Origin of the sequence: Collibacillus ludicampi (assembly GCF_023705585.1) — a bacterium.
Classification (GTDB): Bacteria; Bacillota; Bacilli; order Tumebacillales; family BOQE01; genus Collibacillus; species Collibacillus ludicampi.
Map to the genome: position 1 here is coordinate 1,614,715 of NZ_BOQE01000001.1, position 115,343 is coordinate 1,730,057.

A 115,343-nucleotide genomic window follows, 5' to 3' on the forward strand; every position below is an offset into this window, starting at 1 on the left:
TTGCCAACAGGCACTGGAGCAGCATCCCGAGTTAATGTTGCTTGAGAATCCACTGCAGTAAAGTCTACTCACGAATATATGCCTTGGTCGTTGTGGCTAAGGCTTTTTTGCTCTTGCGGAGGGGATGTTCATTGTCATTGCAATCGTTATTACAGGTCATCGAGTCAGACCCTCATTTTCTTTCGCTGAAGAAAGGGTTTGAGCAAGGATTCCACGAACAAATGGTAACCGGTTTGACCGGGTCCGCGAAACACCTGTATATGGCGGGATTGCGGGCCTCTTTGGCACGCCCTTTTTTGATCATCACATCCTCGATGCAACAGTCCCAGCAGGTATATGACGACCTCGTAGAACTGTTGCCGCGGGATTCCATATATCTATTTGGAGAACGGGAAACGGCTATCCTCGATGTGATGGCATATTCCCCCGAACAGGCTTCCGCTCGTCTCGGTGTTTTACAAGCGCTTATAGAGGGCAAAGCTGACGTGGTCATCGCGCCGCTCGCCGCATTGCACCAGCCGTTACTGCCGAGACAGGTGTTTGCCCAAGCGGCCTTGACGCTCGAAGTAGGTCAGGAAATCCAACTGGAATCGTTGATTTCCCATCTCGTCTATCTCGGGTATGAGAGAGTCGATATGGTCGAATCCAAAGGAGAATTTTCCGTTCGCGGGGGGATTATTGATTTATTCCCTATCACGAAAGATGAAGCGGTGAGAATCGAACTTTTTGATGTTGAGATCGATTCCATACGCACGTTTGATCCTAACACCCAGCGTTCCAATGAAAAACTGCAAACGATTACCTTATGGCCGATCCGAGAAGTGATTGCTAGCCCGGAACGCATTGAAGCGTGTGGTGCCGCACTCGCTGCACGATTGAAAGATCATCAAGCGAAAATCACAGACGAAACACTAAAAGAACGTCTCGATCAGTATGTCGGATCAGACGTGGAGAAAATGGGAGCGGGGGTCAATTTTCCCGGCTTGCTGCGTTACGTGCATCTCCTCTATCCTTCCAATCCTACCCTGATCGATTATCTTCCCGCCGATACGCTCTATGTATTTGACGAGCCCGGACGTCTGCGCGAAGAGGTAAAGCGTATCGAGAGAGAAGAGGCGGAAATGGAGACGGCCGCTTTGGAACATGGGGAAATCTTACCGGGTATCCTGCCTCGAGTGGATCGCAATGCCCTCTTTGTCGACAAGACGAAAGACCGCTTATTCATGTCATTGTTTATGAGACAGATTCCTGGTATATCTACCCAGAATATTGTGAATGTTTCCTCCAAAGCGATGCAAAACTTTCATGGGCAAATGAATGTCCTCAAATCGGAGATTGAGCGGTGGGAGAAAACCGGATACCGGGTACTATTCCTCGCGGCTAACCGAGAGCGCGCGGATCGGTTGGAACGTGTGCTTAGCGACTATGAGATGCAGGTGGATATCATTGAAGATATCCGATCGCTCGGCATACGTCCGGCCATTTTTCTCGGGAATTTGACATCCGGCTTTGAATTGCCAGATCTGAAATTGGCGATCGTGACGGAAGCGGAAGTGTTTACGAACAAGCAGCGTAAAGCAAGGCGTATCAAGACGATCTCTGACGCGCAGAAAATTAAAAGTTATCAAGATTTACGCGTAGGCGACTATGTGGTACACGTCAATCACGGAATCGGAAAATACATGGGCATCGAAACGCTCGTGATCGACGGGATTCACAAAGATTATCTCAACATCAAATATGCGGGCAACGACAAGCTGTATGTGCCGGTCGAACAGATCGACCAGGTGCAAAAATATATCGGCGGGGAAGAGAAGGAGCCAAAACTCTATTCGCTCGGGGGAAACGAGTGGGCGCGCGTCAAAAGCCGCGTGGCGAACTCCGTCAAAGATATCGCGGAAGAGTTGATCAAGCTGTATGCGAAGCGCCAAGCGGCACCCGGATATAGTTTTTCTCCCGATACGCAATGGCAGCGCGATTTTGAAGCGATGTTTCCCTATGAAGAGACGCCCGACCAACTTCGCGCCATTGCGGAAATCAAGAAGGATATGGAAATGGGCCGTCCGATGGATCGCCTTCTTTGTGGCGACGTGGGGTACGGAAAAACGGAAGTGGCCATACGCGCGGCTTTCAAAGCGGTGATGGACGGAAAGCAAGTGGCTGTACTCGTTCCCACGACGATTCTCGCCCAGCAACATTATGAGACGTTTAAAGAACGCTGCGCCGGTTTTCCTGTCAGAGTCGAGGTCGTGTCCCGTTTTCGCACGAAGGCCCAGGTGAAGGAAGTACTACAGGGATTAAAGGATGGCACTGTCGATATCGTGATTGGTACACATCGCCTGCTGCACAAAGGCGTACAGTTCAAAGACTTAGGGTTATTGATCGTCGATGAGGAGCAACGTTTCGGAGTTTCCCACAAAGAAAAAATCAAACAATTGAAAACGAACGTGGATTGCCTGACATTGACGGCGACGCCGATCCCCCGAACCCTGCATATGTCGATGCTGGGAATCCGCGATCTGTCGGTGATCGAGACACCACCGGAAAATCGGTTTCCCGTGCAAACGTTCGTTGTCGAATACAGTCCGAGTCTCGTGCGCGAAGCGATCGAACGCGAACTGGGGCGTGGCGGACAAGTATATTTCCTGTTTAACAGGGTACGCGAGATCGATCAAATGGCAGAACGCATCCGCATGCTCGTACCTGAAGCGAGGGTTGTCGTCGGTCACGGCAAGATGAGCGAGGAAGAATTGGAACGGGTCATGCTGGAATTCCTCGAAGGAGAAGCGGACGTTTTGGTATCGACGACGATCATCGAGACGGGGATCGATATTCCGAATGTCAATACGCTCATTGTTTACGATGCCGACCGTCTGGGCTTGTCCCAATTGTATCAGTTGCGCGGTCGTGTCGGGCGCTCCAACCGCATCGCCTATGCATATTTCACGTATCAGAGGGACAAGGTGCTGACGGAGGTCGCGGAAAAACGGCTTCAAGCCATCAAAGAATTCACGGAGCTTGGTAGCGGCTTTAAAATCGCTATGCGTGACCTGGCGATCCGCGGAGCCGGGAACCTGCTCGGCGCGGAACAGCACGGATTTATCGCATCGGTCGGGTTTGATCTATATTCCGATATGCTCGCCCAAGCGATCCGCGAGTTGAAAGGCGAAGTGGAAGAAGAAAAAGTCGATCCGACAGTGGAATTGTCTGTGGATGCCTATATTCCGAGCGATTTCATCACAGATTCCATGCAGAAGATCGAAATTTACAAGAAGTTTGTAGCTGCCAAGACGCTGCAAGATGTTACCGATCTGGAAGAGGAGATCGAAGACCGTTTCGGGGATCTGCCGCAGGAAGTGCGCAATCTGTTGGCGGTGACAAGAATCAAGGCGTACGCGATCCAATACGATTTCACTTCCATTACGCAGCAAGGCCATGATGTGATCCTTAAGTTGTCAGAGCGGCAAAACCAGCGTATCCACGGGGAGAAGTTGTTCTCTCTCAGTCAAAAATTTCCGAACCGCATGAATCTGATGGCAGGGCAACACATCACGATTACATTGCGTGTGAAAGGACTTAAAGGTACAGAAATTCTCAGCCTCATTGAGAAATTCATGGAAGAATACAAGATCGTACCGAAGGGTGAGGAGGTCGTTTCTAATGTTTAAGAAACGAAAAATGATCCCTCTGGCCTCCTTGTTTCTCGCTTTGATACTCGTACTCAGCCTCTTTGTTTGGATGGGGAGATCAGGAACGAGCCAGTCGGTTGTAGCGACCTACAAAGGCGGAGAAATCACGCGGGACGAGTTCGAGAAACAATTCAATTTTCAGCGGAAATTGCTCGTTCCGACGTACCCGGATACGGATGAGGCGAAGCGTGAATTTCTACAGGAATATATCTTGCTAAGAAAAATCATCCTGCCGCAAGCCAAAGCGGCAGGAGTCAAGATCGATACGAGCAAAATCAACGGCCTTGTGCAACAGTATAAAGATCAGGTCACGCAACTGGTTTATCAAGGCGATAAAAACGCTTTTGAGGCGAAGCTGAAAGAATACCATATCACCGATAACGATATTCGAACATTGGCGGAAGACGACCTGTATCTGCAAGGCTACCAGGATCTCAAAGCCAATGAATTAAAGCCGACAGATGCTGATTTGAAAAAATTCTACGAGGATCATCCGGTGAATTTTTCGACCGCCGACGTTTACCATATCCTCGTTAAAAGTGAAGAAGAAGCGAAAAAGGTGAAAGCGAGGCTGCTTGCAGGCGAGGACTTTGCCAAAGTGGCGAAAGAAGTATCGATCGACCCGAGCGCCAAGGATAACGGCGGGCATCTGGGGAATGCTGCTCTATCGAACTACGTGCCCGAATTTGCCGATGCGGCCTTGAAACTCCCGATCGGTCAGCTCTCCGATCCGGTAAAAACGCAATACGGATACCATATCATCAAGGTAATGAAAAGGGATATACAGCCCTTCGAGAAGATGAAACAACAGGTGCGCATTTTATATATCGACAACCAGAAGAAAGCGGTTTGGGACAAGATCATGGCACAAGCCAAGGAACAAGCGAATATCAAGATTCAATTATAAGCGCAGGTCGCCAGATATGGCGGCTTTTTCTTTGCAATGAATAATTACTCTTTGTGGGCACACACTACTAACACTCTTCGAGGAGCTTCCAAATGTGTAACACACAGGAATGGCGCCAATAACTACCATTGTTAAAAAAGACGCAAATGGACAAGATAATGGCAACCAAAGAAGAGATGTCTCCCCTCCTTAGCCCATGGAAATTCATTACACCAAAGAAAGAGAGGTCGAAGTCTCTACATGAAAGCTACAGGTATCGTACGAAGAATTGATGATCTTGGCCGTGTCGTGATTCCGAAAGAGATTCGTCGCACGCTTCGAATTCGTGAAGGAGACCCGTTGGAGATTTTCGTCGACCGTGATGGGGAAGTCATTCTCAAGAAATATTCCCCCATTGGTGAACTCGGTGATTTTGCAAAAGAGTATGCGGATTCATTGGCGGAAAGTTTAGGGCATATTGCGATCATCACAGATCGCGACGTCGTGATCGCCGTATCGGGCGCATCCAAAAAGGAATTCTTGGACAAGCCGATCGGTGCCGATGTCGAAAAATCGATGGAAGAACGTAAGACGATCGTGAATACGACACCTGGAGATTATCAAATAATACGTGATCGTACAGAGCGTTTCACCTCTCGAGTGATTGCACCGATTATTGCTGCGGGTGACCCGATTGGCGCCGTTCTTCTACTTTCTCGCGAAGATCAAGTGAAAATGGGCGATCTGGAAACCAAGGTGGCCGAAACAGCGGCTGGATTCCTCGCGAAACAGATGGAACAGTAGTCGGTTTTCAAAAAAAGGAATTATTGATCTAGTTTTATATACGGGTACATAGAGGCAGGCGATGAGCTTGCCTCTTTTTTGGGCTTTTTTCATGGACATGCGCATACCATAAGTGTGAATATAAAGGCCAAGACCTATGGTATAATGTGGACACCGAAGAGGAGGGGCGGGGGGATGAGCGAACGGAACCTGTTCATACGTGGAGCCTTTATACTCGCTTTGGCAGGAATGATTTCCAAAGTGCTGGGATCGGTGTACACGATCTTTTTACAGAATATTATAGGCGATCACGGTCTAGGACTCTATCAAATGGCTTATCCGATCTATTCGACACTCTTACTCCTATCCACAGCCGGTTTTCCAATAGCGGTTTCGAAATTTGTTGCGGAACATATCGCCATTGGGGATTACCGAGGGGCGAAAAATGTATTTCGCGTATCTGCAATTTTACTGATGGTAACCGGGATCGTGTTTTTTGTCTTACTGTTTTTCGGTGCGCCATTGTTCGCCTCTTTTTTTGGCGATGAAGCATCTGCCTATGCAATCCGAGCCATTGCGCCAGCGCTCCTTGTCGTTCCTGTCATGAGCGCGATTCGAGGATATTTTCAAGGTTGGCAGGAGATGAATCCCACCGCGGTATCGCAGGTAGTGGAACAGATCGTGCGTGTAGCCACGATTCTTGTTGCTGCCACTCTGCTGCTGCCGTACGGGTCGGAATATGCTGCGGCAGGGGCGGCTTTTGGCGCGGTGACCGGAGCCATCGCTTCGTTTCTCGTCTTGTTATGGTTTATTTGGAAACGGAGAGAGTTTTTCCGCCATGATGCGAGAATGCAAAACCGCGTGAAACCGAAATCGACTTGGGAGATCGTCAAACAATTGTGCTGGTACGCGCTGCCCGTCTCTCTCGGTGCGATGGTCGTTCCTTTAATGAATAATGTGGATGTGCTCACCGTAGTAAACTTGTTGAAAGACAACGGATATACACAAAATGAGGCAACGGAGATGTTCGGCCTGTTATCGGGGCGCGCGTTCAAGCTGATGATGCTTCCCTCGACGTTTGCCACAGCGATCGGCGCAGCGGTTATGCCCGCGATCTCTGCGGGCCTCGCGCTCGGGAACAAACGGATCGTCTACAACCGTATCGAGTTGGCCATGCGGATGACGATGTTGATCGCTCTTCCCGCGTCGGTGGGATTGGCTTTACTGGCCAAGCCGATCGATATCATGCTGTTCAAAGATGCGGAAGGTGCGCGTGCGATCACTGTCATTTCGGTTGCGACGCTTGTGTCATCACTGCAGGTGACCACGTCGGCGATCCTTCAGGGAATGGGAATCGTTTATCTGCCTGTGCGAAATCTGTTGATCGGCGGATCTTTCAAATTGTTTCTCAACTTGGCGCTTGTACCGCTTTGGGGAATTGAAGGCGCGGCCATGTCTACAGTCATTTCATACTTTGTTGCCACCTTGCTCAACTTGTGGGAAGTATATCGCAGAACCGGGGTTGTTCTCGATATGAAGCTGCTCTTATGGCGCCCGATGCTGTCAACATTCTTTATGGCTGTAGCCGCTTTTTCCGTAGTGCGTCAATGTCTCCCTTATTTCATGAACGTGATGCCTGTGGAGCGGATGGCGTATGTTGGGACTGTCCTTCTGGCGATCACTGCGGCTGGGGTCGTTTATGGATTCTCGTTGCTTGTGACGGGCAGTTTAACAAAAGAGGATATCCGCTCCATTCCGAGGATCGGGCCTACCATCGTGCGTGTGTTTCAATGGTTGAAGTTAATTTGATGGTTACATCCAAGTTCTTCGGAATTCGGTGCCTATGCGAGACGGCATTCCGGTCGCTTCCGAGAGGCCAAGGGGTAAGTCCGCACTCGGAGCGGCCGTTCATCTTTTGATTCAGGGGAAAATGTGTAGGGACACAATCTGAGACAAATGGACAAGGGAGGGATCTTTGAATGACTTTGAACCATCGACCAATCATCCACGTGGTAGGTCTTGGCTCCGGATCGTGGTCGGACTTGCCGATCGGTACCTATGAGGTGCTCAAGCGGGTCCAGGATATTTTTTTGCGAACCACTTGGTACCCTTTAGCAAAAGATTTAGCTGAAAAAGGTATAAGTTTCCTATCATTTGATGATATTTATGAACAAGGGGAAGACTTTGCAACTGTCTATGAAACGATTGTGGACAAGCTGTTCCAGGAGGCAAAGGATAAAAGAGAGATCGTCTACGCGGTTCCCGGTCATCCGGGGGTGGCCGAAGAAACTGTGAGATTACTCTTGCAAAAGAGCTCAGAACACCAGGTCGATGTGAAAGTGGGTCCGGGACACTCTTTCCTGGATGAACTCTTTCTTCGTTTAGAGGTCGACCCTACAGAAGGGGTTTCGATTCTCAACGGGACTACGCTCTTAAGCAAACATTTGAATCCGTCCTTGCATACGTTCGTCGTGGAAGTATACTCTCGTGACCTCGCCAGTGATGTCAAATTGACATTGATGGTACACTATCCGGATGATTATCCGGTTACATTGACGCGCGCGATCGGTATCCAAGGGGAAGAAAGAGTAGAGACCATACCCTTGTACGAGATTGACCGGGTGGAGTGGATCGATCATCTGACAACGCTGTATATCCCTCCTGCAACGAACGACGCGGTGATCAACAGACAATTTTGGCGGCTGGTCGAGATCACGGAGCTTTTGCGCGGCCCGGGAGGATGTCCATGGGATCGCGAGCAGACGCATCAGTCGATTCGCAAATATGTGCTGGAAGAAGCGTATGAAGTGGCTGATGCGATTGATCGGGACGATCCGGATGATCTGTGTGAAGAACTGGGAGATCTTCTTTTGCAAGTGGCATTGCATGCACAGATAGCTGCCGAAGAGGGAATGTTTGATGCGTACGATGTCGTCAAGGGAATTAACGACAAACTCATTCGGCGACATCCGCATGTGTTTGCCAGGTCCGATGCTAAGAATGCTAAGGATGTGGAAGCGAAATGGGAGGAAATCAAGAAAAAGGAGAAACGTGAGAAACACCTGGAACAGGAGCAATCCCTTCTCGATTCGGTTCCAAGGAGCTTTCCGGCTCTGATGTCTGCTGTGAAACTGCAGAAAAAGGCTGCTTCCGTCGGTTTCGACTGGCCGGATATCAAACCCGTATACGCAAAGGTTGAAGAAGAGTGGAAGGAGCTTCGTGAGGCGCAAGATCAGGAAAACATCAAAGAGGAATTTGGCGATTTGCTGTTCGCAATCGTAAATCTTGCCCGCTTTCTCAAGATTGACCCGGAAGAGGCCCTGGCCAAAACCAATGAGAAATTCCGCAAACGGTTCGCCTTCATTGAACAGAGGGTTAGGGAACAAGGGCGCTCTTTGGAAGATGCCGATCTGGAAGAGATGGACCGGTACTGGACGGAGGCGAAACAGATCTAGTGCCGGGAACCAAAATTTATTGCGAATTTCTAAAGAAAATCGTGAGACAAGCAGGATTTCAAGGATAGTAGAACGAATAACCAACAAGGCTACATATTGACAGTGTCAATGAAAGGGGTACATTGTTTCTTATGAACAAGATGGATTTAATCAATAAGGTTGCTGAAAAAAGCGGTTTGACCAAGAAGGATGCAGAAGCAGCGATCAACTCTTTTCTTGAGTCTATCGGGGAAGCATTGGCAGAAGGGGAAAAAGTACAGTTGATTGGCTTTGGCACGTTTGAAACGCGCAAACGTTCCGCGCGCAGCGGCCGTAACCCGCAGACGGGTGAAACGATCGAAATTCCCGAATCGATTGTGCCTGCATTTAAGCCTGGAAACAAATTGAAAGAAGCTATCGCATCGAAATAAATGCGTCTTGACAAGTTTCTTAAGGTTTCCCGTCTGATCAAGAGACGGACGCTTGCGAAGGAAATTTGTGATCAAGGGCGCATCCAGATCAATGGCCGCCCAGCCAAGGCCAGCACAGAAGTGCGTGTTGATGATGTACTCACCATTACTTTCGGAACGAAAATAGTCGAAGTGAAAGTTCATGCGATCGCCGAGCATGTAAAAAAGGAACAGGCGGCAGAGATGTATACGGTTCTTTCCGAAACGAGAAAGAGCGGGAATCCCGAATGGGATGACAGCGAGGATGACGAATGAGGTCATCCTCTTTTTGTTTTCCACACAGTATGCAACTTTTTTTCTCCTTGACGCATAAATTGCAAAGAGGAACAAGTACTATCTTGTCCCTCGATCACATAAATTGTAGTGTACCTTGTACACTATGGATGCGTGGAGGAATGAAAATGGCAGAGGAACGTCAACGTGTGCCTCATAAACAGCAATATGAGCGCCATGAAGTCATGATGTTAAACCGCCAAAGCCTGCAAGTCACCGGTGTGATGAACGTGGAAAGTTTCGACTCACATGAATTTATCTTGCAAACAGCTTACGGACTACTGGCCATACGCGGAGAAAATTTGCATATCAAGACATTAAGTTTGGAAAACGGGGTCGTCGCAATCGAGGGGATGATTTACGACATGGGGTATTTTGACGAAGGGCTGTCGCCGGCAGAAAAAGCAAAGGGGTTTTTCGGAAAGCTTTTCCGCTGATCCCCCGCATTCACATGTAGAGAGGGGGGCATGCGGTGAGTTTGATGACACAATACCTCACCCTGATTGCGATGAGCATTTCGGGCGCCATTCTCGGTGCCGTTTATGATGTCTATCGAGTCGTTTTGAAACAATGGCGTTTTCTTCGTTTCCTTAACCCGGTTTTCGATCTCATGTTCTGGATATTTGCGCTTGTTCTCGTCTTCTGGGCGTTGATGTGGGCGAATAACGGGGATGTTCGTCTGTACGTATTCGTGATTCTCCTGCTGGGCCTTTTGGTGTATCGCTTGTTATTCCGTAAAATCGTCGTGAGTGGAACGGTCGGTGTGATTCTCGGAATGAAAGCACTTGGTCTTTTGATCTACCGTATGTTTCTCTTGCTTGTCGTTCAGCCGCTTCTTTTGCTCGGGCGATTGCTGCTGGCTCTCCTTCGGGCATTGGATCGTGTGGCACAAGTGATTGAAACGGTCATCTTATGGCCTTTCAGACCTATTCTTCGACTCCTGCATAAGGGTTTAAAGAGGGTATTTGTACCTATAGAAGAGCCTTTGGTACGATATTGGAAACACATGAAAAAGGTAAAAGGATTTCTTGTCTCCTTGTCGAATTGGTTCTTTAATCGCAAAGACGATGAGGAACCAAAAGATCCAAAAGGATAGGAGCGGGTGTTTCCATGCTCTCTACAGCGAAGAAACGGCGATCGAAGATCGTTCCAATCGATAGAAACAATACGTTTCCCATCCATGTTCCGCAGGCGGGTAGAAAACGGAAGCTGAAATTGAGATCTTGTTTCCTCTTTGTCTTCATGCTTTGGGCGGTCTACACCTATTTTTTTGACCAAGCTCCAAAGTTCAGGCAACTGGAACAAGAGAGAGCACAACTCAATCAACAACTGGTAGAGCAGGAACAAAAATTGCAAGAACTCAATGCAGAAGTCAAAAATCTAAACAACGATGATTACATTGCATTACTTGCAAGAAAATATAATATGGTAAAAAAAGGGGAAATAATTTACCAACCGGGACAGTAGCTTTCTTGACATAGTTTCGTTTATTTATTAAAATATGAACTGTTATATTCCTTTTTTTCTATTCGAGGAGGAGCGTTTCTTTTCATGTCTATTGAAGTAGGCAGCAAACTAGAAGGGAAAGTTACAGGTATTACTCATTTTGGGGCATTTGTGCTGCTACCGGGTGGTTCAACGGGTCTCGTTCATATATCAGAGATCGCTGATACCTATGTAAAGGATATTAACGATCACCTGAAGGTTAACGACATGGTAACGGTCAAAGTTCTTTCTGTCGACAAGGATGGCAAGATTGGTCTTTCCATACGTCAAGCGAAAGAACAACCGGAAGCTCCTCAGGGAGGATCCCCCAATCGCGGAGGGGATCGTGAACGTCGTTCGCCACGTAGTGCACGTAATGAACGAGGGCCTCGCCTGTCGTTTGAAGATAAGATGAACCGTTTTCTGAAAGACAGTGAAGAACGTTTGGCTGCTTTGAAACGAAGCGAATCAAAACGCGGTGGGCGTGGAGGCCGTCGTGGCTAAATGGTAATGATTTTAAAGGCATCTCAGTGATGGGGTGCTTTATTTATTATCTCTGAAAATAGCACGATATCAGATTTGTGAAATGACGAATTAGGGAATTCAAGGAAGAGCCGTTTAAGGAATCGATGTCATGAGCGGATTTGGTAAACGGCACTTTTTGGTGCATTGATTCATAGATACAAATACATGTCAGATGGATTCAGCACAAGGAAGAGGAGGGTCTACATATGGAACAAAGAATTCAGAATTGGTTATCATATGAGAAACTCGATGAAGAACTGGCTGCAGAATTGAGGAAAATCAAAGACGATGATCGTGAGTTGAAAGAGAGGTTTCATCAGCACCTGGCGTTCGGTACGGGAGGCTTGCGCGGGGTACGCGGAGCGGGAACGAACCGGATGAACATTTATACGGTTCGGCGTGCCGCGGAAGGTGTGGCCAGGTTTCTGGAGTCAGAGGGAGCGATTGCCAAGGAGAAAGGTGTGGCGATCGCTTATGATTCGCGCCATCATTCCCGCCTGTATGCCGAAAATGCGGCATTGACATTGGCGGCACACGGAATTCGTACATATTTGTTTGACGAGTTGCGTCCCACACCCGAATTATCTTTTGCCGTCAGGAATCTGGGGGCGGCTGCCGGCATCGTGATCACAGCGAGTCACAATCCGCCTGAGTATAACGGGTTTAAAGTATACGCAGCGGATGGAGGTCAGATCACACCCGCGACGGCCGAGGCCATTCAAGCCCACATGGAGGACATCGAGAATGAACTGTTGATTCCTGTGATGGAGTGGGAGGAAGCGAAAGCGAAAGGACTTCTGCAAGAATTGGGCGAGGATATGGATGAAAAGTACCTGTCATATTTGTCAGGATTGACATTGTTCCCTTCCGATTTCGAGGAAGCAAAACGCCAACTGCGAATCGTTTACACTCCGTTACATGGAACGGGTCTGAAACCGGTGACCGCTATTTTGAATAAAATGGGGTTTGAAAACGTAACGGTGGTTCCCGAGCAAGCCGAACCGGATCCTCAATTTTCTACCGTCCAATCTCCCAATCCCGAAGAGAAAAAGGCGTTTACGCATGCACTTCGTCTCGCGGAGAAGATCAACGCAGACATGGTGATGGGAACGGATCCGGATGCTGACCGTGTGGGTGTTGTCGTTCGCGATCAAACTGGGGAATTTCAGGTGCTAACGGGTAATCAGTTGGGGGCGCTTCTGTTATATTACATTTTGCAAAGACGGCAAGAAATGGGGAAATTGCCGGCCAACGGGGCGATGGTCAAGACCATCGTCACTTCGGAGTTGGGGAGGGCAATCGCTGATTCGTTCGGTGTGAAAACGTTCGATACGTTGACGGGCTTTAAGTTCATCGGAGAGAAAATCACTGAGTTTGAACAAACCGGATCCCACACATTCCTGTTTGGATATGAAGAAAGCTACGGTTATTTAATCGGCGGTGAGGTTCGTGACAAAGACGCCGTGCAAGCGTGTATGATGGCTGCCGAGATGACGGCTTATTATAAGACGCAAAATAAAACGCTTTATGACCAACTTGTCACATTGTGGGAACGATACGGTTATTTCATGGAAGATCTCCTGTCATTGACCATGAAGGGAATCGAAGGAATGGAAAAGATTCGTGCAATGATGAAACAGGTGCGCGAGAACCTGCCTAAACAATTGGGCGGTCGTATGGTGACGAGTGTTGAGGATTATTTAAGCAGCCGTAAAACCTTGTGGGTTAACGATGGGAACCATGTTCGTGAGGATGTGTTGACCCTCCCGCGGGCGGATGTGGTTCGAGTGCACCTGGAAGGGGGATCCTGGTTTGCCGTACGTCCTTCAGGCACCGAGCCGAAGATCAAGTTTTATTTTGGCGTACGGGAAGGTTCTTTGGAAGAGGCGAAGAATCGTCTCGATTCGTTAAAACAAGCTGTCACCGAATGGATGGGAATATAAAAGAGCTGAGACCTCTCGGGCGAGAGGTCTCTTTTTATATATTGACAAGAGTGCACGGCCAACCGTTACGTCCATCCTAGTAACCCGTACCTTAACCAATAGTAAGGGATACCGATCAGGTTCGTTAAAACTTTTTTTGTACCCAGGTGGGATTGCCACCAGGTATCGGGAGGAAACCTGGATTCACTGAGCAGGGGAGCGGAGATGACACGGATTCCGGCTTTGCGGTACAAGTGTGAAAAAATCCATTGGGCCCTCCGCGAATGGTCCCAGTCGGTCACAATTATGCAAGAGTTCCATCTGTGGGCTTTGATGACATTCAATGTAAAGAGAGCATTTTCGTATGTAGTGGTCGAACGGTCTTCCAGGTACATGGCCTGATTCGGTACCCCTAATGTCAATGCTTGTTCGCGCATGATGTCAGCTTCTGTACTCTTCCAGGTTTGTAAGACTCCACCGGAAAAAATCAGGTGGTCAGCCCATCCTTCCTTATACAGTTTGACGGCATAAGCCAGTCGCTTTCCTGAGTAATCACCGCCGAGAACGACGATCGCATCCGTTTTTTGCAAAGGATCCTGGACGGTGAGAAGCGGAGGGACCCAGGAACGGTAGGTCAAGGTTAAGGCGACAAGTAGAAGCAAGATGATGAGAAGCATAGGTCGTTGTTTCATCATACCTTTCAGGATATCAAATAGCGGCATGCAGCGCTACGGGTCTAGCCGAATCGGAACCGGCATATGGTAGAAGTGACACGGGTGCGGATTTTGCAATTTATGAGACGAGGTGAACCCTATGACATTACATCCGATCCCAATCGCGATGGTTCTGCTTTTGTTTGGACTTATGGCTATCCCGCCGATGCTTGCTTTTATGAAAGAGAAACGAATGGGTTTGGCGGCGTTCATGCTGCTTACTGTCGTCGGTTTCGTTTTCGCCGCATATGTGGCGGTACATGTCCCGGCGGGAAATTCTTAAACCGCACGGAATGGAACATTGCCAATAAACAAGGCGGATTCCTGGATCGGAACTCCTTGTTTATTGGCGCGCCTTATTTTGTACATACTCATTCAGGCGATCATTCAGCAAATAGGAACCCGGTTGGTTATGATTGTTGTGACATGAGAGTTTGGTTGTTTCTATACTTATAAAAAATACGATTCAACATGACGATAGATCTCCTGTCTTTTTCCTGAAAGGCCCGCAGCAGTTGGTTGCGAAGCCAGCTCGGCATGCGCATTCCCTCCATCCGGCTGGTGTACGTATAGGCAGTATACGCGCTGGGACAGGGAGAAGTGCCTAGAAGGAGAAATTTTTTAAAAAATTTTTCAACATCTAGGAAAAGATTCATCGGGGTATACCCATCATCCACAAATCCTCCGTGATACGGATGTCGGTTCCGGATCAAAGTTTCAGTCGTGCAATTCCGAGTCGCGAGAACAGATCCATTACATTTTCATCCAATTCTTTACTGTGGACGATCCGCCGGATCCCCGCTTTGATCGCCAATTTGGCACTCGTATAACTGGGGGCAGCCGTGGTAAACAGAGTGGCAGAAGAATTGTTGACACTGCCCCTCGGCAAGGAGAGCAACGCATTTTCCTCCGCGTCGAGGGCGATACACATTTCATCGGGATTCAACACATGAGGGCACCCTCCATTGGTGCAATGGATATCTCCTGGAACGGAGCCTTTGTATCCTGTCGCGATCACCTGCTTATCCATAACGACCAGACTGCCGACACGATTTAAGGAACAAGTGGAACGCAAGCTGGCCATATACGCAAGCGATAGGAAATAGGTATCCCATGTTGGCCTTTCTCCTAAAGGGATCTTTTGCAAGAGGTGCATGACTTGCGAAAGGTGAGGATAACGATCGGTTTCCATCTGCTTGACGCATAATCCGGTGCGCGCGAAAAGTGCTTCCGTTTCCGGTGAAGGATAACCTTCTACATAATAAACCGTGTGAATACCCGCTCGTACGATCATTTTGGCACATAGAAAACAAGGATACGTTGTGGTATACAATTCTCCGCCTTTTGCTTGCATGCCGATCTGTATCAATGCATTCTGTTCCGCATGTACGGCGATGCAGTCGGCAAGTCTCTCCCCGGATCCGAGTTCCCCGCGCTTCTTCGCTTCGAAGCGTGGGCATCCGCCCTCGATACAGTGAACGTCTCCCGGTACAGAGCCGTTATAACCGGTAGACAAAATCTGTTTGTCATGTACGATGGTACAGCCCACCCTGCGGCTTCCGCATGTTGAACGCAAACTGGCCATAAACGCGGCAATCATAAAATATTCGGTCCAACTAGGCCGCTGACCCAAGGGGACATGGTCGACCCAATCACGAATGGATGTGAGAATCATAAAAAAACCTCCTATATGTAACAATACCAGAAAGTTTGTCGACTCAGAAAAAAATTTCGACAGATTCGACGGGAAAAACCAATCACTCCAGTCTTCACATACTTGGTGAGAGAAGGAAATAAAAGCAATTGCCGAGAAACGGATTCGCAGACTTCCACAAAAAAACAAATAAATTGTCGGAATTTTTATTCCGATTCAAGCGCATTTTGACAAATTTTACGCAAAGGTGCTGCTATAATGTGGTCAATACTTCAGGACGGGTGGTGTCTGAATGATGGAGAGGAGTTTTTGGAAATCCGGTGTGGCAAACGTAGGAGGCATAATGAATCGGGTGGGGTTTTCGCCTATTCGCAGGCTCAGCAAGGCGATCGGTGGTTGGTGGCAGAATCTTTGGACCAAAGGAGTGTTGATTCTCGTTTTAATGTCATTCTTTCTGGGGAGAGCCGAGATCCTCGGGGAAATTTCTCCGTTCGCGGTTGCTTACTATGCGGTCATTCTTCGTTTCAGACAAACGGCAGCTCGGAAGGTCATGCTCGCGCTGGTCGTCGGGTATATCGCTGCAAACGGTGTTTTCTCTAGATGGCCGGTGATTCTTGGGATGCTTGTCCTCTATCGCTTGATCTATAGACTCCTGGCAAAGAATAAGGTTCTGGATCTCGGCACCATTCCTCTCGCGGTTTTCTTGGTGGATACGGCTGTACGGTTTGCATATGCGGCCATCCACGGGGATATGAGTCGTTACTCCATGTTAATGGGATTGGTTGAAGGTTTTTTGGCGACTGTCTTGACCATGATCTTCATCCAATCGATCCCCGTTTTTACATTTCAACGAGGTGTAAAGGAACTGCGCAATGAAGAAATTATCTGTCTGGTCATTTTGATGGCTTCCGTTCTTACGGGATTCACCGGATTGACATTTGGATCTGTCTCGCTAGTAAATATATTCAGCCGTTACTTGATTATGCTTTTTTCCTTGATTGGAGGAGCGGGTGTCGGTGCAGGCGTCGGTGTGGTGACGGGAATCATTCTTTCCATGTCTTCGCTAACGGCGGTCACCCAAATTGGTCTTTTGGCTTTTTCGGGGTGCTTGGAGGACTTCTGCGTGACGCGAAGAAACTGGGAGTCGGACTCGGTTTCATGTAGGGAACGGCGATTCTTACCGTATATGTAGCCGATTTGTCGCAAGTCGCGGTGGGTCTTGAAGAATCTTTGGCCGCATTTGTACTGCTCTTCCTGACACCGAAAAGCTTGATTGAACAGATCGCGCGTTATGTTCCAGGAACCCATCAGCATGCATTGTCACAGCAGGATTACGCGCGACGGATCCGTGAATTGATGGACAATCGAATACGCGAGGTGTCGAATGTATTCCAAGAATTGTCAAACACATTTTCACAGATCTCGGCAAGCCAGGTTCGTCCACCTGATGAACTGTTGAACAAAACACTTGAACATGTTTCGCAACAAGTATGTGCTGGATGTTTCAAACGAGGGCAATGTTGGAGTAAACATTTTATGGAAACCTATCAGGGGATGGTCGACTCCTTGGCGATGATCGACATCGACGGATACGTGGATGCGAGAAACCTCGCACCCGCATTGAAGAGGAGGTGTATTAAAACCGAACAGATCACAAATGCGCTTAACCGCGCGGCCGAATTTGTAAAACGTGACGCAAAATGGCAGGCGCTTCTCGCGGAGAACCGTGATTTGGTCGCTTCACAGCTCACCGGTGTCGCTAAGATCATGAGTGAGTTGGCAGGGGAAATTCGCAAGGAAAACCATGTGTCCGCCGATCAGGAAGAACATATCATGGCGGCGCTCGAACAGTTGGGCTTGACGATTCGCACGGTCGATATCATTTGCCTTGATGAGGGGAAGGTGGAGATTGAAGTTACCTATGCCGGATGCGGAGATTACAACGAATGTGCGAAAGTGATTGCTCCGTTACTTTCTGAAATCCTTGGTGAGAATATTACCGTCGCACAAAAACGGGCGGAATCGGAAGGGTTTTGTACGGTCACTCTTACATCCGCCAAAGTCTACAACGTGGAGGTGGGGGTTGCATCAGCGGCTAAAGACGGGAAAATGCTGAGCGGAGACTCCTTCACATCTCTGGATGTGGGGAATGGTAAATACGCGGTCGCTGTTTCGGATGGTATGGGAAATGGTGAACGGGCGATGCAGGAGTCGAGTGCGGCGATCCGCCTCTTGCAACAATTGCTGAAAGCGGGATTTGATGAACAATTGGCGATCAAAACGGTGAATTCAGTCTTGCTGCTTCGTTCACAAGAAGAGATTTTTGCGACGATGGATTTAGCGCTCATTGACTTGTATTCGGCGAAAACCGAATTTTTAAAAATCGGATCGGCTCCGTCTTTTATCAAGAGGGGTTCGGAAGCGTTTCCGATCTGCGGAGCCAATATTCCCATAGGAATCTTGCAAGATATTGAAATCCAGTCTGTGGAAGCCGACTTGCAAGAAGGAGATTTTCTCATTCTCGTATCGGACGGTGTCTTTGATGCGGCGAAACAGATGGAAAATTCGGAGGTGTGGCTGAAGACTCAAATCGAGAGCATCGAAACGAACGACCCTCAAGCGATCGCTGATGTTCTGTTAGAGTTGGCGGTTCGTATGAATCACGGGGAGATCAATGACGATATGACCGTATTGGTGGCCAAGATCGAGAGATTCCAACCCGAGTGGTCGACCATCAAGATACCGGGCCTCAAGAAAATCAAACGCAAAAAAGGAGGGAAGCAAAACATCGTTCCTCTGAGTCAAGGATCGCCAACTGCATGAAAGGTGAAGTCTATGTCTCAATCCTTGCGGACATACTGATAGGAAAATGTTTCGCAAGGAGTTGAAAATATGCGGGGAGCACATGAGATTCGACAAATTCTTTTGATAACAGACGGATGTTCCAATCAAGGGGGGGATCCTGTACAAATCGCACGAATGGGCAAGAATTATGGGGTCACTGTGAATGTCATCGGCATCCTAAACAGTGGATCATCCAGATGGCAAGGGGAGCGTGAAGTGTACGGAATCGCGGAAGCAAGTGGAGGCATGTGCCGGATTGTCGAGATACAAGAATTGGCCGGTACCATGCAGATGATGACTCAACAATCGATGCAAATGGCCATTCAGCGAGTCGTGGACAGGGAACTGCTTGCAATCTTAGGCGGAGAGACAAACACCTTACCTCCGCAAAAGCGAATTGAGGTCGCTCGTCTGATCCAAAAAGTGAGCGATGAAGTGTTTCTTCGTCTCGTACTTCTGCTTGATGTTTCCGCATCGATGGACAGCAAATTACCAAAAGTCAGGGAAGCGATACATGATCTCGCCTTAAGTCTAGATGCGCGCGCGGGAGAGCACGAAGTAGCGATTCTCACGTATCCGGGAACGCGAGGTCAATTGGTTACCCGGGTGTGTGACTTCTGTTCGTTCCCTGATCTGAATGGCTTGATGAATCGCTTGTCAGCGTATGGAGTCACACCGACCGGTCCGGCCTTGCAGGAAGCCTTCCATCTGTTTGCCGAAACTGCCGGTGGAATCGTGCGTAGTAGTGAAGAGTCCCTGATGCGGGAGGATGGAAAACATGGGTTTTTCTCATCCTATATCGTTTAAAAGCGATTTCTTGCAACCGGGTCAGAAGATTGTCGGCAGATGGAATCACCGCACGTATCATGTGTTAGGCAAAATCGGTAAAGGAGCGAACGGGGAAGTCTACCTTGTCGAGTTGAACGGGCATCGTTTGGCTCTCAAGATTTCTGCAGACGCTACCAATATCGCCTTAGAGTATCAGGTGCTTCGCGAAATGAGTGAAAAGGTTCAAGGTATCTCCCTTGGGCCTTTTGTCTTGGAAATGGATGATTTCGAATCTCCCAAAGGGGAGGGCGGACATACTCTTTTATTTTTTTACGTTATGGAATATGTGGAGGGGGTCGGAATCGAATCATTTTGCAGAAGAACGGTTCGCTCTCGGTTGGGGCTTTGATTTTGCAGCTTCTCTCCTTTCTTGCCCACATCCACGAGCATCAGGTGGTGTTTGGCGATTTGAAGGCGGAAAACTTGCTTGTTCATCCGCAAAAGGGAATCTTGCGCGTCATTGATTTCGGGGGAGTCACTCCGTTCGGAAAAGGAATCAGACAATATACCGCATGGTATGACCGGGCGCATTGGGGGATGGGTGCACGGCGAGCGGACGAGGCGTACGATTTGTTTGCGGTTGCGATGTTAATGCTACGTTTATGTAAGCCGGGCCTTGATATGGGATTGTTCGTTTCTGCTGATGTATCCCTCCGATGGAAAGAACTGATGACGAGAGCCCAACGATCGCCGGAGATCTCCATCTGGGGGCCGATTCTTGAACGAGCATGGGCAGGTAAGTATAAAAATGCATGGATGATGCATCGTGATGTGGAGCGGATCCAGAAAAGGATCATGATGGAACAATCGCCTGCCCGAAGGAACCGGACGAACGCTTTCTCATTCATGCCATCAGAGCGCTCCTTCTTTCAACGATGGGATATGACCGATTGGGCGTTGCTTGTCGCTATTCTTTTCACATTGTCTGTGTTTGTTCACGTTTTTGTAACCTTCTAGCCTGCGGAAGCACAAGGATGTGTCCGGGATGGGGAGAAAACAAGTTATAAGGGGAAATCAAGAAGGAATCCTGTGTGTGATCCTCGAACCAGTTTTTAGTTACCAACGATATCATCACATGTTGAAAGGCAGAGTGAATAGTGTCTGGACACATGAGAGAATCCTTACATGATTTAGAAACTACGATTCGAATCTGTCTGCAAGCGGGCAATCTGATGTTGAAAAATGGAGCGGAGACATCGCGCATCGAAGAAACGATCACCCGTCTGGGACTGGCATGTGGTGCAAATCACGTACATAGTTTTGTGACTCCAACGGGAATCTTTATCACTGTACATTCAAATGCGGGTGTGGTCTCAAGGGTGTATCGAATTATGGGATCCCCGGGGATCAATCTGTACAAAGTCGCCGAGGTGAATGCCCTATCCCGCCGTTTTGAACAAGGGGAGTGTACGGCTGACGAGGTGATCGAACGACTGCAAAGGATCGAAAGAGAAGGGACTGTTTTTCCGTGTTGGGTAACATATCTTGCAGCTGCCATATCCAGCGGAGGGTTTACCATAATGTTTGGCGGTTCGTGGCAGGATTTTCTACCGGGCGCTTGTGCAGGTTGGGTAGCTAACACGCTCATGGAAAACTTGGATCCGCGGATGCCCCGGTTTCTCGCCGTATTTTTTTGCGCATTTGTAAGCAGCCTACTGTCGATGATCTTTGTATTGATCGGTTTTGGCAAGAATATCGATAAAGTGATACTTGGCGGGGTGGTACCCTTGGTACCTGGACTCGCGATAACGAATGCGGTGAGGGACTTAATGGCGGGTGATCTTCTATCGGGTCTGGCGCGTTCGGCGGAAACCGTGCTCACCGCTTTTGCCATTGCAGTGGCGGTGGCCATTGTCATCGTCATGCGAATGTGGGGGTTTACGATATGATTCGTTTGGCAATGGCCTTTTTGGCAACTACTTCGTATGCGGTGATTTACAATGTTCCACGGCGAGCTTTGATTCCCGCAGGGTTTGTCGGTGCCATCGCCTGGTTGGTTCTCGTTGGTTCTCAACGATTGTTCGGTTTTAATGTAGTCGCAGCTTCTTTTTGCGCCGCTTTGGTTGTGGCTGTGAGCAGCGAACTGTTGGCACGTATTCAGCGGATTCCGGCAACGGTGTACTCTTTTGCCGGCATCGTAACCCTGGTTCCGGGAACCAGCGCGTTCGCTACCATGCGGGCGTTTATCGAAGGGGATTATTTTACCGGCCTTTCTCGCGGTACGGAAACGATGCTGATCGCCGGAGCGGTCGCATCGGGGCTCGTGTTGGCAGGTGCTTTTATGCGTTGGGGAAGGAGGGGGCGCTATGCTCTCGAAAGTCAAATGCACGATTGAAGAGCACCAGCTGCTTGCCTCCGGTGATCATGTCCTCGTGGCTGTCTCAGGCGGACCTGATTCCATGGTACTTCTATCCCTGTTGAAACAGTTGGCAGCAGAACTTTCCCTTACGTTGGCGGTTGGGCATGTGGAACACGGACTGCGAGGGGAAGAATCACGGGCAGATGCGGCTTTTGTCAAGGAGTATGCGGAAAAGCTGAATCTTCCCGTACATATTGGCAGCTTTGACGTTCCTTCAGTGGCGAGGGAAAAAGGATTGTCTTTCGAAGTAGCGGCCCGTGAGGTGCGTTACAAATATTTATGGGAAACTGCTCAATCGATCGGCGCGAATACCATTGCATTCGCCCATCATGCGAATGATCAAGTGGAGACGATCCTCATGCGTTTTTTGCGGGGAACGTCGCTGACCGGGCTAACGGGGATTCCGATCAGTCGTGAAATGGAAGGAATAAGGATCATCCGCCCGCTCTTATACATATGGAGAGACGAAATCGAATCCTATTGCCGGAAAGAGGGGATATCGTACCGCACAGACTCATCGAATATGTCTGTAATATATTTCCGCAATAAGATTCGCCTGAATCTGCTACCTCATTTGGAACATGAATATAATAAGAATATACACAAAACCATCTATCAGCTTGGAGAAATCTTGCGTGATGAAGATGCGTATATGGAACAAGAGGCCGCCAAGGCGTTGGAACGAGTTGCACTGGAAAGAAAACCTGGACGGTACACCCTTGACAATGACGCGATCCGGATGCTTCCGATTGCTTTACAACGACGTGTAATTAAACTAATATTATATTATCTGTCCGGACATACCAGGGAGTGGGAATCAGTTCATATTGAAGGAATTCGGAAACTGATTCAAAGTGATGCGCCAAATGCGGAGATGGATTTGGCACATCACATGCGGGTATATAGGGAATACCGCCTGATACATATCGCCTGCCAAGAAGATCAACGTTTGAAGCTTTCACAGGAGGTTTCACTTGCAATTCCCGGTGACACCGATATTCCAGAGTTGGGGATTCGTGTGAAAGCTCGAGTGATCGACGGGGCACACGCGAAACCGGACAGTCGATGGGAAGCGCGGTTTGATTTTGACGAGTTGGGAGGCCATCCTCTCTTCGTGCGTACACGTAGGGAAGGGGATATCATCCGGCCTTATGGGATGTCGGGCACGAAAAAGATCAAAGATTTGTTCATTGAAGCGAAAGTCCCGCGAAGGGAGCGTGACCGATGGCCACTTCTCATATGGAAAGATCAAATCGAATGGGTAATTGGAATCCGAAGGGGCAGGGGGGCTGTCGTGACCCCGAATACCCGACGAACCTTATGCATTCGTGTGACACTATCTAGGGGGTAGCGGGATTCTATGCAGAACGATATGCAGGAAATTTTGTTCTCTGAGGAGATGATCCAAGAGAAGGTTAAAGAGCTTGGAGAAGTGATCTCCCGTGAATATGAAGGAAAAAATCCGCTTGTTATATGCATTCTCAAAGGCGCTGTCATGTTTATGAGCGACTTGGTGAAAAGAATCACCATTCCGTTGGAAATGGACTTCATGGCGGTATCCAGCTACGGATCATCGACCAAATCCTCTGGGGTGGTGCGCATCCTTAAAGATTTGGATACAAGTGTGGAAGGCCGCCATGTCTTGATTGTAGAAGATGTAATCGACAGTGGATTGACGCTTTCTTATCTCCGCGATTCCCTTTTGCAGCGCAAAGCCGAGTCTGTAAGAATCGTGACGTTATTTGATAAACCTCACCGTCGCACCATAGACATCCGTCCGGATTTTTATGGGTTCACCGTTCCGGATAAATTCATTGTCGGGTATGGGCTAGATTTTGCGGAGAAATACCGCAACCTGCCTTATGTCGGTGTCTTGAAACCTGAGGTCTATCAAAACAAGTAAGAGAGGCGTGAGTTGATTACATGGTCAAGAAGGGTGAGCGAACGCCGTGACCGGGAGGAGGCAGGGAATGAACAGATTTTTCCGGAATGCCGGTTTTTATTTATTGATCTTTCTGGTAGTGGTCGGAATCGTTAATTTTATTACCGGCCAGGATCAGGAGCAAAAGGTGTTGCCTTTTAACGAATTCATGCAGGACGTACACAATGGCAACATCCAAAGCTTAGATGTAACTTCCGAGGGTCTAACCCTGAAGCTGCACGGAAAGCTCAAGAGCGGTGAAGAATTTACTTCACGTGCCCTATTCAGTGAAGCTTTCACGAAAGAATTGCAAAGTATGACGAATACCGTGAAGATCAACGAACCGCAGCGTGAGTCGGTTTGGTGGACCTTCCTTACATCCATTGTTCCGTTCGTCGTCATGTTTATCCTCTTCTTCTTCCTGTTCAACCAGGCTCAGGGCGGCGGCTCCAAAGTGATGAATTTCGGTAAGAGCCGTGCGAAGCTGTACACCGAAGAGAAGAAGAAAGTGACCTTCGACGATGTTGCAGGTGCCGATGAAGAGAAAAACGAGCTGGTGGAAGTCGTAGAATTTTTGAAAGATCCGCGAAAGTTTTCGGCACTGGGTGCGCGTATTCCCAAAGGCGTTTTGCTTGTAGGTCCTCCGGGTACCGGTAAAACGCTCTTGGCTCGAGCTGTGGCAGGTGAAGCGGGTGTACCTTTCTTCTCGATCTCCGGTTCCGACTTCGTGGAGATGTTTGTGGGTGTAGGTGCGTCGCGTGTGCGTGACCTCTTCGAAACAGCCAAGAAGAACGCGCCTTGCATCATCTTTATCGATGAAATTGATGCGGTCGGTCGTCATCGTGGCGCCGGTTTGGGCGGTGGACATGATGAAAGGGAACAGACGCTCAACCAATTGCTTGTTGAAATGGACGGATTTGCGGGGAATGAAGGAATTATCATCATCGCTGCAACCAACCGTCCGGATATACTCGACCCGGCGCTCTTGCGTCCCGGACGTTTTGACCGCCAGATAACAGTCGACCGGCCGGATGTGAAAGGTCGGGAAGCGATTCTTAAAGTACATGCCCGGAATAAACCGATCGGTCCTGATGTTACGTTAGAAGGGATCGCAAAAATGACCCCCGGCTTTACAGGGGCTGACCTGGAGAACTTGTTAAACGAAGCCGCGTTGCTTGCGGCTCGAAAGAATAAAAAAGTCATCGAGATGTCTGAGATCGACGAAGCGATCGACCGTGTGATCGCCGGTCCGGAAAAGAGATCGCGCGTTTACTCCGAGAAGGAAAAGAGATTGGTGGCATACCATGAAGCCGGTCATGCGGTGGTCGGTTATTTTCTGGAGTATGCGGATGAAGTTCATAAAGTCACAATTATCCCCCGCGGAATGGCGGGTGGCTATACAGTCATGTTGCCGAAAGAAGACCGCTGGTTTATGACGAAGTCTGAAATGCTTGACAAGGTGGCGGGATTGCTTGGCGGTCGTGTGGCGGAAGAACTGGTTTTGAATGAGATTTCCACGGGAGCGCACAATGATCTTGAGCGCGCGACGAACATTATCCGTAGAATGGTTACCGAGTACGGTATGAGCGATAAACTCGGTCCGCTGCAATTTGGCCGTCATCAAGGGCAGCCGTTCTTGGGGCGCGATTTCGCGAGCGAGCAAAACTATTCGGATGCGATCGCTTATGAGATCGATAAAGAAATGAGAGAGATTATGGATCAATGTTACCAAAGAACGCGCGAAGTGCTTACGAAACATCGTGAGCAGCTCGAGCTTCTGGCGCAGGCTCTTCTGGAAAAAGAGACGCTTAACAAACATGAGATTGAAGAGCTCATGATGAAAGGCTCACTTGAACCGAAAGTGACGATTCATAAGCAAGCGAATGAAGACACAACGAAAAAAGATGAAGCGAATGAGTAGTCGTGAAGCAGGAATCTGTCGTCGCAGGTTCCTGTTTTTTTACCTTTTGATTCATACGTTTTGGACGTTCAAACGAAGCTTCCTTATGGTTTGTTATTGGTATCCTATATATAATTCAATCGAATATATCTGTATATGAGTCAGTGTGCGTTTGTATTGGGGTGAATCAGTGAGTTCGACAGTTTATCTCATAGAAAAACATATTTTTTGCGTGATTTTGTTTCAGAATTTGTATTGTCGTGCAGTTCATGATGTGATAAGATAACATCTGTCACCGCGATGCGCGGTGATGACAAATGAAACATAAATTACCACTTGCAAAATAGACTGCAGGATGGTATATTGGGAAAGTCGCTGTTGCGACAGTCGCTCTTTGAAAACTGAATCGTGCAGAAGAGAGCCACGATTGAACATTGCATGGGCTCTGCAAGAAGCCTCGCTCGCGAGGCGCAGAGCGAATTTTTCTTCGAGAGTTTGATCCTGGCTCAGGACGAACGCTGGCGGCGTGCCTAATACATGCAAGTCGCGCGGATGGAGAGGAGCTTGCTCCTCAAAGTCAGCGGCGGACGGGTGAGTAACACGTGGGCAACCTGCCTGGCAGACGGGGATAACGCTTGGAAACGAGTGCTAATACCCGATACGCTCTTCACGGGCATCCGTGAGGAGGGAAAGGCGCTTCACGGCGTCACTGCCAGATGGGCCCGCGGCGCATTAGCTAGTTGGTGAGGTAACGGCTCACCAAGGCGACGATGCGTAGCCGACCTGAGAGGGTGACCGGCCACACTGGGACTGAGACACGGCCCAGACTCCTACGGGAGGCAGCAGTAGGGAATCTTCCGCAATGGGCGCAAGCCTGACGGAGCAACGCCGCGTGAGTGATGAAGGTCTTCGGATTGTAAAACTCTGTCTTCCGGGACGAACCGATAGGTGAGGCAATGCTCCTATCCTGACGGTACCGGAGGAGGAAGCCCCGGCTAACTACGTGCCAGCAGCCGCGGTAATACGTAGGGGGCAAGCGTTGTCCGGATTCACTGGGCGTAAAGCGCGCGCAGACGGCTTTCTGCGTCCGGGGTGAAAACCCGGGGCTCAACCCCGGGACGGCCTTGGATACGGGAGAGCTTGAGGGTCGGAGAGGCAAGGGGAATTCCACGTGTAGCGGTGAAATGCGTAGAGATGTGGAGGAACACCTGTGGCGAAGGCGCCTTGCTGGCCGATTCCTGACGTTGAGGCGCGAAAGCGTGGGGAGCAAACAGGATTAGATACCCTGGTAGTCCACGCCGTAAACGATGAGTGCTAGGTGTTCGTGGGCTCATACCCATGAGTGCCGAAGCTAACGCATGAAGCACTCCGCCTGGGGAGTACGGTCGCAAGACTGAAACTCAAAGGAATTGACGGGGGCCCGCACAAGCAGTGGAGCATGTGGTTTAATTCGAAGCAACGCGAAGAACCTTACCAGGGCTTGACATCCCGCTGACCGGTCTGGAGACAGACCTTCCCTTCGGGGCAGCGGTGACAGGTGGTGCATGGTTGTCGTCAGCTCGTGTCGTGAGATGTTGGGTTAAGTCCCGCAACGAGCGCAACCCTTGTGTTGTGTTGCCAGCATTCAGTTGGGCACTCACAACAGACTGCCGACGACAAGTCGGAGGAAGGCGGGGATGACGTCAAATCATCATGCCCCTTATGTCCTGGGCTACACACGTGCTACAATGGGTGGTACAACGGGATGCGAAACCGTGAGGTGGAGCCAAACCCTGAAAACCGTTCGTAGTTCGGATTGCAGGCTGCAACTCGCCTGCATGAAGCCGGAATTGCTAGTAATCGCGGATCAGCATGCCGCGGTGAATACGTTCCCGGGCCTTGTACACACCGCCCGTCACACCATGGGAGTTGGCAACACCCGAAGTCGGTGGGGTAACCTCTATGAGGAGCCAGCCGCCTAAGGTGGGGCCGATGACTGGGGTGAAGTCGTAACAAGGTAGCCGTATCGGAAGGTGCGGCTGGATCACCTCCTTTCTAAGGATGTAACAGATGCTCTTCTTCTGCACGGCTCAGTTTTGAGGGAGCGAATTCCTCAAGGTTCCTTGATAACTGGATAGCGAATGCGACATCAACTTTGGCTTATGCCAAGGTACTGCATCAAACAGAGCAAGTTCAAAAAGGAGGATCCACTGACTTTTTGAACAACCTTTGTAGGTTAAGCTACGAAGGGCGCACGGAGGATGCCTTGGCGCCAGGTGCCGATGAAGGACGGGGCTAACGCCGATACGCCTCGGGGAGCCGTAAGCAGGCTTTGATCCGGGGATTTCCGAATGGGGCAACCCACCTCGCGTAATGGCGGGGTATCCACTGCTGAATCCATAGGCAGTGAGAAGGTACACCAGGGGAACTGAAACATCTTAGTACCCTGAGGAAAAGAAAACAACAGTGATTCCCTCAGTAGTGGCGAGCGAACGGGGAAGAGCCTAAACCGCCTGTGCAAGCACAGGCGGGGTCGTGGGGCGTCTCACATGGAGTTACCAATCCTTTTCGTAAGAGAACGGCTTGGAACAGCCGACCAGAGAGGGTGACAGTCCCGTATCTGAAACGAAGAGGACTCCGAGACGGACCCCGAGTACCGCGGGACACGAGGAATCCCGTGGGAATCCGGGAGGACCACCTCCTAAGGCTAAATACAACCTGGCGACCGATAGTGAACCAGTACCGTGAGGGAAAGGTGAAAAGCACCGCGGGAGCGGAGTGAAAGAGAACCTGAAACCGTGTGCCTACAATCAGTCGGAGGGCGTTTATGCCTGACGGCGTGCCTTTTGTAGAATGAACCGGCGAGTTACGATTGCGTGCGAGGTTAAGGCGGGAAGCCGGAGCCGCAGCGAAAGCGAGTCTGAAGAGGGCTAGAGTACGCAGTCGTAGACCCGAAACCGTGTGATCTATCCCTGTGCAGGATGAAGTGCGGGTAAAGCCGCATGGAGGTCCGAACCCACGCATGTTGAAAAATGCGGGGATGACGTGGGGATAGCGGTGAAATTCCAATCGAACTCGGAGATAGCTGGTTCTCCCCGAAATAGCTTTAGGGCTAGCGTCGGAGCAGAGACATGGAGGTAGAGCACTGATTGGGCTAGGGGCCTTCGCGGGTTACCGAACTCAGTCAAACTCCGAATGCCATGATCTCGGTCTCCGGCAGTCAGACTACGAGTGCTAAGATCCGTGGTCAAAAGGGAAACAGCCCAGACCATCAGCTAAGGTCCCCAAATTCCGGTTAAGTGGGAAACGATGTGGCGGTGCACAGACAACCAGGATGTTGGCTTAGAAGCAGCCACCATTTAAAGAGTGCGTAATAGCTCACTGGTCGAGTGACGCTGCGCGGAAAATGTAACGGGGCTCAAACCGGATACCGAAGCTATGGATGGATCGTTCATCACCGTGGACGTCATGGTGAATGAGACATTTTCTGCGAATGCTTTCCGCAAGGATCCATTCAAAAGCATTCGCCAAAATCGCCCGCTCAAACCGCGGGTGGCCATGAGTCTAGGGTGATGAACGATCCGTGGTAGGGGAGCGTTCTTGTTGCGGTGAAGTCAGACCGTGAGGACTGGTGGAGCGGCAAGAAGTGAGAATGCCGGTATAAGTAGCGAAAAGACAGGTGAGAATCCTGTCCACCGAAAGCCTAAGGGTTCCTGGGGAAGGCTCGTCCGCCCAGGGTTAGTCGGGACCTAAGCCGAGGCCGAAAGGCGTAGGCGATGGACAACAGGTGGAAATTCCTGTACCACCATGCAGCCGTTTGAGCGATGGAGTGACGCAGAAGGATAGGGTGAGCGGACGATTGGATGTCCGTGCAAGCAGCGAGGCTGAGAGGCAGGCAAATCCGTCTCTCGGTAAGGCTGAGCTGTGACGCCGAGCGAATTCAAGTAGCGAAGTCCCTGATTTCACGCTGCCAAGAAAAGCTTCTAGCGAGGCTGCTGGTGCCCGTACCGCAAACCGACACAGGTAGGCGAGGAGAGAATCCTAAGGTGCTCGGAAGAACTCTCGTTAAGGAACTCGGCAAAATGGCCCCGTAACTTCGGGAGAAGGGGCGCTCCGGTAGGGTGATGAGCCCGAGGGAGCCGCAGTGAAAAGGCCCAAGCGACTGTTTAGCAAAAACACAGGTCTCTGCTAAGCCGTAAGGCGACGTATAGGGGCTGACGCCTGCCCGGTGCTGGAAGGTTAAGGGGAAGGGTTAGCGAAAGCGAAGCTCTGAACCGAAGCCCCAGTAAACGGCGGCCGTAACTATAACGGTCCTAAGGTAGCGAAATTCCTTGTCGGGTAAGTTCCGACCCGCACGAATGGCGTAACGACTTGGGCGCTGTCTCGACGAGAGATCCGGTGAAATTGTAATACCTGTGAAGATGCAGGTTACCCGTGGCTAGACGGAAAGACCCCATGGAGCTTGACTGTAGCTTGATATGGAAGATGGGTATCTCATGTACAGGATAGGTGGGAGGCTTGGAAATCAGGGCGCCAGCCTTGGTGGAGCCGCCGTTGGGATACCACCCTTGAGGTACTGATCTTCTAACCTGTGCCCGTCATCCGGGCAAGGGACAATGTCAGGCGGGCAGTTTGACTGGGGCGGTCGCCTCCTAAAAGGTAACGGAGGCGCCCAAGGGTTCCCTCAGCGCGGTTGGAAATCGCGCTTCGAGTGCAAAGGCATAAGGGAGCTTGACTGCGAGACATACAGGTCGAGCAGGGACGAAAGTCGGGCTTAGTGATCCGGCGGTTCCAAGTGGAAGGGCCGTCGCTCAACGGATAAAAGCTACCCTGGGGATAACAGGCTTATCTCCCCCAAGAGTCCACATCGACGGGGAGGTTTGGCACCTCGATGTCGGCTCATCGCATCCTGGGGCTGTAGTTGGTCCCAAGGGTTGGGCTGTTCGCCCATTAAAGCGGTACGCGAGCTGGGTTCAGAACGTCGTGAGACAGTTCGGTCCCTATCTGCCACGGGCGCAGGAAGTTTGAGAGGAGTTGTCCTTAGTACGAGAGGACCGGGATGAACCGACCGCTGGTGTCTCAGTTGTGGTGCCAACCGCATCGCTGAGTAGCTATGTCGGGCCGGGATAAGCGCTGAAAGCATCTAAGCGCGAAGCCCCCCTCAAGATAAGACTTCCCACTCGGTCAACGAGGTAAGACCCCCTGAAGATGACAGGGTGGATAGGCGGGAGGTGTAAGCACCGCGAGGTGTTGAGCTGACCCGTACTAATCGGTCGAGGGCTTAACCTAAATCCCATACGCGGTCGCATTCGCTTTCAGTTATGAGGGAATCTCCTCACATGCGCGTGGCGCGTTGGAGAAGTGGCTTAACTCACCGCCCTTTCAAGGCGGCATTCACGGGTTCGAATCCCGTACGCGTCACCATTCCTTCCTCGGTAACTTAGCAATATCCTACTCGAGGAGTCATAACCGAAAATTTCTGTCTAGTGGCAATGGCGGAGAGGACACACCCGTTCCCATCCCGAACACGGAAGTTAAGCTCTCCAGCGCCAATGGTACTTGGGGCGGGAGCCCCCGGGAGAGTAGGTCGCTGCTAGACGTACGAAAAAGGTTCTTCCTTTGGCAGGAAGAACCTTTTCTTCTATAAAAAGGCCATGAAACGAGCCACTCTTTTCTTTGCGTGTTATACTTTTTTTAGTTGAAATGAAAATGAAGGATGACGTACAATCGAAGCAGATCGAAATTTTTCCCATAGAATCCTCCCTAATGCTCCCATTCGCATCCTGTAAAACAAGAATTCCCCTCAATGATCCCCAAATTCTAGGACTTTAGGCTATGTTCCACTTTTGCTGCGATTTGATATGATTTTCACCGAGAAAATAAAAGAAGGTGACTCTATGCGTCTTGCCGCATTGTCAACCCTTGAACCTGGTACAGTGTTGGCTCGTCCTGTCCTCGATGAAAAGGGCAAGATTTTACTCGGGCGGGGCGTAACATTGACAGAGAGTTTCATCAAACGGCTATACTGCTTGGGTATTACCGCTGTCTACATTGAAGACCCAATGACCGATGATATATTGGTGGAAGATCTGATCAGTGAACAAACGCGCCGGGAGGCGATCGAACTCGTTCATTCAATTCTCTCGCAAATGACTGCATCCGAACAGTTTCCGCGTCGTTTTCAGGCTCGGAATATGGGGGTAAGGATGCAAACGCTGTTTAAAGATATTTTAAAAGAAATGCGTTCGCACAAAAATCTTACCGTGAATCTGGCCAATATCTATGCGGCTGATGCGCATCTGTACCATCACTCTGTAAACGTTTCACTCATCGCATTAGCCATCGCATTGAAGATGGGGTTTGAAGACGGTCAATTGATCCATCTGGGAATTGGTACGTTGTTGCACGACATCGGTAAGCTGAAGATTCCGGAAGCGATCGTTAATAAGCCGGGGAAATTGACCCCTGAAGAATTTGAAATCATGAAATCCCATACGATCTACGGATACGAGATTTTGAGACAGCAAGAAGACATTTCTTTTTTATCCGCACATGTGGCATTACAACATCACGAGCGGGTGGATGGTTCAGGATATCCACGGGGCTTGACGGGGAAAGAGATGCATCTGTTCGGGAAAATATCGGCTGTTGCCGACGTGTATGAAGCATTGACAGCGAACCGTATCTATCGCAAAGGTCATCTTCCACACGAAGGCTACGAATTTGTGCTAGGAGGAGTAGGTACATATTTTGACACTGAGGTGGTTCGTTCGTTCGTCTCTGCAGTGGCCATCTATCCACTTGGCATGACTCTGAAATTATCGACGGGTGAAGAAGCTGTCGTTTGTGAGATCCCTCCTTTACATCCTCAACGTCCGACAGTACGCGTGATTCGTGACAGCAAGGGTCGCCGGATCGATCAGCCTTATGAAATCAGTTTAATGGATCAACTGACAATCTCAATCGTCGGTTGCAAGATGTAAAAAGCGGTGGTGCCTTCATGAACGCTTATGTAAAAGAATGGACTTATGGGGAATATAAAAAAGGCTTGACTCGAAGTATTTGACTACCATTTACATTTTCTTGAATGTTGAAGCGAAGACAGGCGAAAATTGACATACGGTTCACGGGAACGTTACAATGACTTGAGGTATGATAAAGAATGTAAGTATTGTATTCACACATGAGAGTCAAGAACAAGAAACCTAGGGGTTATGGAAGTGGGGTATCCAATAATGAAGTTGGATCTGAAAATTGTTGAGCCAATCGTTCGTTCCGCGTTGGCTGAAGACATCGGGTTCGGAGATATCACAACAGAATCAGTTGTGGAAGAGAACCAGATCGGGAAAGCGTCTCTCGTGGTCAAAGAACCCGGTGTGATAGCAGGATTGGATGTAGCAGCATGCGCTTTTCATTTGGTAGACCCTAAACTTACGATTACATATCTCGCGAAGGATGGCGAAACAATTGCCAAAGGACAAGCCGTTATGGAGGTCGAAGGATCGGCCCGTTCCATTCTCACCGCTGAACGTGTGGCGCTAAACTTTCTCCAACGCATGTCGGGGATCGCGACAAAAACGGCTCGATTTGTTGAACAAGTGCGTTACTATAATGCGAAGATTACCGACACGCGCAAGACGACCCCCGGACTTCGCGTATTGGAAAAATACGCGGTGCGCGTTGGTGGCGGGAGAAATCATCGTTTTGGATTGTTCGATGCGGTTCTTATAAAGGACAATCATATTGAGATGGCCGGGGGCGTGAAAGAGGCAATCATGGCGGCACGCCATCACATTCCTCATACAACGAAAGTTGAAATTGAGGTGGAAACGCTGGAACAAATTGAAGAAGCGCTTGAAGTGAAAGCGGATATTATTATGCTTGACAATATGTCGTTGGAAATTATGCGGGAAGCGGTGGAAAGGATCGCGGGCCGTGCGATTGTCGAGGCATCCGGTGGTGTGACGGAGGAAAATATCGTCGATATCGCGAAAACGGGTGTCGATTTTATATCCATCGGCGCTTTGACACATTCGGTGAAGTCACTTGATATTTCTTTGGATATTGTAGCCCTCGGCCGTGAGGAGTGAAACTCTTGATCCTGGCTTTAGATATCGGAAACACGAACATCGTTCTTGGCGTATATGAGGGGAAGAGTCTGCTGTATCATTGGCGAATTGCGACGATTCGAGAACGTACGGAAGATGAGTTGGGAATACTCGTCAAATCGTTGTTCGCCGAAAGGGGACTCACTTTCTCGGATATTCATGGAGTCGTCGTCTCCTCCGTGGTTCCTCCGCTCATGTTCGCGATTGAAAGAATGTGTGAAAAATATTTTCACCTGAAACCGCTTGTAGTCGGTCCGGGTGTGAAAACCGGACTTCCCATCCTCATGGAAAATCCCAGGGAAGTAGGGGCCGATCGAATTGTGAACGCCGTGGCTGCACTTGAATTATATGGTCCTCCGTTGATTATTGTCGATTTCGGGACGGCGACAACATTTTGTGTGATTAACGAAAAAGGACAGTATCTGGGGGGGCCGATCGCACCTGGGATTGGCATTTCGACCGAGGCCCTCTTCATGAAGGCGGCGAAACTGCCGCGGATTGAAGTCGTTCGCCCTTCGAGTGTAATCGGGCGAAATACTGTCACCTGTATACAGGCAGGTGTATATTATGGGTTCATCGGCCAGGTGGACGGGATCGTTCAGCGGATTAAACGCGAAATGAATCTCCCCTTTCGTGTGATCGCGACAGGAGGATTTGCCAAACTCATTGCTCCCGATAGTTATACGATCGATGAAGTAGATCCGTTCTTAACATTGCAGGGGCTTCAGATCATTTGGGAGCGAAACAAGGTATCATAATCAGCAGTGTTCTTTCGCGAGCCCGAACTGCGGCTCTTTTTTTGTAATGATATCCATGCATGAGGAACAACCGTCATGTCAAAGCTCAACCATAGAACGGCTTGAATGGGGGATACGAAAATGAGTGATTATGCAGTTCGCGCCACCGCATCGGACGGGAACCTTCGCGCTTTTGCTGTGCTTACAACAGAATTAGTGGAAGAGATGCGTAAACGGCATGATACATTTCCTGTAGCGACAGCAGCTTTGGGACGTACCGCTTCGGTAGGTGCGATTATGGGGCTCATGCTCAAAGGAGAAGACCGGTTGACGATTCAGATCAAAGGCGGGGGCCCGATCGGACAGATTGTGGTCGATGCGAACGCCAAAGGGGAAGTCAGAGGTTTTGTAACGAATCCTCACGTTGACTTGCCTTTAAACGAAAGAGGCAAACTGGATGTGCGTGGGGCTGTAGGAACCAACGGATTCCTGTACGTGATTAAAGACTTGGGGCTGAAAGAGCCGTATCGCGGTTCCGTACCATTGATTTCAGGTGAATTGGGAGAGGATTTTGCCTATTACTTTACGCAGAGCGAGCAAACCCCTTCCGCTGTTGGCGTAGGGGTATTGGTGAATCCCGATTATTCGGTCAAAGTGGCCGGCGGGTTTCTCATTCAAGTTCTCCCAGGAGTTTCGGAAGAAGAGATCAATACTCTCGAGACCGAAATCGCAAAAGTGACAAATCTGACTGAATGGCTTTCACAAGGGGTTACGCCTGAGGAACTGCTCAACCGATTGCTGCCGGGGGAAGTAAAGATTCATGAGAAGATACCGCTCTCTTTCGCATGTACGTGCAACCGGGAGCGACTGAAAGAGGTAATCCTTTCATTAGGCGTGGAAGAGATCAGGTCCATGCTGGAAGAGGACAAGCAGGCGGAAATCGTATGTTCGTTTTGCGTTGAAAAATATGTATTCACTGAAACGGAACTGGAACAATTGCTGCGGACGATTGAAGAAGCCCCATCCCGGAAGGAACATTCTGAATAATGATTGACGATGGGTACAAGAAATGGTATTATAAATAACAGTAAAAACCTAGTATTTTACTTGGTAATAACGTGTTCAAAAAGAGGGACACATGGAGCCGATCCGTTCGGGAAAAAGTAAACATTGGGACTTCAGTGAAGCCGCGTGAGCAGAGATGACGGCTGTTGTTCCTGTCTTTTTGAACAACCTCTAACAGGGAGGCTGTTTGGGATGCGTGTAGCCAATAATATCACGGAGCTCATAGGGAAGACTCCAATTGTAAAATTACAACACGTAGATGAAGGATTTGCAGAAGTTTTCGTGAAATTGGAATACTTCAACCCCGGGGGATCCGTAAAAGACCGGATCGCCTTGTCGATGATTGAGGAAGCAGAGAAAGAAGGACGAATTCAACCGGGCAAGAGCACGATCATTGAACCGACTTCCGGTAATACGGGTATCGGCTTGGCCATGGTAGCAGCCGCTAAGGGATATCGCGCCATTTTGGTCATGCCTGATACCATGTCGATTGAGCGCCGCAATCTCTTGCGTGCTTACGGTGCGGAACTCGTACTGACGCCGGGAGCGGAAGGTATGAAAGGCGCGATCGCAAAAGCGGAGGAATTGTTAGCCAAAGAACCGAACGGGTTTATGCCGCAACAGTTTAAAAATCCGGCAAACGTAAAAATTCATCGTGAAACAACTGCTGTTGAGATCCTTGAAGCGTTTGGCGATGATTTAGATGCTTTCGTTGCCGGAGTAGGTACCGGGGGTACCGTTACGGGTGTCGGTGAAGTCTTGAAGGAGAAATTAGGCGATAAGGTACGTATCGTAGCGGTGGAACCGAGTGCATCTCCCGTGCTCTCCGGCGGACAACCTGGACCGCATAAGTTGCAAGGAATTGGTGCTGGTTTTATACCGGATATTTTGAATTTGAAAGTCATTGATGAAATCATTAAAGTCGATCATGAGGATGCTTTTGAAACCTCTCGTCAAGTAGGTCGTAAGGAAGGCATCTTGTTGGGAATCTCCTCAGGGGCTGCGATTTGGGCTGGTTTCCAAGTTGCAAAGAAGCTGGGTAAAGGGAAGAAAGTCCTAGTTGTAGCACCCGACACGGGAGAGCGTTATCTTTCTACTGCACTGTGGCAGACGGAACAGTAATGGTTATTTTGAGCAGGCCTGCGCCTTGGCGCAGGCTTGTTTTCTGTGTAGAATGAATGTATTCGTGAATTGCCTGGATGGAGGAGGCGGCATCTTCGTGTCTGAACAAAAGGTCTTGACCGTCGGCTCCCATCGTTTCGAATGGGGGAGTCGCACGTATGTGATGGGCATTCTAAACGTGACACCCGATTCGTTCTCCGACGGGGGACGCTACAATGATATCGAACGTGCGCTGCTTCATGCGAAGCGGTTAGTGGAAGAAGGTGCGGATATTCTTGACATTGGCGGAGAGTCTACGCGCCCCTGTCATACACCTGTGTCCGCAGAGGAAGAGATGGAACGCGTTGTTCCCGTGATCGAACGGATCGCCAAGGAGATTCCTATACCGATATCGATCGATACATACAAAGCGTCTGTGGCACGCGAAGCTGTGAAAGCGGGCGCGCATATTGTCAATGATGTCTGGGGATTGAAGGCTGATCCCGAAATGGCGAGTGTATGTGCGTCGTTAGGCGTACCTGTCATTGTCATGCATAACCGGGATGTACCACTTGAGACAAACGTTTTTGAAGGATGGTTGCGGGAAACGATGGAATGTGTCCGTTTGGCTAAAGCCGCCGGAATTCCGGATGAGCGTATCATCATCGACCCGGGTGTGGGATTCGGCAAAACCTATGAGCAAAATCTATGGGTCTTGCGCGATCTCCGTCATTTTCGCGAGTTAGGCTATCCTCTTCTACTGGGGACTTCACGCAAGTCGGTTATCGGTTTAACGCTCAATCTTCCCGTAACGGAGCGAGTGGAAGGGACGGCAGCAACCGTGGCTTTGGGGATTGCAGGGGGCGCCGATATCGTTCGGGTTCATGATGTGCGCGAGATGGTTCGCGTTGCCCGCATGAGTGACGCCATTGTACGGTTCAGAGCGTAAAAGCAGATGGTAATGCGAGGAGGTCAACTCATGGATGCGATCACGTTGCACGGAATGGAATTTTATTCCTATCATGGTGTTCTGGAAGAGGAAGCCAGGCTTGGGCAGAAATTTATTGTCGATCTCGTCATTTTTACAAACCTAAAAAAAGCCGGCAGGACGGACGATCTGAATGCCACTCTGAATTATGCGGAAGCATATGAAGTGGTTAACGACATCATGACCAATGAGCGGTACCGTTTGCTTGAAGCGGTTGCGGAGACCATCGCGACAAGGATTCTGGAAGGTTTCCGGCAAGCCGAGCGTGTGCATGTAAAAGTATGTAAAGTGATGCCGCCGATTCAGGGGATTCTTGCCGGGGTTTCGGTGGAAATTGAGCGTGATCGCGTTGGTTGAAGCTTTTCTCGCATTAGGGTCGAATCTTGGTGATCGCATTCGCTACATGCAGCGGGCGATCAACGCCTTGCGTCAACACGATCACATCCGGGTCATGGCTTTATCTCCCCTCTATGAAACGGAAGCGGTCGGATACACCGAACAACCCGATTTTTTAAATATGGTGGCACATGTCCAGACCTCGCTTTCACCGCAGGATCTCTTGTTCGTCTGTATGCAAATCGAAAAGGAGAATGGACGCACGCGTGAGATCAAATGGGGACCAAGAACATTAGATCTCGATATCCTTCTATACGGTACGCAAGTGATCCAGGAGAAAAATCTTGTGATTCCTCATCCGCGCATGTGTGAACGAGCCTTTGTTATGATCCCTCTTTGTGATCTAGCTCCTTCTCTTATTCATCCGGTTTACAAGAAAACCATTCAGGAGCTAACAGAGAGCGTTCGCGGAAAGGAGGGTGTAGTTCCGTGTACGATGATACAGTGGCACGACGAATCCGCGCCTATCGAAAACTAAAAGGTCTAACTCAGCGCGAGTTGGCGGAACGTCTTGGAGTTTCGATCTCGATTGTCGGCTCCATTGAGAGGGGAACCCGTTTACCTGATCAGGAAATTTTATCACGCCTCTATCATATTCTTGATATCAGTGAGAGTGACTTGCTGGAAAGCCAACCGGTTGAGGGAGAGAACACATCTTCTTGATTCTAGTAAATGATGGATCTGAAGACGAAGGTTTGAATCGATAGGATTCTCCGTGATATAATGCCGTATAGATGATAGGGATGACACAGGCTGATCTTTGCCTGTGTCTTTTGTTTGGGGGTGAAAAGAATGGCACTTCGAATTGGTTCCGTTACGCTGGAGAACAATGTGATTTTAGCGCCGATGGCTGGTGTTTGCAACCCTCCGTTCCGCAAACTTGCCAAAGAAATGGGGGCGGGTATGGTATGTGCGGAAATGGTCAGCGACAAGGCGATCGTACACGGAAATAAAAAGACGCAAAAGATGTTGAGTATACTCCCTGAGGAGCATCCTGTATCCTTGCAGTTGGTCGGGTGTGATTTGGATTCGATGGTACGTGCCGCCGAGACCGTTATGGCTCAAGGTGAATCCCCTGATATCATTGACATTAACATGGGATGCCCTGCCACGAAAATTCATAAAAGCGGTTCGGGTGCTGCGCTCGCACGCGATCCAGATTACGCGGGCAAAATTATCGAGGCCGTCGTGAATACGGTCGACAAGCCCGTGACCGTGAAGTTTCGAAAAGGTTGGGATGATGATCACGTAAACGCGGTGGAAGTAGCCAAGGCGGCTGAACAGGCAGGAGCTTCCGCGGTGGCGGTTCATGGTCGTACGGCGAAACAGATGTATACAGGTAAAGCCGATTGGGATATTATTCGTCAAGTAAAGGAAGCGGTATCGATTCCCGTTATCGGAAACGGAGATGTAGTTACCCCGCAAGATGCGGTACGCTTGTTTGAGATGACCGGATGCGACGGTGTGATGATCGGCCGTGGGGCATTGGGAAATCCATGGATTTTCTCGCAGGTGGTTCATTATATGGAGACAGGGGAAGAGTTGCCGGAGCCATCAGCGGAAGAGCGAATTCGCGTATGTTTGCGCCATATGGATCTTTTGTGCGAACACAAGGGCGAAGAGATCGGTGTGAAGGAAATGCGTAAACACGCCGCATGGTATTGCAAAGGACTTCCGAATTCCGCTCAATTGCGTGATCGCATCAATGAACAGAATACGAAGGAAGAGATGAGGAAAGTCCTACTTGATTATCTTGAAACTCTGCGGCCAGGCACATTAAGTATGGTGTGAATTTTTCCTGTGCATACTGATTGATACATGTATGAATATGTATCATTCGATCATGCAAATGGAGAGACCACCAGAATGAAACGGATTGTGAGTGTCAGTCTTGGTTCGTCGAGCAGGAATCATCGCGTGGAGACAACGTTTCTCGGGGAACCGGTTGTGATTGAACGTATCGGCACAGATGGAGATCGTAAGCGGGTCATCGAATTGATCCGTTCACTCGATGGGGAAGTGGATGCCTTTGGGATGGGGGGAATCGACCGCTATATCTATGTGAACCGGCGCCGATATACGTTTCGCGAGGCTGAGAAGATCGCTCAAGCGGCGAAACGTACGCCGATTCTGGATGGCAGCGGACTGAAGAACACATTGGAGCGTATCGTGGTCGAGCGTTTGTTGGAACATCCTGAAGTCCAACTGCGCGGGAAAAAGGTTCTTCTTGTATCTGCGGTCGATCGATTCGGTATGGCGGAAGCGCTCGTTCAGGCGGGGTGCGAGGTTGTGTTCGGTGACCTGATTTTTGCGCTCGGTTTACCGATTCCCATCCGAACGCTCTCAACATTGGAGCGATTGGCAAAAGTGACAGCGCCGCTCTTGACCAAGCTTCCCATCTCTTTTTTGTATCCAACGGGAAAGAACCAAGAAATGATCCGCTCAAAATATGAACGATTTTATCGTGAAGCGGATGTGATCGCCGGTGATTTTCATTTTATTCGGCGCTATTTGCCCGAAAATATATCGGGCAAGGTGATCTTAACCAATACGGTTACTCAAGAGGATATCGCTCTTCTTTCTTCTCGCGGCGCACATCTCCTGGTGACTACAACGCCGCAGTTTGATGGTCGCAGTTTTGGCACGAATGTGATGGAAGCGCTGCTCGTCGCCCTGGAGAATAGGAAGGCTGATTTGCGAGCGGAAGATTATTGCCGTTTGCTTGAACAGCTGGGATTTGAACCGTATATTCAACGTCTTTCCAGCTCCGGTGTGTAAAAAGTAAACGAGTGAAAACAGCCTTTGTGATCGATATACGTCAATAAATATATGATAAGAACCCTCTCATAGTTTGTAATGAGCACTGTCAATATGAGTTTGACAGTGCTCTCTGCACATCATAGAGATTCTTGTGATTCCGGTCATCAGGGGACGCATGGGAGAAGAAAGGAGTTTAGGGATGGAAGATAAAGAAACGCCTATTCACTTATCGTTGCAAAAGATGGAAGAAGAACTTCACTTTTTGAAAAAGATGAAACGCCGTGAGATCGCGGAACGGATTAAAACTGCGATTTCCAATGGAGATCTCTCAGAGAATTCTGAGTACGAAAGTGCGAAAACCGAACAGGCTTTTCTTGAAAGGCGTATCGATACATTGGAACGCATGTTGCATAATGCCCGTCTGCGAATGAACGAAGTGAAACTTGCGGGTATTTCACTCGGAACCCGGGTGAAGGTAAGAGACTTGGAGCTCGATCATGTGGTAGAATATACGATTGTAAGTGCGGCGGAAGCGGATCCGCCGGATCGTAAAATTTCAAGTGAATCTCCGGTTGGACGAGCTTTGCTTGGGCAGGGGACTGGCACGAAAGTCAACGTACAGGTACCGACCGGCGTGATCCGGTATGAAGTTCTAGAAATCATGAATTAGGGGAGAATGTTCATGCGGGAACAGGAACAACTCGTAAACGAAAAGGAAGAACTCAGTGAAGTGCAAAGGGTTCGTTTGCACAAGCTGGAGCAATTGAAAGAACGGGGAGTCAACCCATTTGGGGAGAAGTTTGAACGTACGCACACGGCGAAAGATGTCATTACATATGGGCAGGACAAAACCAAAGAAGACCTTGAGAACGAAACGATTGAGGTTACGATAGCTGGACGCATCATGTTATTGCGCAACCAAGGGAAAGCCGCTTTCGCCCATATTCAGGATTTGACAGGTCGTGTGCAGATTTACGTGCGTAAAGATACGGTTGGTGAAGAAGCGTTTGAAACTTTCAATTTACTCGAAATCGGCGATATTATCGGTGTCAAGGGCACTGTGTTTAAAACCAAGACGGGTGAAACAACGGTCAAGGTGAGGGAATTGACCGTATTGACCAAAGCGCTCAATCCGCTGCCCGAAAAATTTCATGGGCTGACCGATATTGAAATGCGTTACCGCATGCGTTACGTGGATTTGATTATGAATCCGGATGTACGCAACACGTTTGTGACGCGTTCGAAAATCATACAGGCGATGCGTCGTTATTTGGATCATCTCGGTTTTCTCGAAGTTGAAACGCCGACTTTGCATGCGGTTGCCGGAGGGGCTGCAGCGAGACCTTTTATCACTCATCACAATGCGCTTGATATGACACTCTACATGCGTATCGCACTGGAACTGCATTTAAAGAGATTGATTGTCGGCGGACTCGAAAAAGTCTATGAAATCGGTCGCGTATTCCGCAATGAAGGGATCTCTACAAGACACAATCCCGAGTTTACCATGATGGAGCTGTATTGGGCGTATGCCGATTTTCAAGACATCATGACACTGACAGAAGAATGTATCGCTTCGATCGCCCGTGAAGTACTCGGGACAACGACGATCACCTATCAAGGCCAAGAGATCAACTTGGAACCGAAATGGGCGCGCATTTCGATGGTGGATGCTGTGAAAGAGCATACCGGCGTCGATTTCTCCGTGCAAATGACAGATGAGGAGGCTCGTCTTCTCGCGGAGAAACACGGCGTGAAAGTCGAGCCTCATTATACCTTCGGTCATGTCTTGAATGAGTTTTTCGAAACGTTCGTGGAGGAAAAATTGATTCAGCCGACATTCATTTACGGGCATCCGATCGAGATTTCGCCACTGGCTAAACGTAATGCACAAGATCCGCGTTTTACCGATCGCTTCGAGTTGTTTATCGTCGGTCGTGAGCATGCGAATGCTTTCTCCGAGCTGAACGATCCGATTGATCAGCGTGAACGTTTCGAAAAGCAATTGGAAGAACGGGCTGCGGGCAATGATGAGGCACATGAAATGGATGAAGATTTCATCAATGCTTTGATGTATGGAATGCCTCCGACCGGCGGATTGGGGATCGGAATCGATCGCCTGGTGATGTTGCTCACTGACCAACCATCGATTCGTGATGTACTCTTATTCCCTTTGATGCGTGAAGTCAAGTAAATGGAATTTTAGGCGACTTTGAAAATGTGTCGTTTGGCTGGGCGTATGCTTTGCGTTCGCGCTCCGTGGAGGTTGTCTCGCACGGAATATGATCAAATGTCGCGAGACAACCTCCAAAGTCGCTGTCTCACGCAAAGCATAACGCCCAGCCAAAAGCCACTCCGTTGCTTGAGACAGCATTAGACTTCTCTTTCCACACAAGAAACTCTTTATTCGTTGTTGTGCCGCTGAAGCGGCATGAGGGACTACTTTGAAAAAGTATTGGCGGACGTATGGCTTTGCGTTCGCGCCTCGATAATGCGCGAGAATAGATGAATAATGAAGTAAAATTGCATTACTGTTTTTTGGCTCATTAGATTGTGTGAATTTGTTTCGAAACGGGTTCATTCCTTCGTTGGATGGAGAGGACCATCATGTTAGAATGTAAAAGTTGCCGCGAAGAGAGGCAAATGATTTACGAAGCATAAATTACCACTTGCAAAATAGACTGCAGGATGGTATATTGGAAAAGTCGCTGTTGCGACGGTCGCTCTTTGAAAACTGAATCGTGCAGAAGAGAGCCACGATTGAACGATACATGGGCTCTGCAAGAAGCCTCGCTCGCGAGGCGCAGAGCGATACTTTTCTTCGAGAGTTTGATCCTGGCTCAGGACGAACGCTGGCGGCGTGCCTAATACATGCAAGTCGCGCGGATGGAGAGGAGCTTGCTCCTCAAAGTCAGCGGCGGACGGGTGAGTAACACGTGGGCAACCTGCCTGGCAGACGGGGATAACGCTTGGAAACGAGTGCTAATACCCGATACGCTCTTCACGGGCATCCGTGAGGAGGGAAAGGCGCTTCACGGCGTCACTGCCAGATGGGCCCGCGGCGCATTAGCTAGTTGGTGAGGTAACGGCTCACCAAGGCGACGATGCGTAGCCGACCTGAGAGGGTGACCGGCCACACTGGGACTGAGACACGGCCCAGACTCCTACGGGAGGCAGCAGTAGGGAATCTTCCGCAATGGGCGCAAGCCTGACGGAGCAACGCCGCGTGAGTGATGAAGGTCTTCGGATTGTAAAACTCTGTCTTCCGGGACGAACCGATAGGTGAGGCAATGCTCCTATCCTGACGGTACCGGAGGAGGAAGCCCCGGCTAACTACGTGCCAGCAGCCGCGGTAATACGTAGGGGGCAAGCGTTGTCCGGATTCACTGGGCGTAAAGCGCGCGCAGACGGCTTTCTGCGTCCGGGGTGAAAACCCGGGGCTCAACCCCGGGACGGCCTTGGATACGGGAGAGCTTGAGGGTCGGAGAGGCAAGGGGAATTCCACGTGTAGCGGTGAAATGCGTAGAGATGTGGAGGAACACCTGTGGCGAAGGCGCCTTGCTGGCCGATTCCTGACGTTGAGGCGCGAAAGCGTGGGGAGCAAACAGGATTAGATACCCTGGTAGTCCACGCCGTAAACGATGAGTGCTAGGTGTTCGTGGGCTCATACCCATGAGTGCCGAAGCTAACGCATGAAGCACTCCGCCTGGGGAGTACGGTCGCAAGACTGAAACTCAAAGGAATTGACGGGGGCCCGCACAAGCAGTGGAGCATGTGGTTTAATTCGAAGCAACGCGAAGAACCTTACCAGGGCTTGACATCCCGCTGACCGGTCTGGAGACAGACCTTCCCTTCGGGGCAGCGGTGACAGGTGGTGCATGGTTGTCGTCAGCTCGTGTCGTGAGATGTTGGGTTAAGTCCCGCAACGAGCGCAACCCTTGTGTTGTGTTGCCAGCATTCAGTTGGGCACTCACAACAGACTGCCGACGACAAGTCGGAGGAAGGCGGGGATGACGTCAAATCATCATGCCCCTTATGTCCTGGGCTACACACGTGCTACAATGGGCGGTACAACGGGATGCGAAACCGCGAGGTGGAGCCGAACCCTGAAAACCGTTCGTAGTTCGGATTGCAGGCTGCAACTCGCCTGCATGAAGCTGGAATTGCTAGTAATCGCGGATCAGCATGCCGCGGTGAATACGTTCCCGGGCCTTGTACACACCGCCCGTCACACCATGGGAGTTGGCAACACCCGAAGTCGGTGGGGTAACCCTTATGGGAGCCAGCCGCCTAAGGTGGGGCCGATGACTGGGGTGAAGTCGTAACAAGGTAGCCGTATCGGAAGGTGCGGCTGGATCACCTCCTTTCTAAGGATGTAAAAGATGCTCTTCTTCTGCACGGCTCAGTTTTGAGGGAGCGAATTCCTCAAGGTTCCTTGATAACTGGATAGCGAATGCGACATCAACTTTGGCTTATGCCAAGGTACTGCATCAAACAGAGCAAGTTCAAAAAGGCGGATCCACCGACTTTTTGAACAACCTTTGTAGGTTAAGCTACGAAGGGCGCACGGAGGATGCCTTGGCGCCAGGTGCCGATGAAGGACGGGGCTAACGCCGATACGCCTCGGGGAGCCGTAAGCAGGCTTTGATCCGGGGATTTCCGAATGGGGCAACCCACCTCGCGTAATGGCGGGGTATCCACTGCTGAATCCATAGGCAGTGAGAAGGTACACCAGGGGAACTGAAACATCTTAGTACCCTGAGGAAAAGAAAACAACAGTGATTCCCTCAGTAGTGGCGAGCGAACGGGGAAGAGCCTAAACCGCCTGTGCTTGCACAGGCGGGGTCGTGGGGCGTCTCACGTGGAGTTACCAATCCTTTTCGTAAGAGAACGGTTTGGAACGGCCGACCAGAGAGGGTGACAGTCCCGTATCTGAAACGAAGAGGACTCCGAGACGGACCCCGAGTACCGCGGGACACGAGGAATCCCGTGGGAATCCGGGAGGACCACCTCCTAAGGCTAAATACAACCTGGCGACCGATAGTGAACCAGTACCGTGAGGGAAAGGTGAAAAGCACCGCGGGAGCGGAGTGAAAGAGAACCTGAAACCGTGTGCCTACAATCAGTCGGAGGGCGTTTATGCCTGACGGCGTGCCTTTTGTAGAATGAACCGGCGAGTTACGATTGCGTGCGAGGTTAAGGCGGGAAGCCGGAGCCGCAGCGAAAGCGAGTCTGAAGAGGGCTTGAGTACGCAGTCGTAGACCCGAAACCGTGTGATCTATCCCTGTGCAGGATGAAGTGCGGGTAAAGCCGCATGGAGGTCCGAACCCACGCATGTTGAAAAATGCGGGGATGACGTGGGGATAGCGGTGAAATTCCAATCGAACTCGGAGATAGCTGGTTCTCCCCGAAATAGCTTTAGGGCTAGCGTCGGAGCAGAGACATGGAGGTAGAGCACTGATTGGGCTAGGGGCCTTCGCGGGTTACCGAACTCAGTCAAACTCCGAATGCCATGATCTCGGTCTCCGGCAGTCAGACTACGAGTGCTAAGATCCGTGGTCAAAAGGGAAACAGCCCAGACCATCAGCTAAGGTCCCCAAATTCCGGTTAAGTGGGAAACGATGTGGCGGTGCACAGACAACCAGGATGTTGGCTTAGAAGCAGCCACCATTTAAAGAGTGCGTAATAGCTCACTGGTCGAGTGACGCTGCGCGGAAAATGTAACGGGGCTCAAACCGGATACCGAAGCTATGGATGGATCGTTCATCACCGTGGACGTCATGGTGAATGAGACATTTTCTGCGAATGCTTTCCGCAAGGATCCATTCAAAAGCATTCGCCAAAATCGCCCGCTCAAACCGCGGGTGGCCATGAGTCTAGGGTGATGAACGATCCGTGGTAGGGGAGCGTTCTTGTTGCGGTGAAGTCAGACCGTGAGGACTGGTGGAGCGGCAAGAAGTGAGAATGCCGGTATAAGTAGCGAAAAGACAGGTGAGAATCCTGTCCACCGAAAGCCTAAGGGTTCCTGGGGAAGGCTCGTCCGCCCAGGGTTAGTCGGGACCTAAGCCGAGGCCGAAAGGCGTAGGCGATGGACAACAGGTGGAAATTCCTGTACCACCATGCAGCCGTTTGAGCGATGGAGTGACGCAGAAGGATAGGGTGAGCGGACGATTGGATGTCCGTGCAAGCAGCGAGGCTGAGAGGCAGGCAAATCCGTCTCTCGGTAAGGCTGAGCTGTGACGCCGAGCGAATTCAAGTAGCGAAGTCCCTGATTTCACGCTGCCAAGAAAAGCTTCTAGCGAGGCTGCTGGTGCCCGTACCGCAAACCGACACAGGTAGGCGAGGAGAGAATCCTAAGGTGCTCGGAAGAACTCTCGTTAAGGAACTCGGCAAAATGGCCCCGTAACTTCGGGAGAAGGGGCGCTCCGGTAGGGTGATGAGCCCGAGGGAGCCGCAGTGAAAAGGCCCAAGCGACTGTTTAGCAAAAACACAGGTCTCTGCTAAGCCGTAAGGCGACGTATAGGGGCTGACGCCTGCCCGGTGCTGGAAGGTTAAGGGGAAGGGTTAGCGAAAGCGAAGCTCTGAACCGAAGCCCCAGTAAACGGCGGCCGTAACTATAACGGTCCTAAGGTAGCGAAATTCCTTGTCGGGTAAGTTCCGACCCGCACGAATGGCGTAACGACTTGGGCGCTGTCTCGACGAGAGATCCGGTGAAATTGTAATACCTGTGAAGATGCAGGTTACCCGTGGCTAGACGGAAAGACCCCATGGAGCTTGACTGTAGCTTGATATGGAAGATGGGTATCTCATGTACAGGATAGGTGGGAGGCTTGGAAATCAGGGCGCCAGCCTTGGTGGAGCCGCCGTTGGGATACCACCCTTGAGGTACTGATCTTCTAACCTGTGCCCGTCATCCGGGCAAGGGACAATGTCAGGCGGGCAGTTTGACTGGGGCGGTCGCCTCCTAAAAGGTAACGGAGGCGCCCAAGGGTTCCCTCAGCGCGGTTGGAAATCGCGCTTCGAGTGCAAAGGCATAAGGGAGCTTGACTGCGAGACATACAGGTCGAGCAGGGACGAAAGTCGGGCTTAGTGATCCGGCGGTTCCAAGTGGAAGGGCCGTCGCTCAACGGATAAAAGCTACCCTGGGGATAACAGGCTTATCTCCCCCAAGAGTCCACATCGACGGGGAGGTTTGGCACCTCGATGTCGGCTCATCGCATCCTGGGGCTGTAGTTGGTCCCAAGGGTTGGGCTGTTCGCCCATTAAAGCGGTACGCGAGCTGGGTTCAGAACGTCGTGAGACAGTTCGGTCCCTATCTGCCACGGGCGCAGGAAGTTTGAGAGGAGTTGTCCTTAGTACGAGAGGACCGGGATGAACCGACCGCTGGTGTCTCAGTTGTGGTGCCAACCGCATCGCTGAGTAGCTATGTCGGGCCGGGATAAGCGCTGAAAGCATCTAAGCGCGAAGCCCCCCTCAAGATAAGACTTCCCACTCGGTCAACGAGGTAAGACCCCCTGAAGATGACAGGGTGGATAGGCGGGAGGTGTAAGCACCGCGAGGTGTTGAGCTGACCCGTACTAATCGGTCGAGGGCTTAACCTAAATCCCATGCACGGTCGCATTCGCTTTCAGTTATGAGGGAATCCCCTCACATGCGCGTGGCGCGTTGGAGAAGTGGCTTAACTCACCGCCCTTTCAAGGCGGCATTCACGGGTTCGAATCCCGTACGCGTCACCATTCCTTCCTCGATAACTTAGCAATATCCTACTCGAGGAGTCATAACCGAAAATTTCTGTCTAGTGGCAATGGCGGAGAGGACACACCCGTTCCCATCCCGAACACGGAAGTTAAGCTCTCCAGCGCCAATGGTACTTGGGGCGGGAGCCCCCCGGGAGAGTAGGTCGCTGCTAGGCATTACAAAAAAGGTTCTTCCTTTGGCAGGAAGAACCTTTTTCTTTCAGAATTTATTAATAGCGGCCCATGCCGACGCCATCAGAGGATGAAAAGTGTCTTGTACAGGAAGAGAGGATTCAGTTTGCCACAAGCAGTGGAGTGACTTTTGGGTGGATCGTATCGCTTTGCGGCGGGCATATGCTTGGCGTGAAACAGCGACTTTGGAGGTCGTCTCGCAACTACTAAACATATTTCAAGCGAGACGACCTCCACGGAGCATGAACGCCAAGCGTATGCCTCAAAGACGACCTTCACTTCATAGAAAAAGGCCGTGAAGCAAATGCCACGGCCCGGCTTGAAGACATGTTCGATTCGGACAAGACATCACGAAGGTGGAATGGATCCCCCCGGCTTGTGGTAAGCCACACCATCCAAGAAGATATCCGCGAAGACTTTCGAGATCTCATCAGCAGACAGGGGACCGTCCGTTTCATACCATCGATACAACCAATTGCATGCACCGAGAATGGCGAGCGCCTTCAGACGACTGTTGCCGGGTTTGAATTCACCGGCAGCGATTCCTTCATCGATGATCCGTGTCCACAGATCCAAATAGCGATCCGTCAACTCTTGGATAATGGTAGCGTGAGGTTCGGCTAACGAAAAAGCTTCCCGCAGCAAAACGGTGGTCATTTGCATATTGGCAGCCACCACAGTGATATGCGTCTGGACTGCCATGAACAATTTTTCCCTATGATTGACCTCCATATCGATAATCTTTTCGAGACGGCGGTTAAAACCGCTGATCGACTGATGCGCGATTTTCATCAGCAATTCTTCTTTGCTGGAAATGTAATGATAGAGACTTCCTTTTTGCAATCCTACTTCGTCCGCGATATCTTGCACGGACGTTGCATGATACCCTTTTTGTTGAAACAACCGAATGGCTGCTTGAGCAATTTCTTCATATTTGTTAGCAGACATATGTGCTTGTCTTCCTTTCCCTACCGTCCGCTTGGCTGATTATAAATAATCGGACATTCCGTAATTTCATATCAATGTTATACTTGGTTTTCCCTCAAGAAGTCAACAATATAACGAGAAAAAGGGTTCTCCGGAAGATACAACAAAACGTTGCCGCTGAGCGGAAGATTTGTGGATGACCGGAAACGTGAAAAGTATTTTCAAAGTGAACCAAGTAATGAGCCATATATCATAGATAAGGAGGATCAGAATGAACTTCAGCAACATGACCACGATGATCTTTGATTTAGACGGAACATTATTCCAAACTGAAAAACTGGCGATACCTGCCTTTCGACGTACATATGAACGGCTTCATGCAAAAGGGATCTGGAATACATATCCGACGAATGAGCAGATTACGTCCGTCTTTGGATTGACGACGGCCGACTTATGGAAGGCGCTTTTACCTGACGCAAACGATGCAGAGAGAGCGATTGCTGACGAGATATTGCTGGAAGAAGAGCTTGCCCATCTGGAGAAGGGGTACGGTGAACTGTATCCGCAAGTCCCGGAGACATTGTCTTATCTGAAAAGCCGGGGGATACGTCTTTATATCGCTTCAAATGGTGGGGAACGCTACGTAAAAGGGGTTGCACAAGCGATGAAGATCGACAGTTTCTTCACGCGTATCTATTCAGCCGGTGAATACAAAACCGCGCGCAAAGAAGAGCTTGTTGCCAAATTGCTCGCATACGACGGAAGCAGCCTTGCGGTCATGGTAGGGGACCGCCGATCGGATGTGAAAGCTGGAAAAGCCAACGGACTCTATGTCATCGGTTGTGACTTTGGTTTCGCACGTGAAAACGAATTGGAGGGTGCCGATGAGATCATACACGACTTTACGCAATTGCGGAAATTGGTATGTGTATAATTCAGAAAAAGTGAGAAAAATAATGATTGAGTGTGACAAGTGATATTGAAGTACAAAAATGTGAGCTAGACGGCGAAAAAGAGAATATAAATTGATAGCATAATTCTGATAAGCGGATTATAATAAAGACAAAGGTCAAGGTTAGTCAAAGTCAATGAGCGGAGGGACCTTATGACACGTAACATCTCCGATATCATTGAACAGTATTTGAAAAAAAGCCTTCAGGCGAGTCAGAGCGGAACGATCGAAATCCAACGTTCCGAATTGGCCGAACTATTCGGTTGTGTTCCGTCACAGATCAACTATGTAATCAGTACCCGCTTCACCCTGGAAAAAGGATATCTGGTCGAGTCCAAACGGGGTGGAGGGGGATATATACGGATAAAGAAAATAAAACTGAATGAAGGAAGTCCTTTGCGCCAAACGGTTTTGAACATGTTTGGCGCACACATCTCTCAGCGTGAAGCGGAAGGACTCATTCACCGATTATATGACGATGGTATGATTTCCTTGAGAGAAATGCGTATGATCCAAGCGGCCATTCAAAGGGATGTATTACTGGTCTCCTACCCGGAACGGGACGCATTGCGTGCCAGGATTTTAGCGGCCATGTTGATGTCCATTTTATGAGCATAAAGAAGGAAGTGAGACGCATGATCTGCCAGGAATGCAAGCAACGTACCGCTACTGTCCATTTCACGAAAATCATCAACGGAGAGAAAAGCGAATTTCACCTGTGTGAGCATTGTGCCCGTGAAAAAGGGGATCTTATGATGGGGCAGACAAGTGGAGGTTTTTCTCTGAATAATCTTCTCTCCGGCTTGTTGAATTTTGATCCTTCCGGAGTGCCGGCACCTGCTCAACAAATGCGTTGTGAAACCTGTGGCATGACGTACGCTCAGTTCAGTCAAGTCGGTCGTTTTGGCTGTGCAGACTGTTATCAATCATTTTCCTCGCGCCTCGATCCTCTCTTGCGTCGGATTCACGGCAGTACGACACATACGGGCAAGGTGCCCGAGCGTTCCGGCGGCATAATCAAAAAACGCAAAGAATTGCATGAACTTCGCCAGCAATTGCAACAGAAAGTGCAGTTGGAACAATTTGAAGAAGCGGCACTGTTGCGCGATCGAATACGTGCGCTTGAGAATGAGATAGAACAGGGATGAGGAGGAATCGCCCATGTCGGTGAGTGACTTTCTCAAGAATGCGACTTCGAAGTGGATGCGGGACGACGGCCCAGAGTCGGATATCGTGATTTCCACCCGGATCCGCGTAGCACGCAACCTTGCCAAATATCCTTTTCCGCTTCTGGCAACAGATAGCCAGGCGGAAGCGATCATCGAAGACGTGCAGCGCGCGATCCAACAACCGGCATTTCGTAAGTTGGGAAATTTTGAACTGTTGCGTTGCAAGAATTTAACGGAACTTGAGCGCAACGTGCTGGTTGAAAAACACTTAATCTCCCCGAATCTGGCAGAAGAAGTCCGTCATGGTGCGGTTGTTTTGCGAGACGATGAAGCGGTTTCCATCATGATCAACGAGGAAGACCATATCCGTCTGCAATGCATCGTTCCTGGCCTGGAGATCTCTTCTGCCTGGCAATTGGCAAATCAACTCGATGATGCATTGGAACTGACTCTCAACTATGCCTTTGATGAAAAACGTGGTTATTTGACCGCCTGCCCCACGAATGTGGGAACCGGGATTCGCGCCTCTGTGATGATGCATTTGCCGGGGCTTGTGATTACCAACCAGATCCACCGTATTTTACAGGCCATCTCCCAGGTGGGACTCGTCGTTCGCGGCATTTACGGTGAAGGAAGCGAAGCGGTAGGCAATCTCTTTCAAATCTCCAATCAATTGACACTCGGACAGTCGGAGTCTGAGATTCTCGGGAATCTGCAAGTGGTCGCCAAACAGATCATCGAACATGAAAGGCAAGCGCGCAGACAACTGATGCGAGACAACCGTGAACAATTAGAGGATCGCATTTGCCGCTCTTTCGGGATTTTATCGTATGCCCGGCGGATTGACTCGAAAGAAACAATGCAACGCCTGTCGGATGTGCGCCTGGGTATCGATCTGGGAATCATCAAAGGTGTTTCTTCAAGAATACTCAAAGAATTGATGGTCATGACTAGACCTGCATTCTTACAAAAATACGCCGGCCAAGAGTTGGCGCCCGGGGAAAGGGATTGGCGGCGGGCGAGCATCATTCGTGAGCGTTTGCGTATGGATGATTCACAGATCTGATCATTGATATTTTTTCGGTCGTCAAAAAAGGCTTTCTTAATTAACGGATACAGATTAGGAGAACCAGAAACGATGAAGCCTTTTTTATAAAATCAAGATTTGCAGTCTAAACGGAGGTGGAACTTATGATGTTTGGCCGTTTCACAGAACGTGCACAGAAAGTGCTTGCACTTGCTCAGGAAGAAGCCAGCCGTTTGGGACATAACGGTGTGGGAACAGAACATATTCTGCTAGGCCTCGTGCGCGAAGGCGGTGGTATCGCAGCGAAAGCATTGATGAGCCTTGATCTCTCCAGTGAAAAAATACAAAAAGAAGTGGAAAAGATCATTGGACGCGGTCAAGGGACAACTTCAGTCATGGCCTATACACCGCGCGCAAAGAAAGTGATCGAACTTTCCATTGATGAAGCGCGCAAGCTCGGTCACAACTATGTAGGAACCGAGCATATCCTCCTTGGTTTGATCCGCGAAGGGGAGGGAGTGGCTGCACGCGTACTGGCCAATCTGGGAGTCTCTCTCAACAAGGCGCGTCAACAAGTGTTGCAACTCTTGGGAGGTGACGGCAGTGACGTTCACCAGGATTCCCAGCAGGCGGCCAACACGCCGACACTCGATTCGCTTGCTCGTGACTTAACGCAAATGGCGAAAGACCGTAAGTTGGATCCGGTCATCGGCCGTTCGAAAGAAATTGAACGCGTCATTCAAGTCTTGTCCCGCCGTACCAAAAACAACCCTGTCTTGATCGGTGAACCTGGGGTGGGTAAGACAGCCATTGCCGAAGGATTGGCTCAAAGGATCGTTGATAATGAGATTCCGGAAACACTGCGAAACAAACGCGTGATGGTTCTCGATATGGGAACGGTTGTCGCTGGTACAAAATATCGCGGTGAATTCGAGGATCGCTTGAAAAAAATCATGGATGAAATTCGCCAAGCGGGTAATATCATTCTCTTCATTGATGAGCTGCACACATTGATCGGTGCCGGTGGGGCGGAAGGGGCCATCGACGCTTCCAACATCCTGAAACCGGCATTAGCCCGAGGAGAACTGCAATGTATCGGTGCGACAACGTTGGACGAATACCGTAAACATATCGAAAAAGACGCCGCATTGGAACGCCGCTTCCAACCGATCATGGTCGATGAGCCTTCCGTGGATGAGGCGATCCAGATCCTGCATGGATTGCGTGATCGTTATGAAGCGCATCATCGTGTGAAAATCACAGATTCCGCTCTGGAAGCAGCTGTGCGTCTATCCGACCGCTATATTACTGACCGCTTCCTTCCAGACAAGGCGATCGATCTTGTGGATGAGGCAGCATCCCGGGTACGATTGCGCACACATACACAACCGCCAAATTTGAAAGATCTGGAAGAGAAACTGGAGGAAGTCCGTTCGGAAAAAGAGGCGGCCGTACAAAGCCAGGAGTTCGAAAAAGCGGCAAGTTTGCGAGATAAAGAGCAAAAACTGCGTGAAGAGCTCGAATCGCGCAAGATGGAGTGGCAACAAAAACAAATGAAAAAAGACTCTGTGGTGACGGAAGAAGATATCGCCGATATCGTTTCACAATGGACGGGTATTCCAGTGAAAAAATTGGCGGAAGAAGAGTCAGAACGGCTGCTCAAGATGGAAGAGATTTTGCATCAGCGCGTGATCGGACAGGAAGAAGCAGTTCGCGCGGTAGCGAGGGCCATTCGCCGCGCGCGTGCAGGATTAAAAGACCCGAAACGCCCGATCGGATCGTTCATCTTCCTTGGACCCACAGGCGTAGGGAAAACCGAGTTGGCAAGAGCGCTTGCAGAAGCCCTTTTTGGTGATGAGAATGCAATGATCCGCGTGGACATGTCCGAATATACGGAAAGACATACGACCGCGCGGCTAATCGGTGCACCTCCCGGATATGTCGGCTATGAAGAAGGGGGGCAATTGACGGAGAAAGTTCGCCGCAAGCCTTATTCGGTGGTCTTGCTTGATGAGATTGAGAAGGCACATCCGGAAGTCTTTAATATTTTATTGCAAGTCTTGGATGACGGGCGTTTGACAGACGGAAAAGGACGCACGGTCGATTTCCGAAATACGGTCATTATCATGACTTCGAACGTAGGGGCGCAAACGATCAAAAAAGGCGGAGCACTCGGATTTACGGTCAATCGAGAAGCTGAATATACCAACATGAAAGACAAAGTCATGGATGAGTTGAAGAAACAATTCCGTCCCGAATTTCTCAACCGGATTGATGAAGTGATCGTGTTCCATTCGCTGGCAGAAGAGCATATCAAACAGATCGTGGATCTGATGTCTGAAGACTTGCGGAAACGTTTGAAAGAGCAAGATATTCATTTCGTCCTCAGTCATGAAGCGAAAGCGTTTCTCGCGAAAGAAGGATTCGACCCGCAATATGGCGCGCGTCCGCTCAAACGGGCGATCCAGCGTCATATCGAAGACCAGTTATCCGAGGCGTTGCTCGCGGGAACGATTAAGCGCGGGGATCGCGTGTATATCGATGTCGAGGTTGGAAAATTGCAAGTCAAGCAAAACGTGCCTGAAGCGGAAATGACATCTTGAGAAAAAAGTGGAAAATTCGGCCCTCTTTCAGTAAGAGGGTCTTTTTTTCATGGATTCATATGGTATATAGTAAAAAGGGTATTTCAGGTTTTCTATTATAAAGGGGACCGATATGGCGAAGTATAAATCAAAATTCGTATGCCAAGAATGTGGGTATGAAAGCCCGAAATGGATGGGAAAATGTCCGGGTTGCGGGTCTTGGAACCGCATGACTGAAGAAGTGATTTCGTCCACGAGCCATTCGCAGCCGCATGTTCCCCATACGGAAGCGGCCCGAGTGGAAGGGATTGCAGATATAGATACGACTCTCGAACCGCGTGTCAAAACGCACATGGCGGAGTTTGACAGGGTTCTCGGTGGAGGAATCGTCCCCGGTTCGTTGGTGCTTGTAGGCGGTGATCCGGGAATCGGAAAATCCACGTTGCTATTACAAGTTTCCCATGCGATCGCGGAGCAGGGTCTGACTGTTTTGTATGTATCCGGCGAGGAATCGGCGAAACAGATCAAGTTGCGTGCCGATCGCCTCGGAACGTTGTCCAAAAACATCTATATCTTGCCGGAGACGGATCTGGAACGATTGGAAGAGCTGATGAAACGAGTGGTGCCTCATTTTCTCATCATCGATTCCATTCAAACGGTGTATCGTCCTACTCTAGGATCCGCTCCAGGTTCTGTCAGCCAAGTGCGTGAATGTACCGCTTACTTGTTACGGATCGCGAAAACGCTGAACATCGCGACGTTTATTGTCGGCCACGTAACGAAAGAAGGGATGATTGCCGGTCCGCGCATGCTCGAACATATGGTGGATGCGGTCCTGTATTTTGAAGGGGAGCGCCATCACACGTATCGGATCTTGCGGGCAGTCAAAAATCGGTTTGGTTCGACGAATGAAATGGGAATCTTCGAGATGCGGGAAGGAGGATTGGCAGAAGTCACCAATCCATCGGAACTTTTCTTGGCCGAACGACCACAGGGAGTAGCGGGTTCGGCTGTTGTCGCGTCGATGGAAGGGTCACGTCCTGTACTTGTGGAGGTGCAGGCGCTTGTCAGTCAAACGGTCTTCGGAAACCCGCGCAGGACGGCCACCGGGATTGATCATAATCGGATTTCCATGTTGATGGCTGTTTTGGAGAAGAGGCTGGGTTTATATTTGTCATCTTATGATGCGTTTGTCAATGTGGCGGGAGGCGTCCGTCTCGATGAACCGGCTGTGGATATGGGGGTGGCTTTGGCCATCGCTTCGAGTTATAAAGAGCAAGCAATCCCCCCGCAGGACGTATATATAGGAGAAATAGGGCTAACTGGTGAAGTGAGGGGAGTTTCAAGAATTGAACAGCGAGTGAGGGAAGCGAAGAAATTGGGATTCTCTCGCTGTATTATTCCCATGAAAAATGCTCGCGGATGGTCGATACCAGAAGGAATTCAGGTCATTGGAGTGGAAACGGTACAAGAAGTATTGCAAGTAGCGCTAGGGGGGTGATGTTGCATGCGGGAAGATTTAAAGAAAGAAAACATGATCAATAAGATTTTGCGTTTCATCGCACCTGGAACCGCTTTGCGCGAAGGATTAGAGAATGTTTTGCGGGCGAAAACGGGGGCTTTGATCGTCATCGGGAATTCCCCTCAGGTCATGGAGATTGTAGACGGCGGTTTTTCGATCAACTGTGAGTTTACGGCCGCCGCCTTATACGAATTGGCGAAAATGGATGGAGCCATCATCTTGAGTGAAGACGGGAAGCGGATCCTTTATGCGAATACTCAATTGAATCCGGATCCTTCCATTCCTTCCTTTGAGACGGGAACTCGCCATCGTACCGCGGAACGGGTGGCGCGGCAGACGGGACATCTTGTGGTCTGCATTTCACAACGCCGCGACGTCATTACTTTGTACCAGTCGAACTTCCGTTATACATTGAAAGATATCGGAGTGATTTTAACAAAGGCAAACCAAGCGATTAATACGTTGGAGAAATATAAGTCTGTGCTCGATCAGGCTTTGACGAATTTAAGTGCACTCGAATTTGAAGAAATGGTGACTTTACATGAGGTCGCCATGGTGATTCAACGAATTGAAATGGTTTTGCGCATAAAATCGGAAATTCGAAGATATATTACAGAGTTGGGAACCGAGGGACGCCTCATTTCCATGCAATTGGAAGAATTGGTGTCCAAGGTGGATGAGGAAGCCTATTTGCTCGTAAAAGACTATTGCAAGGATATGTCAGAAACGACACCGCATCAGATCTTGACACATTTGCACAGTCTTACTTCCGAAGAACTGCTGGAAAGTTTGACGTTGGTACGCGTGCTTGGATACACGGGAAATGTGAATATCACTGAAGAAATCGCCCCGCCGCGCGGGTATCGTATATTGAGCAAAATCCCCCGTTTGCCCCAGCCGGTGATCGAAAACCTTGTAGGAACGTTTCAGACATTACCCCGTATTCTCAGAGCCTCGATCGAGCAATTGGATGATGTAGAAGGAATCGGTGAAGTGCGGGCACGTGCGATTAAGGAAGGCCTCAGGCGCTTGCAAGAACAGGCTTTGATTGACAGACATATATAATATGAATTATTATATAGAGATATATGACGTGATATACGAATTCAATTGCTCTCATTACAGGGAGGTAACTACATGATTGCTCGGGCATTACCCAGTGTGTTCACTCTGGGAAACCTGTTTCTCGGCATCATATCTATCATTCTTGCGTTTCAAGGACGTCAAACGTATGCGGCACTGGTTGTGATCATCGGTATGTTGCTCGACGGGCTCGATGGGCGGGTGGCGCGCATGTTGAATGCGCAAAGTGACTTCGGGAAAGAGTTGGATTCGCTGTCTGACGTCATCTCTTTCGGAGTGGCTCCCGCTTTTATCATGTATGGGGTCATCCTTTCGAGCTTGGGGTGGGTCGGGATGGTGATTACGGCACTATTTCCGATCTGTGGGGCTCTTCGATTGGCCCGATTTAATGTAATGACGGGCACAACGAACTATTTTGTAGGTTTGCCTATCACTGCAGCGGGCGGCGCGTTGGCGACGATGGCTTTGTATAACAATCTGATCCCAAAGCCTGAATTGGTCTTGCCGCTTGCCATGGTTGGTCTTGCATACTTGATGATCTCCAATATTAAATATCCCAATTTCAAGAAAGTCGGGATACCGAAATCGGCGTTTATCGTCGTTCCCGTTATTCTTGCTTTTGTGATCTTTGTTTTCAAAGTATATCCGAATGAAGCGTCCCGTTTGGTGTTCTTGCCGTTGGCGCTCTATGCGCTTTACGGACTAAAAAAAAACGTTAGGAAAAAACGCAGAAAACAACGGGATCAGCTAGAAGACCCATATGAATCGATCGCGAAGTGACAGGAAAGACAACCCACTTTGGGTTGTCTTTCTTTCACACTTATTCCTTATATTAAAAGTTCGTGACAATCTGTATATATACGTTTCTCTTCCAGGTTTCTTGTCTATAATTGTATATTAGGAGGTGACGATGTGCTGAAACGGATCATTCATATCTTTTTTGCTGTAATCGGCATCGTACTGGGTTATAAATTTGCACCAAGTTTGTTTGCATGGATACAATTGAAACAATCGCCATTTTCCAATTCGATTTTTGGCGCGGCACTTGGAGGAATCTTGTTTTTCTTCGCTACTTCATGGATGGCAGATTATAGTGTTTCGCTGATACGCTGGTTCGAAGAGAAGATCTTGAAAACACCACTTCAGGATGTTTTCGCTGGTGTGATCGGTTTGATTGTTGGACTTATAGTGGCATATTTATTGGCACCTGCGATTGGCATGATTCCCGTAGTGGGACCGGTGGTGCAGATCTTTGCGAGCGTGTTTCTCGCCTATCTTGGTTTCCGCATCTGTTTCACGAAACGTGAAGAGTTGGTCGGTTTGTTCTCTTTGAAGTTCGTCAACAGGGAGAAAGGAAAAGAGAAGGCGAAAATCAATGATGCCAAGATTCTTGATACCAGCGTGATCATCGATGGCCGCATTGCTGATATTGTGGAAACCGGATTCTTGGACGGTACGCTTGTGATCCCCTCTTTCGTTCTGGAGGAACTGCAGCATATCGCGGATTCTTCCGATGTGTTAAAGCGCAATCGCGGAAGAAGAGGACTCGATATTCTGAACAAAATACGCAAAGAACAAAAAAGTGTGCGCGTTCAGGTCTTGGAGATCGACTTTGAGGAAATTCAAGAGGTCGACAGCAAATTGGTTCGTCTCGCAAAACAGATTTCGGGGAAGGTCGTCACAAACGATTTTAACTTGAACAAGGTTTGTGAATTGCAAGGCGTTCCTGTATTGAATATCAACGATTTAGCCAACGCGGTCAAACCGGTGGTGCTTCCGGGGGAAGAGATCATCGTTCAAGTGATTAAAGACGGCAAGGAATTCGGTCAAGGTGTCGGTTATCTCGACGACGGCACCATGATCGTGGTTGAGGGTGGCAGAGAGTTTATTGGTTCACGGCTTGAAGTGCTCGTGACCAGTGTGTTGCAAACCTCTGCGGGGCGCATGATCTTTGCCAAACCGAAACTGTTGGAAAAAGCACAAGCTTTATAATAGAAACAGATCAAGAGGTCGGGACACGGGCGCCCGGCCTTTTGCATGCATGTAACGTTGGAGGAGGAAGAACGTGCGAGTAGAAGCGATCGTTGTGGCTGCAGGATCAGGTTCGCGCATGAGAAGCGAAACAAAGAAACCTTATATACGTTTACAAGGGGTTCCTTTACTCATACATACTCTCCGGGCATTACAAACATGTGACCTGATCGAACGATTCGTGGTGGTCACGGCAGGGGAAGATAGAACCTATGCAGAAGAGTTGATCCGTAAGCATATGTACGGATCATTTCAACTCGTTTCGGGCGGTGCGGAAAGACAAGATTCTGTGCGATGCGGCCTTGCCGCCATCTCGGAAGATACGGACGTTCTGCTCGTGCACGACGCGGCAAGACCTTTCGTCAATGCCGAAGAGGTAAGGAATGTGATCGAAGCAGCGTGGCAGACGGGTGCCGCGACGCTGGGAACTCCAGTCAAGGATACGATCAAAGAAGTGGAGAACGGTACGGTGGTACGCACATTGCCACGGCACAAGCTCTTTGCTATACAAACTCCGCAAGCTTTTCATCCCTCGCTGTTGCGAGAGGCTCATCATCAAGCATTGGCAGAGGGAGTTCAGGTGACTGATGATGCCAGTTTGATCGAATGGTTGGGGAAACCTGTTGCCATTATTCCGGGGTCATACCGTAACATTAAAATCACAACCCCGGAAGACTTGGTCATTGCCGAAGCGTTTTTGCAGAGTTGATTCGATGACTCATAGATCTCTTTGATCGCCCTCTGCCGCAAATGAAGTTTTGGGCGAAATACTGCAGGGTGAGGTCTGGAGCTGAAAGATCACTTGAGTGCGTGTAACTTTCAGGTGGTTTGTATCGTTTGACTGCACAGAGGTGAATGTCGTTCCACGATCGATTACAAAGCGATAAGCACAGATTTTAGAGGGGGTAAAATGATGTTTCGCATCGGAACCGGCTTTGATGTTCATGCATTTGCAGAAGGAAGGCCCTTGATCATCGGTGGTGTCACGATCCCGCATGACAGAGGACTCTTAGGTCATTCGGACGCGGATGTATTGCTCCATGCAGTGACGGATGCCTTGCTCGGCGCCTTGGCTTTGGGCGATATCGGGTACCATTTTCCGGATACGGATGAACGGTTTAGCGGCGCCAACTCCGTTCATTTACTGGCGCAAGTTTGGACCATGGTGAAAGAGAAGGGCTATCGATTAGGAAATCTCGATTGTACAGTCATTGCCCAGAAACCGAAACTCCGCCCTTACATTGATGAAATGAGAGGTGTACTCGCACGCGAACTGGAGGCCGACCTGGAACAGATCAATGTGAAAGCGACGACGACAGAAAAGCTCGGTTTTACCGGTCGGGAAGAAGGGATTGCAGCACAGGCTGTCGTGTTGCTTGTCAAAATATGATATACTAAACGTCAGGTTGAGAAAGGAGACATGTGACGTGTCTGTTCGTTTACGTTATGCACCAAGTCCGACGGGACATTTACATATCGGCGGGGCAAGAACCGCTTTGTTCAACTACCTGTATGCCCGCAAAATGGGCGGTCAGTTTATTCTGCGTATTGAAGATACGGATCAAGCGCGCAACGTGGAAGGGGCTGCCGGAAAATTTTATGACGAGTTGCGCTGGTTAGGCATCGATTGGGATGAAGGAGAAGACATCGGTGGCCCGCATGCCCCATACCGTTGCATGGAACGTTTGCCGATCTACAAACAGTATGTAGATCAACTCCTGAAGGAAAACAAGGCCTATTATTGTTATTGTACGGAAGAAGAACTGGAACGTGAAAGAGAAGAATTGTTGGCGAAAGGGCAAATGCCGCGTTATATGGGCAGATGCCGTCATCTGACGGAAGAACAGAAACAAGCGTTTGAGCTAGAAGGTCGGAAGAAGACGATCCGCTTCCGTGTGCCTGAAGGACAAATCATCACCATCCGCGATCACATTCGCGGTGAAGTGCAATTTGAATCGGACGGCATTGGCGATTTCGTGATCGTTAAATCGGATGGCATTCCCACATACAACTTCCAGGTGGTTATCGATGATCATCTCATGGATATCACGTTGGTTGTCCGCGGGGAAGAGCACCTTTCCAACACGCCGCGACAAGTGTTGGTCTATCAGGCATTCGGCTGGGAAATCCCTGAATTCGCGCACCTTTCCTTGATATTAAACGAAGATGGCAAGAAACTTTCCAAACGGGATGAATCGATTATCCAGTTTGTATCCCAATATCGCGAACTTGGGTATTTGCCGGAAGCGATCGTGAACTTCCTTGCGCTTTTGGGATGGTCTCCGGGCGGGGAGCAAGAGATCTTCTCGAAAGAAGAGTTGATTCAGCTTTTCTCTCTCGATCGCGTGAATAAGTCGGGCGCGATTTTTGATACACAGAAACTGCAATGGATGAATGGGCACTATATCAAAGAGGCCGATTTGGAACGAATTGTGGAGATGAGCATACCCTATTTGCAACAGGCTGGCTTTATTGGGGAAACGTTTGACAGAGAGTGGGTCACACTGCTCGTTTCCCTTTTCAAAGAGCAAATGACTTGCGTTTCGGAACTGCCGAAACTGGCATCCATGTTTTTCGCCGATGAGATTGAATACAAAGGGGAAGCGGCAGACGTTTTGCAAGAAGAACAGGTTCCCATTGTCTTGTCGGCTTTTGTGGCACAGTTAGAGAATGTGGAAACATGGAGCATCGAAGCGATCAAAACCGCTTTGAAACAAGTGCAAAAAGAGACTGGATACAAAGGCCGTCCGCTTTTTATGACCGTGCGTGTCGCCGCGACGGGACAAGTGCACGGGCCTGACCTGAATTCTTCCCTCTTCCTTTTAGGCAAAGAAAAAGTGCTCAACCGACTGAAGAAACTTTTGTAACGTAGTGCCGTCTCCGATTGGGGAGGCGGCTTTTTAGCATATGAATTCTCCAAACGTTACACGGCTCATGCAGGGAAACATAGTCGTATACAGAGAAATATGCAAGCGAGGAGGTCGCCCGATGGCGATTCAGCTTTACAACACAATGACACGCCGAAAAGAAGAGTTTATTCCCATGGAACCTGGAAAAGTCCGGATGTATGTCTGTGGGCCAACGGTATATAACTATTTCCATATAGGGAATGCCCGTTGTTTTGTCGTCTTTGATGCCATTCGCAGATATCTTGAATATCGCGGTTTCAGCGTAGAATATATACAAAATTTCACGGACGTGGATGACAAGATCATCCGTACTGCCAACGAGACAGGTATGTCCCCACTTGAAGTCGCGAACAGGTTTATCGCTTCTTACTTTGAGGACGCGGACAAGTTAGGGGTCAAACGGGCGACTGCCCACCCGCGCGTAACGGAGAACATGAATGAAATCATAAAAATGATCGAAGAATTGATCAGTAAAGGGCATGCGTATGTCGTCGACGGGGATGTCTATTACGCGACGGAAACTTTTCAGGAATACGGTAAGCTTTCCAAGCAATCGATCGAAGATTTGCAATCGGGTGCACGAATCGAAGTCAGTGAGAAAAAAAGAAATCCGCTTGACTTTGCTCTCTGGAAAGCTGCCAAGCCGGGGGAAATCGCTTGGGATTCTCCGTGGGGAAAAGGACGTCCCGGATGGCATATCGAATGTTCAGCGATGAGCCGCAAATACTTAGGTGTTACGTTCGACATCCATGCGGGCGGGCATGATCTTATTTTCCCTCATCATGAAAATGAGATCGCCCAATCGGAAGGCGCCAATGAAGCTCCCTTTGCCCGTTATTGGTTGCATAATGGTTTTGTCAATATACGCAATGAGAAGATGTCGAAATCGGCAGGAAATTTCTTGACAGTCAGGGATCTGGTCAACCAATACGATCCATCTGTGTTGCGCTTCTTTCTGCTTTCCGCACATTACCGCAACCCGCTTAATTTTAGCGAGGAATTGCTGCAACAAGCGGAACAAGGACTGCAGCGCATTCAAACCTGCTATGAGAAACTCACATACTGGTTAGACCGCGCTACCGCAGACGACCCTGATACAGTTGTTGTGGAAGGATACCGGGAGCGCTTTGAAGAAGCGATGGATGATGACTTCAATACGGCGGATGCGATCAGCGTCATTTTTGATCTCGTGCGGGATGCGAATACGAAGATGGATGCCGAGCATCCCCATCGAGCATTCGTCGAGGCTTATCATTCGCTTCTCGTGACCTTCATGGATGTATTGGGCTTCCCGCTTGCGAAAAAAGATGTTTCACTCGATGAAGAAATCGAGCGCTTGATCGCGGAGCGCAATGAAGCGCGCAAAAAGAAAGACTGGACGCGAGCTGACCGAATTCGCGATCAATTGGCGGAAATGGGGATACTGTTAGAAGACACCCCCCAAGGAGTACGATGGAAGCGGAAGTGAAAGAATGACGCACTACGGAGAAATTTTTTCCTTGCCGGGAGAAGAAATTAAAAAACCGGAAGAGATACCGGGGCTGGCACTCGCTTATATCGGCGACACCGTATGGGATCTCATCATCAGGCGCCACCTCCTTGCGCAAAACGAAATGAAGCCGGACCGCCTGCATAAAAGGGCGACCGCCTACGTGAGAGCCAAAGCGCAGGCGGATGTGGCGCATCATCTTTTACCGGAATTGACAGAAGAAGAAAGGTCGGTTATGCGCCGGGGACGCAATGCGAAATCGGGTTCCGTTCCCAAAAACGCAGATATTTCTGAGTATCGCATGGCTACGGGATTCGAGAGTTTATTGGGATATCTCTATCTTAAAAACCGTCATGAACGGATTTTGGAGTTGGCTGAGCGTTCGATCGCTTGGCTTGATGAACGGTTATCAAAAGAGAGGAATGGACCAGCATGAGGACAAGATCAATCAGTCAAAATAGAGAGACGAGACATGCGGCTTCGCGCGGTCATGTTCGCGGTGCGCGGCATTCGAACAAAGAACGGGATAACGGGAAACGTTTTTTGGAATTGGAGCAAGGAGCTGTTGAAGAAAATCCCGAACAGCTCGAAGGGCGCCACCCCGTTCTCGAGGCGTTGAAAGCGGGAAGGGAGATCAACAAAATCCTCGTAGCGGAAGGTGCCGACAAAGGTTCGGCGGCGGAAATCCTGGCGGTCGCGCGAGAGCGGGGCATCGTCATACAACGCGTTCCGCGGGCGAAGCTGGAGACGATCGCCCAAAGCCGCAACCATCAGGGGATCATCGCCTACTTGGCGGCCAAAGAATATGTAGAACTGGCGACGCTCATTGAACGGGCGTCACGGTCGGAGCGTCCGGGATTGCTTGTGATTCTCGATGAAATCGAGGATCCATACAACTTTGGCTCCATTTTGCGCACGGCAGAAGGAGCTGGAGCGCACGGAGTGGTGATTCCCAAACGCCGGGCCGTTCCCTTGACAGCGACTGTGGCGAAAGCTTCAGCAGGAGCGATTGAACATATGCCGGTGGCGCGTGTCGGCAATATCGGACAAGCCCTCGAAACTTTGAAGAAAGCAGGATTCTGGGTCGTAGGAACCGATGTCGATGCGCCTCAGCTGTATACGCAAGCAGACTTGAATATCCCGCTTGCGGTCGTGATCGGTAACGAAGGCAAGGGGCTTGGAGAAGTGGTCAAGAAACGCTGCGATTTTCTAGTGCGTCTACCGATGGTAGGCTCTGTTCAATCATTGAATGCGAGCGTTGCTACGGGGATCTTGCTTTATGAAATTCTTCGGCAGCGCGGGAATACTCCGGGTAGATGATGAAACGAAACGGCGCGGATGATGAAAGAAGTTTTGATCGTCGACGGGTATAACATTATAGGGGCATGGAGTGCGCTTGTAGAACTGAAGAAAGAAAACCTGGAACTGGCACGCGAACGGCTGATTGACATCCTGAAAGAATACAAAGCGTTCACCGGCAGAGAGGTGATCGTTGTTTTCGACGCGCACCAAACGGGCAGCCTGGGCACTTCGGAGAAGATCGGCGGGGTGCGCGTCATTTACACCAATCAAAATGAAACAGCCGACGAGATGATCGAGCGGCTGGTCTATGAAGCGGAAAAGAAGAAAGCGCGCATATATGTAGCTACATCCGATTATACGGAGCAGCAAGTCACATTTGGCGGGGGTGCTTTGCGTATATCGGCGAACGAATTGCAGGTGTTGGTGAAGGAAGCGGAGAAGGCGATTCAAGAAAAGATACGGGATAAAACGAAAAACCAGCAGTCTAAACGAACGACCGTCAGTGACGTGCTGGCGCCCGATGTCGCTTTGATCCTGGAAAAATGGCGCCGTAAGAAGGATTAGCACGTTGAGGCTTATTGACCCTTGAAGAAAACATCATGTATAATACGGTTATATTGGTGACCTATCGCCTAGGTTCGGAGGGATGAGCATTGGTAAGCAACGCGACAACAAGTCAAGTATATGATCTTGATGCGATGTCCGATGAGGACCTAGTCGAGGCAGTGCATAACGGGGACGAGGAAGCGCTGGATTATCTGATTCATAAGTATAAGAATTTTGTCCGCGCGAAAGCCCGTTCATATTTCTTGATTGGCGCCGATCGCGAGGATATTGTTCAAGAAGGTATGATCGGACTTTACAAGTCTATTCGCGATTTTCGTGACGATAAATTGGCCTCATTCAAAGCATTCGCTGAATTGTGCATTACTCGCCAGATTATAACTGCTATCAAGACCGCTACCCGGCAGAAACACATCCCCTTGAATTCATACGTTTCATTGGACAAGCCCATCTATGAAGAAGATTCGGATCGAACATTGTTGGATGTCATTTCGGGGACTCGCGTCACCGATCCGGAAGAGTTGATCATCAATCAGGAAGAGTTTGATGACATTGAAGTGAAGATGGGGGAGATCCTGAGCGATCTCGAGCGCAAAGTCTTGATGCTTTATTTGGATGGGCGTTCCTATCAGGAGATCGCCGTTGATTTGAATCGTCATGTGAAGTCGATCGATAACGCTTTACAACGTGTGAAGCGGAAATTGGAACGCTACTTGGAAGTTCGAGATGTCAATTGATGAGAGGAAGAGAATCGTTCGCTCTTGAAGGAGCCGGTTTAGATCGGCTTCTTTTTGTTTATACTTGATGGATGGTCATGCAAGAATTTTCAAATGCCGCTCTATGATGAAACGCCAGAGGCAGTTGACATCAAAGCTCTCGTGTGCTAAATTTATTTAGGTATTCGTATGTAAAGGACAACCCTCGGAATGAGAGCATCCTGACTAGGAGGTGTCATAGATGCGTGTGAATGTGATCTTGGCATGCACCGATTGCAAACAGCGCAATTATATCACCAAGAAAAATAAGAAGAACAATCCTGATCGCATTGAGCTGAAGAAGTACTGTAAGTTTTGCAACCATCATACTCTTCATCGTGAAACTCGCTAAGGGTTCCCCGAGATACTAGGGGTGGTACGATGAGTAAAGTTGCAAACCTCATATCCTTCTTCCGGGATGGGTGGGGGGAGCTGAAACGTGTTCGCTGGCCGAATCGAAAGGAATTACTCTCATATACGGTGGTTACAACAAGCACCGTCATTGTGATGTCTCTCATTATATTCGGATTCGATCTCGGGATCAGCAAGCTTCTCGAACTCATCAAGCTCGGTGGCACCAGGTAATCATTACCAATCACTTTAGGGGGGAAGGGCGACCGCCCTCGAACGATGGAGAACATGGAGAAACATTGGTATGTGGTTCATACCTATTCCGGCTATGAAAACAAGGTGAAGACAAACCTCGAACGCAGGGTTCAGTCGATGGAGATGCAGGATAAAATATTCCGCGTGCTCGTTCCTGTGGAAGAGGAAGTGGAGGTCAAGAACGGGAAGAAGAAAACCGTTATGCGCAAGACATTTCCAGGTTATGTCCTGGTAGAGATGATCATGACCGATGACTCATGGTATGTCGTGCGCAATACCCCGGGTGTGACCGGATTTGTGGGATCATCCGGCGCTGGTTCGAAGCCCACTCCTCTCTTACCTAGCGAAGTGCGTGCCATCTTGAAACAGATGGGCGTGGAAGAGGCGAAGCCGAAGGTCGACTTCGGGCTGAAGGAAGCGGTACGGATTGTCGAAGGACCGTTTGCGAACTTCGTGGGTAGTATAGAGGAGATCCACCCTGATAAGCAGAAGCTGAAGGTTCTTGTCTCCATGTTCGGCCGAGAGACCCCGCTCGAACTTGATTTTTCTCAAGTCGAGAAATTATAATGATTGAGGTTGTTTTCAGTCTTGTCTATAGCCATAATTGGCATAGGCTTTGTTTATAGTAGGGAAGTCACTTTCCTGTGGGAGGGCATGATTGTCCCGTAATACCACATTGTGAGAGAAGGAGGTGGACGTTGTGGCTAAAAAAGTAGTAAAGGTTGTTAAACTCCAGATCCCTGCTGGTAAAGCTACCCCCGCGCCGCCGGTTGGTCCGGCCCTCGGTCAAGCGCAGGTTAATATCATGGGTTTCTGTAAGGAATTTAACGCTCGCACGGCTGACCAAGCGGGCATGATCATACCTGTTGTCATTTACGTTTATGAAGATCGTTCCTTTACTTTCGAAACGAAGACTCCACCGGCTGCTGTCTTGTTGAAGAAAGCGGCGGGCATCGAGTCCGGTTCTGGTGAACCGAACAAGAAGAAAGTGGCGACCATCAAACGTGATAAAGTGCGCGAAATCGCGGAACTGAAAATGCCTGACCTGAACGCGGCCAGCGTTGAAGCTGCGATGCGTATGGTTGAAGGTACCGCGCGTTCCATGGGTATCGTCGTCGTTGATTGATGGATGATTTGCGCTTTTGATGTGGGTTGGCGTACTGCCAACCCTTTATAGAGTGTGTTCAAAAAGGACGACTTTTTGAACAACCTCTAACAAGTGGGAGGTATTCACCGTAAATACCACAATGAGGAGGAAATGAAGTGGCAACCAAGGCGAAAAAATACCTTGAGTCAATCAAGTTAATTGATAAAGATGCGGTTTATGATCCCGCTGAAGCTCTTGACCTTGTCAAGAAAACAGCAAAAGCGAAATTTGACGAAACGGTTGAAGTAGCTGTTCGTCTCGGGGTTGATCCGAAGAAAGCGGATCAGCAAGTTCGCGGCGCTGTTGTGTTGCCTCATGGCACAGGTAAGGTAGCACGCGTACTCGTATTCGCAAAAGGTGAAAAAGCGAAGGAAGCGGAAGCCGCAGGTGCGGATTATGTCGGTGATGAAGATCTCATCAACAAGATCAATCAAGGTTGGTTCGACTTTGATGTGGTTGTGGCGACCCCTGACATGATGGCTTCCGTCGGTAAACTTGGTCGCGTATTGGGTCCGAAAGGGCTTATGCCGAACCCGAAAACCGGTACCGTTACTTTCGATGTAAAAAAAGCGGTTGAAGAAATCAAAGCCGGTAAGATCGAATACCGCGTGGACAAAGCGGGTAATATTCATGCGCCGATCGGTAAGGTTTCCTTTGATACACAGAAGTTGTTGGAGAACTTCCACACATTGATCGACGCTTTGATCAAAGCGAAGCCTGCAGCGGCAAAAGGCCAGTATGTCCGCAATGTGACCTTGAGCTCCACTATGGGACCTGGCATTAAAGTGAACTTGCAGAAATTAGCTCCTGAAAACAAGTAATTTCGCTTTGACATCACGTTTAACTACGTGGTAAGATTTCAAGCGTGCGATAAATGAATACGCAGAACCGCAGACAGTAGGTGTGCTTGAGCACTTAATCATCGCCTACCGAGGTTCGAGAGTCTCCTGATCGATCGTGAGTAACATGGATCGTTACTTTTCGAATCGCTATAGATCGAGTGGAACGTCTCAGCCTTCGCGTGTCTGCGGGGGCTTTTTTCATGCAAGTTAGTCGTATGGGAGGTGTTAGGATGAGTATCCGTGAAGAGAAGGTTCAATTGGTAGCTGAGATCGCTCAGAAGCTGCGTGAATCGAAGTCCACGATCGTAACCGACTATCGCGGGCTGACTGTAGCTGATATGACAGAGCTTCGCAAGAAGCTTCGCGAAGCGGGCGTTGAGTTCAAAGTGTTGAAAAACACGTTGACGCGCCGTGCTACCGAAGGAACAGAGTTTGAAGGCATCAATGAATATCTGACCGGTCCGACAGCGATCGCATTCTCGTATGAGGATATCGTTGCTCCGGCAAAGATTTTGAATGATTTTGCGAAAGAGCACAAAGAACTTGAGATCAAAGCGGGTATCGTCGAAGGACGTGTTGTTGGCCTTGATGAGGTGAAACAACTGGCGAACCTGCCGAGCCGCGAAGGTCTCATCTCCATGTTCCTCAGCGTTCTTCAAGCGCCTATGCGCAATTTCGCTTATGCGGTTAAGCAGATCGCTGAGCAAAAAGAGCAGCAAGCGTAAGTGCGCTTGAGTCTCGCTTGATTACTTAGAGCACGTTCTATTTCTAATTTGCGAAACGAAAATCAGGGAGGTATATCCATATGTCCAAAGAGCAAATCATTGAAGCGATTAAAGGCATGAGCGTTCTTGAACTGAACGAACTCGTTAAAGCGATCGAAGAGGAATTCGGCGTAACTGCCGCTGCTCCTGTTGTTGTAGCTGGTGGTGCTGCTGGCGGTGAAGCTGCTGCTAACGAGCAAACAGAATTTGACGTAATCCTCGCAAGTGCTGGCGCTTCCAAGATCAACGTAATCAAAGTTGTGCGCGAAATCACGGGTCTCGGCCTGAAAGAAGCAAAAGAAATCGTGGACAACACTCCGAAACCGATCAAAGAAAAAGTTTCCAAGGAAGAAGCGGAAAGCATCAAAGCAAAACTCGAAGAAGCAGGTGCTTCTGTCGAAATCAAGTAATCGCGCGCTATTGCGTCGTTTTGAAAAAGACTCTTGTGAACCCACAAGAGTCTTTTTTTCCTCATCGTCTGTTTATATTCGTGTTATCATTTGGAAATGATGAGAAGTGGAGGGACTTCCATGACCGATCATTATTATTCGAATCGCCCCGCCACGAAGCATGATGAGCGCCTTATTCAAGTGACGATCCGCGATATGCATTTTTCGTTCTGGACGGATGCGGGCGTCTTCTCAAAAAGCGGTATCGATTACGGATCCAGACTTCTGATCGAGACTATGGAGATCCCAGTCGATGCGGCGGTTCTCGATGTGGGATGTGGGTATGGTCCGATCGGGATCGCTGCGGCCAAGCTTGCGCGGGAAGGGCACGTTTTGATGCTGGATGTAAATGAGCGCGCGGTCTCCCTCGCCAAACGAAATATTCGGCAAAACGGAGTGACGAATGCAGAAGCAATGGTGAGTGATCTCTATACGTCCGTGGGTTCCGAAACGTTTGACCGCATTCTGACAAACCCGCCGATTCGGGCAGGGAAACGTGTCGTACATAAGATCTTTGAGGAAGCGGTTGATCATCTGAGAAAAGAGGGCGAGCTGTGGATTGTGATTCAGAAGAAGCAAGGTGCACCTTCCGCCAAAAAGAAACTGGAGAGCTTGTTCATGACGGTGGAAGATGTGGCGCGGAGTGCGGGATATCATATCTTGCGGGCAAAACATCCCAGCAAATATTTTTCATAAGTATCTTTGACAATTGCGTCCATTTATGATATTATCATAAAATGCCGAATAAATATGATTGGTTTTTTGTCGTTTCATTTACATACGTGTTTTCTTTTTCGCTCATGTGCTAGGCTATGAATTTACTTTACAAAAATGTGGATCTTTGTACAAGACCCATTTTTTATTTTTAGACACTAGGCGATCAATAGGCATGAGGGGTGACCGAAGTGCAGGGAAATCTCGTTCAGTACGGTAAGCGTCAACGCAGAACTTACGCGCGTATTCAAGAAGTTCTGGAACTGCCTAACCTGATTGAAATCCAGCAGAAGTCATACCAGTGGTTCTTGGATGAAGGGCTTAAGGAAATGTTCCAAGATATTTCGCCGATTACGGATTTCACGGGGAATCTGGTGCTGGAATTCATCGATTACAGCCTGGGGGAACCGAAGTATTCGGTGGAAGAAAGCAAGGAACGTGATGTTACATATGCGGCACCTTTGCGCGTGAAAGTTCGTCTGATTAACCGTGAAACGGGTGAGGTCAAAGAACAGGAAGTTTTCATGGGGGATTTCCCGTTGATGACAGAATCCGGTACGTTCGTTATCAACGGAGCGGAACGAGTGATCGTGAGTCAGCTCGTTCGTTCACCTAGTGTGTATTTCAATACAAAAACAGACAAGAATGGCAAGAAAACATTTACGGCGACCGTCATTCCCAATCGCGGAGCTTGGCTGGAATTCGAAACGGATGCGAAAGATGTCATTTATGTACGCATCGACCGCACCCGTAAAATACCTGTGACGGTGCTATTGCGTGCGTTAGGTTTTTCGACTGACGCCGAGATTTTAAATGTCTTGGGTGAAGATGAATATTTGCGCAATACACTTGACAAAGACAACACGGATTCAACAGAAAAAGCGCTGATCGAGATTTACGAGCGTTTGCGCCCGGGGGAACCTCCGACACTGGAAAACGCACGTAACCTGCTATATTCCCGCTTCTTCGATCCGAAACGTTACGACCTGGCAAGTGTAGGACGCTATAAGATCAATAAAAAACTACATATCAAGAATCGACTTTTGAACCAGCGTTTGGCCGAAACGCTCGTTGATCCGCGTACAGGGGAGATACTTGCGGAAGCAGGTACAGTCCTTGATCGCCGTGTTTTGGATAAGATTTTGCCGACTTTGGAAGAGTCGGTGAATTATGTGGAGTACCGTGCGGCTTCTGGAGTCGTGGAAGAGGAGCAGATCCGTGTACAAGAGATCAAGATCTTCTCTCCTTACGACGACAGCAAGGTGATCAAAGTCATTGGCAACGGCAACATCGACAAGAATGTCAAACATATTACGCCTGCTGATATCTTAGCGTCGATCTCTTACTTTATTAATTTATTATATGGTGTAGGTTCGACGGATGATATCGATCACCTCGGTAATCGCCGCTTGCGTTCGGTCGGAGAGTTATTGCAAAACCAGTTCCGTATCGGTCTTTCGCGTATGGAGCGCGTTGTCCGCGAACGGATGTCGATTCAGGATGCGAACGCGATCACCCCTCAAGCGTTGATAAACATCCGTCCGGTGATCGCAGCCATCAAGGAGTTTTTCGGTTCCTCCCAGCTTTCGCAATTCATGGATCAGACGAATCCGCTGGCTGAGTTGACACACAAACGCCGTCTGTCAGCATTGGGACCTGGCGGTTTGACACGCGAGCGCGCGGGATTCGAAGTGCGCGACGTTCACTACTCGCACTACGGTCGCATGTGTCCGATCGAAACGCCGGAAGGTCCGAACATCGGATTGATCAACTCGCTATCCACTTATGCGAGGGTCAATGAGTACGGCTTTATTGAGACGCCATATCGCCGTGTGGATCCGGAAACGGGCAAAGTGACGAATGAGATCCATTATCTCACGGCGGATGAAGAAGATAATTACGTGATTGCCCAAGCGAACGTGAAAATCGCCGAAGATGGTTCGTTCGTTGATGATACCGTGATCGTACGTTACAACTCGGAAACGGTGGTTCTTCCGAAAAACCGGGTTGATTACGTAGACGTTTCGCCGAAACAGGTGGTTTCCGTGGCGACGGCACTGATCCCGTTTTTGGAGAACGACGACGCGAACCGTGCGCTGATGGGTTCGAACATGCAACGCCAAGCGGTTCCTCTTTTAGTTCCGCAGGCTCCTTTTGTAGGAACGGGTATGGAACATAAAGCGGCGAAAGATTCCGGTTCATGCGTAGTTTCCAAGCACGATGGCGTGGTTGAACGAGTGGACGCTTCAGAGATTTGGGTGCGCGAACAAAAAGAAGTAGACGGGAAACTGATCACTGGCAATTTGCATAAATATAGACTTTTAAAATTCGCGCGTTCCAACCAGGGAACATGTATCAACCAACGGCCCGCTGTTAGAAAAGGAGACATCGTGAAAAAAGGTGACATCTTGGCGGATGGTCCTGCGGTTGACAACGGAGAACTGGCGATCGGCAAAAATGTCCTTGTCGCTTTCATGACATGGGAAGGTTACAACTACGAGGACGCCATTTTGCTGTCGGAGAAATTGGTGAAAGAAGATGTGTACACATCGATCCATATCGAGGAGTATGAATCGGAAGCGCGTGACACCAAACTGGGACCGGAAGAAATCACACGGGATATTCCGAATGTGGGTGAAGACGCGCTGAAGAATCTGGATGAACGTGGAATCGTACGCATCGGCGCCGAGATTGAAGCTGGTGATATTCTGGTGGGGAAAGTTACGCCTAAAGGCGTCACGGAATTGACGGCCGAAGAACGGTTGCTCCATGCGATTTTTGGGGAGAAAGCGCGTGAAGTGAGAGACACTTCTTTGCGTGTGCCTCATGGAGGTGCTGGTATCGTCGTCGATGTGAAAGTGTTCACCCGTGAAAATGGCGATGAACTCCCGCCGGGCGTGAATCAATTGGTTCGCGTTTATATCGCGCAGAAACGCAAGATTTCCGAAGGTGACAAGATGGCAGGACGTCACGGAAACAAAGGTGTCGTTGCGCGCATCATGCCGGAAGAAGATATGCCGTTCCTGCCTGACGGAACTCCGGTTCAAGTCGTATTGAATCCGTTGGGTGTCCCGTCGCGGATGAACATCGGTCAGGTATTGGAAGTCCACTTGGGTATGGCGGCGAGAGCGCTCGGTATTCATGTGGCAACACCGGTGTTTGACGGGGCTAGAGAAGACGACGTGTTCAATACGTTGGAAGAAGCCGGCCTTCCGCGGGATGGTAAAACGGTACTTTATGACGGACGGACAGGGGAACCGTTTGAAAACCGGGTGACCGTCGGTGTCATGTACATGTTAAAGCTGCACCATCTTGTCGATGATAAGATCCATGCCCGTTCCACTGGACCTTACTCCCTTGTCACACAGCAGCCATTGGGAGGTAAGGCGCAATTTGGTGGACAGCGTTTCGGGGAGATGGAGGTTTGGGCTCTCGAAGCTTATGGTGCCGCTTATACTCTACAAGAAATTCTCACCGTCAAATCGGACGATGTGGTCGGCCGCGTGAAAACATACGAAGCGATTGTCAAAGGTGAAAACGTCCCGGAACCTGGTGTTCCTGAATCGTTCAAAGTCTTGATCAAGGAACTCCAATCCTTGGGTATGGACGTAAAGATACTTTCAGAAGACGAGCAAGAGATTATCATGCGTGAAAGCGATGATGATGACGATTCGAGCGAAAAGTTGAATCTCAACTTGGAAACTAACGAAGTCGCTGAAAGTAACGATTAGGGAGGTAGGCCCTATGCTGGACGTCAACAATTTTGAGTTTATGAAAATCGGGTTGGCTTCTCCCGAAAAGATACGCTCATGGTCCCACGGGGAAGTGAAAAAGCCGGAAACGATCAACTATCGAACACTGAAGCCCGAAAAAGAAGGGCTCTTTTGCGAGAAGATTTTTGGTCCAACGCGTGACTGGGAGTGTCATTGCGGTAAGTACAAACGTGTTCGTTACAAAGGGGTTGTCTGTGATCGCTGCGGCGTGGAGGTTACAAGGGCAAAAGTACGACGTGAACGCATGGGGCATATCGAATTAGCCGCACCCGTTTCACATATCTGGTATTTTAAAGGAATCCCCAGCCGAATGGGTCTCGTCCTTGACATGTCTCCTCGTTCTCTGGAGGAAGTGATCTATTTTGCTGCTTACGTTGTCACCGATCCAGGTGACACGCCGCTCGAGAAGAAACAATTGCTTTCGGAGAAAGAGTACCGTGCCTATCGTGAAAAATACGGCTACTCGTTCCAGGCGGGAATGGGAGCGGAAGCGATCAAGAAGCTTTTGTTGGAGATCGACTTGGATAAAGAAGTCGAAATGCTGAAAGAGGAACTGAAGACGGCACAAGGTCAACGGCGCAACCGTGCCGTCAAACGCCTGGAAGTTCTCGAAGCGTTTCGTTCTTCCGGCAACCATCCATCCTGGATGATTCTCGATGTCCTTCCGGTCATTCCGCCTGAGCTTCGACCGATGGTTCAACTGGATGGCGGGCGCTTCGCGACTTCCGACTTGAATGACCTGTACCGGCGTGTGATTAACCGGAACAATCGCTTGAAGCGTCTTTTGGATCTGGGAGCTCCAGATATCATCGTTCAAAACGAAAAACGCATGTTGCAAGAGGCGGTTGACGCGTTGATCGACAACGGTCGTCGCGGTCGTCCTGTAACGGGTCCGGGCAACCGTCCTCTGAAGTCACTCTCCCATATGCTTAAAGGGAAACAGGGGCGTTTCCGTCAAAACCTTCTTGGGAAACGCGTGGACTACTCAGGGCGTTCCGTGATTGTGGTCGGTCCGAACTTGAGGATGTATCAGTGCGGTTTGCCTAAAGAGATGGCGCTGGAGTTGTTCAAGCCGTTTGTCATGAAAGAGCTGGTGGCGAAGAACCTGGCGCATAACATCAAGTCGGCAAAACGTAAGGTGGAACGCGTGTCGCCGGAAGTCTGGGATGTCCTTGAGGAAGTGATCAAGGAACACCCTGTTCTGTTAAACCGTGCACCTACCCTTCACCGTTTGGGTATTCAGGCGTTTGAACCGATTCTGGTTGAAGGTCGTGCAATCAAATTGCACCCGCTTGTGTGTACCGCATACAACGCAGACTTCGACGGTGACCAAATGGCTGTGCACGTTCCGCTCTCGGCGGAAGCGCAAGCGGAAGCTCGCTTGTTAATGCTTGCGGCGCAAAATATCCTCAACCCGAAAGACGGAAAACCTGTTGTGACTCCGACACAGGATATGGTGTTGGGATCGTATTATTTGACATTTGACCGTCCGGGTCAACAGGGAGAAGGGCGAGTATTCGCAACCCCTGAAGAAGCCATTGCCGCGTACAGTGAAGGGCAGATCGGATTGCATACGCGGATTGTCATTCCTGCGAAGGTTCTCGGTAAAACATCGTTCACTCCGGAACAGGAACAGGCGCTTTTGATTACAACCGTGGGGAAAATCATCTTCAACGAGATTTTCCCGAGTGATTTTCCGTATATTAACAGCTCGAAGCCCGTGAATATCTTGAAAGGGATTCCGGACGAGTATTTTATCTTCGAGAAAGGCGTCGATGTGCGTCAGAAAGTCAAAGAGTTGCCGATCCAGGAAGCGGTCATCAAGAAGACATTGGGGATCTTGATTGCTGAGATTTTCAGACGTTACGGCACAACGAAGACGTCAGAGATCCTTGACAAGATCAAGGAACTCGGGTTCAAATACTCGACAAAAGCAGGGATTACCATTTCCGTTGCCGATATTAAAGTCCCGCAACAGAAATATGACATTCTTGAGGAAGCGGAAGAGAAGGTCAAAACCGTTACCAAGCAGTATCGACGCGGTTTGATCACGGATGACGAACGTTATGACCGTGTCGTATCGATCTGGAGCCAAGCGAAAGATAAGATTACAGAGGTTCTCATGGGATCGCTCGATCGCGTGAATCCGATTTATATGATGGCCCACTCTGGAGCGCGCGGTAACGTTTCGCAGATTACGCAGCTTGCGGGTATGCGTGGGTTGATGGCGAACCCGTCAGGTCGCATCATCGAGCTGCCGATCAAATCTAACTTCCGCGAGGGGCTCAGCGTTCTTGAATACTTTATTTCCACACACGGTGCCCGCAAAGGTTTGGCGGATACAGCGCTGCGTACGGCAGACTCCGGCTACCTTACGAGACGTCTCGTGGATGTGGCGCAAGATGTGATTGTCCGTGCGATTGATTGCGGGACTGACAAAGGGATCAATGTGGAAGAGATTCGCGATGGCCGCGAAGTGATCGAAGATCTGTTCGACCGTATCAATGGACGTGTGTCTTTCCAACGAATCGTTCATCCGGAAACAGGTGAAGTGATCGTTGAGAAGAATGAATTGATCGATGAAGAGAAGGCGAACAAGATTGTGGATGCAGGCATTACGTCTGTAACCATCCGTTCCGTATTGACGTGTCGCACTCGTCACGGTGTCTGCGTAAGATGCTACGGACGCAATCTTGCTACCGGCAGAATGGTGGAGATCGGTGAGGCTGTCGGTATCATTGCCGCACAATCGATCGGAGAACCGGGTACACAATTGACGATGCGTACGTTCCACACCGGCGGTGTGGCGGGTGATGATATCACCCAAGGTTTGCCGCGGATTCAAGAATTGTTTGAAGCGCGCAATCCGAAAGGTCAAGCAATCATTACGGAGATTCATGGTGAAATCACCGACATCCGTGAAGCAAAAGACAAACGTGAAATTGAAGTGACTGGTGAAGCGGAAGTCAAAGTATATTCCGTGCCTTACGGCTCTCGTATTCGCGTGGCTGTTGGCCAGAAGGTAGAACCAGGAGACGAACTCACCGAAGGCTCTGTCGACCCGAAAGATATGCTGAAAGTGAAAGGCATGCGCGGCGTGCAGAAGTATATCTTGCGTGAAGTGCAACGCGTTTACCGCTTACAAGGTGTGGAAATTGACGATAAGCATATCGAAGTCATGGTGCGGCAGATGTTGCGCAAGGTGCGGATCGTGGATCCAGGAGATACCGATTTGCTGCCGGGTACGTACGTGGATATCCACGATTACGAAGAAGCGAACCAGAAAGCGTTTATGGAGGATAAAGAGCCTGCTGTAGCAAGACCCGCTTTGCTCGGTATCACGAAGGCTTCTCTCGAAACCGACTCGTTCCTGTCGGCAGCTTCCTTCCAGGAAACGACGCGCGTGCTGACAGATGCGGCGATCAAAGGGAAGGTTGACCGCTTGCTGGGGCTCAAGGAAAACGTGATTATCGGTAAACTCGTGCCTGCGGGTACAGGGATGTCAAGATATCGCAATATCCGACTTGAAACGGAATCAGAGCAAGAACAGAAAGTGGAAGAGCCAGCGGGAGAAGTGCAGGCGCATGTGGAAAAGAGCATTGAAGTGGAAACAGTTTGAAATTCCTGCTGTCCAAGCGTGATTCGAAGTGCGTTTCGGCGGGTGTAGCGCCGGAACGCACACTTTCACGTACACATGTTTAACAATCAATGCTGGTGAACTTTTTTTGATTTTGCTAAAAAGCTTTGTTGACATGCAAAGATTGTACTGCTAAAATCATTTAGTGTGCCCAATGGTTCGTCTCATCGTGCTCAAGGGGGTAGGTCATCATGCCGTATGATCGTATCAAACGTGCAAAGAAACTTGCGATCGGTACGAATCAAACCACAAAGGCCCTAGAGCAAGCGACAGCCAAAGAAGTGTATGTTGCTAAAGATGCTGAACGACGCCTCGTTTCAAATATTGAAGGGCTAAGTAAACAAAGGAATATACCACTTGTCTGGGTCGAGTCGATGAAAGAACTCGGCAAGGCGTGTGGGATTGCAGTTGGTGCTGCGGCGGCGGCAATCATCGAAGAATAAGGCGTTTGGCCTTTTTCGTTTGTCGATGAATGAACCGCCTGGCTCTGTGGACTTGAAAATCGAAGGAGGTGTAGTTATGCCGACGATTAACCAGCTTGTGCGCAAAGGTCGCAAATCGATTGAAAAGAAATCGACCGCACCGGCGCTGCAAAAAGGCTACAATAGTTTTGCGAAGGAACAAACCGATCTTCCTTCTCCGCAAAAACGTGGTGTTTGCACTCGTGTGGGTACGATGACACCGAAGAAGCCGAACTCCGCGCTTCGTAAATATGCGCGCGTTCGTTTGTCGAATGGAATTGAGGTTACCGCATATATCCCGGGTATCGGCCACAATCTTCAAGAGCACTCCGTGGTACTCGTTCGCGGAGGACGTGTGAAAGACCTTCCGGGGGTACGTTATCATATCGTTCGTGGTGCACTCGACACTGCAGGTGTGAAAGATCGTATGCAAGGTCGCTCGAAATATGGTGCGAAGCGTCCGAAGGATAAGAAATAAAACTGTGAGCTGATTGCGAAGGGAGGGAAATGGAATGCCGCGAAAAGGTCCTGTACCGCGCCGTGATGTCATGCCGGATCCGGTTTATGGCAGCAAAATGGTTACACGGCTGATCAACAAAGTGATGTACGACGGAAAGAAAGGGATCGCGCAACGGATCGTTTACGATGCGTTTGATCTCATTCGCGAAAAAACCGGAAAAGAACCGATGGAAGTGTTTGAAGCGGCTCTCAAAAACGTGATGCCTGTATTGGAAGTTAAGGCGCGTCGCGTGGGGGGCGCAAACTATCAAGTTCCGGTGGAAGTTCGTCCGGAACGTCGCGTAACGCTCGGCATTCGTTGGATCGTCAACTATTCGCGTTTGCGCAGCGAGAAATCGATGGTTGAAAAGCTCGCGAACGAATTGATTGACGCTGCTAACAACACAGGTGGATCCGTGAAAAAACGAGAAGACACCCACAAAATGGCTGAAGCGAACAAAGCGTTTGCACATTATCGCTGGTAAGATCAGCGCAATGTGCAAACCCTGTAGGCTTCGCGAGATATGCGGAGAAAGGAGGATGTCTCTATGGCTCGTCAGTTCCCTTTAGAGAAAACGAGAAATATCGGGATCATGGCGCATATTGATGCGGGTAAAACGACAACTACGGAGCGCATTCTGTTCTATACGGGCCGCGTCCATAAGATCGGGGAAGTGCACGAAGGTGCAGCGACGATGGACTGGATGGTACAAGAGCAAGAGCGCGGGATTACGATTACTTCGGCCGCTACGACCGCTCAGTGGAAGGGTCACCGCATTAATATTATCGACACGCCAGGTCACGTGGACTTCACTGTTGAAGTTGAACGTTCGTTGCGCGTGCTTGACGGTGCGGTTGGTGTATTTTGTGCGAAAGGTGGCGTAGAGCCCCAATCCGAAACGGTATGGCGTCAAGCTGACAAATATCACGTACCACGTATTGCTTATGTGAACAAAATGGACATCCTCGGTGCAGATTTCTATCGCGCTGTTGAACAAATGCGTGATCGTTTGAAGGCGAACGCTGTGCCGATTCAATTGCCAATCGGAGCAGAGGATACCTTCCAAGGGATCGTTGACTTGGTTGAGATGAAAGCGATCATTTACAAAGACGATCTCGGAAAAGTATCCGAAGCTACCGAGATTCCGGATGAGCTCAAAGAGAAAGCGGAAGAGTATCGCACGAATTTGGTCGAAGCGGTAGCTGAGCTTGATGAAGAGCTTATGATGAAGTACCTCGAGGGTGAAGAAATCACCACTGAGGAGATCAAGCGAGTACTGCGCAAAGGAACATGTAACGTACAGATCGTTCCTGTACTCTGCGGATCTTCCTATAAGAACAAAGGGGTTCAACCGCTGCTCGACGCCGTTGTTGAGTACTTGCCTTCGCCTATCGATGTACCGGCGATCAAAGGGTTTACGGAAGATGGCGAAGAGGTTGAACGTCATTCCAGTGACGATGAACCATTTGCGGCACTGGCTTTCAAGATCATGACAGACCCGTACGTTGGTAAGCTTGCATTCTTCCGTGTGTATTCCGGTGTATTAAACTCTGGATCTTACGTACTTAACTCGACCAAGAACAAGCGTGAGCGTATCGGGCGTATTCTGCAAATGCACGCGAATCACCGCGAGGAGATTTCGACCGTTTATGCTGGCGATATCGCCGCCGCTGTGGGCTTGAAAGACACGACAACCGGTGATACGCTGTGTGATGAGAAAAATATTGTGATCCTGGAATCGATGGAATTCCCGGAACCGGTGATCAACGTCGCGATCGAGCCGAAGACGAAGGCGGATCAAGACAAGATGGGGATTGCTCTTGCCAAACTTGCGGAAGAGGATCCGACCTTCAAAACATGGACCGATCAAGAAACCGGACAGACGATTATCGCTGGTATGGGCGAACTGCACCTCGAAATCATCGTTGACCGTTTGCAACGCGAATTTAAAGTGGATGCAAACGTGGGTAAGCCGCAAGTAGCTTATAAGGAAACAATCAAAGGTAAAACGAAGATTGAAGGTAAGTTTGTTCGTCAATCCGGTGGTAAAGGTCAATACGGTCACGTCTGGTTGGAAATCGAACCCCTCGAACGTGGACAAGGATACATCTTCGAGAACAAAATCGTCGGTGGGGTCGTTCCGAAAGAATATATTCCTGCTGTTGACGCCGGTGTGCAGGAAGCTATGCAAAACGGTGTTCTCGCAGGTTATCCGTTGATTGACATCAAAGTCACACTTGTAGACGGTTCGTACCACGACGTCGACTCTTCGGAAATGGCGTTCAAGATTGCAGGTTCTATGGCTCTCAAAGCCGGCGCACTTAAAGCGGATCCTGTGCTGCTTGAGCCGATCATGCGCGTTGAGGTTACCGTTCCGGAAGAATACATGGGAGATATCATGGGAGATATCAACTCTCGCCGGGGACGTATCGAAGGTATGGAAGCGCGCGCGGGCGCACAAGTCATCCGCGGATATGTGCCGCTTTCCGAGATGTTTGGATATGCGACATCTCTTCGTTCGCGTACACAAGGGCGCGGCGTTTACTCAATGGAGTTCTATTCCTATGAGGAAGTACCGCGTTCCATCGCCGAAGAGATCATCGCTAAGAATAAAGGTTAATCCTACCACTTTATATCAAGGAGTGAAGCAAAATGGCAAAAGCAAAATTTGAGCGTACCAAACCCCACGTTAACATTGGTACAATCGGTCACGTTGACCATGGTAAAACCACTTTGACCGCTGCGATTACAACCGTTCTTGCGCAACGCGGTAAGGCGCAAGCTATGGCATACGACGCGATCGATAAAGCTCCGGAAGAACGTGAACGCGGAATTACCATTAATACCGCTCACGTTGAGTATGAAACAGATAACCGTCACTATGCACACGTTGACTGCCCAGGCCACGCTGACTATGTGAAAAACATGATCACCGGTGCAGCGCAAATGGACGGTGCGATCCTCGTTGTTTCCGCTGCTGACGGTCCGATGCCGCAAACTCGCGAGCACATCCTGCTCTCCCGTCAGGTAGGCGTTCCTTACATCGTAGTATTCATGAACAAGTGCGACATGGTTGACGACGAAGAGTTGCTCGAGCTCGTTGAAATGGAAATTCGTGACCTTCTCACCGAATACGAATTCCCGGGAGACGAAGTTCCGGTCATCCGTGGTTCTGCTCTGAAAGCTCTTGAAGATCCGAACGGCGAATGGGCTAAGAAAATCGACGAACTCATGGCTGCTGTTGACTCCTATATTCCGGAGCCGGCTCGTGAAACCGATAAGCCTTTCTTGATGCCTGTTGAGGACGTATTCACGATCACGGGTCGTGGTACAGTTGCTACCGGTCGTGTTGAGCGCGGTGTTCTCAAAGTTGGTGACGAAGTTGAAATCGTTGGTCTCGCTGAAGAAACCCGCAAAACGGTTGCTACCGGTATTGAAATGTTCCGTAAGCTCCTCGATAGCGCACAAGCTGGGGATAATATCGGTGCTCTTCTCCGCGGTATCGATCGTAAAGACATTGAGCGCGGTCAAGTTCTCGTGAAACCGGGTTCCATCAACCCGCACACCAAGTTCAAAGCTGAAGTGTACGTCTTGACGAAAGAAGAAGGCGGCCGCCATACTCCGTTCTTCAACGGCTACCGTCCTCAATTCTATGTACGTACAACAGACGTGACCGGTATCGTTAAGCTTCCGGAAGGTACCGAGATGGTCATGCCTGGCGACAACATCACACTCGATGTTGAGTTGATCGCTCCGATCGCTCTCGAAGAAGGTACACGTTTTGCTATCCGTGAGGGTGGCCGTACTGTAGGTGCTGGTGTTGTAACTTCTATCATTGAATAATGATAGATTTCATGGAATTAGCCGAATCCGATGGGTTCGGCTTTTCTATTGCCACAGTTTCTTTTCGTGATCAATGGATTTCATTGAGAATAAGGTAGTCCCCCATGTCGCATGGGCGGTGCCATCATAGGATAAAAAATTTCTTGTACAGGATGAGAGATATAAAGCTAACCAATAAAACGGAGTGGCTTTTGGGTGGGTGTATCGCATTGCGGCGCAGAGGTAAGTTGAAGGTCGTTCCGCTTCCTATATACCGTTAAAAGGCATATGCTTTGCGCGTAATTGCGACTTTGGAGGTCGTCTTGCGACATTTGTTTTGTTTATCTTCCAAGCAAGACGCCCTCCACGGAGCATGAGCGCAAAGCATATGCCTCAATGACGCCCTTCTCCGAACCCAAGCGCAAAGCGATGCACCCACCCAAGCACTAGTTTTCTCAGTGGAGACCGAGATTTTTTTGTAAACATGCATAAAAAGACTTGAGTTTATCCTGTGCTTTAATTATAATTTTGTATTGTTGGTCTTAGACTGCAATGATGCGAAAGGTTGCTGAAGTACCGTTTCACGCCATATGCGGTACCAATCAGGTGAATTTTCGCGGAGTATGTCCAACGAAATGGGCGAAAAGGAGGGAATTCATATGGCAAAACAGAAGATTCGCATTCGATTGAAAGCATTTGATCACAGAATCATTGACGCTTCTGCAGAGAAGATTGTAGAGACTGCAAAGCGTGCGGGTGCTAGCGTATCCGGTCCGATTCCTCTTCCGACTGAGAAATCGATCGTAACGATTTTGCGTGCACCTCACAAATATAAAGATTCTCGTGAACAATTTGAGATGCGTACACACAAGCGTTTGATCGATATTATCAATCCGACGCCTCAAACGGTTGACGCTTTGATGCGTTTGGATTTGCCTTCTGGTGTTGATATTGAAATTAAACTGTAATGTTCGAAAATATATGTGCTAGGAGAACTCCTAGGGAGGTGGCAAGAATGAAAGGTATCTTGGGACGTAAACTTGGGATGACCCAAGTATTCACCGAAGACGGTAATGTTGTTCCTGTTACTGTCATCGAAGCGGGTCCTTGCGTGGTTTTGCAAAAGAAAGACCTACAAAATGACGGTTATGAGGCAGTACAACTCGGTTTTGCTGATAAAAAGAAGGCGAACAAACCGGAAGCGGGTCACGCAGCAAAAGCAGGGACCACCCCTAAGCGCTACGTTCGCGAACTTCGCGGAGTAAATCTTGCCGATTATGAGGTCGGACAAGTAATCAAAGCGGATACATTTGCACCTGGTGACATCGTTGATGTTACGGGTATCTCCAAAGGTAAAGGTTTTGCCGGTGCGATTAAACGGCACAATCAAGCGAGAGGTCCGATGGCACACGGTTCACGTTACCATCGTGGTCCCGGTTCGCTTGGCGCAATTGCTCCGAATCGCGTTTTCAAAGGTCAAACCTTACCTGGACGTATGGGCGGCGAGCGAGTAACGGTACAAAATCTCGAAATCGTCAAGGTGGATCCGGAACGTAACCTGATTCTCGTTAAAGGTTCTGTACCCGGTCCCAAAAAGTCTTTTGTAACTATCAAAACGGCTATCAAGTCTGGCAAATAAAGAAATTTCTTAGGAAAGGAGGAGCATACATGCCGAAAGTTCCTGTTTACAACGTATCTGGTGAACAAGTGGGGGAAATTGAGTTATCCGAAGCAATCTTCGGTGTTACCCCGAATCAACATGTGATGCATGAAGCGGTCTTAATGCAATTAGCAAGCGAGCGTCGTGGTACACACGCGACAAAAAATCGTGCGGCAGTTCGTGGTGGTGGCCGCAAGCCATGGCGCCAAAAAGGAACCGGACGTGCTCGTCAGGGCTCGATACGCGCGCCTCAATGGGTGGGTGGTGGTACCGTATTTGGTCCGCAGCCGCGTTCCTACGCATATAAACTTCCTAAAAAAGTGCGTCGTCTGGCATTGAAATCAGCACTCTCTACGAAGGTGAACACGAACTCCATCATCGTTCTTGACGAACTGAAGATGGATGCACCGAAAACCAAAGAGATGGTAAAAATCCTCTCGAATATTAAAGCTGCTAACAAAGCTTTGGTTGTAGGTCTCGAAACACAAGGGAACGTTGCATTGTCTTCCCGCAACATTCCTGGTGTGAAGTATGTTTCGGCAACCGGTATCAACGTGTATGATCTGTTGTATCATGACTCTCTCGTCATCACAAAAGACGCGGTTGCGAAAGTGGAGGAGGTGTTTGCGTAATGAAGAACCCTCGTGATATTATCAAACGTCCTGTCATCACGGAACGCAGCACCGATTTGATGGAACAAAACAAGTACGCTTTTGAAGTGGATCTTAAAGCGAACAAAACGGAAATCAAGCAAGCAATCGAAGAAATTTTCGGCGTGAAGGTTGCGAAAGTGAACACGATGCGTGTTCCTTCCAAACAAAAGCGTGTCGGTCGATTTGTAGGTCGTACATCTGAATGGAAGAAAGCGATCGTCACATTGGCTCCAGATTCAAAACCGATATCTTTCTTTGAAGGGGCTTAAAATATTTGAGTGATAAAGGAGGGTAAGATTGTGGGCATCAAAAAGTATAAACCCACGTCACCTGGCCGCCGTTTCATGTCAGTGTTGACTTTTGAGGAAATCACAACTGACAAACCCGAAAAATCTCTCCTTGCACCGCTGAAAAAGAACGCGGGACGTAACAACCAAGGTAAGATCACAACCCGTCATCACGGCGGCGGTCATAAGCGCAAATATCGTATCATCGACTTTAAGCGTAACAAAGACGGCATTCCGGGACGTGTTGCCACGATCGAATACGATCCGAACCGTTCCGCAAACATCGCGCTGATCAATTATGTCGATGGCGAAAAAAGATATATCATTGCACCTCTCGGTCTTAAAGTGGGTGACACGGTAGTTTCTGGCCCGGATGTTGATATTAAGGTGGGTAACTGCTTGCCTCTGGCAAACATTCCGGTCGGTACAGTCATTCACAACATTGAGCTTAAGCCTGGAAAAGGCGGACAGCTTGCGCGTGCAGCAGGTGCAGAAGCACAATTGCTCGCAAAGGAAGGCGCTTATTGTCATGTGCGACTGGCTTCCGGCGAAGTGCGCTTGATTCGTTCTGAATGCCGCGCAACGATCGGTCAAGTAGGTAACCTCGATCATGAAAATGTGAACTTGGGGAAAGCGGGTCGCTCCCGTTGGTTGGGTCGTCGTCCTACCGTTCGCGGGGTCGTTATGAACCCGAATGACCATCCGCACGGTGGTGGTGAAGGCCGCGCTCCGATTGGACGCAAGTCTCCGATGTCTCCTTGGGGTAAACCTACGCTCGGTAAGAAAACGCGTAAGAAAAACAAACCATCGAATAAATATATTGTTCGTCCGCGTAAGAAATAAGCTTCTATTCATTTTTGAAGGGAGGTACATGCATGTCGCGTTCGCTGAAGAAAGGTCCGTTTGCTGATGAGCATCTTTTAAAGAAAATTGAAGCGATGAACGCAGCAGGAGAGAAGAAAGTTATCAAAACTTGGTCTCGTCGCTCAACAATTTTCCCGCAATTTGTAGGTCATACGATCGCTGTATACGATGGCCGCAAACATGTACCGGTTTACATTACGGAAGATATGGTTGGACACAAGCTCGGTGAATTCGCTCCAACCCGAACCTATAAAGGGCATGATTATGACGAGAAGACTTCCCGTCGTTAATGCAAAACCCCTGTAGAGAGGAGGTTCACTCATGGAAGCAAAAGCAATTGCACGTACTGTACGGATTGCACCCCGCAAAGTGCGCTTGGTGGTTGATTTGATTCGTGGTAAGCGCGTAGGTGAAGCGCTCGCGATTTTGAAACATACTCCGAAAGCTGCATCGCCCATCGTTGAGAAAGTATTGAATTCCGCGATCGCGAATGCGGGCCATAATTACAATATGGACGTTGAAAAACTGGTCGTTTCTAAAGCTTTTGTGGATCAAGGACCGACACTCAAACGTTTCCGTCCTCGTGCGCAAGGCCGTGCTTTCCGCATCCACAAACGTACCAGCCATATTACGATCGTTGTAAGTGATGAGAAGAAGGAGGGATAATGGATGGGTCAAAAGGTTAGCCCAGTTGGTCTTCGTATCGGTATTATTCGCGACTGGGAGTCCAGATGGTATGCGAATAAAAAAGATTACACCGAACTTCTTCACGAAGACATTAAGATTCGTGAATACGTTCTGAAACGCCTGAAGGATGCTTCTGTATCTACGGTAGAAATCGAGCGTGCCGCCAATCGCATCAATGTGAACATTCATACGGCGAAGCCGGGTATGGTTATCGGTAAGGGCGGCTCGGAAGTGGATGCTCTTCGTAACGAACTGAACAAGCTCACAGGTAAGCGTGTCCACATTAACATTACAGAGATTAAAGTACCTGAGTTGGATGCTCAACTCGTTGCTGAAAATATTGCACAGCAACTCGAACGTCGTGTTGCGTTTCGCCGTGCGATGAAACAAGCCATTCAACGTACGATGCGCGCCGGCGCAAAAGGTATCAAAGTTCAAGTTTCAGGGCGTCTCGCCGGAGCCGAGATCGCACGTACGGAAGGATACTCGGAAGGTACTGTACCTCTGCACACATTGCGCGCGGATATCGATTATGCTACAGCGGAAGCTCATACCACCTACGGCCGTATTGGTGTGAAAGTTTGGATCTATCGTGGTCAAGTACTTCCTACCAAAGGCGCAAAAAAGGAAGCCGCAGAAGGGGGTAAATAAGTCATGTTAATGCCGAAACGCGTGAAGCACCGTAAGGAACAACGCGGTAGAATGCGCGGTCGAGCTAAAGGCGGTACAACCGTACATTTCGGTGAGTACGGATTGCAAGCGTTGGAACCCGCTTGGGTGACAAACCGTCAAATCGAAGCTGCACGTATCGCGATGACCCGTTATATCCGTCGTGGCGGTAAGGTTTGGATCCGGATCTTTCCTTCCAAGCCAGTTACAAAGAAACCTGCTGAAGTCCGCATGGGTTCAGGTAAAGGGGCTCCGGAACAGTGGGTGGCAGTAGTTAAACCTGGACGTGTTATGTTTGAACTTGCTGGCGTGTCGGAGGAAGTTGCTCGTGAAGCGATGCGTTTGGCGATGCACAAGCTCCCCATCAAGTGCAAGTTCGTAAAACGCGAGGAAGTGGGTGGTGAGGCAAATGAAAGCTAAAGATATGCGTAACTTATCCACTGAGGAAATCGAACACAAAATTAACGCGCTTAAGGAAGAACTTTTTAATCTGCGCTTCCAATTGGCAACAGGTCAGCTTGATAATCCGATGCGGATTCGCGCAGTGCGCAAGGACATTGCCCGTGCACAAACCATCCTCAGAGAACGTGAACTTGGTATCGGTTAATACCCTGTAGAGGAAGGAGGATCCAGATGAGCGAAGAACGCAACTACCGTAAAGTTCGGGTGGGTAAAGTTGTTTCTGACAAGATGGACAAAACCATCGTTGTTGCTGTAGAAACCGCTAAGAAGCATCCTTTGTACGGAAAAACGATTAAACGAACGAAAAAATTCAAAGCACACGACGAAAACAACACGGCTAAGATCGGCGATATCGTTAAAATTATGGAGACACGCCCGTTATCCAAAGACAAGCGCTGGCGCTTAGTTGAAATTGTTGAGAAAGCTGTAATTCTTTAATGATCGGAAAGGCTCATTTGAAGGGAGGGTCCTTAGATGATTCAACCACAAACAAGATTGACGGTTGCTGATAATTCCGGAGCAAAGGAAATCATGTGTTTCCGTATTCTTGGCGGCTCCAATCGCAAGTCTGCCAACATCGGTGACATCATTGTTGCTTCTGTGAAAAGTGCAACACCAGGTGGCGTTGTCAAGAAGGGTGATGTCGTCAAGGCTGTGATCGTTCGTTCCAAGCGCGGCGTTCGCCGAGAGGACGGATCCTATATTCGCTTCGATGAAAATGCCGCTGTGATCATCAAGGATGATAAATCACCGCGCGGTACTCGTATCTTCGGTCCTGTTGCGCGCGAACTTCGCGAGAAAGATTTTATGAAGATCATCTCACTGGCTCCTGAGGTTCTGTAAGAACGGGGCGTTGACTTGTAAGATTAATCACACCCCGAGGAGGTGTAATGTGATGCCAAAATTGCATGTTCGAAAAGGTGACGAAGTACAAGTGATTGCGGGAAAAGACAAAGGGAAAAAAGGACGTATCCTCGCTGCTTTTCCTAAAAAAGAACGCGTAATCGTTGAAGGTGTAAACATCGTTAAGAAACATCAGCGTCCGAATCCTGCAAATCCGCAAGGTGGGATTATCGAAAAAGAAGCACCGATTCACGTTTCCAATGTAATGCTTCTTGATCCCAAGACCGGTGAACCGACCCGCGTCGGTATCAAAATTTTAGAGGACGGCACGAAAGTTCGTTACGCAAAAAAATCTGGCGAAATCATTGACAAGTAACCAGGTGAAGAAAGGAGGTTAATTTCGTGGCTCGTTTATTCGACTACTACAAAAAAGAAGTATCGCCTGCTCTCATGCAGAAATTTGGATATAAATCACCCATGCAAGTACCGAAACTTGAAAAAATCGTAATCAACATGGGACTCGGTGAAGCGATTCAAAATCCGAAAGTCCTCGATGCTGCAGTAGAAGACCTGCAAGCGATCTCCGGTCAGCGTCCGGTTGTCACTCGCGCGAAAAAATCGATCGCAGGGTTTAAAGTTCGCGAAGGTATGCCGATCGGTGCGAAAGTAACTCTGCGCGGTGAGCGTATGTATCACTTCCTGGATAAACTCTTTACCGTTGCTCTTCCGCGTGTTCGTGACTTCCGTGGTGTTTCGACAAAAGCGTTTGACGGTCGCGGTAACTATACGCTCGGTTTGAAAGAGCAATTGATCTTCCCGGAAATCGAGTACGATAAGATCGATAAAGTCCGTGGTATGGACGTCGTTTTCGTAACGACTGCACAAACGGACGAAGAAGCGCGTGAGCTTCTTGAATTGCTCGGTATGCCTTTTCAAAAATAACTAAGGTTCCGCAAGGTAACTAAATGGGGAGGTAACATACGTGGCAAAAAAATCCATGATCGCCAAGGCCCAGCGGAAGCCGAAATTCAGCACAAGGGCTTATACCCGTTGCCGTCTGTGCGGACGTCCGCATTCTGTCCTGCGGAAGTTTGGCATGTGCCGAATCTGCTTTCGGGAGCTTGCATATAAGGGACAAATTCCTGGCGTAAAGAAAGCCAGCTGGTAATCGAGTAGGTTAAGGAAGGAGGTTATGACACATGGTGATGACAGACCCGATTGCGGATATGTTAACGCGTATTCGCAACGCGAATATGGTAGGGCATGAAACAGTAGAAATCCCAGGCTCCAATATGAAGCGTGCGATCGTTGAGATCCTTAAGAAGGAAGGATTTATCCGCGACGCTGAATTCATTCCTGACAACAAGCAAGGGATCATCCGTGTGTTCCTGAAATACGGTCCGAACAATGAGCGCGTAATTACCGGTCTGAAACGGATCTCAAAACCTGGATTGCGCGTATATGCGAAACATCAAGAAATCCCTCGCGTGCTCGGTGGTTTGGGGATTGCAATCCTCTCTACTTCCAAGGGGATCATGACAGATAAAGAAGCTCGTCGCGCTCAAGTGGGCGGCGAAGTGATCTGTTACGTCTGGTAATACAGATCAAAACGAATGGAGGTGTGACTGTGTCTCGTATTGGTAAGAAGCCAGTCGTTATTCCGAACGGCGTTGAAGTGAAATACAACGATGGAGTTCTTACTGTGAAAGGGCCTAAAGGTACTTTGGCCCGTGAACTCCACCCGGATATGATCATTAAGATCGAAGAAAACACAATTACTGTTGAACGGCCTTCTGATAATAAATTGCATCGAAGCCTTCATGGCACAACTCGTTCGATCATCAACAACATGGTTGAGGGTGTGACGAAAGGTTTTGAAAAAACCCTTGAACTGGTTGGTGTCGGTTATCGTGCCGCGAAATCAGGCAATAAAGTCACTCTCTCCCTCGGTTTCTCCCATCCGGTTGAAATCGTTCCGGAAGAAGGCATTGAAATCGACGTTCCTGCTAACAACAAGCTGGTGATCAAAGGGATCAACAAAGAGCAAGTGGGTGCTGTTGCTGCGAAGATTCGTTCCATTCGTGAACCCGAACCTTATAAAGGCAAGGGGATCCGTTACGAGAATGAAGTTGTTCGCCGCAAAGTTGGTAAGACTGGTAAGAAGTAATCTCAATATCGCGTGAAAGGAGTGAACGTGGATGATTACAAAAATAGATCGCAATAAGGCTCGGAAGCGTCGTCATCTGCGTGTACGCAAAAAGCTCTTTGGTACTCCAACACGTCCGCGTTTGAATGTGTTCCGGTCTTCGAAGCATATCTATGCGCAACTCATCGATGATACCAAAGGGGTAACTCTGGTCTCGGCATCAACTGTAGACCCAGAGTTAAAAGATAAAGTTGAGTACGGCGGAAATGTGGAAGCGGCCGCGAAAGTCGGTGAACTCGTGGCAAAACGCGCGCTCGCTAAAGGATATAAGCAAGTTGTTTTTGACCGTGGTGGATATCTTTATCACGGACGCGTTCAAGCACTGGCTGAAGCTGCTCGTGAAGCGGGTCTCGAGTTCTAAGCTTGCATACGAAGGAGGGAAACACATCTATGCGTATTGATGCGAACCAACTCGACCTTTCTGAGAAAGTCGTTGCGATTAATCGTGTGGCGAAGGTCGTAAAAGGTGGTCGTCGTTTTAGCTTCTCTGCCCTGGTCATCGTCGGGGATGGCAACGGTCACGTAGGTGCTGGCTTGGGAAAAGCTGCCGAGGTACCTGAAGCGATCCGTAAGGGCATTGAAGATGCAAAGAAAAACTTGATTCGCGTACCGCTCTCTGGTACAACGGTACCCCATGAAGTGATCGGACATTTTGGTGCTGGACGTGTTCTCATTAAACCGGCTAAGGAAGGTACTGGAGTGATCGCAGGCGGCCCTGCGCGTGCCGTACTTGAATTAGCGGGTGTTAAAGATATTGTCACCAAATCCTTAGGTTCGTCCAACGCAATGAACATGGTTCGTGCTACCCTTGATGGACTCAAACAATTGAAGCGTCCGGAAGATGTAGCGAAGTTACGCGGTAAATCACTGGAAGAAATCCTGGGCTAAGGAGGGGAACACCATGGCGAAAAAACTGGAGATCACCCTCAAGCGTAGTACCATTGGTCGCCCTGAAGACCAGCGTGTCACCGTTCGTACGCTCGGTTTACGTAAACTTCATCAAACCGTCGTTCAGCCTGATAATCAGGCCATTCGCGGTATGGTCAACAAGGTACGCCATTTGGTAGAAGTTAATGAAATCGAGGAATAAATAAAAGCTTTACGTCGAGGAGGTGTTACACATGAAACTGCATGAACTCAAACCGGCTGAGGGTTCCCGTCATACTCGCAAGCGCGTGGGTCGCGGTATCGGTTCTGGACTTGGTAAAACATCCGGCCGCGGACACAAAGGTCAAAATGCGCGTTCCGGCGGTGGCGTACGTCCCGGTTTCGAAGGTGGTCAAACACCTTTGTTCCGTCGCCTCCCGAAGCGTGGTTTTACCAATGCTCCGTTTAAGAAAGAGATCGTCTCTGTTAACTTGGATAAATTGAACAAATTCGAAGCGGGTACTGTGGTAACTCCTGAACTTCTCGTGGAGAAGAAAATCATTAAAAACATTAAAGATGGCGTTAAAATTCTTGGGCAAGGTGAACTCACTGTGGCTCTTACTGTGAAAGCTAACGGTTTCTCTGCTTCTGCTAAGGAGAAAATCGAAGCTGTTGGCGGTAAGGCCGAGGTGATCTAATGATGTTTACCGCCATCAGAAATGTGTGGAAGATGACTGACCTGCGTCGCCGGATTCTCTTTACACTGGCGATGCTGGCAGTCTTCCGTATAGGTACTTTTATTCCGGTGCCTAATGTCAATGCAAGCCTGCTCGCTGAACGGCTTGCTAGCAATCAAATTTTCGGTTTGCTGAACACATTTTCAGGCGGTGCATTACAATACTTCTCCATCTTTGCAATGAGTGTGACTCCTTATATCACGTCTTCGATTATCGTTCAGCTCTTGCAGCATGGAGTTGTAAAGAAGTTTGAGGATTGGAGCAAAGAAGGGGAACATGGTCGACGCAAGTTGCTGCAGATTACACGGTACGGCACTGTGTTGCTGGCACTCATTCAGTCTGTAGGGCTTTCGATCTCATTTAATCGGCAGATCCCCGGACTTGTGATCGATCCAAGCTTTCGCACATATGCGCTGATCGCTCTGACACTTACAGCCGGGGCGACATTCCTGATGTGGATCGGTGAACAGATTACCGATAAAGGGATCGGCAATGGAATTTCTCTACTGATCTTTGCCGGGATTATCGCAGGTGTGGAGAAAGGTGTTCGCCAGATATACGCTACATGGTTTTATGAACACCCTGAACAACTCACCCTTAACATCGTAAAGCTCGCTTTATTGGTCATCGGAGTACTTCTTATCATCGTCGGTGTGATTTACGTTCAGGAAGGCGTTCGCCGGATCCCCGTGCAGTATGCGAAAAGGGTTGTCGGACGTAAGCTGTATGGGGGGCAAAGCACCCACATCCCTATGAAGGTAAATGCGGCAGGGGTTATTCCTGTGATCTTTGCGAGTTCGCTTCTGATTTTTCCGGCTACGGTTGCTTCTTGGTTTAAGCCGAATGCTGTAACTTTGTGGATTCAAGCGAACTTGACTTTTGGCACACCTTTGTACGTTACCTTAGAGGCATTGCTTGTGATCGCGTTTACGTATTTTTATACGTATATACAAATTAATCCAGAGCAGTTAACGGAACAAATGCAAAAGAATGCAGGCTTCATTCCAGGAATTCGTCCTGGTGAACCAACGATGCGATTTATCACAAGGGTTATGAATCGTATCACTCTTTTTGGAGCGCTTTTTTTAGCGGCTGTAACCGTTCTTCCTGTGCTTTTCATGAAGGCGACTGGATTAAATCTCTATTTTGGAGGGACTTCGTTGCTCATCGTAGTCGGAGTCGCACTCGATACGATGAAGCAAGTAGAAGCTCAGCTCTTGCAACGCCACTATAAAGGGTTTATTCGCTGACCGGCACGCTTGAGAAAACTGCCGAGTATCTTCTATTATGGAGGGATGGCGGGTGTTAATTATCTTTATGGGACCTCCTGGAGCAGGCAAGGGTACACAAGCTGAACGGATCGTGTCGGAGTTTGGAATTCCGCATATATCGACTGGCGACATGTTCCGTGCTGCTATAAAGGAAGGTACTCCCCTGGGGCTTCAAGCAAAGTCTTATATGGATCAAGGAAAGCTTGTGCCTGATGAAGTGACCATCGGTATAGTACGCGAACGTTTATCAAAACCGGATACGAAACATGGTGCTCTGATGGACGGTTTCCCACGGACCGTTGCACAGGCGGAAGCACTCGACCGTATGGTTGAAGAGCTGGGTATGAAGATCGATCACGCGATCAATTTGGAAGTGGATCGTGACCTGTTACTTGCCCGTCTTACGGGTCGGCGCGTTTGTAAATCGTGTGGCTCTACGTATCATGTCGAATTCAATCCACCCGCGAAAGATGGCATATGTGACAAATGCGCCGGCGAATTGTATCAGCGCGCGGACGATACGGCAGAAACGGTGGCCACGCGACTTGATGTCTACTTTGAGCAGACAGCTCCTTTACTTGAATACTACAACGCTAAAGGTGTATTGCGTTCAGTGAACGGTGAAGCTGGAATTGATGAAGTCTATCGTGAAATCTCGGGGATTTTACGAGGTGTCGAATGATTGTCTGTAAGTCCAAAAGAGAACTGGATCTCATGCGTGAAGCTGGCCGGATCGTTGCATTGACGCACCAAGAATTGTTGCAGCATATTCGACCGGGGATCACAACGAAAGAGCTCGATCGGATCGCTGAAACGTTTATTCGGAGTCAAGGCGCTGAACCCTCTTTTCTCGGTTATCATGGATATCCTGCTTCAATTTGCGCGTCCGTCAATTAGGTCCTGGTGCACGGCATTCCTGACGATCGGGTTCTGCAAGAAGGGGACATCATCTCCATCGATATTGGAGCTTACAAAAACGGATACCATGGAGACTCCGCTTGGACGTATGGGGTTGGCCGTATCTCAGAACTGGCTGAGCGTTTATTGAAAGTCACAGAGGAATCTCTTTATAAAGGGATTGAAGCTGCCCGTGTCGGCAATCGGCTTTCTGATATCGGCCATGCTATACAAACATATGTAGAGGGCGCAGGTTTTTCGGTCGTGCGTGATTATGTCGGGCACGGAATCGGACAACAAATGCATGAAGACCCGCAAGTGCCAAACTACGGTCCTGTAGGCCGTGGCCCTAAGTTAAAACCAGGTATGACTTTGGCGATTGAACCAATGGTAAACGTGGGCACTTATCATTGCAGGACACTTGCAGACAATTGGACGGTCGTAACGGCTGACGGTTCTCTTTGCGCGCATTTTGAACACACCGTTGCTATTACGGAAGACGGTCCTGAGATTCTGACGAGATTGTAAGTCATACTCACAACCGCCATTCCTCATTCATAATGGTGTAAAATTGGGTCACGCGAGGAGAACATATTTGGTTGTCAACGGGTACGATGCTTATGAGCCTGATGCGACTTTACTATGTAAGTTTGAGATGGAAGCAAAGGGGGAGTAAACTCCATGGCGAAAGAAGATGTCATCGAAGTAGAAGGCAAGGTTATCGAACCACTTCCGAATGCAATGTTTCGGGTTGAGTTGGATAATGGGCATCAGATTTTGGCCCACGTCTCAGGGAAGATTCGCATGCACTATATCCGGATTCTGCCGGGCGATCGTGTTACGGTTGAGCTCTCTCCTTATGATCTCACACGTGGGCGAATTACGTACCGGTATAAATAAAGGACTTACGCATAAGGAGGTATCAGCGCGATGAAAGTACGGCCTTCCGTGAAGCCCATTTGCGAAAAATGCAAGATCATTCGTCGCAAAGGAGCCGTTATGGTCATCTGCGAGAATCCGAAACACAAGCAAAAACAAGGGTAAGTTTTCTGCCAACATGTGAACGTAGGAGCGGCTGCCTCCGGTTCGGTGTACGGAGTACTACGTTCATCACATGTGGTTTTCTATAGATCCTATTTATTTTCAACTTCTAATGATTATCGGGAGGTGTAAACCTTACATGGCACGTATTGCAGGTGTTGACTTGCCGCGTGATAAACGTGTTGAAATTGCCCTGACCTATATCTTCGGAATCGGGCGTACGACTTCCAATCGCATTCTCGCTGAAACAGGTATTAATCCTGACACACGCGTACGTGAGTTGACGGAAGAACAAGTCTCCAAACTTCGCGATTATATTGACAAAAACCTCAAAGTTGAGGGTGACCTCCGTCGTGAAGTGGCTCTGAATATCAAGCGGCTGATCGAAATTGGCTGTTATCGGGGAATTCGTCATCGCAAAGGCTTGCCGGTTCGCGGACAACGTACGAAGACGAACGCTCGTACACGCAAAGGTCCTCGTCGTACGGTAGCAGGTAAGAAAAAATAATAAGGGGGGAATGAAAGCTCATGGCTAAAGTGAAAGCACGTGGTAAAGCTACGACACGTACGAAACGACGCGATCGTAAAAACGTAGAGCTCGGAGTGGCTCACATCAAATCTACTTTCAATAACACTATCGTAACCATTACCGATCCTGCGGGGAATGCAATCTCTTGGGCGAGTGCAGGTGCTCTCGGTTTTAAGGGTTCCCGTAAGTCTACTCCTTTCGCTGCGCAAATGGCGGCTGAAGCTGCAGCAAAAACAGCACAAGAGCACGGAATGAAGACGGTTGAAGTGTACGTGAAGGGTCCTGGAGCAGGTCGTGAAGCGGCTATTCGTTCCCTTCAGGCTGCTGGTCTGGAAGTTTCTGTTATCAAAGACGTAACTCCGATTCCGCATAACGGATGCCGTCCGCCCAAACGTCGTCGTGTGTAATTTTATACGTGTATAAATTTAACAGGAGGTGTCAATACTAGAATGGCAAGATACAATGGTGCCGTGTGTCGCTTATGCCGACGCGAAGGTGTAAAACTGTATCTCAAAGGAGAACGCTGCTACAGCGATAAATGTGCGATTGACCGTCGTGCGTATGCGCCAGGTCAACACGGGCAAGGTCGTAAAAAAGTTTCGGAGTACGGACTGCAATTGCGCGAAAAGCAAAAAGCACGCCGAGTATACGGAGTTCTGGAAAAACAGTTTGCTAGCTATTATAAAGAGGCGGCTCGTCGTAAAGGAATCACGGGTGAAAATCTTCTGCAGATCCTCGAATCCCGTCTCGATAACGTGGTGTATCGTTTAGGATTTGCTTCCTCTCGTGCGGAAGCCCGCCAATTGGTACGCCATGGTCATTTCACAGTGAACGGCAAACGTCTGGATATCCCATCATATCTCACAAAACCTGGTGATGTGATCGGTATCCGTGAGAAATCTCTGGAGTCTCCACGTATTAAGGAACTGCTTGAAATTGCTGAAACCCGCACAGTAGTTCCGTGGCTGGAGCGCGACCTCGATGCCAAGACAGGTCGTATTGTGCGTGTACCGGCTCGTGATGAGATCGATATTCCGGTCGCTGAACAAATGATCGTTGAGTACTACTCACGTTAATCATTCGTTTGAACGCTTAAGACAACCACCCTCAGCAGCGCGAGTCTCACCGGTATGTTTGAGTTGTCGAGAAGGAGGGTTATGTGCATGATCGAGATTGAGAAGCCGAGGATTGAGACCGTCGAAATCAACGAAGAAGGAACCTACGGGAAGTTTGTCGTAGAACCGTTAGAGCGGGGATACGGCACGACGCTTGGGAACTCCTTGCGGCGGATTTTACTCTCGTCCTTGCCTGGAGCGGCAGCGACTTCCGTTAAAATTGAAGGAGTACTGCACGAGTTTTCGACGATTCCAGGTGTAGTTGAAGATACGACAGAGATCATTCTGAATTTGAAGCGGCTTTCGCTGAAGGTCCACTCCGACGAGGAAAAAACGCTCATTATCGATGCTGAAGGCGAACGTGAAGTTACCGCTGGAGACATACAGGCGGACTCTGATGTGGAGATCTTAAACCCTGATTTGCACATCGCATCCTTGTCTGAAGGCGGTAGACTCTACATGGAGATTACAGCCAAGAGAGGGCGCGGATATGTCCCGGCGGAACGTAATAAAAAGGAAGATCAAGAGATCGGCATCATCCCGATTGATTCGATCTTCTCCCCGATCCTTCGTGTTAACTACAGCGTCGAGAACACTCGTGTCGGACAAGTGACCAACTATGATAAACTAACCCTCGAAGTGTGGACAGACGGGAGCATTCGTCCCGATGAATCGGTGAGTCTCGGTGCTAAGATTTTAACTGAACATCTTAAACTCTTCGTTGGATTAACAGATCAATTAAAAGACACGGAAATCATGGTTGAAAAAGAGGATGACAAGAAAGAGAAAGTACTCGAGATGACAATCGAGGAGCTTGATCTTTCTGTCCGATCCTATAACTGTCTGAAGCGAGCAGGAATCAACACCGTGCAAGAACTCTGTTCAAAGACAGAAGAAGAGATGATGAAAGTGCGGAACCTGGGAAGAAAGTCTCTTGAAGAAGTTCAGGAGAAGTTGGCGGAACTCGGGTTAAGCCTTCGTCAGGAAGATTAATAGACATCACAGATCTGTCTATGATTAAAGCGTATGTTCAATATGGAGGATGAACAGGACTGAACCGTTCGAGTTATTCAGGTGTGAAGCGGAGCGCAGGTAAGAGTATCTGAATAGCGGAAGATCTTCATCTCAAGATCTACGGTTGGTCTTGTTAGCAAAACGTATTGAACAACCTTTAAAAAAGGAGGGGAATCTAGTGGCTTACAGAAAGCTTGGTCGGAAAACGGGCGCTCGAAAAGCTCTCTTCCAAAGCCTGGTGACTGACTTGTTTATCTACGAGCGTATCGAAACAACTGAAGCGAAAGCGAAAGAGATTCGTTCCGTTGCTGAGAAACTGATTACGCTCGCGAAACGCGGAGACTTGCATGCTCGTCGTCAAGTAGCCGCATTTGTCCGTCCGGAAGTAGCAGATGCAACAACCAATCAGGACGTTGTTCAGAAACTGTTCTCCGAAATTGCACCTCGTTACGCTGAGCGTAATGGCGGCTACACCCGCATTCTTAAAATGGGTCCCCGCCGTGGCGATGGTGCGCCGATGGCTATTATCGAACTCGTGTAATGAGGGATCACAGCGGAAAGGGAGTGACAGTTGTCATGACCTTTTTCTGTGTTGTGCATAATCTTTTATGGGGTTTGCTTTTTTGGCAAACCCCGTTTTAGTAGGCTGTTGGAGCGAGGGATACCCATGCGCAATATCCGTTTGACTGTCGCGTATGACGGAACAGATTTTCACGGTTTTCAAGTTCAACCACAATTGCGCACGGTCCAAGGTGTCTTGCAGGAAGCGCTTCGTCTGATCACAAAAGAAGAAGCACTCCAAATACACGGTTCCGGTCGAACGGATGCGGGTGTACACGCTTGGGGACAAGTGGTGAATTTCGTTACACGATCGCGCATTCCCGTTGAAAAATGGCCAGTTGCTCTCAATGTACGGCTGCCGAATGATCTCGTGATTCGCGAAGCTTTTGAGGAACCGCTTGATTTTCATGCGCGTTTTTCAGCCAAGCGAAAAGTGTATCGTTATATGATCGACCGAGCACCGTACCCCAATGTATTTCAGGCACGATACGCTTATCATGTACCCTATCCACTTAATCCGGATCGCATGCGTGAAGCAACCGCCTATTTTATAGGAAGGCATGATTTTACAAGTTTTTGCGCGGCAGCAACTCCGGTAGAAGATAAAGTGCGGGAATTGTATAGAATTGACTTTGAGGAGAAGGATTCCTTCCTGTCTATTACGTTTGAAGGGGAAGGTTTTCTTTGGAACATGGTTCGTATTCTTGTAGGAACGTTAATACTTGTCGGCCGGGGCCGTTTATCTCCTGATGATATGCCGGCTATCTTGGAGGCGCGCGACCGCACGCGTGCGGGTTTTACCGCTCCCGCCCACGGGCTTACTTTGTGGGAAGTGATTTATCAGTGATGGGTATTTCATTTTGAAACATTCGGGTAAGTTGTCTTGACTTTTGCATACCGGCCCTATAAAATATAACATGGATTTTTAATCACGCTATTTCCCACTAGCCCCGGTTAAAATCCATCGTTTTTAAGCACAGGAGGGAAATCCATGCGTACGACATACATGGCGAAGCCAAATTCTGTGGAACGCAAATGGTATATCGTTGATGCTACTGGCAAAACTGTTGGACGTTTGGCTTCTGAAGTGGCTACAATCCTTCGTGGTAAACATAAACCTGAATATACTCCACATGTAGACACCGGTGACTTTGTCATCGTTATTAATGCGGAGAAGGTTGTATTCACCGGTAAGAAGCTTCATTCGAAGATCTATCGCAGACATTCCGGTTATCCTGGAGGATTAAAAGAGACAACGGCAGCCGATATGTTGAGAACTCATCCGGAACGCGTACTGTTCTCAGCGATCAAAGGCATGCTGCCAAAGAATAGTCTTGGACGTAAACAGCTTACCAAGCTCCGCGTATATGCTGGCAGCGAACATCCGCATACCGCACAACAACCGATTCCGTGGGAATCGAAGTAATTTAAGAGGAGGTTGGCTCTGTGGCACAAGTACAATACTGGGGTACTGGTCGACGCAAACATTCCGTGGCACGTGTACGACTTGTACCCGGTGACGGCAAAATCATCGTTAACAAGCGTGATATCGATAACTACTTTGGCCTTGAAACCTTGAAACTCATTATCAAGCAACCGCTGATTCTTACAGATACACTTGGCAAGTACGATGTGCTTTGCAACGTCATTGGCGGGGGTCTCTCCGGACAAGCGGGCGCGATTCGCCATGGTATCGCACGTGCGCTCTTAAAAGCGGATCCGGAACTTCGCCCTGCGTTGAAAAAAGAAGGTTTCTTGACACGCGACCCGCGCATGAAAGAACGTAAGAAGTACGGACTCAAAGCTGCTCGTCGCGCTCCGCAATTCTCCAAACGCTAATCATATTCAAGGAAGGATACCGTTTCGTATGGTATCCTTTTATTATTATTTGGATCACACACATGAAGCGTATTCACGCTAGCTTCCCATGAAAGCAGATTTTATCCAGCATTCATGGCCTGATCGCATACAAGCTGTTTTTATCTCATAAACTGAATAAACGGTCAAACGGTTATGATCGTCGTGTTGAGTTGGGCTATGCTACAATAAAGGTAACCCTCTATACCGTTCCTCATTTTTGAATATAGGAGGTGTACATATGGTAAACGAAAAAGATGTCTGGGCGGCTTTGGCTACGATTGAGGACCCGGAAGTGCACAAAAGTATTACTGAGCTTGAAATGGTGCGCGGGGTACGGGTAGAAGGTAATCACGTGGAAGTCGAGATCGCTCTTACCATCGCCGGATGTCCACTAAAAAACAAAATCAATCAAGACGTAAGAGATGTTTTGGTGAAAGTGCCAGGCGTGAAAACAGTGGATGTCAAGATGTCTGCGATGACTGATGAAGAGCGTGCCCGTTTTGCAGCGAAAGTTCGTGGTGGACAGGCAGCGGCAACAGAAGGACAAATACAGCCTCCGCTTTTACAACCGGACGTAAAAACCCAGTTCGTGGCAGTCGCTTCCGGAAAAGGCGGTGTCGGCAAATCGACGGTTACGGCGAATCTTGCAGTTGCGCTGGCACGCAACGGTTATCGCGTCGGATTAATCGATGCGGATATTTACGGATTCAGTATACCGAATCTCTTCGGTCTGGGGGATCGTAAACCCGCTCTGGTGGAAGACTTGATTATGCCGGTGCAAGAAGAGGGTGTAAAAATTATTTCGATGGGTTTCTTCGTACCGGACAATTCACCGGTCATCTGGCGTGGTCCGATGCTAGGAAAGATGTTACGGAATTTCTTTGCGGAAGTTCACTGGGGAGAACTCGATATCATGTTGCTTGATTTGCCCCCGGGAACGGGCGATGTGGCGCTCGATGTGCATCAGATGCTACCCAAGAGCAAGGAAATCATTGTCACCACGCCGCAAGCCAATGCCGCTGAGGTGGCGGCAAGGGCGGGTGCCATGGCGATCAAGACGAATCATGAAGTGATAGGCGTCGTCGAGAATATGTCCTATTTTGTCTGTGATCGATGTGAAGAACGGCATTACATCTTCGGTATGGGCGGCGGTGAGCGATTGGCGAAAGAACTGGGAACGACTTTGCTTGGCCAAGTACCCATCGGTGTCGCTACTGCTTCGGGCATGGGTATCTACAAGGAAGATAGCTCGCAGGGGCAAGTATACAAGGAAATCGCGCGTAAGGTTGCGGAAGCGGTCGGTCTTCCAGCAGCTTTGAATAAAACAGTATAGATCATGCATACTTGACTTTATATTGAAAGCCCCTTCGTTGTAAGGGGCTTTATGATTCCTCTTTTTTATCTTCCTGTTTATCTCCGCCATCTTCTTTCTTTTCCCCATCCTCTTTTTTCTCCTCTTTCTTCTCATCTTTTTTGGGAGAAGAATGCATTTGTGTAATCGCGGCTGAACCTAAATTTTCTCTCACGGAATTGATGAATGTTATCTTAAATTCCGGATTTTGCATGGCTTCAGTCATGATTTTCATAATCTCCTGGCGTGCGGTCGGTGTCCGTAACAATGATAACTGAAATTTGGTATATTGAGGATCTTGTAAAATATTTATCAGTTCTTTTTGGTACTCAGGATCTTTCACCAATGTTTTCAGTAATACTGTGTGTTCCTGTTTGGTCGATTTGACGAGTTCGGCAGCAAACTTGGGATCTTTCATTTGCGCTTCGATCAGTTGATGATTGGGACCATCCGTTAAGGATTTGTTTAACGCCTGTGCGATATCTTGTTCGTTGATGGCTAACGAATGTTTAAATGAAGGGTCACGCATGATATCTCTAAGTGCAAGCATACCTTCTTTTGTATGCAAGATATCTAGCACCATGCTTTTCGTTTGATTGTAATCCGGTTGTGCTTCAGTAGCTTGGCTCCGTCCTTCCTTTTTTCCGGATCCACATGCGGTGATCGTGGAAATGAGAACGATCGTGGCCAAGAGGGACACAATCTGTTTCTTCCGTAACATAAAGTTCCCTCCTCCGAGTGCTTGCTACACACAGTATGTGTCGAGGAACAAACAGACATGTGCATTCGTGGGCGCATTTAATTGGTAGTTCTCATTCTTTTTGACATCGTTTCATATACGTTGGAAAGAGGGGAGGTTTGCATTGTGACGCTTAAACGGTTCTGGGTACTTTTGTTTTCGACGGTCGCCGTAGGGATTTCGATCGGGATATTCTATGCGCTTACGGGCGTTTTCGGGGATATCCGGCTCTTTTTTGGGGTGGAAGTGGGGGGATTCGTTGCCGCAACATCGTTGATGGGCTTTTGGGCGTATTTGATGCTTAACTTTACCGTGCGTAATTTTCTTCCTTGGCGATACTGGGTATGGGTACAGATCCTTCTGGTCGGAGTTGTATTTTACGACATGGTATATTTCCGCTATTTGCAATTTTCCGGTGGGCAAGGGCCGTTATTTCCATATGTGGTGTTCGCTACGATTCCTTTGTTCTGGGCGATTCTCGTTGCCTTCCTGAAAACGCGTGTTTCCGGGACGCGCTCCTTTGTCCCGACCGTCTTTTTTATGTATTGTTTCACCATTCTTGAGTGGTTTGTCGCTCTCAAATCCGGCATCCCTTCCGTCACCCATATCATAGGAACAATCCTGATGGGTTGCAATGCATATGTCATCCTGTTATTAGGAAAGATGGTAAAACCCCAGTCGCAGTAAGTACTGGGGTTATCCCTTTATTCCTGTTTGGACTTCACACTGGATCCTTCGATTAATTCGGAAACAGATACGAATTCATATCCCTTGCTGCGCAGGCCGTCGATAATCCGGGGGAGGGCTTGAGCCGTCTGTTTACAGGAATCGCTTGCATGCAAGAGAATAATGTCACCGGGATGCGCCTTGTTCAATACGCGATTCACAATATTTTCGACGCCCGGGTTTTTCCAATCGAGTGAATCGGTATCCCATTGAATGACTTGATAACCCATTTGATTAAGTGTTGTGATGACGCGTTTGTTAAAATCGCCGTTGGGTGTACGGATCAGTCTGGTTTTCACGCCAGTAACCTCTTGAATGGCTTGTTCCGCTTTGGTGACTTGGTCACGGATCCAGGAATCAGGGTATTGTGAGAAGTTGTCATGCTTATGGCCATGTGAGCCGATTTCAAACCCCATATCTTTAATCCGTTTGGCGATTTCCGGGTGTGTCTGTGTCCATGGACCGGAAAGGAAGAATGTCGCTTTCTTCAGTCCTTTTTGTTGTAGCACATCGAGCACAGGACCAGGGGTTTTCTCACCCCAAGAGATATCGAACGTCAGAGCCACTACTTTTTTGTCTGTATCTACTTTATAAATGGCGGAAGGGACTTTGGTTGCCGATGTAGTCGCGAACATCACTTGATTCTTCTGTGTGAGGACAAGTCCCATAAACAAGAAAATTGCCAAACCAATGACCACAAGTCGTTTTAACAATACGACGCGAAATGAGAAAAACATAAGAACTACCACCCCCAATGAAATGATCATTTCTGTACAAAGTTTATGCTTGTACCTGTTCTTTATACGGTGGGGTCGAGTATGGTAAGAATGTGCTAATTGTTTGACAAGGAGCTTGGGGTATCCTTAGAATAGAGGAAGTGTGGTATTTACCGCCGAAGGGGGAACTATGAAACCGTTTCGTGTTCTTTGGCAGAATCGTGGATTTATCGCTTTCGCCTTTGTTTTATTTGTTGTGGGGATCTTCTTGGGGTATTTGTTTTCGGGACAGTTCGGTTTTCTATCGTCAGCGATCGAAAATTTGCGCCATCTTGGTGAACAGGTACATGATAAATCCGCATTCAACATCGGGTTATTGATCTTTGAAAATAACCTGAGGGTCAGTCTTGTTATGCTGTGTCTCGGTGTGTTGCTGGCGATTCCCAGTATCCTTGGTATCGTTATGAACGGCGCCCTCATCGGCTTTCTTTTTGCCTTGATGGGGAAGACGCAAACCGTCTCTTTACCGTTACTGTTTGCTTTTGGCATTCTTCCGCACGGTATTTTTGAGATCCCCGCATTTGTCATCTCAGGAGCGTTCGGGATGAAAATCGGTTATGTGCTCTTGCGGCCGCTTGTTGGAAAGACACGTCTGGAGAGTTTCGGACATGTGTGGAAAGAGGTATTGTGGATCGCACCTGTCGTCGTCATCTTGCTGGTCGTTGCGGCCGGCATTGAAAGTTTTGTGACGCCCGTTCTTTTGAGAAAATTTGTGATGTAGTGATCATGTGTCATCCACGCAGCATCGCGGTATGCGCGCTGTGTGGATTTTTTCATGGATCATAAAACTCAAACAAATGCCGTGATGATCGAGATTGTGAGCAGAATCGCACCAGAGAGGAGAAACGATTTGTCCCGTTTGTTCCCTGCAGCAATCGCTTGTCTGTCCTTCTCAGCTAGTTCTTCCGATTGTTCTTCTTCCAATTGTTCATATCCTGAAGTCATCATTTCAAGCGGACGGCGAAAGGTGAAAATGCTGGGCAAACCCTCTCTGCGCCGCCATCCGATGATCCTGCTTACATAAACGATTCCGATGATCATATAGATCAGCCCGAGTTGAAACAATGCGTCAGAGAAGTGACGAGTGAAATCGTGACGCGATTGCGGGTGAAACCGTAGAGAGACATATATGATTTCCGTGAGGACGGTCCCGACGGAAATGAGAAGTGCTCTTTTCCAAGAATCTGCCCTTTTAGCCAAGGTCATAGATGCTTTCCACCTCTTCCGCCTCGAAGCGGACCATCTTGTTCTCCCCTTTATGGTTAAAGGCGATTGCATATTCGTCATACGTTCGCCCTACCAGTTGTATATCTTTGATACCAAACTCTTTATGCAGTTTCTCTTCGATGTCACGTCGGTTTTGTGCATATTCTTCATCAGGGATCACCCATTCCAACGCGGTCATTTGTGCCCAGGACAGGAGCAAAATTTCGTAATCGGTCATGATGGGATCCTTCCTCCTATTTCCAGTAGATAACAAGATCATGAGCATTCCGATCTTAAAGAATAGAACGAAACTATAGAGGAGTATAACGGTATGAGAAGCGAGAATCAACTATCGGCCTTATATCCGGACTTTCATGTGAGCATGAGCTTAAAACGTCGTTCAAAAAAAGTTTTCCACATAGATCGAGTTGACCTCAGAAGAGATTTGGCGTATCTTATATTTAGATGATTTTCTAAATATCTAATAAAGGTGAACGAGATGAATGAGACGTTCAAAGCATTATCCGATCCGACGAGACGCCAGATCCTGCGCCTCCTGCGGCAAAGGGATATGACAGCCGGAGAGATTGCTGACCATTTTTCGCTGACGAAACCGAGCATTTCTCATCATTTGAATTCTCTGAAGCAAGCGAAGCTGGTTCTTGATGAACGGCAGGGACAGCAGATCGTGTATTCCTTGAACACGACGGTCGTGCAGGAAGTGATGGGATGGTTTATGGAGATTCTCGGTACGAAAGAAAAGAGGGAGGACGAGACACATGGTCGGGCAGAAAATTAAATGGGGATGGACAGATGTAATTCTTTCTATCATTGCGCTTGTACCTGTGATAGCAGCTTTATTGTTCTATGATCGGCTGCCCGCAAGAATGGCCGTACATTTTGGGCTGAACGGCCAACCGAACGGGTATCAAGACAAGTTTTCATTCGTCGTGATTATCGGTTTGCTCACATTGGTCTTACCGCTCTTGATCAAGGTGCTGCAACAGATTGACCCGAGACGAGAAAATTACACCAAGTTTCGCGGCGCATTTGAGTGGATCCGCTTGGCCGTGACGATTTTTCTGAGCGGCATCTTCGGCGTTGACATCGCTTATAACCTGGGAGTCTCGCTCAACTTCCAAATGATCACATCGATTGGGATTGGCCTGCTATTCATCGTGATCGGCAATTACCTGGGGCAGGTACGCTCTAACTATTTTATAGGCATTCGGACTCCTTGGACGTTAGCCCATGATGAAGTATGGCGGCGCACCCATCGCCTAGCAGGCCCGCTCTGGATGATCGCCGGGTTGGTCAACATCGCGAGTGCGTTTCTGCCGAAAATGTGGACACTGTGGGTATCAGGAATCATGATCGGCTGTGTGGTGAGCGTCCCCATACTCTATTCCTACCTCGCTTTTCGCAAGTTGCAGGGATGAGCACATAGGGAAGCGATAAGAATCGAATGCTCAAGAGTTGTCAGAAGCAAACGGCGATAATCGATAAACGAAGGTAACCGGTGTTGAATCACTTTTCTGTAGGAAAAGATGAAGAGAGCCATTCATGGAATGTGGAAGATCAACGGTTCATAAAAGGAGGGCAAATCGGCCCTCCTTTTCATATGCTGGGAAACAAGTGCATGGGATACGAGTGCCTATTCGGACGATGATAGCACACGCCAGGGCGTCGATGCGTAGATGACCGTTTTCATTGTTGTGGTTGTCTGATTGCGTACGCCTGACTTCATGAGGAAAAATATAGCGGATCGTTGATCATGCACGGTTTTCTCGCTTCCATCAGGGTAATGGACGGTTGTTGTGACCGTTGCTGTGGCTTGAACGGCCGCCACCGAACTTCCGTTATAGAGAAGAGAAGTCGATAATTGATCGATCGCACTGTGAATCGTACCACCTGCCCGTTGAAACGATTGCCATACACTCTCTGTACGTACGAGTTGTTCATATTCAAGGCCCGCCGTGTATACGGACATCTCATTGGCAGGAAACGTCCCGTTGGCAAGTGCATCCGCTCCATGGCGGATATACTGCTCCACAAGCGATGTAAGATCCGATTCAGGGATGGACCCCACGCCCCAAGCTGTATCCCTTGTTTGCAGGATATGATCCAGCATGACAGCCACTTCGGCACGCGTGGCATTCGCTTCCGGGTGAAATCCACCGTCATCATATCCCCCAATGATCGATGCACCGGCCAGGCGATTCACCGCTTGCGCATACCATTTACCGTCAGGAACATCCCAGAATGTCTTCTGATTCGTTCCTTGGAAGGGAACGGCATTGTTCAAAAGCGCAGCGATTTCCGCACGAGTGATCGGACGATCCGGCTGGAATGTGCGATCTCCCATGCCGCTTGTGATCCCGTACGCGTATGCGCCTGCTATATAAGGAGCGTACCAAGCGTTCGTCGGTACATCACGAAAGGGACGTTCAGTGACGACACGCGGAACAGGTATCTCGGTTGCGCGATCGAGAAGAGTGATGAACTCCGCGCGCGTGATCAAACGGTCTGGTTGCATGAATCCGGCAGATCCGCTCATGATTCCCGATACAGCTAGATCTGATAAAGATGTACGAGCCCAATGAGTCGCGATATCGGGAAATTGAAAGGCGCTGTCCGCGGGGATAACGACTTGTTGAAAAAGCTCGTCATACGTGGGTTCCGCTCGGACGGCAATTGGAATGGACAGCAGAACAACCGCCGGCAAAACAATTTGCCAAAGAGCTTTTCGCACATTGTCACCTCATTTTGATGCATGTTTAGCCATATGGTTGATTTCCACAAGTTGATCAAGCTTTTAACACGGATGTGCTTTATAAAAGTGTTATGTTGAAAATTAGTGCTATCTTGAAAACTAGTGCTTGGGTGGGTGTATCGCTTTGCGCTTGGGTTCGATGAAGGTCGTCTTTAGGGTATATGCTTTGCGCTCATGCTCCGTGGAGGTCGTCTCGCATGGAATTATGATCATCTGTTGCGAGACGACCTCCAAGGTCGCTATTACGCGCAAAGCATATACCCCTTATACAGCTAATGGATGCGGAACGACCTTCAACTCACCTCTGCGCCGCAAAGCGATACAACCCACCCAAAGCCACTCCGTTGATTGTGGCAAACTCAAACTTCTCTCCCACTCATCCGAAAGGAAGCGAGACGACCTCCAAAGAAGTCGCAGTCTTACGCAATGCATTACGCCCACCCAAGACATTTTTCATCCACTGATAACGCCGCTTGCGGTATAGGGGGATATCCCGCAGAGAGTATAATACGCTTATTTAGTGTAAGAAATGCCGGACAAGTAAGTCAAAGAACAATTCTTTCCTTACACAAATTGAAAATATGAATTGACGGAAGAATCAATCCGTAGTAAACTGATAGCAATTATAATATTAATTCATATAAATTTAGTCGGAATAAAGTTCCCGTAACCGAGTGCCTGTAGCCGCAATACCCTATACATAGGCTAAGCGGTTTGTAACAGGCAAGTTAGAAATCAAGATGTCATGGATTGGCATCTGTGATTTTGCCTATTAGATAAGAAATGTTTATGATGATGATTTTAAAAAATTATGTAAGGAGTGTCAGCAATGAGTCTGGAACAAACACAGATCGCACCTGAAACAGTTAAGGAATGGAATGTAGAATATGAAAGGAAAACACCTCAGGAGATTCTTCAATTTGCGTTTTCAAAATTTGAAAGAATTGCATTTGCCTGTAGTTTCGGAGCGGAAGATGTGGCTCTTGTCGATATGATCGTCAAGATCAAACCGGATGCGCAGATCTTTTATCTGGACACCGATGTGTTATTCCCGGAAACCTATGATGTGATTCAGAAAATTGTGGATCGTTATCATCCTAATCTGATTCAGTATCGTCCGGCGTTAACACTCGAGGAACAAGCGGCACAATTCGGCGATGAGCTTTGGGCGAAAGACCCAAATGCGTGCTGCAACATCCGTAAGGTGGAGCCGTTGACCAAAGCGCTCTCAAATCTTGATGCCTGGATCACGGGGATTCGCCGGGAACAGGCGCCTACCCGCGCGAATGCAGGCGTGATAGAAATCGATGCGAAATTTGGCCTGATCAAATTCAATCCTCTGGCTTTGTGGACAAATGACGATGTCTGGGCGTATATCAAAGAACATCAAGTACCGTACAACGTTTTGCATGATCAAGGATATCCGAGCATCGGATGCAAACACTGCACGCGTGCGGTGAAACCGGGTGAGGATCCAAGGGCAGGACGTTGGTCCGGATTTGCGAAAACGGAGTGCGGACTGCACAAATAAGCTTGCCCACAACCCAGAGGAGCCGAGAGTCACTGATAGGAATACAGAGGAAGGTGTGGGCACATGGATTTTAGTGTTTCGTTTGGTGGTTTTGTCGTCGGGCTGCTGATCGGTATGACGGGTATGGGTGGAGGTCTTGTCATGACACCCATGCTGATTTTTCTCTTTGGTGTGTCCCCCTCTGTAGCCATCGGCACAGATCTCGTCTATATGTCTATCACTAAAATGGTGGGCGCATGGCAACACTGGCGGCAGAAAACGATCGATTTTGTCGTTGTCAAATATCTTTCTTACGGAAGTATCCCGGGGGCTCTGCTGGGTGTGGGGACATTGGCTCTGTTGCAACACTCGTTAGGGAAATCCGGGAATGCCGTCATCGGAAAACTGTTGGGATTGTCCTATCTGTTGGTCGCGGGTGTGATGGTCTGGCGCATTCTCATGCAGAAGTCGAACAGAAGGCCGCAGGAAGGTGTACGACCGGCCGCTTATAAGCTGGTGATTCTCGGGCTTGTCGGCGGTTTTCTCGTTGGGCTGACTTCTGTTGGCAGCGGTACCTTGTTCATGGCTGTGTTGGTGATGATCTATCCTGTGGCGACGGCGAAACTGGTTGGCACCGATATTGTCCAAGCGGTGCTGGTAACTGGAGTGGCCGGACTCGCTCACATGGCGGCCGGAACTGTCAACTTCCCACTCGTCGGCTCCCTGTTGATCGGGTCGATCCCGGGTATCTTGATCGGCAGCCGGTTGGTCATGAAGTTGCCTGAATTGGTGGTTCGCACCTGTCTGGTTTTGATGTTGTTTTTCTCGGGGATGAAATTACTGTAGCAGCAAGAGGAGGATCTATCGATGAAGGAAAAAGACTTAATTGCTCCGCATGGAGGCGTTCTGATCGACCGTCTCTTGACAGGGGCGGAACGGGAGAAGGAACTTGAGAAGGCAAAGACTTATAAAAAAGTGGAGATCGATACATTCGCCTTGTCAGATCTAGAACTGATCGGAATCGGCGCATTTTCGCCCCTGACCGGTTTTATGAGCCGGCAGGATTATGAATCGGTTCTTCAAACGATGCACTTGTCTACCGGTGAAGTATGGAGCCTTCCAGTCACGTTGCCTGTGACGGAAGAGACTGCGGAAGGCATTCGTGAAGGCGAGCATGTGGCACTCGTTCATCAAGGAACGATCTATGGGACGTTGGAGGTGAGAGAAAAGTACCGGGTGGATAAGCGACATGAAGCGGAATGTGTCTATCGCACGACGGAGGAAGCACATCCCGGGGTGGCGAAATTGTACGCACGGCCTGACATCTATTTGGCTGGACCCGTGTACGTGTTAAACCGCAAAAAACCGGAACAGTTTGCCGAGTATTATCTCGATCCGAAAGAGACGCGCGCCTTGTTCCGCGCGAAGGGATGGCGAACGGTTGTCGGTTTCCAGACACGAAATCCGGTGCACCGGGCTCATGAATATATTCAAAAATGCGCACTCGAAATCGTTGATGGCCTCTTTCTAAATCCGCTGGTCGGTGAAACGAAAGCGGATGACATTCCCGCGGACGTACGGATGCGTTCCTATCAGGTCTTGTTGGAAAACTATTATCCGAAAGAACGGGTGGCGTTTGCTTGTTTTCCTGCCGCGATGCGCTATGCGGGTCCACGTGAGGCGGTCTTTCACGCCATGGTGCGAAAGAATTATGGGTGCACGCATTTTATCGTCGGCCGGGATCATGCGGGTGTCGGCAATTATTACGGAACGTATGACGCCCAGAAAATATTCGGTGAGTTTACCGCCGAAGAATTAGGGATTACGCCCCTGTTTTTTGAACACAGTTTTTACTGCAGAAAATGCGCGAGTATGGCATCGACCAAGACATGTCCGCATGATGAGAAAGATCGTTTGATGCTCTCCGGTACGAAAGTTCGTGAGAAACTGCGCAATGGAGAAATGTTGCCGCCGGAATTCAGTCGTCCGGAAGTAGCGGCTGTGTTGATTGCAGGATTGCGCGAATTTGCGACTGTGAAATGACCGTATCCGAACAATTTCTAAAAAAAGCGCTTCTTTCCAAATAAGAAGCGCTTTTTTCTATAAACTTTTACCCGTTTTTTTTGTATATTTAAAAACAGGAACAGAAATTAGGCACATTGATTTGAAAAAAGAAGGGAAACCCAATGATGTAATGAATTTGGGATGAACTCAGTCAGTAGGTGGACGGCGTGCAAAATTTTTTGGATGTAATTAAACCGTTTAGTATTACAGATGCACTCGATATTCTTATCGTCGCTTTTGTTCTTTATCGCATGATTTTATTGATTCGCGGAACGCGCGCTGTACAACTGTTAAAAGGAATTTTCGTCATTCTCGTGATGACGGGAATTGCAGGATATTTGAATTTGCGTGCGTTGAAGTGGATTTTAGATAAAACATTAACGATCGGTTTGTTTGCGATTCCCGTCGTGTTTCAGCCAGAATTGCGTCGTGCCTTAGAAACCCTAGGGCGCGGGGGATTCTTTACTCGCTCCTTGTACATGTCCAATGAAAACGAAGAAGATATCCGCAAGATGATCGCGGAATTGACCAAAGCCACGCAGATTCTCTCTAAGAATCGCATCGGTGCCCTTATGGTGTTGGAGAGGGACACGGGTTTAAACGATTATACGGAAACGGGGATCCCGATCGATGCGGTAGTTACCTCGGAACTGCTCATCAACATCTTCATCCCTAATACCCCTCTGCACGATGGGGCTGTGATCATTCGTCAGAACCGCATTGTGGCGGCCAGTTGTTTTTTGCCGTTAACGGATCGGCAAGATCTGAGCAAAGAACTGGGAACCCGCCATCGTGCCGCGGTAGGGATGGCTGAACAATCGGATGCCGTGAGTATCGTGGTCTCGGAGGAAACCGGGCAAATTTCTGTGGCGGTAGGCGACTCATTGACACGCAATTTGGATGAACAGTCGTTTCGCGAATATTTGTCAACACTCCTTATGCCGCAAAAGTCATCAGGGTTCTCGCTCTTTGGGAGAAAGGCGGAAAGCTAAGTGGATTCATTTCTCAAGAACAACAATGTCGTTCGTGTCATCGCTTTGGTTCTTGCTGTCATGGTCTGGCTGATCGTAAAAGGATCTCCGGAAGACACTTCCACGGGGTTTGCGGTGACGGTTAGCGATACAGTCACACATGATGTAACGGTTCTTTATGACAGGAACCGCGTTGCGTTGGTGGAACCACCCCCCAGTGTCAAATTGACATTACATGGAGATCGCATGAGTATCATGCAAGCGAAATGGGCGACTTCCCTGTGGAATGTGACGGTGGATGCAAGGAACATCGGGCCGGGTGAATATTTCCTTCCTGTCACGGTCGAAGGATTGCCGCACGGGGTAGTAGCCGACCCGGTACAGGTAAAGGTCGTGTTGGCACCGATCCAATCCCGCCAGTTTGATGTCCAGGCGAAAACGGAAGGAGAACTCGAACCGGGGTATACGCTCGGGTCGATTACGACCTCTCCTTCACAGGTGAATATCACGGGGACTCCTGATCAATTGGCACACGTTAAGAAGGTTGAAGCACGTGTACGTCTGCGAAAAGGAGACACGGGCACGCTGAAACGGAAGGCTTCCGTGTTCGCTTTGGACGAGTCGGGTCAACCGGTCGATGTGTCGATCGACCCGCAGACGGTCGATGCAACGGTTGTGATTACCGCCCAAGGAAATTCGTTTCCGTTGCAAGTACAACTGCAAGGGAAACCGAAGGATGGGTACGTGATTGATGCGGTGAAGCCATCCGTTGCTTCGGTAAGTGTCGTAGGGAGTTTGCAAGGTCAGGATAAGTACACGGTTCCGCTCGATGTTTCAGGCCTCTCGGAAACTCGTACGTTTTCCGTAAAACTGCCGTTATTGCCTGGAGTCACGCAAGTGGTACCGGATACCGTCGATATACAGGTTGTCGTGACTCCGCCGGAACGCCGGACATTTACGAACGTACCGATCCAGGTAACCAACTTGGCGGACGACTATACGGCGGATCTTTCGTCGAAGACTGTCGATATCGTCGTTGAAGGGGAAAAGAAATCGATCGATGCGTTAAAACCGGAAGATGTACAGGCCGTTGTTGATCTATCGGGCCAAGGAGAAGGTACCCAACAGGTGAGTGTTCAAGCGAATATCCGGTCAGATGCTGCTTCTTCACTACGGGTTGTGGATGTGAAGAACAGTTCTGTACAAGTGACGATCCGTAAGAAATCGGTT

121 protein-coding genes, 2 tRNA genes, 6 rRNA genes, 1 pseudogene and 1 other annotated feature (2 of these 131 only partly in view) are annotated in these 115,343 nt (G+C 49.1%); of the genes and pseudogenes, 121 read left to right on the forward strand and 9 right to left on the reverse strand.

Annotated elements, in window-relative coordinates; genetic code table 11:
- The 13 genes from DNHGIG_RS08095 to DNHGIG_RS08155 all read left to right on the forward strand — a co-directional run.
- Positions 1–61, forward strand: the end of a protein-coding gene (locus tag DNHGIG_RS08095) for an anti-sigma-F factor Fin (protein ID WP_282199190.1). It extends 173 nt beyond the left edge of the window; only the last 61 of its 234 coding nucleotides appear in the window; its start codon lies off the left edge, out of view; its stop codon occupies positions 59–61.
- A 76-nt stretch (positions 62–137) separates the two neighbouring features.
- Positions 138–3,668 carry a transcription-repair coupling factor gene (mfd, locus tag DNHGIG_RS08100; protein WP_282201385.1) on the forward strand — a complete coding sequence of 1,177 codons (3,531 nt, stop codon included), beginning with the start codon at positions 138–140 and terminating at the stop codon, positions 3,666–3,668.
- The gene (locus DNHGIG_RS08105) at positions 3,661–4,596 is read left to right on the forward strand and encodes a peptidylprolyl isomerase (RefSeq protein ID WP_282199191.1); all 936 of its coding nucleotides are present in this window, start codon (positions 3,661–3,663) and stop codon (positions 4,594–4,596) included. The genes mfd and DNHGIG_RS08105 overlap by 8 nt, the downstream gene beginning before the upstream one ends.
- Before the next feature lie 240 nt (positions 4,597–4,836).
- Positions 4,837–5,379 carry a stage V sporulation protein T gene (gene spoVT / locus DNHGIG_RS08110; RefSeq protein WP_282199192.1) on the forward strand — a complete coding sequence of 181 codons (543 nt, stop codon included), beginning with the start codon at positions 4,837–4,839 and terminating at the stop codon, positions 5,377–5,379.
- A gap of 174 nt (positions 5,380–5,553) precedes the next feature.
- Positions 5,554–7,167 (forward strand): putative polysaccharide biosynthesis protein, encoded by a 1,614-nt coding sequence (locus tag DNHGIG_RS08115; RefSeq protein WP_282199193.1) that lies wholly within the window; start codon positions 5,554–5,556, stop codon positions 7,165–7,167.
- 170 nt (positions 7,168–7,337) lie between these two features.
- Entirely contained in the window at positions 7,338–8,813 is a 1,476-nt protein-coding gene (gene yabN / locus DNHGIG_RS08120) for a bifunctional methyltransferase/pyrophosphohydrolase YabN (RefSeq protein WP_282199194.1), read from the forward strand.
- Positions 8,814–8,944: 131 nt separating this feature from the next.
- Complete coding sequence (hbs, locus tag DNHGIG_RS08125) at positions 8,945–9,223, forward strand: non-specific DNA-binding protein Hbs (RefSeq protein ID WP_282199195.1); 279 nt, start codon at positions 8,945–8,947, stop codon at positions 9,221–9,223.
- Positions 9,224–9,517, forward strand: a complete 294-nt coding sequence (locus DNHGIG_RS08130; RefSeq protein WP_282199196.1) for an RNA-binding S4 domain-containing protein — start codon at positions 9,224–9,226, stop codon at positions 9,515–9,517.
- 146 nt (positions 9,518–9,663) lie between these two features.
- On the forward strand, positions 9,664–9,972 hold the full coding sequence (gene yabP / locus DNHGIG_RS08135; protein WP_282199197.1) for a sporulation protein YabP: 309 nt from the start codon (positions 9,664–9,666) through the stop codon (positions 9,970–9,972).
- A gap of 44 nt (positions 9,973–10,016) precedes the next feature.
- Positions 10,017–10,631: a spore cortex biosynthesis protein YabQ gene (gene yabQ, locus DNHGIG_RS08140; RefSeq protein ID WP_282201386.1), complete on the forward strand. Its 615-nt coding sequence runs from the start codon at positions 10,017–10,019 to the stop codon at positions 10,629–10,631.
- 14 nt (positions 10,632–10,645) lie between these two features.
- A complete protein-coding gene (locus DNHGIG_RS08145; protein WP_282199198.1) occupies positions 10,646–11,002 on the forward strand; it encodes an FtsB family cell division protein in 357 nt (118 codons plus the stop codon).
- Positions 11,003–11,086: 84 nt separating this feature from the next.
- Complete coding sequence (locus tag DNHGIG_RS08150) at positions 11,087–11,524, forward strand: S1 domain-containing RNA-binding protein (RefSeq protein WP_282199199.1); 438 nt, start codon at positions 11,087–11,089, stop codon at positions 11,522–11,524.
- A gap of 227 nt (positions 11,525–11,751) precedes the next feature.
- Positions 11,752–13,488: a phospho-sugar mutase gene (locus tag DNHGIG_RS08155; protein WP_282199200.1), complete on the forward strand. Its 1,737-nt coding sequence runs from the start codon at positions 11,752–11,754 to the stop codon at positions 13,486–13,488.
- A gap of 65 nt (positions 13,489–13,553) precedes the next feature.
- Here DNHGIG_RS08155 and DNHGIG_RS08160 read toward each other — a convergent pair whose 3' ends face one another.
- Entirely contained in the window at positions 13,554–14,162 is a 609-nt protein-coding gene (locus DNHGIG_RS08160) for a YdcF family protein (protein ID WP_282199201.1), read from the reverse strand.
- Positions 14,163–14,280: 118 nt separating this feature from the next.
- Here DNHGIG_RS08160 and DNHGIG_RS08165 point away from each other — a divergent pair, with 118 nt between their 5' ends.
- The gene (locus DNHGIG_RS08165) at positions 14,281–14,463 is read left to right on the forward strand and encodes a hypothetical protein (RefSeq protein ID WP_282199202.1); all 183 of its coding nucleotides are present in this window, start codon (positions 14,281–14,283) and stop codon (positions 14,461–14,463) included.
- Between the two features lie 127 nt (positions 14,464–14,590).
- Here the strand turns inward: DNHGIG_RS08165 and cmpA are convergent, their stop codons facing one another.
- Together cmpA and DNHGIG_RS08175 are read right to left on the reverse strand one after the other, a co-directional pair.
- On the reverse strand, positions 14,591–14,836 hold the full coding sequence (cmpA, locus tag DNHGIG_RS21175) for a cortex morphogenetic protein CmpA (protein WP_439647766.1): 246 nt from the start codon (positions 14,834–14,836) through the stop codon (positions 14,591–14,593).
- Positions 14,837–14,889: 53 nt separating this feature from the next.
- A complete protein-coding gene (locus tag DNHGIG_RS08175; protein ID WP_282199204.1) occupies positions 14,890–15,855 on the reverse strand; it encodes a deoxycytidylate deaminase in 966 nt (321 codons plus the stop codon).
- Between the two features lie 271 nt (positions 15,856–16,126).
- Between DNHGIG_RS08175 and DNHGIG_RS08180 the strand changes: the two genes are divergently transcribed.
- The 31 genes from DNHGIG_RS08180 (at position 16,127) to rrf (DNHGIG_RS08330) (ending at position 48,732) form a co-directional block, all read left to right on the forward strand.
- Positions 16,127–17,026: a hypothetical protein gene (locus tag DNHGIG_RS08180; protein WP_282199205.1), complete on the forward strand. Its 900-nt coding sequence runs from the start codon at positions 16,127–16,129 to the stop codon at positions 17,024–17,026.
- A 5-nt stretch (positions 17,027–17,031) separates the two neighbouring features.
- A complete protein-coding gene (gene spoIIE, locus DNHGIG_RS08185; protein ID WP_282199206.1) occupies positions 17,032–18,657 on the forward strand; it encodes a stage II sporulation protein E in 1,626 nt (541 codons plus the stop codon).
- Between the two features lie 69 nt (positions 18,658–18,726).
- Positions 18,727–19,485 (forward strand): vWA domain-containing protein, encoded by a 759-nt coding sequence (locus DNHGIG_RS08190; protein WP_282199207.1) that lies wholly within the window; start codon positions 18,727–18,729, stop codon positions 19,483–19,485.
- Complete coding sequence (locus tag DNHGIG_RS08195) at positions 19,457–19,855, forward strand: hypothetical protein (protein ID WP_282199208.1); 399 nt, start codon at positions 19,457–19,459, stop codon at positions 19,853–19,855. The genes DNHGIG_RS08190 and DNHGIG_RS08195 overlap by 29 nt, the downstream gene beginning before the upstream one ends.
- Complete coding sequence (locus DNHGIG_RS08200; RefSeq protein WP_282199209.1) at positions 19,819–20,463, forward strand: protein kinase domain-containing protein; 645 nt, start codon at positions 19,819–19,821, stop codon at positions 20,461–20,463. The genes DNHGIG_RS08195 and DNHGIG_RS08200 overlap by 37 nt, the downstream gene beginning before the upstream one ends.
- A 140-nt stretch (positions 20,464–20,603) precedes the next feature.
- Positions 20,604–21,395: a threonine/serine exporter family protein gene (locus DNHGIG_RS08205; protein ID WP_282199210.1), complete on the forward strand. Its 792-nt coding sequence runs from the start codon at positions 20,604–20,606 to the stop codon at positions 21,393–21,395.
- Positions 21,392–21,841, forward strand: coding sequence for a threonine/serine exporter family protein (locus tag DNHGIG_RS08210; protein WP_282199211.1), 450 nt, complete (start codon positions 21,392–21,394; stop codon positions 21,839–21,841). The genes DNHGIG_RS08205 and DNHGIG_RS08210 overlap by 4 nt, the downstream gene beginning before the upstream one ends.
- Positions 21,813–23,216 carry a tRNA lysidine(34) synthetase TilS gene (tilS, locus tag DNHGIG_RS08215; RefSeq protein ID WP_282199212.1) on the forward strand — a complete coding sequence of 468 codons (1,404 nt, stop codon included), beginning with the start codon at positions 21,813–21,815 and terminating at the stop codon, positions 23,214–23,216. The genes DNHGIG_RS08210 and tilS overlap by 29 nt, the downstream gene beginning before the upstream one ends.
- Before the next feature lie 9 nt (positions 23,217–23,225).
- A complete protein-coding gene (hpt, locus tag DNHGIG_RS08220) occupies positions 23,226–23,768 on the forward strand; it encodes a hypoxanthine phosphoribosyltransferase (protein WP_282199213.1) in 543 nt (180 codons plus the stop codon).
- A gap of 67 nt (positions 23,769–23,835) precedes the next feature.
- Positions 23,836–25,707, forward strand: a complete 1,872-nt coding sequence (gene ftsH, locus DNHGIG_RS08225) for an ATP-dependent zinc metalloprotease FtsH (RefSeq protein ID WP_282199214.1) — start codon at positions 23,836–23,838, stop codon at positions 25,705–25,707.
- A gap of 462 nt (positions 25,708–26,169) precedes the next feature.
- Positions 26,170–27,720, forward strand: a 16S ribosomal RNA gene (locus DNHGIG_RS08230).
- A gap of 179 nt (positions 27,721–27,899) precedes the next feature.
- Positions 27,900–30,954, forward strand: a 23S ribosomal RNA gene (locus DNHGIG_RS08235).
- A 58-nt stretch (positions 30,955–31,012) separates the two neighbouring features.
- A tRNA-Glu gene (locus DNHGIG_RS08240) sits at positions 31,013–31,089 on the forward strand.
- A 58-nt stretch (positions 31,090–31,147) separates the two neighbouring features.
- Positions 31,148–31,264 (forward strand): 5S ribosomal RNA (rrf, locus tag DNHGIG_RS08245).
- Together the 16S, 23S and 5S rRNA genes with 1 tRNA gene alongside form the textbook arrangement of a ribosomal RNA operon.
- A gap of 298 nt (positions 31,265–31,562) precedes the next feature.
- Positions 31,563–32,648 (forward strand): HD-GYP domain-containing protein, encoded by a 1,086-nt coding sequence (locus DNHGIG_RS08250; RefSeq protein WP_282199215.1) that lies wholly within the window; start codon positions 31,563–31,565, stop codon positions 32,646–32,648.
- A 252-nt stretch (positions 32,649–32,900) separates the two neighbouring features.
- Positions 32,901–33,755, forward strand: a complete 855-nt coding sequence (gene nadC / locus DNHGIG_RS08255; protein ID WP_282201387.1) for a carboxylating nicotinate-nucleotide diphosphorylase — start codon at positions 32,901–32,903, stop codon at positions 33,753–33,755.
- Between the two features lie 5 nt (positions 33,756–33,760).
- Complete coding sequence (locus DNHGIG_RS08260; RefSeq protein ID WP_282199216.1) at positions 33,761–34,531, forward strand: type III pantothenate kinase; 771 nt, start codon at positions 33,761–33,763, stop codon at positions 34,529–34,531.
- Between the two features lie 120 nt (positions 34,532–34,651).
- Positions 34,652–35,557 (forward strand): Hsp33 family molecular chaperone HslO, encoded by a 906-nt coding sequence (gene hslO, locus DNHGIG_RS08265; protein WP_282199217.1) that lies wholly within the window; start codon positions 34,652–34,654, stop codon positions 35,555–35,557.
- 210 nt (positions 35,558–35,767) lie between these two features.
- Complete coding sequence (cysK, locus tag DNHGIG_RS08270) at positions 35,768–36,697, forward strand: cysteine synthase A (protein ID WP_282199218.1); 930 nt, start codon at positions 35,768–35,770, stop codon at positions 36,695–36,697.
- A gap of 52 nt (positions 36,698–36,749) precedes the next feature.
- Complete coding sequence (gene folP / locus DNHGIG_RS08275; protein WP_439647767.1) at positions 36,750–37,625, forward strand: dihydropteroate synthase; 876 nt, start codon at positions 36,750–36,752, stop codon at positions 37,623–37,625.
- Between the two features lie 30 nt (positions 37,626–37,655).
- The gene (gene folB / locus DNHGIG_RS08280; protein ID WP_282199219.1) at positions 37,656–38,021 is read left to right on the forward strand and encodes a dihydroneopterin aldolase; all 366 of its coding nucleotides are present in this window, start codon (positions 37,656–37,658) and stop codon (positions 38,019–38,021) included.
- A complete protein-coding gene (folK, locus tag DNHGIG_RS08285) occupies positions 38,005–38,538 on the forward strand; it encodes a 2-amino-4-hydroxy-6-hydroxymethyldihydropteridine diphosphokinase (RefSeq protein ID WP_369414694.1) in 534 nt (177 codons plus the stop codon). The genes folB and folK overlap by 17 nt, the downstream gene beginning before the upstream one ends.
- A complete protein-coding gene (locus tag DNHGIG_RS08290; RefSeq protein ID WP_282199220.1) occupies positions 38,490–38,723 on the forward strand; it encodes a helix-turn-helix domain-containing protein in 234 nt (77 codons plus the stop codon). Before folK ends, DNHGIG_RS08290 begins: the two co-directional genes overlap by 49 nt.
- Positions 38,724–38,852: 129 nt before the next feature.
- Entirely contained in the window at positions 38,853–39,851 is a 999-nt protein-coding gene (gene dusB / locus DNHGIG_RS08295) for a tRNA dihydrouridine synthase DusB (protein WP_282199221.1), read from the forward strand.
- A gap of 75 nt (positions 39,852–39,926) precedes the next feature.
- A complete protein-coding gene (locus tag DNHGIG_RS08300; RefSeq protein ID WP_282199222.1) occupies positions 39,927–40,838 on the forward strand; it encodes a DUF8754 domain-containing protein in 912 nt (303 codons plus the stop codon).
- Between the two features lie 181 nt (positions 40,839–41,019).
- On the forward strand, positions 41,020–41,490 hold the full coding sequence (greA, locus tag DNHGIG_RS08305; RefSeq protein ID WP_282199223.1) for a transcription elongation factor GreA: 471 nt from the start codon (positions 41,020–41,022) through the stop codon (positions 41,488–41,490).
- A gap of 12 nt (positions 41,491–41,502) precedes the next feature.
- Positions 41,503–43,014, forward strand: coding sequence for a lysine--tRNA ligase (gene lysS / locus DNHGIG_RS08310; RefSeq protein WP_282199224.1), 1,512 nt, complete (start codon positions 41,503–41,505; stop codon positions 43,012–43,014).
- 623 nt (positions 43,015–43,637) lie between these two features.
- A 16S ribosomal RNA gene (locus tag DNHGIG_RS08315) occupies positions 43,638–45,187 on the forward strand.
- 179 nt (positions 45,188–45,366) lie between these two features.
- A 23S ribosomal RNA gene (locus tag DNHGIG_RS08320) occupies positions 45,367–48,421 on the forward strand.
- Between the two features lie 58 nt (positions 48,422–48,479).
- Positions 48,480–48,556: transfer RNA gene (locus tag DNHGIG_RS08325), tRNA-Glu, on the forward strand.
- A gap of 58 nt (positions 48,557–48,614) precedes the next feature.
- Positions 48,615–48,732 (forward strand): 5S ribosomal RNA (gene rrf / locus DNHGIG_RS08330).
- A 364-nt stretch (positions 48,733–49,096) separates the two neighbouring features.
- Here rrf (DNHGIG_RS08330) and DNHGIG_RS08335 read toward each other — a convergent pair.
- Positions 49,097–49,696: a TetR/AcrR family transcriptional regulator gene (locus DNHGIG_RS08335; RefSeq protein ID WP_282199225.1), complete on the reverse strand. Its 600-nt coding sequence runs from the start codon at positions 49,694–49,696 to the stop codon at positions 49,097–49,099.
- A 250-nt stretch (positions 49,697–49,946) separates the two neighbouring features.
- Here DNHGIG_RS08335 and DNHGIG_RS08340 point away from each other — a divergent pair, with 250 nt between their 5' ends.
- The 67 genes and pseudogenes from DNHGIG_RS08340 (at position 49,947) to salA (ending at position 103,330) form a co-directional block, all read left to right on the forward strand.
- Positions 49,947–50,609, forward strand: coding sequence for an HAD family hydrolase (locus DNHGIG_RS08340; RefSeq protein ID WP_282199226.1), 663 nt, complete (start codon positions 49,947–49,949; stop codon positions 50,607–50,609).
- Between the two features lie 171 nt (positions 50,610–50,780).
- The gene (locus DNHGIG_RS08345; protein ID WP_282199227.1) at positions 50,781–51,239 is read left to right on the forward strand and encodes a CtsR family transcriptional regulator; all 459 of its coding nucleotides are present in this window, start codon (positions 50,781–50,783) and stop codon (positions 51,237–51,239) included.
- 23 nt (positions 51,240–51,262) lie between these two features.
- Positions 51,263–51,775 carry a protein-arginine kinase activator protein McsA gene (mcsA, locus tag DNHGIG_RS08350; RefSeq protein WP_282201390.1) on the forward strand — a complete coding sequence of 171 codons (513 nt, stop codon included), beginning with the start codon at positions 51,263–51,265 and terminating at the stop codon, positions 51,773–51,775.
- A 13-nt stretch (positions 51,776–51,788) separates the two neighbouring features.
- On the forward strand, positions 51,789–52,862 hold the full coding sequence (mcsB, locus tag DNHGIG_RS08355; protein WP_282199228.1) for a protein-arginine kinase McsB: 1,074 nt from the start codon (positions 51,789–51,791) through the stop codon (positions 52,860–52,862).
- 125 nt (positions 52,863–52,987) lie between these two features.
- Complete coding sequence (locus DNHGIG_RS08360) at positions 52,988–55,426, forward strand: ATP-dependent Clp protease ATP-binding subunit (RefSeq protein ID WP_282199229.1); 2,439 nt, start codon at positions 52,988–52,990, stop codon at positions 55,424–55,426.
- Positions 55,427–55,538: 112 nt separating this feature from the next.
- On the forward strand, positions 55,539–56,906 hold the full coding sequence (gene radA / locus DNHGIG_RS08365) for a DNA repair protein RadA (protein ID WP_282199230.1): 1,368 nt from the start codon (positions 55,539–55,541) through the stop codon (positions 56,904–56,906).
- A 6-nt stretch (positions 56,907–56,912) separates the two neighbouring features.
- Positions 56,913–57,992, forward strand: a complete 1,080-nt coding sequence (disA, locus tag DNHGIG_RS08370; RefSeq protein ID WP_282199231.1) for a DNA integrity scanning diadenylate cyclase DisA — start codon at positions 56,913–56,915, stop codon at positions 57,990–57,992.
- Between the two features lie 72 nt (positions 57,993–58,064).
- Positions 58,065–58,790 (forward strand): CDP-diacylglycerol--serine O-phosphatidyltransferase, encoded by a 726-nt coding sequence (pssA, locus tag DNHGIG_RS08375; RefSeq protein WP_282199232.1) that lies wholly within the window; start codon positions 58,065–58,067, stop codon positions 58,788–58,790.
- 132 nt (positions 58,791–58,922) lie between these two features.
- Positions 58,923–60,002: a PIN/TRAM domain-containing protein gene (locus tag DNHGIG_RS08380; RefSeq protein ID WP_282199233.1), complete on the forward strand. Its 1,080-nt coding sequence runs from the start codon at positions 58,923–58,925 to the stop codon at positions 60,000–60,002.
- Between the two features lie 73 nt (positions 60,003–60,075).
- Positions 60,076–60,750 (forward strand): 2-C-methyl-D-erythritol 4-phosphate cytidylyltransferase, encoded by a 675-nt coding sequence (gene ispD / locus DNHGIG_RS08385; protein ID WP_282199234.1) that lies wholly within the window; start codon positions 60,076–60,078, stop codon positions 60,748–60,750.
- 204 nt (positions 60,751–60,954) lie between these two features.
- Entirely contained in the window at positions 60,955–61,431 is a 477-nt protein-coding gene (ispF, locus tag DNHGIG_RS08390) for a 2-C-methyl-D-erythritol 2,4-cyclodiphosphate synthase (RefSeq protein ID WP_282199235.1), read from the forward strand.
- A 37-nt stretch (positions 61,432–61,468) separates the two neighbouring features.
- Positions 61,469–62,908 (forward strand): glutamate--tRNA ligase, encoded by a 1,440-nt coding sequence (gene gltX / locus DNHGIG_RS08395; RefSeq protein ID WP_282199236.1) that lies wholly within the window; start codon positions 61,469–61,471, stop codon positions 62,906–62,908.
- 121 nt (positions 62,909–63,029) lie between these two features.
- Complete coding sequence (gene cysS, locus DNHGIG_RS08400) at positions 63,030–64,418, forward strand: cysteine--tRNA ligase (RefSeq protein ID WP_282199237.1); 1,389 nt, start codon at positions 63,030–63,032, stop codon at positions 64,416–64,418.
- Between the two features lie 4 nt (positions 64,419–64,422).
- A complete protein-coding gene (locus tag DNHGIG_RS08405; RefSeq protein ID WP_282199238.1) occupies positions 64,423–64,875 on the forward strand; it encodes a Mini-ribonuclease 3 in 453 nt (150 codons plus the stop codon).
- Entirely contained in the window at positions 64,872–65,759 is an 888-nt protein-coding gene (gene rlmB / locus DNHGIG_RS08410) for a 23S rRNA (guanosine(2251)-2'-O)-methyltransferase RlmB (RefSeq protein WP_282199239.1), read from the forward strand. Before DNHGIG_RS08405 ends, rlmB begins: the two co-directional genes overlap by 4 nt.
- Positions 65,760–65,777: 18 nt before the next feature.
- Entirely contained in the window at positions 65,778–66,305 is a 528-nt protein-coding gene (locus DNHGIG_RS08415) for an NYN domain-containing protein (RefSeq protein WP_282199240.1), read from the forward strand.
- 89 nt (positions 66,306–66,394) lie between these two features.
- Positions 66,395–67,042 (forward strand): RNA polymerase sporulation sigma factor SigH, encoded by a 648-nt coding sequence (sigH, locus tag DNHGIG_RS08420; RefSeq protein WP_282199241.1) that lies wholly within the window; start codon positions 66,395–66,397, stop codon positions 67,040–67,042.
- A gap of 220 nt (positions 67,043–67,262) precedes the next feature.
- Complete coding sequence (gene rpmG, locus DNHGIG_RS08425) at positions 67,263–67,412, forward strand: 50S ribosomal protein L33 (protein ID WP_282199242.1); 150 nt, start codon at positions 67,263–67,265, stop codon at positions 67,410–67,412.
- A 29-nt stretch (positions 67,413–67,441) separates the two neighbouring features.
- Complete coding sequence (gene secE / locus DNHGIG_RS08430) at positions 67,442–67,645, forward strand: preprotein translocase subunit SecE (RefSeq protein WP_282199243.1); 204 nt, start codon at positions 67,442–67,444, stop codon at positions 67,643–67,645.
- A 54-nt stretch (positions 67,646–67,699) separates the two neighbouring features.
- Complete coding sequence (nusG, locus tag DNHGIG_RS08435; RefSeq protein ID WP_282199244.1) at positions 67,700–68,233, forward strand: transcription termination/antitermination protein NusG; 534 nt, start codon at positions 67,700–67,702, stop codon at positions 68,231–68,233.
- A gap of 133 nt (positions 68,234–68,366) precedes the next feature.
- Positions 68,367–68,792, forward strand: a complete 426-nt coding sequence (gene rplK / locus DNHGIG_RS08440) for a 50S ribosomal protein L11 (protein WP_282199245.1) — start codon at positions 68,367–68,369, stop codon at positions 68,790–68,792.
- Between the two features lie 137 nt (positions 68,793–68,929).
- Positions 68,930–69,634: a 50S ribosomal protein L1 gene (gene rplA / locus DNHGIG_RS08445; protein ID WP_282199246.1), complete on the forward strand. Its 705-nt coding sequence runs from the start codon at positions 68,930–68,932 to the stop codon at positions 69,632–69,634.
- Between the two features lie 49 nt (positions 69,635–69,683).
- Positions 69,684–69,863, forward strand: a sequence feature (ribosomal protein L10 leader region).
- Between the two features lie 22 nt (positions 69,864–69,885).
- On the forward strand, positions 69,886–70,380 hold the full coding sequence (gene rplJ, locus DNHGIG_RS08450; protein ID WP_282199247.1) for a 50S ribosomal protein L10: 495 nt from the start codon (positions 69,886–69,888) through the stop codon (positions 70,378–70,380).
- An 80-nt stretch (positions 70,381–70,460) separates the two neighbouring features.
- Entirely contained in the window at positions 70,461–70,829 is a 369-nt protein-coding gene (gene rplL / locus DNHGIG_RS08455; RefSeq protein ID WP_282199248.1) for a 50S ribosomal protein L7/L12, read from the forward strand.
- Positions 70,830–70,949: 120 nt separating this feature from the next.
- On the forward strand, positions 70,950–71,564 hold the full coding sequence (locus DNHGIG_RS08460) for a class I SAM-dependent methyltransferase (RefSeq protein ID WP_282199249.1): 615 nt from the start codon (positions 70,950–70,952) through the stop codon (positions 71,562–71,564).
- Positions 71,565–71,773: 209 nt separating this feature from the next.
- Positions 71,774–75,313, forward strand: coding sequence for a DNA-directed RNA polymerase subunit beta (gene rpoB / locus DNHGIG_RS08465; RefSeq protein ID WP_282199250.1), 3,540 nt, complete (start codon positions 71,774–71,776; stop codon positions 75,311–75,313).
- 13 nt (positions 75,314–75,326) lie between these two features.
- On the forward strand, positions 75,327–78,974 hold the full coding sequence (rpoC, locus tag DNHGIG_RS08470) for a DNA-directed RNA polymerase subunit beta' (protein ID WP_282199251.1): 3,648 nt from the start codon (positions 75,327–75,329) through the stop codon (positions 78,972–78,974).
- 209 nt (positions 78,975–79,183) lie between these two features.
- Positions 79,184–79,435, forward strand: coding sequence for a ribosomal L7Ae/L30e/S12e/Gadd45 family protein (locus tag DNHGIG_RS08475; protein WP_282199252.1), 252 nt, complete (start codon positions 79,184–79,186; stop codon positions 79,433–79,435).
- A 76-nt stretch (positions 79,436–79,511) separates the two neighbouring features.
- Positions 79,512–79,931, forward strand: a complete 420-nt coding sequence (gene rpsL / locus DNHGIG_RS08480) for a 30S ribosomal protein S12 (RefSeq protein WP_282199253.1) — start codon at positions 79,512–79,514, stop codon at positions 79,929–79,931.
- Between the two features lie 34 nt (positions 79,932–79,965).
- Positions 79,966–80,436, forward strand: coding sequence for a 30S ribosomal protein S7 (gene rpsG / locus DNHGIG_RS08485; RefSeq protein WP_282199254.1), 471 nt, complete (start codon positions 79,966–79,968; stop codon positions 80,434–80,436).
- A gap of 63 nt (positions 80,437–80,499) precedes the next feature.
- Positions 80,500–82,572 (forward strand): elongation factor G, encoded by a 2,073-nt coding sequence (gene fusA, locus DNHGIG_RS08490; RefSeq protein ID WP_282199255.1) that lies wholly within the window; start codon positions 80,500–80,502, stop codon positions 82,570–82,572.
- 32 nt (positions 82,573–82,604) lie between these two features.
- On the forward strand, positions 82,605–83,795 hold the full coding sequence (tuf, locus tag DNHGIG_RS08495) for an elongation factor Tu (protein WP_282199256.1): 1,191 nt from the start codon (positions 82,605–82,607) through the stop codon (positions 83,793–83,795).
- 638 nt (positions 83,796–84,433) lie between these two features.
- Positions 84,434–84,742, forward strand: coding sequence for a 30S ribosomal protein S10 (rpsJ, locus tag DNHGIG_RS08500; RefSeq protein ID WP_282199257.1), 309 nt, complete (start codon positions 84,434–84,436; stop codon positions 84,740–84,742).
- Positions 84,743–84,789: 47 nt separating this feature from the next.
- Positions 84,790–85,413, forward strand: a complete 624-nt coding sequence (rplC, locus tag DNHGIG_RS08505; protein ID WP_282199258.1) for a 50S ribosomal protein L3 — start codon at positions 84,790–84,792, stop codon at positions 85,411–85,413.
- A 29-nt stretch (positions 85,414–85,442) separates the two neighbouring features.
- Positions 85,443–86,066 carry a 50S ribosomal protein L4 gene (gene rplD / locus DNHGIG_RS08510; protein WP_282199259.1) on the forward strand — a complete coding sequence of 208 codons (624 nt, stop codon included), beginning with the start codon at positions 85,443–85,445 and terminating at the stop codon, positions 86,064–86,066.
- Positions 86,066–86,356: a 50S ribosomal protein L23 gene (gene rplW / locus DNHGIG_RS08515; protein ID WP_282199260.1), complete on the forward strand. Its 291-nt coding sequence runs from the start codon at positions 86,066–86,068 to the stop codon at positions 86,354–86,356. Before rplD ends, rplW begins: the two co-directional genes overlap by 1 nt.
- 30 nt (positions 86,357–86,386) lie before the next feature.
- Positions 86,387–87,217: a 50S ribosomal protein L2 gene (gene rplB, locus DNHGIG_RS08520; RefSeq protein ID WP_282199261.1), complete on the forward strand. Its 831-nt coding sequence runs from the start codon at positions 86,387–86,389 to the stop codon at positions 87,215–87,217.
- A gap of 32 nt (positions 87,218–87,249) precedes the next feature.
- Positions 87,250–87,528 (forward strand): 30S ribosomal protein S19, encoded by a 279-nt coding sequence (gene rpsS, locus DNHGIG_RS08525; protein ID WP_282199262.1) that lies wholly within the window; start codon positions 87,250–87,252, stop codon positions 87,526–87,528.
- Between the two features lie 31 nt (positions 87,529–87,559).
- A complete protein-coding gene (gene rplV / locus DNHGIG_RS08530; protein ID WP_282199263.1) occupies positions 87,560–87,904 on the forward strand; it encodes a 50S ribosomal protein L22 in 345 nt (114 codons plus the stop codon).
- Positions 87,905–87,907: 3 nt separating this feature from the next.
- Positions 87,908–88,576, forward strand: coding sequence for a 30S ribosomal protein S3 (rpsC, locus tag DNHGIG_RS08535; RefSeq protein ID WP_282199264.1), 669 nt, complete (start codon positions 87,908–87,910; stop codon positions 88,574–88,576).
- Positions 88,577–88,579: 3 nt separating this feature from the next.
- The gene (gene rplP, locus DNHGIG_RS08540) at positions 88,580–89,014 is read left to right on the forward strand and encodes a 50S ribosomal protein L16 (RefSeq protein ID WP_282199265.1); all 435 of its coding nucleotides are present in this window, start codon (positions 88,580–88,582) and stop codon (positions 89,012–89,014) included.
- Complete coding sequence (gene rpmC, locus DNHGIG_RS08545) at positions 89,004–89,201, forward strand: 50S ribosomal protein L29 (protein ID WP_282199266.1); 198 nt, start codon at positions 89,004–89,006, stop codon at positions 89,199–89,201. Before rplP ends, rpmC begins: the two co-directional genes overlap by 11 nt.
- A gap of 26 nt (positions 89,202–89,227) precedes the next feature.
- Positions 89,228–89,494: a 30S ribosomal protein S17 gene (gene rpsQ / locus DNHGIG_RS08550; RefSeq protein WP_282199267.1), complete on the forward strand. Its 267-nt coding sequence runs from the start codon at positions 89,228–89,230 to the stop codon at positions 89,492–89,494.
- A 36-nt stretch (positions 89,495–89,530) separates the two neighbouring features.
- Positions 89,531–89,899, forward strand: a complete 369-nt coding sequence (rplN, locus tag DNHGIG_RS08555) for a 50S ribosomal protein L14 (RefSeq protein WP_282199268.1) — start codon at positions 89,531–89,533, stop codon at positions 89,897–89,899.
- Between the two features lie 61 nt (positions 89,900–89,960).
- Positions 89,961–90,275 carry a 50S ribosomal protein L24 gene (rplX, locus tag DNHGIG_RS08560; protein ID WP_282201391.1) on the forward strand — a complete coding sequence of 105 codons (315 nt, stop codon included), beginning with the start codon at positions 89,961–89,963 and terminating at the stop codon, positions 90,273–90,275.
- Positions 90,276–90,301: 26 nt separating this feature from the next.
- Positions 90,302–90,841 carry a 50S ribosomal protein L5 gene (gene rplE / locus DNHGIG_RS08565; protein ID WP_282199269.1) on the forward strand — a complete coding sequence of 180 codons (540 nt, stop codon included), beginning with the start codon at positions 90,302–90,304 and terminating at the stop codon, positions 90,839–90,841.
- A gap of 40 nt (positions 90,842–90,881) precedes the next feature.
- Positions 90,882–91,067: a type Z 30S ribosomal protein S14 gene (locus tag DNHGIG_RS08570; RefSeq protein ID WP_282199270.1), complete on the forward strand. Its 186-nt coding sequence runs from the start codon at positions 90,882–90,884 to the stop codon at positions 91,065–91,067.
- 31 nt (positions 91,068–91,098) lie between these two features.
- Positions 91,099–91,497, forward strand: coding sequence for a 30S ribosomal protein S8 (rpsH, locus tag DNHGIG_RS08575; protein WP_282199271.1), 399 nt, complete (start codon positions 91,099–91,101; stop codon positions 91,495–91,497).
- Between the two features lie 29 nt (positions 91,498–91,526).
- Complete coding sequence (gene rplF, locus DNHGIG_RS08580; protein WP_282199272.1) at positions 91,527–92,066, forward strand: 50S ribosomal protein L6; 540 nt, start codon at positions 91,527–91,529, stop codon at positions 92,064–92,066.
- A 31-nt stretch (positions 92,067–92,097) separates the two neighbouring features.
- Positions 92,098–92,466, forward strand: coding sequence for a 50S ribosomal protein L18 (rplR, locus tag DNHGIG_RS08585; protein WP_282199273.1), 369 nt, complete (start codon positions 92,098–92,100; stop codon positions 92,464–92,466).
- A gap of 29 nt (positions 92,467–92,495) precedes the next feature.
- Positions 92,496–92,993, forward strand: coding sequence for a 30S ribosomal protein S5 (rpsE, locus tag DNHGIG_RS08590; protein ID WP_282199274.1), 498 nt, complete (start codon positions 92,496–92,498; stop codon positions 92,991–92,993).
- A gap of 13 nt (positions 92,994–93,006) precedes the next feature.
- On the forward strand, positions 93,007–93,195 hold the full coding sequence (rpmD, locus tag DNHGIG_RS08595) for a 50S ribosomal protein L30 (RefSeq protein WP_282199275.1): 189 nt from the start codon (positions 93,007–93,009) through the stop codon (positions 93,193–93,195).
- 31 nt (positions 93,196–93,226) lie between these two features.
- Positions 93,227–93,670 (forward strand): 50S ribosomal protein L15, encoded by a 444-nt coding sequence (gene rplO, locus DNHGIG_RS08600; protein ID WP_282199276.1) that lies wholly within the window; start codon positions 93,227–93,229, stop codon positions 93,668–93,670.
- 2 nt (positions 93,671–93,672) lie between these two features.
- Positions 93,673–94,959, forward strand: coding sequence for a preprotein translocase subunit SecY (gene secY, locus DNHGIG_RS08605; RefSeq protein ID WP_282199277.1), 1,287 nt, complete (start codon positions 93,673–93,675; stop codon positions 94,957–94,959).
- Between the two features lie 52 nt (positions 94,960–95,011).
- Positions 95,012–95,662, forward strand: coding sequence for an adenylate kinase (locus DNHGIG_RS08610; RefSeq protein WP_282199278.1), 651 nt, complete (start codon positions 95,012–95,014; stop codon positions 95,660–95,662).
- Positions 95,659–96,405, forward strand: a pseudogene (gene map / locus DNHGIG_RS08615) (type I methionyl aminopeptidase). The gene DNHGIG_RS08610 and the pseudogene map overlap by 4 nt, the downstream one beginning before the upstream one ends.
- 153 nt (positions 96,406–96,558) lie before the next feature.
- Positions 96,559–96,777 (forward strand): translation initiation factor IF-1, encoded by a 219-nt coding sequence (gene infA / locus DNHGIG_RS08620; protein ID WP_282199279.1) that lies wholly within the window; start codon positions 96,559–96,561, stop codon positions 96,775–96,777.
- Positions 96,778–96,807: 30 nt separating this feature from the next.
- Positions 96,808–96,921, forward strand: coding sequence for a 50S ribosomal protein L36 (gene rpmJ / locus DNHGIG_RS08625; RefSeq protein ID WP_018131305.1), 114 nt, complete (start codon positions 96,808–96,810; stop codon positions 96,919–96,921).
- Positions 96,922–97,057: 136 nt separating this feature from the next.
- Positions 97,058–97,426 (forward strand): 30S ribosomal protein S13, encoded by a 369-nt coding sequence (rpsM, locus tag DNHGIG_RS08630; RefSeq protein WP_282199280.1) that lies wholly within the window; start codon positions 97,058–97,060, stop codon positions 97,424–97,426.
- Between the two features lie 20 nt (positions 97,427–97,446).
- Entirely contained in the window at positions 97,447–97,854 is a 408-nt protein-coding gene (gene rpsK, locus DNHGIG_RS08635; RefSeq protein ID WP_282199281.1) for a 30S ribosomal protein S11, read from the forward strand.
- 42 nt (positions 97,855–97,896) lie between these two features.
- Positions 97,897–98,523, forward strand: coding sequence for a 30S ribosomal protein S4 (rpsD, locus tag DNHGIG_RS08640; protein ID WP_282199282.1), 627 nt, complete (start codon positions 97,897–97,899; stop codon positions 98,521–98,523).
- Between the two features lie 87 nt (positions 98,524–98,610).
- Positions 98,611–99,555, forward strand: a complete 945-nt coding sequence (locus DNHGIG_RS08645; protein WP_282199283.1) for a DNA-directed RNA polymerase subunit alpha — start codon at positions 98,611–98,613, stop codon at positions 99,553–99,555.
- A 199-nt stretch (positions 99,556–99,754) separates the two neighbouring features.
- A complete protein-coding gene (gene rplQ, locus DNHGIG_RS08650) occupies positions 99,755–100,117 on the forward strand; it encodes a 50S ribosomal protein L17 (RefSeq protein WP_282199284.1) in 363 nt (120 codons plus the stop codon).
- 126 nt (positions 100,118–100,243) lie between these two features.
- The gene (gene truA / locus DNHGIG_RS08655; RefSeq protein WP_282199285.1) at positions 100,244–100,984 is read left to right on the forward strand and encodes a tRNA pseudouridine(38-40) synthase TruA; all 741 of its coding nucleotides are present in this window, start codon (positions 100,244–100,246) and stop codon (positions 100,982–100,984) included.
- Between the two features lie 144 nt (positions 100,985–101,128).
- Positions 101,129–101,563, forward strand: a complete 435-nt coding sequence (rplM, locus tag DNHGIG_RS08660) for a 50S ribosomal protein L13 (RefSeq protein WP_282199286.1) — start codon at positions 101,129–101,131, stop codon at positions 101,561–101,563.
- 20 nt (positions 101,564–101,583) lie between these two features.
- Positions 101,584–101,976, forward strand: coding sequence for a 30S ribosomal protein S9 (rpsI, locus tag DNHGIG_RS08665; RefSeq protein WP_282199287.1), 393 nt, complete (start codon positions 101,584–101,586; stop codon positions 101,974–101,976).
- A gap of 259 nt (positions 101,977–102,235) precedes the next feature.
- Positions 102,236–103,330, forward strand: a complete 1,095-nt coding sequence (gene salA / locus DNHGIG_RS08670; RefSeq protein WP_282199288.1) for an iron-sulfur carrier protein/transcriptional regulator SalA — start codon at positions 102,236–102,238, stop codon at positions 103,328–103,330.
- Between the two features lie 49 nt (positions 103,331–103,379).
- Here salA and gerD read toward each other — a convergent pair whose 3' ends face one another.
- Positions 103,380–104,069, reverse strand: coding sequence for a spore germination lipoprotein GerD (gene gerD, locus DNHGIG_RS08675; RefSeq protein ID WP_282199289.1), 690 nt, complete (start codon positions 104,067–104,069; stop codon positions 103,380–103,382).
- Positions 104,070–104,213: 144 nt separating this feature from the next.
- Here gerD and DNHGIG_RS08680 point away from each other — a divergent pair, with 144 nt between their 5' ends.
- On the forward strand, positions 104,214–104,774 hold the full coding sequence (locus tag DNHGIG_RS08680; RefSeq protein ID WP_282199290.1) for a KinB-signaling pathway activation protein: 561 nt from the start codon (positions 104,214–104,216) through the stop codon (positions 104,772–104,774).
- Positions 104,775–104,791: 17 nt separating this feature from the next.
- Here DNHGIG_RS08680 and pdaB read toward each other — a convergent pair whose 3' ends face one another.
- Positions 104,792–105,550 (reverse strand): polysaccharide deacetylase family sporulation protein PdaB, encoded by a 759-nt coding sequence (gene pdaB, locus DNHGIG_RS08685; protein WP_282199291.1) that lies wholly within the window; start codon positions 105,548–105,550, stop codon positions 104,792–104,794.
- A gap of 169 nt (positions 105,551–105,719) precedes the next feature.
- Here pdaB and DNHGIG_RS08690 point away from each other — a divergent pair, with 169 nt between their 5' ends.
- Positions 105,720–106,310 (forward strand): stage II sporulation protein M, encoded by a 591-nt coding sequence (locus DNHGIG_RS08690; RefSeq protein ID WP_282199292.1) that lies wholly within the window; start codon positions 105,720–105,722, stop codon positions 106,308–106,310.
- Positions 106,311–106,378: 68 nt separating this feature from the next.
- Here the strand turns inward: DNHGIG_RS08690 and DNHGIG_RS08695 are convergent, their stop codons facing one another.
- Both DNHGIG_RS08695 and DNHGIG_RS08700 read right to left on the reverse strand, forming a co-directional pair.
- A complete protein-coding gene (locus tag DNHGIG_RS08695) occupies positions 106,379–106,795 on the reverse strand; it encodes a hypothetical protein (protein WP_282199293.1) in 417 nt (138 codons plus the stop codon).
- Positions 106,782–107,033, reverse strand: coding sequence for a hypothetical protein (locus DNHGIG_RS08700; RefSeq protein WP_282199294.1), 252 nt, complete (start codon positions 107,031–107,033; stop codon positions 106,782–106,784). Before DNHGIG_RS08700 ends, DNHGIG_RS08695 begins: the two co-directional genes overlap by 14 nt.
- 261 nt (positions 107,034–107,294) lie before the next feature.
- On the opposite strand from DNHGIG_RS08700, the gene DNHGIG_RS08705 reads away from it, so the two are divergent.
- Together DNHGIG_RS08705 and DNHGIG_RS08710 are read left to right on the forward strand one after the other, a co-directional pair.
- Entirely contained in the window at positions 107,295–107,594 is a 300-nt protein-coding gene (locus DNHGIG_RS08705; RefSeq protein ID WP_282199295.1) for an autorepressor SdpR family transcription factor, read from the forward strand.
- Complete coding sequence (locus DNHGIG_RS08710; protein ID WP_282199296.1) at positions 107,575–108,234, forward strand: SdpI family protein; 660 nt, start codon at positions 107,575–107,577, stop codon at positions 108,232–108,234. Before DNHGIG_RS08705 ends, DNHGIG_RS08710 begins: the two co-directional genes overlap by 20 nt.
- A gap of 215 nt (positions 108,235–108,449) precedes the next feature.
- Here DNHGIG_RS08710 and DNHGIG_RS08715 read toward each other — a convergent pair whose 3' ends face one another.
- Complete coding sequence (locus DNHGIG_RS08715) at positions 108,450–109,547, reverse strand: S-layer homology domain-containing protein (protein ID WP_282199297.1); 1,098 nt, start codon at positions 109,545–109,547, stop codon at positions 108,450–108,452.
- Positions 109,548–110,397: 850 nt separating this feature from the next.
- Here DNHGIG_RS08715 and DNHGIG_RS08720 point away from each other — a divergent pair.
- The 5 genes from DNHGIG_RS08720 to DNHGIG_RS08740 all read left to right on the forward strand — a co-directional run.
- A complete protein-coding gene (locus DNHGIG_RS08720; protein WP_282199298.1) occupies positions 110,398–111,099 on the forward strand; it encodes a phosphoadenylyl-sulfate reductase in 702 nt (233 codons plus the stop codon).
- Between the two features lie 63 nt (positions 111,100–111,162).
- Positions 111,163–111,924, forward strand: a complete 762-nt coding sequence (locus DNHGIG_RS08725; RefSeq protein WP_282199299.1) for a sulfite exporter TauE/SafE family protein — start codon at positions 111,163–111,165, stop codon at positions 111,922–111,924.
- Positions 111,925–111,945: 21 nt separating this feature from the next.
- The gene (sat, locus tag DNHGIG_RS08730) at positions 111,946–113,121 is read left to right on the forward strand and encodes a sulfate adenylyltransferase (RefSeq protein WP_282199300.1); all 1,176 of its coding nucleotides are present in this window, start codon (positions 111,946–111,948) and stop codon (positions 113,119–113,121) included.
- A 188-nt stretch (positions 113,122–113,309) separates the two neighbouring features.
- Positions 113,310–114,134: a diadenylate cyclase CdaA gene (cdaA, locus tag DNHGIG_RS08735; protein ID WP_282199301.1), complete on the forward strand. Its 825-nt coding sequence runs from the start codon at positions 113,310–113,312 to the stop codon at positions 114,132–114,134.
- Positions 114,135–115,343 carry the 5' portion of a CdaR family protein gene (locus DNHGIG_RS08740; RefSeq protein ID WP_282199302.1) on the forward strand. 3 nt of this gene lie beyond the right edge of the window, so the window shows 1,209 of its 1,212 coding nt (coding positions 1–1,209); the start codon lies at positions 114,135–114,137; its stop codon lies beyond the right edge, outside the window. It begins immediately after the preceding gene.

Excerpts from the sequence above, each read along its gene's own strand:
- DNHGIG_RS08105 (WP_282199191.1), top strand. The coding sequence starts at position 3,661 with ATGTTTAAGAAACGAAAAATGATCCCTCTGGCCTCCTTGTTTCTCGCT.
- spoVT (WP_282199192.1), top strand. The coding sequence starts at position 4,837 with ATGAAAGCTACAGGTATCGTACGAAGAATTGATGATCTTGGCCGTGTC.
- DNHGIG_RS08115 (WP_282199193.1), top strand. The coding sequence starts at position 5,554 with ATGAGCGAACGGAACCTGTTCATACGTGGAGCCTTTATACTCGCTTTG.
- yabN (WP_282199194.1), top strand. The coding sequence starts at position 7,338 with ATGACTTTGAACCATCGACCAATCATCCACGTGGTAGGTCTTGGCTCC.
- hbs (WP_282199195.1), top strand. The coding sequence starts at position 8,945 with ATGAACAAGATGGATTTAATCAATAAGGTTGCTGAAAAAAGCGGTTTG.
- DNHGIG_RS08130 (WP_282199196.1), top strand. The coding sequence starts at position 9,224 with ATGCGTCTTGACAAGTTTCTTAAGGTTTCCCGTCTGATCAAGAGACGG.
- yabP (WP_282199197.1), top strand. The coding sequence starts at position 9,664 with ATGGCAGAGGAACGTCAACGTGTGCCTCATAAACAGCAATATGAGCGC.
- yabQ (WP_282201386.1), top strand. The coding sequence starts at position 10,017 with ATGACACAATACCTCACCCTGATTGCGATGAGCATTTCGGGCGCCATT.
- DNHGIG_RS08145 (WP_282199198.1), top strand. The coding sequence starts at position 10,646 with ATGCTCTCTACAGCGAAGAAACGGCGATCGAAGATCGTTCCAATCGAT.
- DNHGIG_RS08150 (WP_282199199.1), top strand. The coding sequence starts at position 11,087 with ATGTCTATTGAAGTAGGCAGCAAACTAGAAGGGAAAGTTACAGGTATT.
- DNHGIG_RS08155 (WP_282199200.1), top strand. The coding sequence starts at position 11,752 with ATGGAACAAAGAATTCAGAATTGGTTATCATATGAGAAACTCGATGAA.
- DNHGIG_RS08160 (WP_282199201.1), bottom strand. The coding sequence starts at position 14,162 with ATGATGAAACAACGACCTATGCTTCTCATCATCTTGCTTCTACTTGTC.
- DNHGIG_RS08165 (WP_282199202.1), top strand. The coding sequence starts at position 14,281 with ATGACATTACATCCGATCCCAATCGCGATGGTTCTGCTTTTGTTTGGA.
- cmpA (WP_439647766.1), bottom strand. The coding sequence starts at position 14,836 with ATGAATCTTTTCCTAGATGTTGAAAAATTTTTTAAAAAATTTCTCCTT.
- DNHGIG_RS08175 (WP_282199204.1), bottom strand. The coding sequence starts at position 15,855 with ATGATTCTCACATCCATTCGTGATTGGGTCGACCATGTCCCCTTGGGT.
- DNHGIG_RS08180 (WP_282199205.1), top strand. The coding sequence starts at position 16,127 with ATGATGGAGAGGAGTTTTTGGAAATCCGGTGTGGCAAACGTAGGAGGC.
- DNHGIG_RS08190 (WP_282199207.1), top strand. The coding sequence starts at position 18,727 with ATGCGGGGAGCACATGAGATTCGACAAATTCTTTTGATAACAGACGGA.
- DNHGIG_RS08195 (WP_282199208.1), top strand. The coding sequence starts at position 19,457 with ATGGGTTTTTCTCATCCTATATCGTTTAAAAGCGATTTCTTGCAACCG.
- DNHGIG_RS08210 (WP_282199211.1), top strand. The coding sequence starts at position 21,392 with ATGATTCGTTTGGCAATGGCCTTTTTGGCAACTACTTCGTATGCGGTG.
- tilS (WP_282199212.1), top strand. The coding sequence starts at position 21,813 with ATGCTCTCGAAAGTCAAATGCACGATTGAAGAGCACCAGCTGCTTGCC.
- hpt (WP_282199213.1), top strand. The coding sequence starts at position 23,226 with ATGCAGAACGATATGCAGGAAATTTTGTTCTCTGAGGAGATGATCCAA.
- ftsH (WP_282199214.1), top strand. The coding sequence starts at position 23,836 with ATGAACAGATTTTTCCGGAATGCCGGTTTTTATTTATTGATCTTTCTG.
- DNHGIG_RS08250 (WP_282199215.1), top strand. The coding sequence starts at position 31,563 with ATGCGTCTTGCCGCATTGTCAACCCTTGAACCTGGTACAGTGTTGGCT.
- nadC (WP_282201387.1), top strand. The coding sequence starts at position 32,901 with ATGAAGTTGGATCTGAAAATTGTTGAGCCAATCGTTCGTTCCGCGTTG.
- hslO (WP_282199217.1), top strand. The coding sequence starts at position 34,652 with ATGAGTGATTATGCAGTTCGCGCCACCGCATCGGACGGGAACCTTCGC.
- cysK (WP_282199218.1), top strand. The coding sequence starts at position 35,768 with ATGCGTGTAGCCAATAATATCACGGAGCTCATAGGGAAGACTCCAATT.
- folP (WP_439647767.1), top strand. The coding sequence starts at position 36,750 with ATGAATGTATTCGTGAATTGCCTGGATGGAGGAGGCGGCATCTTCGTG.
- folB (WP_282199219.1), top strand. The coding sequence starts at position 37,656 with ATGGATGCGATCACGTTGCACGGAATGGAATTTTATTCCTATCATGGT.
- dusB (WP_282199221.1), top strand. The coding sequence starts at position 38,853 with ATGGCACTTCGAATTGGTTCCGTTACGCTGGAGAACAATGTGATTTTA.
- DNHGIG_RS08300 (WP_282199222.1), top strand. The coding sequence starts at position 39,927 with ATGAAACGGATTGTGAGTGTCAGTCTTGGTTCGTCGAGCAGGAATCAT.
- greA (WP_282199223.1), top strand. The coding sequence starts at position 41,020 with ATGGAAGATAAAGAAACGCCTATTCACTTATCGTTGCAAAAGATGGAA.
- lysS (WP_282199224.1), top strand. The coding sequence starts at position 41,503 with ATGCGGGAACAGGAACAACTCGTAAACGAAAAGGAAGAACTCAGTGAA.
- DNHGIG_RS08335 (WP_282199225.1), bottom strand. The coding sequence starts at position 49,696 with ATGTCTGCTAACAAATATGAAGAAATTGCTCAAGCAGCCATTCGGTTG.
- DNHGIG_RS08340 (WP_282199226.1), top strand. The coding sequence starts at position 49,947 with ATGAACTTCAGCAACATGACCACGATGATCTTTGATTTAGACGGAACA.
- DNHGIG_RS08345 (WP_282199227.1), top strand. The coding sequence starts at position 50,781 with ATGACACGTAACATCTCCGATATCATTGAACAGTATTTGAAAAAAAGC.
- mcsA (WP_282201390.1), top strand. The coding sequence starts at position 51,263 with ATGATCTGCCAGGAATGCAAGCAACGTACCGCTACTGTCCATTTCACG.
- mcsB (WP_282199228.1), top strand. The coding sequence starts at position 51,789 with ATGTCGGTGAGTGACTTTCTCAAGAATGCGACTTCGAAGTGGATGCGG.
- DNHGIG_RS08360 (WP_282199229.1), top strand. The coding sequence starts at position 52,988 with ATGATGTTTGGCCGTTTCACAGAACGTGCACAGAAAGTGCTTGCACTT.
- radA (WP_282199230.1), top strand. The coding sequence starts at position 55,539 with ATGGCGAAGTATAAATCAAAATTCGTATGCCAAGAATGTGGGTATGAA.
- disA (WP_282199231.1), top strand. The coding sequence starts at position 56,913 with ATGCGGGAAGATTTAAAGAAAGAAAACATGATCAATAAGATTTTGCGT.
- pssA (WP_282199232.1), top strand. The coding sequence starts at position 58,065 with ATGATTGCTCGGGCATTACCCAGTGTGTTCACTCTGGGAAACCTGTTT.
- ispF (WP_282199235.1), top strand. The coding sequence starts at position 60,955 with ATGTTTCGCATCGGAACCGGCTTTGATGTTCATGCATTTGCAGAAGGA.
- cysS (WP_282199237.1), top strand. The coding sequence starts at position 63,030 with ATGGCGATTCAGCTTTACAACACAATGACACGCCGAAAAGAAGAGTTT.
- DNHGIG_RS08405 (WP_282199238.1), top strand. The coding sequence starts at position 64,423 with ATGACGCACTACGGAGAAATTTTTTCCTTGCCGGGAGAAGAAATTAAA.
- rlmB (WP_282199239.1), top strand. The coding sequence starts at position 64,872 with ATGAGGACAAGATCAATCAGTCAAAATAGAGAGACGAGACATGCGGCT.
- DNHGIG_RS08415 (WP_282199240.1), top strand. The coding sequence starts at position 65,778 with ATGATGAAAGAAGTTTTGATCGTCGACGGGTATAACATTATAGGGGCA.
- rpmG (WP_282199242.1), top strand. The coding sequence starts at position 67,263 with ATGCGTGTGAATGTGATCTTGGCATGCACCGATTGCAAACAGCGCAAT.
- secE (WP_282199243.1), top strand. The coding sequence starts at position 67,442 with ATGAGTAAAGTTGCAAACCTCATATCCTTCTTCCGGGATGGGTGGGGG.
- nusG (WP_282199244.1), top strand. The coding sequence starts at position 67,700 with ATGGAGAAACATTGGTATGTGGTTCATACCTATTCCGGCTATGAAAAC.
- rplJ (WP_282199247.1), top strand. The coding sequence starts at position 69,886 with ATGAGTATCCGTGAAGAGAAGGTTCAATTGGTAGCTGAGATCGCTCAG.
- rplL (WP_282199248.1), top strand. The coding sequence starts at position 70,461 with ATGTCCAAAGAGCAAATCATTGAAGCGATTAAAGGCATGAGCGTTCTT.
- DNHGIG_RS08460 (WP_282199249.1), top strand. The coding sequence starts at position 70,950 with ATGACCGATCATTATTATTCGAATCGCCCCGCCACGAAGCATGATGAG.
- rpoC (WP_282199251.1), top strand. The coding sequence starts at position 75,327 with ATGCTGGACGTCAACAATTTTGAGTTTATGAAAATCGGGTTGGCTTCT.
- DNHGIG_RS08475 (WP_282199252.1), top strand. The coding sequence starts at position 79,184 with ATGCCGTATGATCGTATCAAACGTGCAAAGAAACTTGCGATCGGTACG.
- rpsL (WP_282199253.1), top strand. The coding sequence starts at position 79,512 with ATGCCGACGATTAACCAGCTTGTGCGCAAAGGTCGCAAATCGATTGAA.
- rpsG (WP_282199254.1), top strand. The coding sequence starts at position 79,966 with ATGCCGCGAAAAGGTCCTGTACCGCGCCGTGATGTCATGCCGGATCCG.
- fusA (WP_282199255.1), top strand. The coding sequence starts at position 80,500 with ATGGCTCGTCAGTTCCCTTTAGAGAAAACGAGAAATATCGGGATCATG.
- tuf (WP_282199256.1), top strand. The coding sequence starts at position 82,605 with ATGGCAAAAGCAAAATTTGAGCGTACCAAACCCCACGTTAACATTGGT.
- rpsJ (WP_282199257.1), top strand. The coding sequence starts at position 84,434 with ATGGCAAAACAGAAGATTCGCATTCGATTGAAAGCATTTGATCACAGA.
- rplC (WP_282199258.1), top strand. The coding sequence starts at position 84,790 with ATGAAAGGTATCTTGGGACGTAAACTTGGGATGACCCAAGTATTCACC.
- rplD (WP_282199259.1), top strand. The coding sequence starts at position 85,443 with ATGCCGAAAGTTCCTGTTTACAACGTATCTGGTGAACAAGTGGGGGAA.
- rplW (WP_282199260.1), top strand. The coding sequence starts at position 86,066 with ATGAAGAACCCTCGTGATATTATCAAACGTCCTGTCATCACGGAACGC.
- rpsS (WP_282199262.1), top strand. The coding sequence starts at position 87,250 with ATGTCGCGTTCGCTGAAGAAAGGTCCGTTTGCTGATGAGCATCTTTTA.
- rplV (WP_282199263.1), top strand. The coding sequence starts at position 87,560 with ATGGAAGCAAAAGCAATTGCACGTACTGTACGGATTGCACCCCGCAAA.
- rpsC (WP_282199264.1), top strand. The coding sequence starts at position 87,908 with ATGGGTCAAAAGGTTAGCCCAGTTGGTCTTCGTATCGGTATTATTCGC.
- rplP (WP_282199265.1), top strand. The coding sequence starts at position 88,580 with ATGTTAATGCCGAAACGCGTGAAGCACCGTAAGGAACAACGCGGTAGA.
- rpmC (WP_282199266.1), top strand. The coding sequence starts at position 89,004 with ATGAAAGCTAAAGATATGCGTAACTTATCCACTGAGGAAATCGAACAC.
- rpsQ (WP_282199267.1), top strand. The coding sequence starts at position 89,228 with ATGAGCGAAGAACGCAACTACCGTAAAGTTCGGGTGGGTAAAGTTGTT.
- rplN (WP_282199268.1), top strand. The coding sequence starts at position 89,531 with ATGATTCAACCACAAACAAGATTGACGGTTGCTGATAATTCCGGAGCA.
- rpsH (WP_282199271.1), top strand. The coding sequence starts at position 91,099 with ATGGTGATGACAGACCCGATTGCGGATATGTTAACGCGTATTCGCAAC.
- rplR (WP_282199273.1), top strand. The coding sequence starts at position 92,098 with ATGATTACAAAAATAGATCGCAATAAGGCTCGGAAGCGTCGTCATCTG.
- rpsE (WP_282199274.1), top strand. The coding sequence starts at position 92,496 with ATGCGTATTGATGCGAACCAACTCGACCTTTCTGAGAAAGTCGTTGCG.
- rpmD (WP_282199275.1), top strand. The coding sequence starts at position 93,007 with ATGGCGAAAAAACTGGAGATCACCCTCAAGCGTAGTACCATTGGTCGC.
- rplO (WP_282199276.1), top strand. The coding sequence starts at position 93,227 with ATGAAACTGCATGAACTCAAACCGGCTGAGGGTTCCCGTCATACTCGC.
- secY (WP_282199277.1), top strand. The coding sequence starts at position 93,673 with ATGTTTACCGCCATCAGAAATGTGTGGAAGATGACTGACCTGCGTCGC.
- infA (WP_282199279.1), top strand. The coding sequence starts at position 96,559 with ATGGCGAAAGAAGATGTCATCGAAGTAGAAGGCAAGGTTATCGAACCA.
- rpmJ (WP_018131305.1), top strand. The coding sequence starts at position 96,808 with ATGAAAGTACGGCCTTCCGTGAAGCCCATTTGCGAAAAATGCAAGATC.
- rpsM (WP_282199280.1), top strand. The coding sequence starts at position 97,058 with ATGGCACGTATTGCAGGTGTTGACTTGCCGCGTGATAAACGTGTTGAA.
- rpsK (WP_282199281.1), top strand. The coding sequence starts at position 97,447 with ATGGCTAAAGTGAAAGCACGTGGTAAAGCTACGACACGTACGAAACGA.
- rpsD (WP_282199282.1), top strand. The coding sequence starts at position 97,897 with ATGGCAAGATACAATGGTGCCGTGTGTCGCTTATGCCGACGCGAAGGT.
- DNHGIG_RS08645 (WP_282199283.1), top strand. The coding sequence starts at position 98,611 with ATGATCGAGATTGAGAAGCCGAGGATTGAGACCGTCGAAATCAACGAA.
- truA (WP_282199285.1), top strand. The coding sequence starts at position 100,244 with ATGCGCAATATCCGTTTGACTGTCGCGTATGACGGAACAGATTTTCAC.
- rplM (WP_282199286.1), top strand. The coding sequence starts at position 101,129 with ATGCGTACGACATACATGGCGAAGCCAAATTCTGTGGAACGCAAATGG.
- salA (WP_282199288.1), top strand. The coding sequence starts at position 102,236 with ATGGTAAACGAAAAAGATGTCTGGGCGGCTTTGGCTACGATTGAGGAC.
- gerD (WP_282199289.1), bottom strand. The coding sequence starts at position 104,069 with ATGTTACGGAAGAAACAGATTGTGTCCCTCTTGGCCACGATCGTTCTC.
- pdaB (WP_282199291.1), bottom strand. The coding sequence starts at position 105,550 with ATGTTTTTCTCATTTCGCGTCGTATTGTTAAAACGACTTGTGGTCATT.
- DNHGIG_RS08690 (WP_282199292.1), top strand. The coding sequence starts at position 105,720 with ATGAAACCGTTTCGTGTTCTTTGGCAGAATCGTGGATTTATCGCTTTC.
- DNHGIG_RS08695 (WP_282199293.1), bottom strand. The coding sequence starts at position 106,795 with ATGACCTTGGCTAAAAGGGCAGATTCTTGGAAAAGAGCACTTCTCATT.
- DNHGIG_RS08700 (WP_282199294.1), bottom strand. The coding sequence starts at position 107,033 with ATGACCGATTACGAAATTTTGCTCCTGTCCTGGGCACAAATGACCGCG.
- DNHGIG_RS08705 (WP_282199295.1), top strand. The coding sequence starts at position 107,295 with ATGAATGAGACGTTCAAAGCATTATCCGATCCGACGAGACGCCAGATC.
- DNHGIG_RS08710 (WP_282199296.1), top strand. The coding sequence starts at position 107,575 with ATGGTCGGGCAGAAAATTAAATGGGGATGGACAGATGTAATTCTTTCT.
- DNHGIG_RS08720 (WP_282199298.1), top strand. The coding sequence starts at position 110,398 with ATGAGTCTGGAACAAACACAGATCGCACCTGAAACAGTTAAGGAATGG.
- DNHGIG_RS08725 (WP_282199299.1), top strand. The coding sequence starts at position 111,163 with ATGGATTTTAGTGTTTCGTTTGGTGGTTTTGTCGTCGGGCTGCTGATC.
- sat (WP_282199300.1), top strand. The coding sequence starts at position 111,946 with ATGAAGGAAAAAGACTTAATTGCTCCGCATGGAGGCGTTCTGATCGAC.